We start from the raw sequence: 115,343 nt of genomic DNA, 5'->3' as shown, positions 1-115,343 counted from the left end.
TTCGAGAACGTTCAGTTAACACAAAGAAGTTATAAATAAGAAGGAAAATTATCATGGCACAACATATGAATTTAACGCTGAAAGTTTGGCGTCAAAAAAATGATAAAGATAAAGGTCAATTTGTAACTTATCAGGCAAACGATATCGCTGATGATATGTCTTTCTTAGAGATGCTTGATATTGTCAATGAAGAATTGACTCGTAAAGGAGAAGATCCAGTATATTTCGATCACGATTGTCGTGAAGGTATCTGTGGGATGTGTTCATTAGTAATCAATGGTCGCCCTCACGGTCCTAAAGAAGGTACTACAACCTGTCAATTGCACATGCGTAGCTTCCATGATGGACAAACTATCGTGATTGAACCTTGGAGAGCTGCGGCATTCCCAGTATTGAAAGACCTTGCGGTTGACCGTACTGCATTTGACCGTATCCAACAAGCAGGTGGATATGTGAATATCAATACAGGTGGTGTTCCTGATGCAAACGTTATTCCTATTCCTAAGCGTATTGCTGACGAAGCTTTCGAATCAGCAACATGTATCGGTTGTGGTGCTTGTGTTGCAGCATGTAAAAATGCTTCTGCAATGTTATTCGTATCTGCAAAGGTATCTCAATTTGCTTTGTTACCTCAAGGTCAAACTGAACGTTACGAACGTGCACAGGCAATGGTAGATCAAATGGATGCTGAAGGTTTCGGTAACTGTACCAATACTGGTGCTTGTGAAGCTGAATGTCCTGTAGGTATCAAATTAACAAACATTGCTCGCTTAAACCGTGAGTACTTGACTGCTAAAATCTTCAGACAAGAAGAACCACACGCTTAATAAGCAATTAAAATCCTTCGTGCTCTCGCTAGCATCAACAGCTGGAGAAACCGATTGAAGATTCTTTCTAGCCGATAAAATAGGCTATTCAGAAAAATAATATAAAAGTCCTTGCCCTAAGAAAGCAAGGACTTTTTTTTATATTTACAATAATGTAAATTGACGAACGTGAATTCTGGTATAAAAATTCGATTACTCCTACTTATTCTGACTTTATGCTTTATAGGAACAGCTATTACCATTAAAGAATCTGTTACCAATAAGGAAATACTAGACATTGACACAAAATCGCTCAATGATTATATCGCGCAACAAGAGAAAAAAGTCGATCGTATTTTTAATGATTCACTCCTGCTCAAGACGTTTAAAAATTATGATCAGTATCCAATAGCCGTCTATCAGGCGTTCGAAAAGTTTAAAAACAATGAAAGGGTGTATTTATTCCTCTTTAAGGACCATGAACCGAAAATGTGGAGCACACATCTTTTTGTCCCTATCACAGATCAGGGATTTTTGGAAAAATCCAATTTTATTCAAGATGATAACCGCTCCTACGTCGTACGTAAGAAAACGATCGGCAATATCAGTATCCTTGCCTATATCATTGTAAAGGGATATACAAACAACAATAATCCTTACTTAAATAGTTCATTGAAGCGGAACTTCTTTGACTCCAGAAATATTGATATTGCCTCCTATACAGATACGGTCACCATTAAAAATATCTATAGCAATGAGGGATCTTATCTGTTCTCGGTTAAGCTAAAAGACGGAGAACATGAAAATGCCTATACGATTTTGCAATTCTTCTGCTGGCTGCTGGCTTGGATTGCTTTATTGATTTTCTTTAATAGTCTTTGTCTTCATATGGCCAAGACAGGAAGAGCCTGGTGGTCTGCCCTCCTACTCTTATCGGTATTCAGTCTTGTCAAATTTGCCGATCTTAAATGGAACTTACTTTCCGAAAATGCAACATTTTCGATTTTTGACTCGCGCAATTACGCTTATAACCGCTTCTTTCCCAATATATGGTCCGTAATGTCGACCACCATATTGGTACTGTGGCTCGTTCTCTTTATTTATTCAATTCGTAAAGAGCTGAATTTTGACAAGATAAAAAACATCCGGCTCTTTAGAATTCCAATCGCCATCGGATTTATATTAAGCATCTATCTATCTTTTGGCCTCTTGTATGATATCGCCGGCACATTAATTACCCATTCCAACAATATCTATTTTGACTTCACGAAACTGGTCGATTTACGTTTCTTAAGCTGGGTAGATCTCGGTATTGTTGGCCTCGGTATTTTAGCCTTGAGTATCTATATCGATCTCGTACTATTTTTCCTTAAAAAACTGGAGTTAAAACCGACACAGCTCCTCAACATTCAATTGGCATGTGTCATTTTTGTCATTCTGATCATTTCCTTCTATATCGAGAAAAACAGTCTGGTCAACTTGCTGCTCGCACTCATCATCCTGATTAAATCTTTTGGCGAGAAGTATTTTGACCGCCATATATTAACAAATTATATCGCCGTCCTGATACTCTGGGCGATTATCAGTGCGATCACACATGCGCGCTTCTACCAGGAACGGAATCTGATCGACATGAAAATCTTATTGAGCAATCTGCAATCAGAAGATGATGTTAATGCTGTTTCTCTTTTCTCTGATATCGAAAGCAGCATCGCCAACGATAAAGAACTAAAACATCTATTCAATATAAGCCTTCCATATACCAATACGGAAGGGATCAACGATTTTATCAAGAAAAAGTACTTTAGCGGTTATCTTTCCAAATATGAGTTCAAAGCGTATTATTATGATCAGAACAATATTCCGCTCAACCCAGCTAGCCGAAATAAGATCAATGAATACAGAGAAAAGGTAATCAATAAATCGATAAAAGTGACTCAAAACTTTTATCGTGCAAGTGCTGAATTAGGAACCCATGAATATTTTTCCATTATTCCAGTCTCCATTGATCAAAATAGAATTGTCAACGTCATTATCAATCTGTCCAATAAAGACTTTAGTTATACTGTCCCTTATCCTGAAATCCTCACGGATATGCGGATCAACAATTCGCAGTATTATAATAAAGGGGATTATTCAATAGCCCTCTATAAAGGTGGCTCCCTGATCACTCAGTTTGGGAAATATACCTACGAGAATAATCTAAGAGGGCTCAAGGGGGCTCCTGGTGAATATATTGAGGTACTGGACCGGGATGCTTATCTTCATATGGCTTATGTTGCCAATAAATTCTCAACATACGTTATCAGCAAAGAGAAACCTTCTTTTTGGGATTACCTCGCGACAACTTCATTTCTGTTCCTGGTATTCTTTATGATTTTTATGTTTTTTCATTTCATAAAATCATTCTATATCTTTCTCAAAAACACCAAACTTACTTTCCGTAATTTAAAATACCAATTTTACAAAATAGTCAATAAAATACAGTACTCTACACGTATTCAGACATCAATTATCTCTTCCGTTATTCTGGCTATTCTTATATCGGCTGTGATTTCCTATATAAGCATCAACAAACAACTTTACAATAACAATAAAGCCAATAAGGAACGTTTTATTATTGAACTTGGCAAGCGGATGGAAAATATGCTGACCTATACGGATGAAACTTCCAATGAGACGCAGCTCATCAGCATGCTCAAAACACTGTCTGAAACGATCTCCAAAGATTTCAACCTCTATTCTAAATCAGGCAGATTGCTATATAGCTCTCAGCGCAGAATTTACGATCTGGAGCTTTTCTCGACTTTCATTAACCCAGCAGCGTTAAAGAATCTCTCCATATTAAAAAAATCAGAGACAATTGAAGATGAGCGGATAGGTACTTTCCAATTTGAGACCAGTTATGCGACTATCAGGGACAAAAATTATAATACGTTGGCCTATATTGGAATTCCGAATTTTTCGCTCCAGAAAGAAGAAAATATCAATAAAAATCTTCTTTTAAATACGATCGTGAATATCTATTCGTTGATCATCATCGGTTTTGGTTTTTATGCAACGTTCGTCGCCAATAGTGTCACCAATCCATTGAGCATCATCAGTAAGAAGATTTCACAGCTACGTTTGGGACAGCCCAATGAACCACTCTTTTGGCAACGAAATGACGAAATAGGCACATTGATCAAAGAATACAATCTCATGATCATCAAACTGGAGGACTATGCGAACAAGATCAAAGATACCGAGCGCGAGTCTACCTGGCGTGAGATGGCCCAACAGATCGCACATGAGATCAAAAATCCATTAACACCAATGAAACTAGGTATTCAGCAACTTCGTAGATCATACAAAGATGACGACCCTAAATTTCCGGATCGTTTCAATAAATTCTCCACCTCATTCATTGAGCAAATCGATGCATTGACACATATCGCATCGGAATTTTCGCATTTTGCCAAATTTCCAAATACGGTTATGGAAAACATTAATATTATAGAGAAAGTAACAAAGTCCATTTCCTTGTACAACAATACACCAAATGTAAGTATTCGTCTCATTAATAATGCTGATCATAAGACACTTATTGTCAAAGCTGATGGTAATGAGCTATTGAGAACCTTCAACAATCTGATCAAAAATGCAATTGAAGGTGGTTATGGGCGAAAAAATATGAAGATAGAAATCTCCATTGAGCGCTACTCGGACAAATTTGTCAAGATAGATATCAAAGACAATGGTTATGGCATTCCCAAGGAGATGCAGGATAAGATATTTCAGATTAATTTCACCACAAAAAGCTCGGGAAATGGCTTAGGGTTGGTTCTTGTCAAAAAAACAATTGAAGCGAGCAATGGACAGATTTATTTCGAGACAGTTGAGGGTGAAGGAACAACGTTTCATATACTGCTTCCTTTGCAACAGATAGAGTCTTAATAGCTGCAAAACCAAAGTTAGCATCATACTTTATAGAACAACTATGCAATACCACGAGCTTATCGACCCAATAACAGCCTATAGCTCAAAATCTGTCCTTTGCTGATCGCTTTGTTGCATTATCATTTGAGGATAACTAAAGATATCATACCATAACTAAAAAAGCTCCTTGAAATTCAAGGAGCTTTTTTATCTGTTTATTTGTTTTTAACGCAGTACAACAGTAGATCGTCCCATGATTGCATTATCTTCATATAATAATACGGTATAGGCACCTTTGGAAAATCCGTCCTCTGCAGCCCAGTATACGATATAATCTTCACCTTTGTTGGTAAATAAGATGTTGTGTTTAAAAGTATATTGCAATTTTTCGCCATGCACATAGAAGATATTATCTCCCTGTACAACCAAATTTCCTTGGGGATCGATAATTCGGACAAATATATCACGTTCACCATTTTTGGCTAAGGGATTATCCGCAATAGTAAAATTGATTTTTAACTTATCGATTTTCTTGGCACGCTCTTCAACAAATTCCTTTCCATTCTTCTTAACTTCAAGCCCATTGATACTAATACTTGAAACTTTTAGTGCCGAAGCAGTTGCCACTTTCTCTTTCAGCTCTGAATTTGAGGTAACCAAAGAAGTGATTTGTTTTTCCTTTTCGACGACTGATTCGTTTAAATTGGAGTTTTGTTTTGATAAGATTTGATTTTCCTGAATGAGACGTTGCACATTGACACGATAAGTATCTACCTGCTTTTTGAGCTGGTTGATCTTATGTTGCGCTTCATCAATATCTTTTGGCGTAATACTCTTATTTTCAAGCTTTTTACGAAGTTCCGCAATCTCTGCTCTTGAATCGTCTTTCTGTACGGTCATCTCTGGTGTCAACTGAACATTTTCTACATCAATCTTATCCAATTCAGCTTCTATGCGATCAATCTGTACCTGAAGATTTTCCTTTTCTACTGTAAGCGTATAGACCTTTTCACCGTTGGTCTTAAACTTGACATAAAAATATATGTTCGTTGCAAGTAATGCGGCTATAGCAATAATAAAGAAGTAGATCTTTGAGGAATCTTTCTTCTTTTCTTCTTCTTGCTTACTTGAAACAACTTCTGAATTCATCATAATATACTGTCATCATAGGTATAAATTTATACCAATAAATGTTTAAACAAAAATTATTCCAGTTTTATTTTTTATTTCCAATTATAGATTATTCAAAATAATTCAAGGTCTCAAATCCGCCTCGTTTCAAGTATTCTTCCTTTCTCATCAAATGAAGATCAGATTGTACCATATCTGTTACTAACATTTGGAGATCATATTTTGGTGTCCATCCGAGTTTTGTGTTGGCTTTGGTCGGATCACCGATTAATAGATCAACTTCCGTAGGTCTATAGTAAGCGGGATCAACTTTGACAACAGTCTGACCAAACTTAATCAAGGACTTATCAATATTTAACTCTGATAGGCGCTCCTCGTCAATATCAATGATTACACCCTTTTCTTGTTCACCTTTTCCACTGAATTCAATTTCAATGCCCAATTCGGCAAAGGCCATGCGAACAAAGTCCCTAACGGTTGTGGTCACCCCGGTAGCGATCACGAAATCTTCAGGAGTGTCCTGCTGCAGAATCAGCCACATTGCTTCCACGTAATCTTTGGCATGCCCCCAGTCACGTTGTGCAGACAGATTACCAAGGTATAATCTATCTTGCAGTCCGAGTGCGATCTTTGCTACTGCTCGGGTAATTTTACGTGTCACAAAAGTCTCTCCCCGTACAGGGCTCTCATGATTAAATAAAATACCGTTACAGGCATACATCTTATACGCCTCGCGGTAATTTACCGTAATCCAATAACCGTACATTTTTGCCACAGCATAGGGGCTTCTTGGATAAAATGGCGTCGTTTCACTCTGTGGGACCGCTTGCACCAATCCATACAGTTCGGAAGTCGAAGCTTGATAAATGCGGGTTTTTTCAATCATTCCCAATAACCTAACAGCCTCTAAAATCCGTAATGTACCGATACCGTCTGCATTTGCAGTATATTCGGGTGTATCAAAGCTAACTTTTACATGGGATTGCGCTGCAAGATTATAAATCTCATCAGGCTGTGTTTCTTGTATAATGCGAATCAAGTTGGTTGAATCCGTCAAATCACCGAAATGCAAGGTAAAATTTCTATTGTCAAGATGAGGATCTTGATAAAGATGGTCAATACGATCTGTATTAAATAAAGAGCTCCGGCGTTTTAGACCGTGTACTTTGTAACCTTTCTTCAATAGGAATTCTGCTAGATAGGCACCATCTTGTCCTGTAATGCCTGTGATTAAAGCAGTTTTCATGTTTTGTTCAGCCATGTTTCTCTCTAGATTAAGCAATACCTGACGAAATCGCTAGGTACTTATCCCATTTCATTCTTCCAATTAATTTATCCGCTTACACGTTTACTCAAGTATAATTTTCTTCTCATTGCTTGCATAAACTCTCAAGTTTATAGCGCAAAATTAATCATCATGAATTGGGAGTGTAAAAGTATTAAATTTTAAACAAAAAAAGCTATAGGAATTCCTATAGCTTTCTGTTATTCTTCTTTTATTGCTTACGTTTAGTTTGAACGCGTAAAATTAAAGACTAAATAAGCTTCTCCATTAGCAACAGTCAATGGCATACGCATAACCAATTTATTCCCATCCGAATAAGATAAATCCAAGCGATAACCCGTTGTTACGTTCTTCGCTTTATCACCTGCATAAATCTTTTTAAATTGGAACTGAGGTTCTCCTAAACCTTTTCCAGGATTATAGATAGTCCAAAAGATCTCACGTGATGCGCCCGGTGCACATAAAGTACCCTGAGCATTAAATGTAATTGATCCTTTCCCATTTCCAATAAAATTCCATGTACTACCGACAAAACATTCAGCAGGAGCTTCCTCAAATACACTTTTAATCGTGAATGAAGAAGGTAAATTTTCTCTATCGATTGTATTCAGTGTCCACGTTCCTTTTACAGCGGATCTCCAGTCCGAAGCGCTAGGACCTGAAGCTGCACTCGTATTGGAAGAAGGATTTCCAGTTGATGTACCTTGCTTTTGTGCTCCACAAGAAAATAAGGTCACCGTAGCAAAAACAGTTGCTAATGATAAAACGAATCGATTCATATGTATATATTTTAATTTCAAATTGTATTTTTGGAGTAAATTAATCCACAAATCATGAAGATTACAGCCAAAAATCATACCATAAGCAAAATAATCGCAAAAACGCTGTTAAGGTTATTTATCATTTTATTGGCCTTCGCTTCTTATCCGCTTTTTTTAGGACAGGAAGCTAAAGGCAAATTGAACCAAATCAGCCTTGCCTTTACCAATAAGATTGCACTTGTAGCTCCTATTCTGCTGTTTTGCTTTATCATTGGATTAATGATCGCTGTGCTCAAGCACAAATATAACAGAATTGACCTAAATTGGCTATTTTCTCTTGCGACTATCTTTGGTATTTTATATTTGATATTATTGTATTCAAGAATTTACCCAACGATAGCCTAAGCGCAATTGCACAATTCGACAAAGTTTCTAACTTTGGATTCTCCAAATCGCTAATTACAGCCACACAAGATTGGACGTATAATTTCTATGGATAAAAAAAAGGGGCTCAAAATAGCCAAAAATATAGCAAAGATTATTGTTACAGTGGGGGCCTTATATTGGGTATTCAGCAAGGTATCTTTAAAAGATCTGAAAGAAGCTGTCATCAATTCCAATCCACTCTATCTTTTCCTTGCTTTAGTGGCCTACAGCATCTCCATTCTTATCTCCTCTTCGCGTTTATTAACGTTTTTAAAGGCCATCGGATTAGATGTTACCGAAAAATACAATTTAAAATTGTACCAACTTGGCTTATTTTATAACCTCATTCTACCGGGTGGTGTCGGCGGAGATGGTTATAAGATATTCTTCCTCCGAAAACGGTTCAATATTAAAGGGAGAAAATTATTTACGGCTCTATTTTTAGATAGATTGAGTGGACTCTGGGCACTATGCTTGATTATAGGGGCACTAATTACTTATATGCCACAACTGGGGATTCCAAACTATCTGACCATTATTCTATTTATCGTTGGGAGTATCCTCTACTATTTTATCGTTACCAAATTCTTCGGAGAATACAAGGCTACATTTCTAAAAGCCCACTTAAAAGCCATCGGAGTACAGTCTATGCAAGTCATCGCCGCAATACTAATACTCTATGCACTGGGATTTAGCGGTAAATTTTCTCCTTATCTCTTTTTATTCCTTGCTTCTTCGCTGGTTTCGATTATTCCTTTTTCCGTTGGGGGGTTGGGGATGCGTGAGCTTGTGATTCTATGGGGTGCCGGGATATTTCAAGTGGACTCACACAATGCAGTTTTAATCACGTTATTATTCTATATTATTTCTGCACTCGTGGCTCTTTCAGGAATTTATTTTATATTTCATCCGAAAGCAATTGGAGAAGACAAATTACCTTCTGTAGAAGAAGTCGAACAAAGTCAAAAACTAGAAGAATAAACATGGCAAATATTATTATTACAGGGGCAAGCAGTGGTGTTGGATTTGAAGCAGTATTGGATTTGACCTCTAAAAAGGACAACAAAGTAATTGCATTGGCTAGATCAGCGGACAAACTGAGAAAACTCCATGAAATTGCCAGCCAGCTCAATTATGATGGCGGCACGTTATATCCTGCCCAATTTGATATTGTCTACGATGACTACGCCACACTGGTTCCGTTCATTCAATCAAAATTTGATAAGGTCGATATTTTGATCAACAATGCAGGAGCACTCATCAATAAACCTTTTATGGAAACTGATGGAAAAGATTTTGCCGAAATGCTACAGACCAACGTAATGGGGCATGTCAATATGATACAACATGTTGTCCCAATGATGCAAGAGGGTTCACATATAGTCAATATTAGTAGCATGGGTGGATTCCAGGGCTCCATGAAATTCCCCGGACTTGCGGCCTATTCAACCAGTAAAGGAGCATTAGCGATCCTGACAGAATGTTTAGCCGAAGAGTTTAAAGAAAAGGGAATCAAAGTCAACTGTCTGGCTTTGGGATCTTCCCAGACTGAAATGTTTGAAGCTGCATTCCCTGGTGTCGAAGCGGGTACATTAGCCTTTGAAATGGGACGTTATATTGCTGATTTTGCTCAAAACGGACAGCACTATTTCAATGGTAAAATACTTCCAGTGGCCAATACAACGCCCTAATTGAAACAGCACGCTTCAAAGAGATATCCCTTTATCGAATACAATCAGGGCCATTTAATATCCTATTAAATGGCCCTGAGCTTTTTAATTCTATTTGATCCGCAAAGAAATCTTAAAATTCTCGGCCTTTAGTTCATTCAATCAATTTGTCTTCAGCTTAAGCCATTTCGTAAGGTCATCCATCAATTGTTCATTAAAGCTTTCTGAGTTTTCAAAATATTCTTCAATTTTTCCAGTTTGCGCATTTTGAAAAAGGTGATTCAGATTGGGATAATCCTTAATTGTGACATCGGTGGTGTTTAAGTGCAAACGCTGGAGACAATAGATATTTTCATTGGTAGGAACTTGAACATCCTTTCCTCCAAAAGAAGCAAAAATCGGCACTTTAACCTGCTTCAGATAATAAGCCGGATCGATGCGGAGAAACGTCCTAAACCAAGGGCTCATCATTGGACTAAGTTTAATCTTCATATCAGGAGTCAGCGGATTCCCGTTATTTTGATGAATAAGTTCCTCTTCCATCGATGCGGCCAATACTTTTGGTGGCTCATCTTCCAATAGAATATTATACAATTTTCGATTATTTACTTTATTTATATCCAAAGCCTTTTCAGATAAACCTCCGGCTTTTCCCAGTGCGTAACTTTGTAAAATCAGCAGAGAATCACCTTTAATCACGGGTCCGGATAGAAGCGCTATATATTTTACTTTATTACTTTCTGATGCCACTATTTCAGCAATTAAAGCACCCTCACTATGACCGATTATCCCTATTTTCTCTCCATTAATATTCGTTTTCTTACTTAAAAAATCGACTGCGGCATTAGCGTCAGAGGCAAAGTCAATCGTTGTTGCTAAATTAACTTCTCCTTTAGAGCCGCCTACCCCCCGATCATCATAGCGCAATACGGCAAAGCCATTTTTGGTAAGATGATCTGCAAGTACCTTAAAAGGCCTGTGCCCGAACACCTCCGAATCCCTATTTTGCTGCCCACTGCCATTGACTAATACCACCGCAGGAAATGGCCCTCCGCTTTTGGGATAAGTCAGGGATCCTGTAAGTAGCGCATTGCCCGCGCTATTTTTGAACTGCACTTCCTCTTCCGTATAGCTATACGGAGGAAATACATCCTGTTTACGAGAAAGCCCGCTCTGTTCGTTCTCGCTTCGTACCAAAATCATAGCAGATTCAAAAGGCCCTTGTTTCATCACCCCTTTCATCACATCTTTATCCCGATCCAAAAAGCCTGCGTAAACAAGACCTATATTTTTAACGTCCATCCAAATGGAATCCTGCTCGATGCGTATTTGATTTATTGTAAATTTCTGTGCGGTTTGCATCGGACTCTCAAAGGTTCCATTCCACTTTCCTGCATTATCTTTTTGAATATTGAACACCAGCAAGAGCTTCTGCCCGGAAACCTCAACCTCCCCCTTCCATGAACCATCAAATGTCTGTGCATGGCAACATGAAAAATGGAAACAAATGATAAATAGGTATAAAATTCTTCTCATTGTCGTTTTTTACTAGAAATTAAACTGTATACATAGATCCAGTATAAAATATAATGCCACAAATAGTATACTGATCCCAATCTTCTTATTATTAACTGCGACATTCATGCCCTTGACCAATAGATAGAATTGATAAAACAGTAATAATAAACTGATGATTCCAAACATACCAAACAAGAACATCTCCGTTTTATCAACCCCAGCCAATGCATGATCGCCGCTTTGCACTGCCTTTAAGATTTGATCCGTGAATTTGTCCTGGTTTAGAAGTTTCCCTAAAAATAACACAAGATAAAGCGGGAATGGCGTAATTAACACAACATTCATGACATCAATGATCCTGGTCTTTCTGTTTAATAATATCCCTATACCGTATAGAAGTACAAAAGGAGCCAAGACCATATAGGCATGAACACGCAATACAGCCCATAGAGAAACCGTCATTTCTGGTTGATAGAAATGCATAAATCCATTGAACTGCTGACCCGATAAATAAATAATATAGCTTGATAACAAGAATCCGAAAACACCCGCAAAGAATAATTTCCACTCCGTAAATTCGGCAAATGGATTCTGAAAAATCTGTTTAACTTTCATTTTTTTAAGAATTGAGATAAGTTCAGCTGTTCGATCTCTGCTGGATTTTGGGTTCCTATAAGCAATACTTTACCATTTCCCAGTGTAAGTTGTAGACCTATGTTGCCCCGAGCTGAAAAAGCCCGCCCTCTCACCCCTCTCCGCAATCCCCATCCACCAAACTCACCAATCGGATTATATTTTCGCACCTCAATAGATTGTATATCTGACCACTGCACGCTTTTTTGATAGAAGTTGAAAGGAAAAAAATAGACTTCAACCCCGTCTTCATGAATCGTAGTCTTTAATCTCAACACAGCAAAGAGTCCCCACAATACTAAATTGATCCAGAAGCCCGGCGATTGAAATAATGGAACAAAATTCAACCGCAAGAGATCATGCCAATGCACAGAAAAGCCAGCCACACTGACAGTTAAAAGGACCAGACAAAGCCACCAACTAAAAAAAGATTGGCTTTCGGTATAAAGTGTATTATTTTTCATCTTGATATAATTATTCGATTATCAATTATCCGATTCCGCAGGCGACTAAATACTTCTGTTCCCAACAGTATTGTTTGTCTGAGCAAGGGATTTCAATTTGTGAATCAGATCGTCGAGGATATTACGGACCGTCGGATAGGATTTGCCCATCTGATTTGCCATTTCTTTTAAACTTCCTGAGTGCATCAAAAAATTCAGGACAAATTCTTGTTCCTCGACGGTAAGTTGCATCAACAAGGGTAGTGAAAATTTACCGACAACTTCAGTCTCACAGGAGTCGCACACCAACTTAGAAACTTTTAACTTCGCTTCGCAACAGGGACAATCAATTGGTATTTTTTTCATTAAATAATATCTATATCAATATTATTAAAGATAGTATTAATAATGTTAAAACAAAACACCATAAAATCAATATTTTTTAAAAACCATTGCTTAATGATATATTTGTATCATTAAATAACATTTATGAAGAAGTTTTTAGGCTATTTCCTATCTATAATATTTTGGTTTTGTTTTGGTTTATCCTTGATTATCTTTCACCCTATACAGTGGTTATGTTTAAAACTTGGTGGATATAATGCACACAAAAAAAGTGTAGATATGTTAAATGCTTGTCTGGTTGCCTGTTATTACACGCTATTTAATCGGGTAACATTTATCGACAATAAACATATTCCAACAGGACAGCCTATTGTGTTTGTTGCCAATCACCAAAGCACTTTTGATATTCCGCCAATGATCTATTTCTTACGCAGGTTTCATGGAAAGTTTATTTCTAAAATAGAACTTGCCAGTGGGATACCTAGCATCTCCTTTAACCTGAAACATGGTGGAGCCGCAAATATAGATCGCAATGACCCCAAACAATCTATTGCTGAGATCCTGAAACTTGCCAACAATATGAAAACCAAAAACTGGTCGGCGTTTATTTTTCCGGAAGGGACGCGGTCAAAAACGGGGAAAATGAAGGCTTTCCATGTGGGTGGAATTGCGACATTATTAAAGAAAAATCCAAACGCACTCGTTGTTCCTATCGCCATCACGGGATCGTATGAAATGGTACAATATGGCATGTATCCACTGACCCCTTTTCTTCATATGACCTGGGAAGTTTTAAATCCATTGGATACCGAAGGGAAAAGTATTGAGGAGATCGTAAAATTAGCGGAAGAGACGATAAAACTAAAGGTCGAAAAATAGCGACGATCTACTTCACTTGCCTTCCTTTCCAATCATATTTCCCGACATTGCCCAGTATGCCGATATAGGCTAAATAAAGAACATGGGCTAAGCTCAGTAACGGAAGGTATAATAAAAGTTCTTTTCTACACGCAAATGTGGTCAAAGGCTGAATAAAAAGAAATTCCACAGTCATCTTTAATAGCAACGCGAACAGTACGACCCACGCTACAAATTTCACACCACAAAGCGCAAGAACTGCAGCAACCAAAATCAATAAATTGAAAAACCAAATGGAAATCCCCAATGCAATGACACCTTTGTTTTTATATTTTGTACTTTTTGAAGCCCAGCGTCTGCGCTGGCTAATGAATGACTTCAAATCTGGTTTGGCATCCGTATAAACAACAGCCTCTTTTGACTTGCAAAACGTGATTCTTTCAGGATATTGTCCAGCAACTTTGTGTAGAAAAAGTTCATCATCACCGGATGCAAGTTCATCAATTCCCTTAAATCCGCCCATTTGTTTAAAAATATCTTTTCGATAAGCCAAATTCGCACCATTACAGGTTGTCGGTTTTTTGTTGCCAATGCCAGCTGCACCCAGACCTATCAAATACAAGAATTCCAAGGTCTGCAGCCGTTCAAAGAAACTCTTTTCTTCTGAATAGAGCACGGGAGAAGACTGTAGATAAGCATCTTCCTTTTCAAATGTACTGATAACCGTTGCTAACCAATTCGGTCCCATTCGACAGTCTGCATCGGTAGTTATGATAATTTCCCCTTGACAGCATTCTATAGCCCTTGAAATCGCCAGCTTCTTGTATGAGTTCAAACGGCCATTTTCGTTCAATTGAATAAGTTTAACACCTTGCTCTGCATATTCTTTCACAATCAACGACGTATTGTCGTCTGAATGGTCGTCGATTATAATAAGCTCCAGGAGAGCTGGCGGATAATTCTGTCCCAAGATAGATTTAATGGTGCGTCTAATATTGAACTCTTCATTACGTGCGGCAATAATCACAGATATGGACTTTGTTGGACGGGCAAGATTGTTGGGCACTGGGATGAGGCTCCAGCCTCTACGCATCCATAAAACTAGAATTGCGTATACGCAAGCAAAAATGATCAATAAATAGTTAAGAATTTGTATCACCGAAAAAATTAATCTTAAAAACAAAAATAGAACCAAATATAGCTGGAAGAATTAAATTAACGAACCAAATACAGGAAACAATAGCCATAACAGCAATTTCCTGTGTGGTAATATAGCTATATAGATTGCTTGCTACAAAACTTCTAACACTGAAATCGAAAATATCCAATGTTGGTAGGGCCGCCTGAACAAAAAACAGGATAAAAATCATCAGAATCATGGATAAAAGCGGTAGCTCGGGTAAAGTCAGTTTCATCAAGATGATATACTGGGAAGTGAAAATGATAAATCGCGCCAAAGAATTTAAAAGAACAATACAAAGCTCACGCGTTGAATAGTGTTCCAATACCTCAAAGAAAGGTTTAATCCGCGCAAGGAACTTTATTTTACCGACCAATGCATCAATCCATTTTACGTTGAAATATAAGATAACAAATCCCGCGGCATAGATAATGGCAAGCAGCCATACGCCAAATTGTACGGTTAAAGGTGTAGAAAGAAACTGACAAATAAACCAAGCAATACTTAATGCGCCGGCAACGCTCGTTAGCACAAGCTGTGCAAATAATCCAACGCCCATCGCGACAGCTCCTTTTGCCCTATTTTGAGGTTGCAAAAACAGAACCCGTCCACCATACTCGCCAATCCGATTGGGTGTAAAAATAGCCCAAGTAAGTCCACAAAAAACGGATTGGAATGACTGCCAAAATGAAATACGCTCCAGTTTAGATGCAAGATACCGCCATTTGACAACTTCAAGCAACCAATTGACTAGCATTAAAACCACAATCAAAATAAGGGTCCATACAACGGAATGCTGTTCTAAACCTGCAATTAGGGTTTTAAACTTCTCAATATTGCTTCTATCGGATACCTTCACGACAATATACCAGGTCGCAAGGGCAAAAACCAGTATCTTCAATAAAAGACTGATATATTTTTTTTGTCTTCCAGTCAACTTTTGATAATTAGAGAGCAATGTTACTAAATTTTAGCCAAATGATTAAGTTTTGTCGAATGCAATCCGCGAATAAAACGCAAAATTTGTAATATTGTATATGCAGAAGGAAAAGGCGAAAGAAAGAATAATTTTAGGTATCGACCCCGGCACCGTTATACTCGGATATGGCATCATCAAGGAAGTGGGTAATACCCTATCTTTAATTTCAATGGGGGTCATCAAAATGGGACATTTAGATGACCATGCCTTAAAACTACAGCGCATTTTTAAGAAGACTTCTGCCTTAATGCAAGAATATAATCCCGACTGTGTCGCCCTCGAATCTCCATTTTATGGTAAAAACATACAGGTCATGCTCAAATTGGGCCGGGCTCAAGGTGTTGCCATGGCTGCGGCACTTGCTCAGGATATTCCCATCTTTGAATATTCTCCAAGAAAAATAAAACAATCCGTTACAGGAAATGGGAATGCCACGAAGGAACAGGTATCTGCGATGCTAAAAAATCTATTAAAATTTGAGGAAACACCTCAATTTCTGGATGCCACCGACGGTTTAGCAATTGCCGTATGTCATTCCTTTCAGAAGAATGCCGTATCTGGCAGCAGCAAATCCTACTCGGGATGGTCAGCTTTCATCAAAGACAATAAAGATAGAATCAAGTAATTACATTTGCACCTGACGAATCACATTCTTCACATTTAACTCCACAATATCGGTCATCGTTTTACATTTGAGGTAAGAATTATTCTGATAAAATTCAGCATAGCCTTCCCGTAACTGTTTGATATTTTCCAAGGTCGAGAGCACCTGCGTTTGTGAGGCGTCCCGCAGATCAGCGATCCGATGTCTTTCGCTCCGCACCCTGTGCACAATGGAAGAACGCTCTTCCTGCTGGTATTGCAGTACAGTTTTCTCATTTAAATGTTCCATCGCCAATTTCACATAAGGAAGATTCTCCTTGAAAAATTGCGGCATATACACTTTCGGATTTCCTTCATAAAATTGCTGGTCAAAATCTATGGCTCTAATCCTAAACTGAAAATCGTCAAAATCCGGCGTGATCTGCATGACAAAATTGTAGGCCCGCATATCACCCAGCAGCGTGATAATACATCGTTCGTTAAACTTGACAAATTCTTTGGAAATACGGGTTAAATTGTAATCAGGTGAGAACATCCGTGTTTTTGAAAATGTATCTCCTGGGATCCCAACAATATGTTCTTCAACCAGCGTATCGTGATCTACCATATAATTCACCTGATTGGGGGACAATATTTCTTCCAATTCCAATCCGTAAATACGCGAAGCATCGGCCTGTTTGATGTAAAAATAATCGTAAACATCATTTAATCGGTTAACAATACGAATGCGAAAGGGCTTAGTATTGCCAAAACCACAGTATTCTACGCGATCGATATATTTATGCTGTACGATTCGGGTATTGCCCGATGCTTTCAGTTTAGCATAAATCACCTTCAACCCGTCATATAATTGGTCCATAAGGTATTGCGGATACATGGGGGTTTCCCAAAAAGTGTCGTTACCAAATTTATCCATGACAGGTACGGTCTCCGTAAAATTCAGTAGATCCTTGTAGCCTATCGGCAGCTTTTCATCACGCTGATACATTTTAAGATATTTATGAAGTCCCTCCCCTACTTCAAAAATCGGTTTCTTTTTCGAAATCTTTACATCTTGAACTTCTTCCATCGCTATTCCGTATTTAGATTTTTTATTTACATCAGCATTACGAACTCTACTCCTTTTTATATCCTATCCCCTCCATCAAACGAACTGATCAGGTGTCTTAATATACCGCCAATTTTTTGTCAATAAGAGGGCGATACTAAAATAATTTATCTCAATCTTGATATCAACCATGAAAACAATCACTTAACCTGCAATAAAATCAGCGCTAAAACAATTATAAGCACTTTCAATCAAAAACATATAACATTATCAATATGAATAAGTATTTTTTATTAAATTTACATCTATAAACCGAAAATTCTTAGTAATTTTGAAATAAATTTAATTATTTTAGCTATTGGTCAGATTTTGATGCAACGACCAATTAATGAACACAAAAACCATTGTTAATGGAAAATCAATATGCAAACTATGATCTAGACAATTTGGATATCCAAATCTTGTCTATTCTAATGAACGATGCCTCTATTCCTTATACAGAAATAGCAAAAAAGCTAATCGTATCAGGAGGTACAATTCACGTTAGAATGAAGAAGATGGAAGAACTAGGTATCATTAGAGGGTCAAATCTAATTATCAATCCTCAAAAAGTCGGGTTTGATATCACAGCCTTTTTGGGTATCTATCTTGAAAAAGGTTCACAATATGCAGATGCGGTAGATAAATTGAAAGAAATCAAAGAAGTGGTCGAATTACATTATTGTACTGGCCAATACAGTATTTTTGCAAAAATAATCTGTAGAGATACAGTTCATCTCAGAAAAGTATTGAATGAAGATATTCAATCTGTACCTGGGATTCAACGTACCGAGACGATCATCTCCCTCGAAGAGAGTATTAAACGTCAAATCAGCTTAGTCTAGTATAAAAAAAGCTTCCATAAAAATGGAAGCTTTTTTTATACTATCTTTTCTAACATAGCAATATAGAGATCGATCCCAGCTTTAATTTCATCGATATAAATAAACTCATCTGCCATATGCGACCGAGCGCTATCACCGGGTCCCAGCTTCAGAGAAGGTACCGGAATAAGAGCCTGATCGCTCATCGTCGGTGAGCCATATACTTTACGTCCCAGCTCAATACCAGCCTTGACAATTGGGTGTGATTCAGGAATAGAAGAAGACTTCAGACGCGTCGATCTCGCTACAACCTCCGAATTCACATGAGACTTAATGATATCCAGCGTCTCTTCGTTGGAATAAGCGTCTGTGGTTCTCACATCAACAACAAAGTTACAGGTAGCCGGTACAACATTGTGCTGTGATCCCGCCTGAATTACTGTTACCGACATCTTGATAGGACCTAAGGTTGGCGACGTATGCTCAAATATATAATTTTGAAACCATTCAATATCTTTGATCGCTTTATAGATCGCATTGTCCCCTTCGTTACGCGCCGCGTGTCCAGCGGTCCCGATAGCGGTGCAGTCCAACACCATCAGTCCTTTTTCTGCAACGGCCAAATCCAACAAAGTAGGTTCGCCCACAATAGCAAAGTCAATTGGACCAATAGCATCCAAAACAGATTCTACACCATTCTTACCCGAAATCTCTTCTTCAGCACTGGCAACAAGACAGAAGTTATATTTTAAATCATTCTGCCGATAAAAATATAAAAATGCGGCTATCAGCGACACCAAACAGCCACCTGCATCATTGCTCCCCAATCCATACAATTTCCCCTCCTCTACGGTTGCGGCTAAAGGATCTCTCGTATAACCCGTATTTGGTTTTACCGTATCGTGATGAGAGTTGAGCAGTATCGTTGGCTTATTAATATCATAGTGAACGTTATATACCCAGATATTATGACCCTTTCGATGTGTTTTGATATCCCGTTCCTGAAAGAAACCTTCAATTAAATCTGCAGTAAGTTGTTCCTCTTTACTTAAAGATGATAGTCCGATTAATTGTTTTAAAAGGGTCAGCGCATCTTCAAACAAGTTATCCCTATCCTTCATGATATAATCCTCCGGCTTTATCCGCAGACAGTTTAATTCCTTTTATAAATGCTGAACTAAAACCATTATGTTCCATTTCATTCAATCCCGCAATTGTACAGCCTTTTGGAGATGTCACCTTATCGATTTCCCCTTCTGGATGAGCATTGGTATGCAATAGCAAATCAGCAGCCCCTTTTGCAGTTTGAACTGCCATTTTAAGCGCGTCATGTGCATGAAACCCAATTTCAACTCCACCTTGCGAAGCCGCGCGAATAGCACGTAGGAAGAACGCAATACCGCAAGCACACAATGCTGTAGCCGATGTCATAAGGTCTTCATTGATGACGACCACCGAACCAACTGTTTCAAACATCTTTTCAACTTCCTTCACACTCTCATCGGAACCATTGTCACTGGCAATACAAGTCATCGACTGGGCGATAGCTATTGCCGTATTTGGCATAGCACGTATCACGGTTGCATCAGCGCCCAACTCCGCTCGTAAATCTGCACAAGAAACTCCAGAAACAATTGAAACAAAAATCTGTTTTTCTTTATCAATTACTGGTGCGACTTCAACCAATACCTTTTTAAGTTGCTGAGGTAAGATGGCAAATACGACAATATCAGCTCCCTTTACAGCAAGCTTATTATCATTACTGACCGAGAAACCTTGGCTCGCTTCCTCAGCCAATGCACTCAAATTTCTCCGCGTCAATGTAATATCGGCAGCATCCGCAAATTCACTTTTTACAAGTCCTTTTGCCAAAGAAAGACCGATATTACCACTTCCGATAATGGTGACCTTTTTCATAGCGATCGTTGGGTTTAGGTTAGATTTTTATTTTAATGTCAAGCAAGTCCCAAATTGTCCCTGTTGAAACAGATGCAAATTATTGGCATTTCCAATATAGACCTCTTGAACACCTTTATTTATAGCATTGAATGCATTTTCCAGTTTAGGAATCATCCCGTCGTTCACTACGCCAGCCTCCTTGAGATATTCAAACTCCTCCGATTTGATTGTCGGGATAACTGAATTCTCATCTGTTACATCACGTAAAACCCCATTCTTCTCAAAACAATATACCAACGAGGTTTCGTACAACGAAGCCAAAGATACGGCTAAAGAAGAAGCGATCGTATCCGCATTTGTATTTAACAACTGACCAAGACCATTATGTGTAATAGCCGAAAATACTGGAACAAACCCCGCTTCCAAAAACTTCTTGATCGCCAAGGTATTCACCGAATCGTGCAGCAAATCACCAACAAAACCGTAGTCAATATCCTTAACAGGCCGTTTTATAGCCTTTATGACATCACCATCGGCACCTGTTAAACCTACAGCATCACATTTTAACTTCTGTAGCTTGGCAACAATCGTTTTATTTGTCAGTCCCGCGTATACCATTGTTACGACGCGTAACATTTCTTCATCTGTCACACGACGGCCTTCAACCATTTGTGCTTGTATACCAAGTTCACCGGCCAAACGACTTGCAATTTTACCTCCACCATGTACAAGAATTTTTTTTCCTGACAGTGCAGAGAACTTCTCTAAAAAAGATTCCAGCTGGCGTTCATCATCAATAATATTTCCGCCAATTTTAATAATATTTAATACACTATTAGCCATTACGCAACTTTTCCCAATAAAAATAGTTTTTCAATAATCAATAGGACTGTACTATACCAAATCCTCTAGCATTCGCTTCAAAACAACCTGAGCAGCCCATACACGATTGCCGGCCTCCTTAATAACAAGTGAATTTGGCCCGTCCAAAATTTCAGAAGATAACTCTAAATCCCTTCTTACCGGCAAGCAATGCATTATTTTGGCATCGTTTGTCAAACTAAGCTTTTTATTATCCATCATCCAATCTTCGTCCACACCATACACTTCACCATATTCTTGATAAGACGACCAGTTTTTCACATAGACAAAATCAGCATCTTTTAAGCTTTCCTCTAAATTATTAGATATCGTTGCTCCAGCAGTGAATTCTTCGCTTAACTCATATCCCATAGGCTGAGCTATCGTAAAATCGACCAATCCCTCCGCTTGTGCTTTACACATCCATTCCGCAAAAGAATTAGGTACCGCCTGAGGCAAAGCCTTAACATGCGGAGCCCAAGCCAATACTACCTTTGGTTTTTCGGTCTTCTTATATTCAGTTATTGTAATGATGTCTGTCAAGCTCTGTAGTGGGTGACGTGTTGCACTCTCTAAAGAAACAACAGGTACACCGCAGTACTTGATGAACTTATTGAACAAGTCCTCGCTATAGTCTTCTTCACGATCTTTCAATTTTGGGAACGAACGAAGTCCCAAAATATCACAATACTCACCCATAACTGCAGCTGCCTCACGAATATGCTCCACAGTTGTCCCATTCATCACGACACCGTCTTGTGTTTCAAGGGCCCAACCGTCTTTATCCATATTCATGACCATGACATTCATACCCAAATTCATCGCCGCCTTTTGTGTACTCAAACGCGTACGCAAACTTGGATTCAAAAATACAAGTCCCAGCGTTTTATGTTTACCAAGGTCCTGATTGTCATATGGTGCAGCCTTCAGACTTAACGCTTCCTGAACAACGTTCGCGACACTAGGTACATCCTTAACAGAGAAAAACTTTTTCATCTATATTTATTTATTCGAGTGCATTTGTAACAGCACAAAATGGCTGCTCCACACTCCGTATATACTTTAACTACTAAAACGCGTAATCAGATCCGCCCAAGCTAAAGAACTCATGCGCTAATCCGATGGCATCTCTACAATTCTTTATGCAACTGTGACCGCTTTGATATGTTCTTTTAATGCTGATAAAAATTGATCAGCATGTTCCTTCGTAACATTCAGCGCCGGCAGTAAACGAATCACGAAAGGTTTAGCCTCTCCTGTAAAGATACGGTTCTTTAATAAGAGATCCTTCTTGACATGTGCCAAAGATTCTGGAAGTTCAATACCAATCATTAAACCTCTCCCCCGAACTTCAACAATTTCCTCCATTTGCTTCAATTCATTGATAAGATATGCGCCCACTTCTGCAGCATTCTCCATCAACTTATCCTGTTGGATGATTTCCAAAACAGCCAAAGCTGCTGCACATGCGAGGTGATTTCCACCAAAAGTGGTCCCCAGGCTGCCGTAAGTAGCCTTAAACTTGGGAGATATACTTATTGCTCCGATGGGAAAACCGTTACCCATACCTTTTGCCATTGTATAAATATCAGCTTCAACTCCTGAATAATCCTGTGCATAGAACATTCCTGTCCTACCATACCCACATTGAACTTCATCAGCAATAAAAACAGCATTATATTGATCACAAAGAGAACGAATCAATCGAAGAAAAGACACAGAAGCTTCGCGGATCCCCCCTACCCCTTGGATGCTCTCTACGATAACAGAAGAGATCTCTTCTCCATATGTACCGAAAGCTTCTTTAAGCGCAGTCTCATCATTGAAAGGAAGAAAAACAACATTCTCTGTTTCGTTAACAGGCGCGACAATCGTTGGATTGTCCGTAGCAGCTACCGCTAAAGAAGTTCTACCGTGAAAAGCTTTTGAAAATGCAATCACCTTTTTCCGCTTGTTATAAAACGAAGCTAACTTCAATGCATTTTCGTTCGCTTCTGCTCCCGAATTGCAAAGAAATAAATCGTAATCAACCTTACCCGAAACTTCGCCCAATAATCGGGCAAGTTCACGCTGAATTGGAATTTCAACAGAATTAGAATAGAACCCAATGCGGCTCAATTGTTCCGTTATACGTTGTACATAATGTGGGTGCGTGTGTCCGATCGATATCACAGCATGACCACCATACAAGTCCAAGTAAGCATTTCCTTCGGCATCCCACACCGTTGATCCATTAGCCTTTACTATGTTAATGGGATTAATGGGATAAACATCAAATGGTTTCATCTTAATGAATTATAGATTGATAAACGAAATAGCTAGTAATAGAAAAGCTATCAGATTTTAGCAATACAAATATATTAGTTATAACGGTAGGAATGGTCATAAAATAAAAAAAGTCCTCTTAAAAAGAGGACTTTTTTATGCTAGATCAGAAGAATACTATTCTCCGTCTACTTTTTCTTCACCTTCTACTTCAGCTTTAACTTCTGCAGGAGCTTCAGTTTCAGCAGTAGCAGCAGCAGCTTTTTTAGCACCACCACGACGACGAGTAGCTTTTTTCTCAGTAGCCTCAGCTTTTTTACCGTAGATTTCGTTGTAATCAACTAACTCGATGAACGCCATTTCTGCGTTATCACCTAAACGGTTTTCCATTTTGATGATACGAGTATAACCACCTGGACGGTTAGCTACTTTTTCAGAAATCTCGCGGAATAAGATAGAAACTGCGTCTTTATCTTTCAAGTAAGCGAATACTGTACGACGTGAGTGAGTCGTATCGTTTTTAGATTTAGTAATCAAAGGCTCAACATACGTACGTAATGCTTTAGCTTTAGCCAAAGTAGTTGTAATACGTTTGTGTTTGATCAATGACGTTGCCATGTTAGCCAACATTGCTTTTCTATGGCTATCCGTACGGCCTAAGTGATTTACTTTTTTTCCGTGTCTCATTTTGGATTTTATTATACTAATCGTACCGTTTTTGTATATGTCAAATAGGTGAATATCACATATTCAGACAGCCAAAAGGAATTACGACTAGCGGTCGCTTAATAAATTATTATTCTTCGTCTAATTTGTATTTTGCCAAGTTCATTCCGAATGATAAACCTTTCGATTTAACCAACTCTTGGATTTCACTTAACGATTTTTTACCGAAGTTTCTGAATTTCAACATATCAGCTACGTCATAAGTTACTAACTCAGCCAATGTGCGAATATCTGCAGCTTTCAAACAGTTCAATGCACGAACTGAAAGATCAAGATCTACTAATTCTGTTTTAAGAATCTTACGCATATGTAAGATTTCTTCATCAACAACTTTAGTTTCTTCTTTCGTTTGAGACTCAAGAAGCATATTCTCATCAGAGAATAAAATAAAGTGTTGAATTAAGATCTTAGCAGCTTCTTTCAAAGCTTCTTCGGGGTGAATTGAGCCATCAGTAGAGATATCCAACAACAATTTCTCGTAGTCAGTTTTTTGCTCTACACGGTAATTCTCAATGGTATATTTAACATTCTTGATCGGAGTAAAGATCGAATCGATTGCGATAACACCTACTGGAGCATCAACAACTTTATTCTCATCAGCATTTACGTATCCACGACCTTTGGCAATACTCAATTCCAATTCAATTGTCACTGAATTATCCATGTTACAGATTACCATGTCTGGGTTTAAGACCGTAAAGTTATTAGAGAATTTTGTGATATCACCAGCTAAGAATTGTTCTTGACCATTGATTACTACAAATACCTTTTCGTTGTCGCCAATCTCACCTGTTTTTTTGAAACGAATTTGTTTCAAGTTCAAGATAATCTCAGTTACGTCTTCAACAACACCTTTGATCGTTGAAAATTCGTGCGAAACGCCAGAAAACCTTATCGACGTAATTGCATATCCTTCTAAAGAGGACAATAGAATACGGCGCAAAGCATTACCAATGGTTACACCAAAACCAGGCTCCAATGGACGAAATTCAAACGTACCATCAAAATCCGTAGATTTTTGCATGATAACTTTATCCGGTCTTTGAAATGCTAAAATTGCCATTTATTTTCTTTTAATGTTTTATTTGTAATAATAATTGTAATACAATAGAAGATGCATACCCCAAAAATTGGACTATGCATTCTTCTATTTTATTTATTATTTAGAGTATAACTCAACGATTAAGTTCTCTTTAATGTTTTCAGGAATGTCAGCTCTTTCTGGATAGCTTAAGAAAGTACCTGTCAATTCTTTCGCATTCCACTCTAACCAAGAAAATTTGTTTACAGTACGACCTGCAACTGAATTTGTGATGGCTTCAAGTGTTTGAGAACGTTCACGAACTGCTACAACGTCACCTGGACGCAAGCTATATGATGGAATGTTAACAACTTCGCCGTTAACAGTAACGTGTTTGTGGGATACCAACTGACGAGCAGCGGCACGAGAAGTAGCGATACCTAAACGGTAAACTACGTTATCCAAGCGAGCTTCTAACAATTTCAAGAAGATCTCACCTGTAATACCTTGTTTAGAGGCAGCTTTAGCAAATAAGTTTGCGAATTGACGCTCCAATACACCGTAAGTGTATTTTGCTTTTTGTTTTTCTAACAACTGAATAGCATATTCAGATTGTTTACCTCTGCGTTTAGAAGCTCCATGTTGTCCAGGAGGGTAATTTTTCTTTTCTAACGCTTTATCTGGGCCGAAGATCGGCTCTCTAAATTTACGGGCAATTTTGGACTTAGGTCCTGTATATCTAGCCATTTTCTTTTACAATTAAAGTATCTATCAGCCTATAGCCGATGAATCTTATCTTTAAATTAATTAAACTCTTCTGCGTTTTGGAGGACGACAACCGTTGTGAGGAAGTGGAGTGATATCTTTGATAGTAGTCACATCAATTCCTACTGTTTGCAATGTTCTGATTGCCGATTCACGACCAGCACCAGGTCCTTTAACAAACACTTCAACTTTACGTAAACCTAAGTCGTGAGCAACTTTTCCACAGTCTTGTGCAGCCTGACCAGCAGCATATGGCGTGTTCTTTTTAGAACCACGGAAACCCATTTTACCAGCACTAGACCAAGAAATAGTTTGACCTTGATTATTCGTCAAAGTTACAATGATATTGTTAAACGTTGCGTTAATGTGAGCCTGACCTACAGGTTCGATAACAACGATACGCTTTTTTGCAGCTTTTTTAGTTTTAGCCATTTCTTATTTATTATTTAGTAGCTTTTTTCTTGTTTGCAACTGTCTTACGTTTACCTTTACGAGTACGTGAGTTGTTTTTAGTACGTTGACCACGAACTGGTAAGTGTTTACGGTGACGCAATCCACGGTAACAACCGATATCCATTAAACGTTTGATGTTTAATTGAATTTCAGAACGCAATGCACCTTCAACCTTCAATTCGTCGTTAATGATGGTACGAATTGCTGCCAATTGATCATCATTCCACTCTTGTACCTTCACATCTTCGCTGATACCAGCTTTTTCCAAGATATATTCAGCTCTTGTACGACCGATACCAAAAATATAGGTAAGGCCGATCACACCTCTTTTGTTTTTAGGTAAATCAATACCTGCTATCCTTGCCATATAATATTAAGCTATTATTTTTTTAATGAATTAACCCTGACGTTGTTTAAACTTTGGGTTCTTTTTGTTGATTACAAAAACTTTACCTTTACGACGGATGATCTTACAGTCCGTGCTACGTTTTTTTATTGATGCTCTTACTTTCATGATATTTATTTTTTCAAAAGCTTGCGCTAATACAAGGGCTTACGGCTATTTATAGCGATAAGTAATCCTTCCTTTAGTCAAATCATACGGAGACATTTCCAATTTAACTTTATCACCAGGTAAAATTTTGATATAGTGCATGCGCATTTTACCAGAAATATGGGCAATGATTTCATGTCCATTTTCCAACTCTACCCTAAACATAGCATTAGAAAGTGCCTCTCTAATTATACCGTCTTGTTCTATTGAGGCTTGTTTAGCCATATATTCTCGATTAAATTTAATTTAAAAGCCTGCGAACAGGAGTGCAAAGATAAATAAAAATAATTGAATACCAACTACTTTTTGTTCAAAACTTTCTCTACATGTTCGAATGTCAGCAACACATCTGGTTCTCCTTTTCGGATTGCAACCATCTGTTCGAAGTGCGCCGATAATTTCCCATCCACTGTACTCACTGTCCAACCATCGTCCCAAAAACGAACGCCCGCACGGCCTGCATTGATCATCGGTTCGATACAAATAACCAAACCTTCTTCCAATTTAGGACCAGCACCTCGTTTTCCATAATTAGGAACCTCAGGTTTTTCATGTAAGTGGTAACCAACTCCGTGTCCAACCAGCTCACGAACAATTCCGAATCCGAATTTGTTCACATACTCCTGCACAGCCGAAGAAATATCCCCAACACGTTTACCAGCCACAGCCTGTTCAACACCTTTGTACAATGATTCTTTTGTGACATCCAGTAACAACTGTGCCTCTTCAGAAATCTCACCTACACCAAAAGTATAAGCAGAATCACTGATAAAGCCATTCAAATTGACACCACCATCGACCGAAACAAGATCTCCATCTTTAATTTCATAATCACTTGGAAAGCCGTGTACAATTTGATCGTTGACAGATATACACAAAGAATATGGAAATCCTTGATAATTTAAGAACGCAGGCGTCCCGCCGTTATCATGAATATACTCATAAGCTAATTTATCAAGAGATATAGTCTTTACCCCAGGTTTAATCACTTTTGCGATTTCACCAAGCAACTGCGAAAGCACATCTGCTGACTTTCGCAATTGCTCTATATCTTCTGCTGACTTATAAAATACTTTAGACATCTAAAGAAATTAAATTGCCGAATGATCCATTCCCTCAACAGACGCGGCCGAACGGCCTTTAATACGACCTGTTTTCATTAATCCATCGTAATGACGCATCAATAAATGAGATTCGATCTGTTGCAAAGTATCCAACACCACACCTACTAAAATCAATAATGACGTACCACCGTAGAAGTGCGCAAATTGATTATTAATACCAAACAAACTTGCAATAGCAGGTAGAATAGCAATGATCGCTAAGAAAATTGCACCTGGAAATGTAATATTTGATATTACGCGGTCTATAAAATTACTAGTTTCCAATCCCGGTTTAATACCTGGTACAAACCCTCCGTTCTTCTTCATGTCGTCCGACATCTGTTGTGGGTTCACCATAATCGCTGTATAGAAAAACGTAAATGCGATAATTAACACCGCAAATGTCACGTTGTATGCTACAGAAGTATAGTTACTCAACGAAGTCAAAAATTCCGACTGAAGATTTGGGAAGAACTGTCCCAAACTCATTGGCACAAACATGATTGCCTGCGCAAAAATGATAGGCATTACACCTGCAGCATTTACCTTTAAAGGTATATACTGACGTACTCCACCGACTTGCTTGTTTCCAACGATTTTCTTTGCGTATTGTACAGGAATCTTACGAACCCCTTGTACGATTAAGATCGTAAAGATCACAACAAAGAACAAAGCCACAAATTCAAGCAACAATGGAATTGGACCACCACCACCTTTCGCCATTCTAGAAACCCATTCCGCAGTGATACCACTTGGCAATTGAGCGATAATACCAGTCATGATGATCAAAGAAATACCATTACCGATACCTTTATCCGTAATTTTTTCCCCTAACCACATCACAAATAAAGTACCGCCTGTCAAAACTATGGCAGTCAGAATAGTGAATAATGGGTCAGCTATTGTCTTAGCACTTGGCTCGATTTGAGTACGTACATAAGCAAAAGCCTGAAGCAAAGTAATCCCTAAAGTTAAATAGCGAGTAATCTGATTCATTTTTTGACGACCACTTTCCCCTTCTTTCTGCATCTTTTGGAAGTAAGGAACCGCGATGCCCAGCAATTGAACAACAATGGATGCCGAGATATATGGCATTACCCCTAAAGCAAAGATAGCCGAACGAGAGAATGATCCCCCCGCGAACATATCCAATAAGCCCAATAAACCCTCTTTTTGACCAGAAGCCAAAGCATGAGGATTTACACCTGGTAATACCACGTGACATCCAATACGGTAAATCAAAAGAAAAAGTAAGGTATTTAGAATACGCGTACGTAAATCATCGATTTTCCAAATATTGGTTAAGGTTGTGATTAGTTTCTTCATTTATTAAATTTTAACGATAGAACCGCCTGCAGCTTCAATAGCTTTTTGAGCAGAAGCAGTAAACGCGTGCGCTGTTACTTCAACTTTAGCTTTCAATTCACCGCGACCCAAGATCTTAACTTTGTCATTTTTAGACACTAAACCATGAGCTTTCAATGCGTCGAAATCTACAGCTGTTAAATTGTATTTCTCGATCAACGCTTGTAAAGTATCCAAGTTGACACCGTTGTACTCAACGCGGTTGATGTTTTTGAAACCAAATTTAGGCACACGACGTTGCAAAGGCATTTGACCACCTTCGAAACCGATTTTCGTCGAGTGACCTGAACGAGAACCAGCACCTTTGTGACCACGTGTAGAAGTACCACCACGACCAGAACCAGTACCACGGCCAATACGTTTGCTACTTTTTACTGCACCTTTTGCAGGTTTTAAATTACTTAAGTTCATTTTTAACTAAATTGTGCTAGCCCTTCGCTCTCACTAAACAGGTACTAGCGATTAAAAAATAATTATTATAAATACAAGTAATGGAAAGAGCCAAAAGACCCTTTCCATATGCTAATATTAAATAGTTTCGATAGCTACTAAATGGTTTACTTTACGTACCATTCCAATGATTGATGGAGTAGCTTCAACTTCTACTGAGTGGTTGATTCTTTTCAAACCTAAAGCCTCAATAGTTTTCTTTTGGCGCTCGCTTCTGTCGATAACGCTCTTTATCTGGGTGATTTTGATTTTTGCCATGATAATTAACCGTTAAATACTTTGTTTAAATCGACACCGCGGTGTTGTGCTACTGTATATGCATCACGCATACTTGCTAAAGCAGTTACAGTTGCTTTTACCACGTTGTGTGGGTTAGAAGAACCTAATGATTTAGCCAATACGTCTTTGATACCAGCAGACTCCAATACCGCACGCATTGCACCACCTGCTAAAACTCCTGTACCACCTACAGCTGGTTTAATCAAAACTGAACCACCAGAATATTTACCATATTGCTCATGAGGAACAGTACCTTTGATAATAGGAACTTTAACTAAATTTTTCTTTGCGTCGTCGATACCTTTAGTGATTGCTTCAGTTACCTCTTTCGCTTTACCTAAACCGTAACCAACAATACCGTTTTCATCACCTACTACAACAATTGCAGAGAAGCTGAAAGTACGACCACCTTTAGTAACTTTAGCTACACGTTGGATACTTACTAAGCGATCTTTTAATTCAATTTCGCTTGATTTTACTCTTTTTATATTGCTTAATGCCATTTCTTTCTATGATTAAAAGTCTAAACCGCCTTCGCGAGCACCTTCAGCCAAAGATTTGATACGGCCATGGTATAAGTACCCATTACGGTCAAAAACTACTTTATTAATACCTGCTGCTACTGCTTTTTCAGCCACCAATTTACCTACAGCTTTAGATTGATCAACTTTGTTACCTGCTGCAACAAACTCTTTTGACAAGCTAGATGCAGCAACTAATGTTTTACCTGCATTGTCATCAATGATTTGCGCATAGATACCTTTGTTACTTCTAAAAACCGATAAACGTGGACGTTCAGACGTTCCAGCAAGGTTTTTTCTGATTCCTTTTTTGATTCTCTCTCTACGAGATGCTTTTTGTCCTGCCATGATTATTATTTTTTAGCTGATTTACCTGCTTTTCTTCTCAACACTTCACCTGCAAACTTCACACCTTTTCCTTTGTAAGGTTCTGGTTTACGGAAGCCACGGATTTTAGCCGCTACCTGACCGATTAATTGTTTGTCAGCACACTCTAAAGTGATTGTAGGGTTTTTACCTTTGTCAGCAGTAGTTGATACTTTAACCTCGTTTGGCAATACAAAAACAATCTGGTGAGAGAAACCTAAAGTTAACTCTAATACATTACCAGTACTTGAAGCACGGTAACCTACACCGACTAACTCTTGCGTAGTTTTGTAACCTTCAGTCACACCGTGAACCATGTTAGCCAACAGGGAACGGTATAGACCGTGTAATGCTTTGTGTTTCTTTTGATCAGTTGGACGTGTTACAACGATATTGCCTTCTTCTTGAGCAATCGTGATGTCACGGTCAACTTGTTGTGTTAATTCGCCTTTAGGACCTTTTACTGAAACTAAGTTTTTGTCCGAAATAGTAACAGTTACCCCAGCAGGGATAGCGATAGGCGCTTTTCCAATTCTTGACATTTCTTTGTGCTTTTACCTAGATTAATAAACGTAACATAAAACTTCACCACCAACATTTTGAAGTCTAGCTTCCTTATCTGTCATTACACCTTTAGATGTCGACAAGATAGCAATACCTAAACCGTTCAAAACACGAGGCATAGTATCAACGCTTGCATACTTTCTTAAACCAGGTTTACTCACACGTGTCAACGTACGAATAGCCGGAATTTTGCTAATTGGATTATATTTCAATGCGATTTTGATCGTACCCTGTACGCCATTCTCATCGAATTTGTAATTAGCAATGTAACCTTTGTCAAAAAGAACTTTAGTGATCTCTTTTTTTAGGTTCGATGCAGGAATTTCAACAACCCTGTGGTTGGCCTTGATGGCATTCCTTACTCGTGTAAGGTAATCCGCAATTGGATCTGTAGTCATTATATATGAAAATTTGTGACAGCGGTTTCCCTCCCAACCGTTGGTATGGGACCTTCTATCTGTTAAACAATTTTAAAATGCAAAAACCCCGGCAATCCTAAATTGAATTGCCCGGGCAAAATTAAGTATTTTTTTTAAATTACCAAGAAGCTTTTTTCACCCCTGGGATTTTGCCATCTAAAGCCATCTCACGGAAAGTTACACGAGAGATACCAAATTGACGCATATATCCTTTAGGACGGCCAGTCAATTTACAACGATTGTGTAAACGTACTGGAGAAGCATTTTTAGGTAATTTATCTAATGCAACGTAATCGCCAGCAGCTTTTAATTCTGCACGTTTTGCCGCATATTTAGCTACCAATTTAGCGCGTTTTACTTCGCGTGCTTTTAATCCTTCTTTAGCCATTGTTATTAGTATTTTGATTTTTAAATGGTAAACCGAATTGTTTCAACAATTCTAAAGCTTCAACATCATTTTGAGCAGAAGTCACGAAAGTGATATCCATACCTTGGATCTTGTTGATTTTGTCAATGTTGATCTCAGGGAAAATGATTTGTTCAGTGATACCTAAGTTATAGTTACCACGTCCGTCAAAACCTTTATCGTTGATACCGCGGAAGTCACGAATACGTGGAAGCGATACTGCTACCAAACGATCCAAGAATTCAAACATATTGTTGTCACGTAAAGTAACACGTGCCCCTACAGGCATACCTTTACGTAATTTAAAGTTTGAAATATCTTTTTTCGATTTTGTAGCAACGGCTTGTTGACCTGTGATTAAAGTCAACTCAGCGATAGCGTTATCGATTAATTTTTTGTCAGCTGTTGCAGCTCCTACGCCTTGTGAAACAACGATTTTCTCAAGTTTAGGAACCTGCATAATACTTTTATACTGAAATTTTTCTTGAAGTGCTTTACGGATTTCTTCCGCATATTTCACTTTTAATCTTGGTACGTAAGTCATTATTTAATTTCCTCCCCTGATTTTTTAGCGTAACGAACTAATTTACCATCTGCATTTAACTTACGACCTACACGTGTAGTTGCACCTGTTTTAGGATCGATAACAGCTAAATTAGAGATGTGAATACCAGCTTCTTTCTCAATGATACCACCATTAGGATTAGCTGCACTTGGTTTAGTGTGTTTTTTTACGATGTTAGCGCCCTCAACGATAGCTCTATTTTTATCCACTAAAACAGTTAATACTTTTCCTTGAACACCTTTAGAGTTACCAGCGATAACTTTCACTAAATCACCTTTTTTAATTTTGATTTTGTGCGTAGTTGTTTTTGTTTTCTGTGCCATAATTATAAAACCTCCGGTGCTAATGATACAATTTTCATGAACTGTTTCTCACGCAACTCTCTAGCAACAGGGCCAAAGATACGTGTACCACGTGGTTCATCATTATTATTTAATAATACAGCGGCGTTGTCATCGAAACGGATATATGAACCATCTTTACGACGGATTTCCTTTTTCGTTCTAACGACTACTGCTTTAGAAACGGAACCTTTTTTCACGTTTCCTGAAGGCATAGCGCTTTTCACCGATACAACAATCTTATCTCCGATTGATGCATAACGCTTGCGCGTACCGCCCAATACACGGATTACTAAAACTTGTTTAGCACCGCTATTGTCAGCTACATTAAGTCTTGATTCTTGTTGTACCATGTTATTTAGCTCTTTCTATAATTTCTACTAATCTCCAGTTTTTTGTTTTACTCAGCGGACGAGTTTCCATAATTAATACCGTATCGCCGATACCGCAGGTATTAGTTTCGTCATGAGCTTTAAATTTAGTAGTTTTTTTAACGAACTTACCATAGATCGGGTGTTTCACTTTACGTTCCACTGATACCACGATAGATTTGTCCATCTTGTTGCTAACTACTAAGCCGATTCTTGTTTTTCTTAAATTTCTTTCCATTTCGACTTTAAATTTTACGCCTCAGAGGCTGTTTCGTTTTTAGCTGCAGCTTTGCGTGCACTGATCTCTGTACTGATACGAGCGATAGTTTTGCGTGCTGCTTTGATCACGTTAGGGTTCTCAATAGCTGAAACAGCATGTGCAAATTTCAATTTTGTAAGGGCTGTTTTCTCTTCTACAAGACGAGCTTTTAAGTCCTCATTAGATAATTCTAAAATTTCTGAATTTTTCATGTTTTTTCAGTTGTTATTTGGGTTATCATCGCTTTATATATAGCGTTAGGGGTAACGGCCCTAACGCTTAAATGATGACATTACCAAGATTTTTATGCTTCAACGTAGTCTCTACGAATCACAAACTTAGTTTGAACCGGAAGTTTTTGAGCTGCAAGGCGTAAAGCTTCTTTGGCAATTTCCAAAGGCACACCTTCTGCTTCAAATAACATACGGCCTGGGCGTACTACTGCTACCCAGTATTCTGGAGCACCCTTACCTTTACCCATACGTACCTCTGCAGGTTTTTTCGTAACAGGTTTGTCAGGGAAAATACGAATCCAAACTTGACCTTCACGTTTCATATAACGTGTAACCGCAATACGAGCTGCCTCGATTTGACGACTAGTGATCCATGCTTGCTCCATTGTTTTGATACCGAAAGAACCGAAAGCTAACTCCGCTCCACGAGAAGCGTTACCTTTCATGCGGCCTTTCTGCATCTTTCTGAACTTCGTTCTTTTTGGCTGTAACATGTTCGTATACTTTTTAAATCTGCTTTTTCAGCAGGTTTTTGTTGTAATCTAAATAACTATTAATCTTTTTTCGGACCACGGTTGCTTCCACCACGGTTGTTTCCACCACGGTTGTTTCCACCGCGACCACCTTTGTTGTTACGGTTGTCACGACGTTCGCCACCACCTTCGTGGTTGCCACGTGATTTTACACCAGATGCTTGACCAATGTTTGGAGATAAGTCACGTTTACCGTAAACCTCACCTTTACAGATCCAAACTTTGATACCGATTTTACCGTATGTAGTCAATGCTTCAGCTAAAGCGTAGTCGATATCAGCACGCAATGTGTGTAAAGGAGTTCTTCCTTCTTTGTACTGTTCAGTACGCGCCATTTCAGCACCACCTAAACGACCAGAACACATGATTTTGATACCTTCTGCACCCATACGCATGGTAGAAGCGATTGAAGTTTTCATTGCACGACGGAATGAAATACGTGCCTCTAATTGTTTAGCGACACCTTCAGCTACTAACTTAGCATCTAACTCAGGGCGTTTGATCTCGAAAATGTTGATTTGAACATCCTTTTTAGTCAGTTTTTTCAACTCTTCTTTGATCTTGTCAACTTCTTGACCACCTTTACCGATAACGATACCTGGACGAGCAGTGTGAATTGTAACAGTGATACGTTTTAAAGTTCTTTCGATAACAACTTTAGCTACACCACCTTTTGCAATACGAACAGAAAGATATTTTCTGATTTTTTCGTCTTCAACTAATTTATCGGAATAGTTTTTACCTCCGAACCAGTTAGAATCCCAACCTTTGATGATTCCTAATCTGCTACCTATTGGATTTGCTTTTTGTCCCATTTCTCAATAAATTAGTTTTGTTCAACGTTTAATTTGCTATCAACTACCAAAGTAACGTGATTTGAACGTTTACGAACTCTGTATCCGCGACCTTGAGGAGCCGGACGCAATCTTTTCAATTGACGACCACCACCTACTGATACTTCTTTTACAATTAGTTCGCTTTCTTCCACTGATTTACCTTCGTTTTTGGCTTCCCAGTTTTTGATTGCAGATAATAATAATTTTTCTACACGAGCAGCAGCTTCTTTACTTGAGTGTTTCAAAATGTATAATGCATTTTCAACACGTTGACCGCGAATTAAGTCTACCACTAAACGCATCTTACGAGGCGAAGTAGGGCAGTTCAATAATTTGGCATCCGAAGCTCCTCCTTGTTGAGCTTTCTCTTGCTCTTTACGTTGTCTAATTAAGACAGACTTTTTAAGTTTTTTTGTTGCTTCCATTACCTATTATTTTTTCTTTTCTGCGTGGCCTCTGAATGTACGCGTAGGCGCGAATTCACCAAGCTTGTGACCTACCATATTTTCTGTTACATAAACAGGGATAAATTTATTCCCGTTGTGCACTGCGAAGGTATGGCCAACAAAATCAGGTGAAATCATTGATCTACGAGACCATGTTTTGATAACTGACTTTTTGTTAGTTTCATTCATAGAAAGAACTTTTCTTTCTAAGTTGTGATCGATATAAGGACCTTTTTTAATTGAACGAGCCATTATTTTTTCCTTCTCTCAATGATGTAACGATTCGATGTTTTCTTCTTGTAGCGTGTTTTGAAGCCTTTAGCTAATACACCTGTACGTGAGCGTGGGTGACCTCCTGAAGTACGGCCTTCACCACCACCCATAGGGTGATCTACTGGGTTCATCGCAACACCACGAACTCTTGGACGACGACCTAACCAACGTTTGCGACCTGCTTTACCTAACACTTGGTTAGATCTTTCATGGTTCGATACTGAACCAATTGTAGCAACACAAGTCAATAAGATCATACGTGTTTCGCTCGAAGGCAATTTGATGATGGCATATTTACCATCACGAGCAGACAATTGAGCATAAGTACCAGCCGAACGAGCAATTGAACCACCTTGACCAGGATTTAATTCAATGTTGTGGATGATAGAACCCAATGGAATGTTTGCTAATGGTAATGTATTACCAACTTCTGGGGCAACTTTATCACCTGCAATTACAGTTTGACCAACTACTAAACCAGCTGGAGCAAGGATGTAACGTTTTTCACCATCTGCGTAATGCAACAAAGCAATACGAGCAGTACGATTTGGATCGTACTCGATAGTAGCTACTTTTGCAGGGATATCTTTTTTATCGCGTTTGAAATCAATTAATCGGTATACTTTTTTATGTCCCCCACCGAGATAACGCATAGTCATTTTACCGGAGTTATTACGACCGCCTGATTTCTTGTTGATTTTTACTACTAACGATTTTTCAGGAACGTTTGTAGTAACATCAGAGTAGTCTGCGCCTACTCTAAAACGAGTACCAGGGGTTACCGGTTTGAATCTTTTAACTGCCATTTTGTATTATATAGTACTGTAAAAGTCAATAGTTTCGCCGTCTTTAATAGTAATGACAGCCTTTTTATACTTAGGAGCTCTACCAGATACGAAACCTGCTTTTGTGTAACGGCTTTTTGCTTTACCAGCTACTACTGCAGTGTTTACAGCAAGAACTGTAACACCAAACATAGCCTCAACAGCTGCTTTAATCTGGATTTTGTTTGCTCTGTGATCTACTTTGAAAGCATAACGGTTTAATTTCTCCGTTAACATAGAAGCTTTCTCAGTCAAGATAGGTTTTTTAATAATTTCCATATTACTTAGCTAATGCTTCCTCCAAAGATTTAACAGAATCTGTAGTCAACAATAATTTTGTTGCGTTCAATACATCATATGTATTTAAATCAGATGCAACAATAACTTTTGCTTTTTTCAAGTTTCTGCTTGATTTATAAACAATTTCATCGTAAGCTGGCAATACCAACAATGTTTTCTCATCAGCTACGTTCAACGCATTTATTAAAGCAACATAGTTTTTAGTTTTGATAGCATCGAATTTTACTTCATCCAATACCACAATGTTATTATCTTTTGCTTTGTAAGACAACGCTGATTTACGTGCTACTTGTTTCAATTTTTTGTTCAATTTGAACGAGTAGTCACGAGGTTGAGGACCGAATACACGACCACCCCCGTTAAACAATGGAGATTTGATAGAACCCGCACGAGCACCACCAGTACCTTTTTGTTTGTGTAATTTACGAGTAGAACCCGCGATTTCGTTACGTTGTTTAGATTTGTGAGTTCCTTGGCGTTGGTTCGCTAAGTATTGTTTCACATCCAAATAGATCGCATGATCGTTAGGCTCTAACCCAAATACCGACTCAGGAAGTTGCACCTTGGCACCTGTTTCTTTACCTGATAAATTTAAAACTTTAACTTCCATCTCTACTATTTGTCTACGATTACATAAGAACCTTTAGCTCCTGGAATGGAACCACTAACAACGATAAGGTTTTGCTCAGCGTAAACTTTCAACACCTGTAAGTTTTGAACTTTAACTCTGTCACCACCTGTACGACCAGCCATGCGCATACCTTTGAATACGCGTGAAGGCCATGATGAAGCACCTAATGAACCTGGAGCACGTAATCTGTTGTGCTGACCGTGAGTCGCACCACCTACACCACCAAATCCATGACGTTTCATGACACCTTGGAAACCTTTACCTTTTGAAGTACCGACTACATCTACGTACTCGCCTTCTTCAAAAAGAGTAACGTCAACTACGTCACCAAGTTGTTTTGCATCTGGGAAAGTTTTAAACTCTACCAACTTACGCTTAGGCGTTGTGTTTGCTTTCGCAAAGTGCCCTTTCAAAGGAGCTGTCGTGTTTTTCTCCTTAGCTTCGTCGAAACCAAGTTGAATTGCCGAGTAGCCATCCTTTTCTTCCGTACGTATCTGCGTAACCACGCACGGCCCGGCCTGAATCACTGTACAAGGAATATTTTTCCCATCAGCGTTAAACAGGCTCGTCATTCCTACTTTTTTTCCAATAATACCTGACATGTTGTAAATTAATTAATTAAAAGTCCTTCGAAGCAGTAGGGCTTCGCTCAAGACATACTATCCCCATTAAGGGATTGCAAAGTTACAAATATTTTTATAACTGTCAAATAATTAGTGAATTATTTTTTTTATTTTCTAGATCATTTCTTCATCAGCATCAAATTTCCGAATAATACCTATCCAACTCCCCGCTCCGATTAAATCATCGCCAAAAAAAATAAAATTAGGGCAATCTATTCCTACTGCCACACAGCTGTCACAAGACGCTATAATTTTGAACTGTCATACAACGCAGAAGGCGATGTATAGCTTACTAAAAACTTTAAATACGAGAATCATGAAAACAGAAATCATTTCCAGAAACGAATTACTTGAACATTGGTTGGGCCACAGAAATTTGACAAGACAAACCATTGAGCAATTTCCCGAAGAAGAGTTGTTCAATTATAAAGTAGAAGGCATGCGTCCATTTGCGGATATGGTGAAGGAACTATTAGGCATTGCCGTTCCCGGCCTCCAGGAGATTGTGAATAATAAAAGTGGTGAGCTGAACGAAAATTTCAGTTATTCAACCAAAGCGCAATTACTACAGGCATGGGATGAAGCAACCCCACGGATCAGTGAACTGTTCAATAAGATTTCAGAAGAACGCTTTTCCGAAGAATTCAACTTGTTTGGACAATACAAATCGCCCGTCATTCACAGTATTTTGTATTTTATCGATAATGAGATCCATCATCGTGGTCAGGGATTTGTCTATCTACGCTTACTTGGTATTCAGCCACCATTTTTCTGGGAAAGAGGGTAATTTCGGCCATTACACGACAAGATACCTGTTTAGGTTCAATAGAAAGATCTGACAGGTATCTTATTTATCTAATCTCGTTGCAGGAAAGACCTGTCCACCCCATACTCAGATTAAACTTGCTCCAAAGCAGATGAAAGCAATCGTTTTACTATTTCCTTCAATGACTCCGGCTCGACAATTTTACCTTTATCAGCAAACATCAGATACCAGCGCGCAAACCCATTCTCCATATTTATACATTCAAAATGCATCTCGATATAATTATCCGCAATCACTTCGCTCTGAAATCCGAAATAATGACGGTCCCATTCCATATACCTAGCTATTTCTTTATCCACTTGCACCACCACTTTAGTTGTCGGCACTTCATGCCGCTTATTCAGAAAGAAAGATAGCTCGGGATGCTCCTTTCCAAAATCTTCGGCAAGTATTCGGATATTGTTTATACGGTCCAAACGAAATTGTCTATAGTCATTTCGTAATTTACAGAAAGCAAGGATATACCAGAATTTGCTTTCCACAAAGATCCCCACAGCTTCAATTTCCCTTCTTTCGGGACTTTTATCTGAAGGTTTGGAATAATAGATTTCAACACATTTTTTCGCGGCAATACTTTCGATCAATATGTTTGTGCCATGGGTTAACTTCTCATTGAATTGGTGTCGCCCACCTCGTACGAGAAAATTATCCCCTACTAAGGCAACTTGCTCTTTTTCGTTACCTCTCAGTATGGCTTTCATTTTAAGCAGGGCTGTAGCAAAATGATTGGCAAGATTTCGGTCCGTATACTTTTCGACTAATTTCTCTGCTGCTACAAAACTCAATGCCTCTTCCCTTGTAAATTGCAAAGGTGGCATCTTATAGCCTTCAACTAGCGAATACCCATTTCCCGCCTCACCGTAAATCGGAATCCCAGCCTGCATCAAAGACCGAATATCACGATAAATCGTCCGTTGACTCACCTCATATCGCTCTGCCAGAGCGGCCGCTGTCACAACAGGTTTAGCCTGTAGATGCATATAAATCGCAAGTATACGATCAAATCTTTTCTGGATATCCGTCATTTGGATAAAGGTACGAAAAGCACAAATGATTTAATGAATGTCACAAAAAATGGCAAAGTTTCAAATTATGGAACACGGAAATATAATACAGCAAAATATATAGTTCTGCTCGTGTATCTTTATCGAACGCATATCAAATATAAGGGCTTACCTGTAACTGGCTTCTTCGGGAGTAAATAATTAACAAGTTAATATCATATTCCTAATTACAAAAGGAGTAACACTATTTTTATTAGGGGTTAGCAGGGGGTTAACAGGGATAATACCCCTGTTAACCCCCTGTTATCCCCCTATAAAACCCCTATTAATATAGAAAATGATATCATGTTATACTACCCATGTGCACTAGATGAAAGAGACCGTATTTGACAACGAATAAAATCAAATACAACAAGAAGAAACTTGTTTTTAGATTGAGAGAGTTAAATCCAATAAAACAAAAAAAGTGAAGTACCTTATATACTTCACTTTTCCACATGGTGTTAATAACTTTGTTGAAAACTTAAAACAGTCACGCTTGATTGCTTGATTACCTTTTCTCCTCGGAGCAACCGGTCATATCGCACCAATGCCTCCACATAGTAGTAATCGACATAGGTCAACCGCACAGCCACTTCTGTTTTATGCGGAATTGATCCGACACTATGCTTCAAGATATAGCTACCGGCTTCTTTATAATCTGCTTTTTAGGGTTTAGAAGAAAGCGACCGCTACATCTGCTTAGCCCTCGAGATGTAGCGGATCAAAAATTATTTCAGCTTCTACCTTCCTATTCGACCGAAATAATAAATAGCTGCCCAAATTAAGACATTGAGAAAGCAACATTAATTATTTTGGGCCTTAATTGCTTCCGACATCTAATGATGTACAGCCACTATCGCTCAAATAAACATTTTCGAAAGTATAAGATTGTCCAGAGCCCGAATGACCGCAGCTCATCGCATACCACATTGTTAACCAACTAGGACAACTTGCATAAATATCATAATTTCCACTTTGAATATTAACGGGATAGGAAAGCGTATTCGCAGGGACTACAACATGCTGTGTAGTTCCTCCTGTAAAATTCCCACTAAAGGTCAAATAAATGGGGGAATTACTAAAGTTATACACATAAAAGTCGAATGTGCTACTTAGTGTTTTAATATTCGTTTTGGTATTTTTTTTTGTACTAACGTTTTCTGTAGAAACTACATCTAGTTTATTAGATAATTTTACGGCTGGTACACTCAAATCTCTAGCTTGAACGAACAAACCGGTGACAATAAATAACGCAAAGGCTATTACAAAAGATTTTTTTAACATAATTCAAAAGTGTTTATAAATAATTGACTATTTCTATAAGCTTTTTTTGAGATGTAGCTTATCAACAATTGGCTTCTATCTTAACTAAATCATAAGCGGCCTCCTTTCTTTTAGATAAATTGACTAAAGTTTCTCGATCATTAGTGAATGATGCCTCATCGTTAATAATTATGGTCGAAAGATCAACGGCGCATCGCTTTAAAAAATTCTCCGTAAAAAAATAGGTGTACTATCTATTAATCCGTCCAAATGATTACTTGACCAAAATATACTATTTTGAAATACAGAAACTTACCGACCTAAAAAACACTAATAAGTGTAATTTCAATAAATCTGACTTAACTATTTGTTGTTTTCATTCTTTGTTAGATTTATAATATTGGTAGCTTATAAACGGAGCGGCATAGATCTGACACATTCAGGTGATAGATCTCACTAGATATTATGTGTCTATCGCGACTATTATAACAGGAAATGCTCCAATGAAAATTTAGGCTTGGTTGGAACGGCATTTTCCCAAGTGCACAAACGGCTAAAACTGTCCCTAAAACAACACTTATTTTAAGAACAGTTTAAACCGGCCTTATCATCTATTGTTTAATCACTTTCTCTCCACGGAGCAATCGATCATACCGCACCAATGCCTCTACATAATAGTAATCCGCATAGGTCAAAGGAACATCAACTTCTGTTTTATGTGGTATAGAACCCACGCTATGTTTTAAAATATATCCCCCTGCTTCTTTATAATCTGCTTTGTAGGGTTTAGATGATAAAGACCGCAACATCTGCTCAGCCTTTGAGATGTACAGCTGGCTTTCACTACCTGTTGTGTATTGCGCCAGTTCCAACAAAGCCGAAGCTGTCACCGAAGCTGTCGATACATCACGAAGATCTTTCTGACTATAATATTTACTATCCGGAGTAAGTTTATTCTGGTCCATATCCCAATAAGGGATCAGATCTTTCGGAAGATTGGGATGGTTCAGATAAAACTGTGCAATATGCCTAGCTTGTTCCAAATATTTCTTGTCACCAGTCTCGCGGTACATCATCGTATAACCATAAAGTCCCCAAGATTGTCCTCTAGCCCATGCAGACTCGTCAAAAGCACCTTGCGCCGTCTTTCTCGAAATAATGCTACCATCTTGCGGATTGTAATCCACGACATGGTAGGAACTATAATCTTTTCGATAGTGATTGACCATTGTTGTATTGGCATGCTGCACCGCAATATCACGATAACGCTTATCACCTGTCATCTTGGAAACTTCCGTCAAAAACTCCAGGTTCATCATATTATCGATGATCACTGGATAGGTCCAAGGCTGCCCATCCCAATTTTTGCCACCGTCCCATGAACGGATAGTTTTGGGTGCTTCGTGGAAACGTGTCGCCAACGACGCTGCTCCAGTACTTAAAATTCCCTTATAAGACGCCGAATCACCGGTCAGGCGCAATGCATTCCCAAAGCTGCAATACAACATAAAGCCCAAATCATGTGTTCCCTTGTTGTTCTTCTCCTTCTCAAGTTCTTTTAATTTGCTTTTTGCTTCCGTCAAAAGCTTTTCATCCTTGGTATACTCGTATAAGTATAACACTGTACCGGGATAAAACCCAGAGCACCACCAACTTGAACCCCAATTTACATATTTACCATCTTTATAGGTTGTAGGCATATCCGATTCACCGATCGATGCGGCGAGGTAGGCAATTTGTTTATGTGCATCTTCTAAATTGGTACGGACAAATTCTTTGTCAAGCCCCAATTTCACTGACCCTAAGTTTCGCTGACTGGAACAGGAAATTCCCTGCATGCCTAGCCCGATCATTAAAGCTCCCGTAATATAGTGTTGTATCTTCATTTTATCCAATCCTTAATCTTTTGCTTTTTATTTTTATTCGTTTTTCGTTTAATAACTTACATAATAGTCCTTCGGAAATTGCTCGGCACGCCAGCATTTTTGGGAAGTCCATGGTTGCGGGGCACAGGTCCAGAACTCATCATCTGCCGGCAATCCCAAAGGCAAGAATGACAGGGAGGCCACATACATAGACCCTGCATTTGTATAGTAATCTGCGAGATTGGATTGTTTATCACCTACCACTCCCATACGCAGCCATCCCGAGGGCGCAAAGGTTTTGTCAATATAAATATGCCGAAGTATAGTTGTCAATGCAGCCCTAACCTGTCCTTTCGAGATGTCTTCGGGCAGCTTATTTTCTAAAGCAACAGTTGCCAGCGGCTGGAATGCAGCATTCTTATAAGTTGATGAACGGCCAACAACGACATAATGACCTTCCGGCGAGATCATACGTTCCAGATGATGCGCATAGCGCTGCATTCGTTTGTAGGCTCGCTCATACATCTCTTTGTATTTTCCACCTGCTGGGATATTATGACGCAGTGACTCAACCTGCATACAATGGATCACATAACCATTGTAGTGGTCAAAACTAAAATGAGCACCATCACTATACCAGCCATCTCCCACATACCATTCCTGATCAAATTTATTGACAGCATAATCGATCTTTTCCCGTGCACATTCCTCTCCTATGCTGTAAAGAAAAGTTTCTGTCATTGCCGCGAACAGCAGCCAATTACTTTCATTCGGCTTAATCTTGCGCAGCAGTTTAAACTCTTCGACGACTCTTTTCTTTGTCGCTGGGTCCAATGGATCCCATAAAGCTTTTGGGGCTCTCAGAAAAGCCAGTGCAAGATGCGCTGCATCCACAAGGGTCTGAGACGAAGGTCCTCGCCAAGTAAAATAATCAGGAGATTTTGGATCTACGCCGTATTGTATACCGAGTAGTGCTTGGTCGCGTAATTGCTTACGCAATTTACCTTCCTCTGTTATGTCATCTGGTAACGCTAACCAAGGTGCCATTCCAGCCAGCAAACGTCCAAAGGCTTCTAGGTATCCGACTCCGGGATCCCTACTATCAAAAGTCGGGCTTACCTCCATCGGCATATTTTTACGCCACTGTTGTTTACTAATATTGCTTAATATTGGAGCTGCCATCTTATGTAAGATAGATACCCAATAAGCCCGGTCATTTTCGGTAAAATTTCTTTTATCGTCTAAATTGCCTGCCTTTGCTTCCATTGGTAAGGACGCAGTTAATACGCCAACTCCAGCTCCGCCTAACAATTTTAATAGGAATCTTCTCTTCATCGATAATGGTTTATAAATTAATGTGAGCATGATAACACTACACAAAACATTAAAAATCTTTATTTTACGTTAAAAAAGCAAGCAAAAAGAAATCAATCGCTCTAGCAAACGATTGCATAAGCGATTGATAACAACTTTTTTACATCACATCTTTTACTTCCACTCAGGATTTTGCTCCAAATTCGGATTTAGACCGAGTTCTGTAATCGGCAGAGGCCATAAATAGTCTCTCGCAGGATCAAATTTTCTAGTTGCAGCAGTTTGAGCAATAACATATCCCTCAGGAGTCAGTTTAACAGAGGGCTTTTCCGCATATTCATTTTCAAAATACTGAATACCCAATGTAGGCAACGGCAGTACCTTCTCTGCTATTTTCCACCGGATTATATCCCAATAGCGATGTTCCCCCTCAAGTGCAAACTCGACTCTTCGCTCTCTACGGATCTCCTCTAACATATTCATCTGATGATCGGAAACAAATGTATTAGTCAGCTTAGGCATGCCCGCTCGTTCACGAACTAGGTTTAATGATCGATTAAGATCATTATCTGAAATACTTCCATCCAATTCATATGCGGCTTCCGCATAGGACAATAGTACCTCTGCATAACGAATGACCTTGTGTTCGGTGAAGCTTATTTGCTCCCTCCAATCGACTGCATTAAAATATTTAAAAGTTTTATATCCTGTTTGAGTGAACGAAAACATAGGCTGATAATTGGCCCCATTAATATAAAGATCACCTTTTTTAAAAACAGTCATTGCCAAACGAGGATCTCTATTTTCAAATTCTGTCAATGTACTTACACTAGGCTTATAATAAGGAGATCTATTTGCACCCTCTCTCGGTAAACCATCTACATATAGATAGGCATCCACCAAATAACGAGTAGGGGTAGTAGCTCCCTGTTCTAGATTTCGGCTATAGTTATGTGTTGAAATTTTGTCCGTCATATCCTTGCCATACAATCTTGGTAAAATATTCTCTTTGTTAGCATATCCGTTTGCTTCTTTTTGGAACAAATAATAATAACTCTTTGCAGGGTCAGCTGAATAACTAAAGAGCTTAAAATAACCCGCAGAAATAATATCATTGGCTACATTTTTTGCTATCGTAAGATGCTTTTTGGGGTCTCCAATCTTATGGTATTTTTCAAAAGTTCCTTCAAAAAGTGCTAGTCTTACTTTTAGTGCTTGCGCAACACTCTTATTGATTCTCCCATAATCCGTAGATTTGGTATCTTTAGCCTCAGGTAAATTTTGAATAGCATAATCCAGATCCTCATAGATCAAATTAACAACCTCCTCACGTGTGCCTCTCGGAGCCTGCAAAAGTTCATCACCCAGCCCCATAGTGCGCGTTATAATTGGCATTCCACCAAATCTTTTTAGCAATTCACCATAAGCGTATGCCCGAAAGAAACGTGCCTCTGCACTATACTTGTTGATAATACTTGGATCCAAGCTCATTTGTTGTGCTTTTTCCATCACGGTATTAGCAGCACGTATTAGCTGATAGTTCCCTGTATAATCTCCCGTACTACTTGGTACTAAACGAGATCCGTCACTTATTGAATTGTTACCTGTTGATCTTGAATCATCCGACCAATTTGCTGCATTGTTCTCACCTATTCCTGGTAAAAATGTATACAGATAATTCACGCCCATGAGCAAATGCGACTCCGTTTTCCAGAAAGAAGCATCAGTTACTTGTGTTTCATCAAACTTATTATCCAAATCTTTCATACATGAAGAGAAGACAACACTGGCTGACGCAATTAGCACCCCCAATTTTGCAACTCTCTTGACAAGAATTTCTGATTTCTTTATTTGTATTTTCATAACTTTCTTCGGTTTAAAATGTGATATTTGCACCCACTGTAAATGAGCGAAAGAACGGATATCCAAAGGCTTGACCATTAGGAGTTTCAGGATCATAGTACGGGTTCCATGATTTTTTGAACTCAAATAAATCTTCCCCTGAGAAAAAGACTCTTAAACGATCTATCTTTGCCTTGGTAGTTAAGTTTTTAGGTAATGTATAGCCCAACTGAATATTTTTCATCCTAGCATAAGCGCCATTCACTACCCACTTATCCGATATTCTTGTATTACTTCCTCCTCCCATTACTGGGCGAGGGAACATTGCATTTGGATTCTCAGGCGTCCAATAATCTTTGTGTATCGCCCAGGCTTGACGCCAACTTTCGGTATAAGGGAGCGTCAATATCGATGGTAATAAAAACTCTCTTTTACCAACTCCTTGAATAAATGCACTAAAATCAAATCCTTTGTAATCAAAAGCTAGGTTCAGACCAAATGAATAGCGTGGATTTTGTGTACCAAGATAAACCAAATCACCAGGATCCTCTAAGTTACCTTTACCCGAAGAAATAATATTATCACCATTGATATCCACATAACGAATATCGCCTGGACCAAGAGTTGGATTCTGATGATTTACCTTATTATTCGCTATTTCCTCTGCACTTTGGAAATAACCGTCAGTACGATAACCAAAGATTGAATTTTTAGCATAGCCCTCCAAGAGGGAAACTAGTCCACCACTCACATTTCTTCTGTTCAGGAATGATATAACCTTATTATTGTTATCTGATACATTGGCTGCTACCGAATAGTTAAAATCCGCTCCAATTTTATCTTTCCAACTGAGGCTCAGTTCCCATCCCCATGACTTAAAGTCACCAATATTTGTACTTGGGCTTCCAATTCCAAATACCCCTGGTTGCGTCACAGTTCCATAAGTACCTTTTGTCTGACGCCAGAAATAGGAAAATGAACCTTCCAATTTTCTATTCAACATCGCAAAATCCAATCCGACATCTGTGTTAGTCACCTTTTCCCAGGTCCGCAATGGTGAAGCAGCGCTTCCAATCCAATAATAGGTATTACGAACATTATTAAATGGATAGGCATCTCCTTTAGAAAGCGAATTGATATAATCGTAATTGTTTGCACGTGGATTATCACTATTCGGATCATTTGCTTGTTTACCCCAAGCTGCCCGCAGTTTCAACTCATTAAATAGTTTAGATGCTTCACCAAACCAAGATTCGTTATTTACACGCCAACCTGCCGAAACACCGGGCAATGTAATCCAACGATTTGCGGGTGATAGTCTAGAACTTCCTTCTCTATTTAAGGTTCCTTGTACGATATATCTTTTATCAAATACATATTGCGCAGTTCCAAAGAAAGAAATCAATGTATTTGTCTGTATATTATCATTAACAGAGGTGTTATTTTTATCGCTCGCTTGCCTTAATGCCAAAACATCGTCGGTTGGCAAATTTGCCGCTGATGCAACAATGTAATCATAACGATAATCGTCATAACGATATCCTCCACGTGCTAAAATTTCATGTTTATCGTTAAATGTACGATTATATTCTCCAACTGCTTGCCAGTTGTTTGTCAAGGCCTGTCCGCGTCCTTTAAGGATTTGATTTAAACTAAAGTTGTTGCCACCCGCCCAGCCCGATTGTCCAGTCAGATTATACATCGGAACAGGTAAACGCGTATTGTTGTCATTATCAACTAATATCCTTGGACTATATAATAAACGTAATTTCAATCCCTCCGTAAAGATGTCTTTTGCTCCCAACTCAAAACTACCACCTATCTCATGAACCACATTATTATTACGTCCCCCCTCTTTCAACAACGCAACAGTTTCGCCCCCGGCACTCCCTGCAGCATATTTCGTATCGCCACTTTCAGGAAGATATATAGGACTTATACTTCTCGACGAAACAATATTATAGATCAATCCATAATCGTTACTTGCTCCCAAAACACTTGAATTTTTTTCCGATCTGCTATAGATAATTTTGGAATCCAAGCTGAATATCTTTGATAATTCCCTATGATAATTAAAACGTCCGTTCAATTTTTTATAATCGTCAGGGCCATATCTAAAGATTCCTTTGTCACTTACATAGCCCAGTGAAAACAAATAACTATCCTTATCAGTACTACCCGATATCGAGAGGTTCTGGTTTAAACGCGTTGCCTTATCCTTTAATAGGATTTTAGGATAATTGTAATTACCAAAATACTGATAGGCTGTTGGATTTGTAGGATTTACTCTATAGTATTGATTTGGATCTTTCATCAAAGCAATTAATTCATCACTCCAGTCTGGAGACTGCCCTGCATTAATACGCGCAAGATTTTGCATTTCTGCTTCTTCCCAGCTATTAATCCGTTCTGGGAATAAACCCATCTTTTTTGCAGTCCACATTCCCTGGTAGTTCACTTTTAGTTTCCCCTGCCCGGATTTTGTAGTTACCAAAACTACACCGGCGGCCCCTCTAGAGCCATAAATTGCTGTAGCGGACGCATCTTTTAAAATTGATATATTAGCGATATCATCTGGATTTGTATATGTCAATGATCCAGGAACGCCATCAATTAGCACTAAAGGACTCGATCCCCCTGTCGATAAATCACCCCTTATATTAACAGAAAACCCCTCGCTTCCCGGCTGTCCGCCAGATCTGGTTACAACAAGCCCTGGTGCAGCCCCTTGCATGGCCGACATCACATTAGAAATAGGACGAGATTCCAAAGCCTTTTGATCAATAGTGGAGACTGAACTTGTCAAATTAGATTTCTTCTGCGTTCCATACCCCACGACTACAACTTCATCAATGGCCGCACTCATTCCATCCAGAGTAATATTAATGACATTGCGTCCATTAACAGCTACTTCCTGGTTTTGATAACCGATATAGGAAACGACAATTGTTGCATTGGAGCTCACTGACAATGAATAGGTACCAGTAGCATTTGTAGAAGTAGAAATACTTCCACCCTTTTCTCGAATCGTTACACCCGCTAAAGGTGCTCCTTGACTGTCTGTAATCCGCCCCGTAATCGAAATTTTCTGCTGTGCCATAGTCGCACCCACAGTAAACATCATCATAGCAGACAGTCCAACTTTGTAAAACTTTGCCATACTTTAGGAAATTAGTTTTATAATAAAAATTGGTTGTTTAATAAGCCAAAGATGGGTCTATAAGCAAATTAAGAGAGGTGAAATTCATAAATATTTGGGGGTAAAATCTTAAATTTGATGCAAATACCCCATAACCATGAGTATACTACCTATTTTATCGCGACATTTTCTACTGTTGGTCTCCATCATTTCGCTCTGTCATGCCCAGGATCTAAAGTTTGAGTCACTTAGCCAAGAGAATGTACTAGATAAGCAGGCCGTGTTAACCATTGCCCAAGATAAACAGGGTAAGCTTTGGTTTGGTGGTGGCGCCAACTTATTTGTCTACGACTCTCAGAATATCACCAATATTCTCGTACAGGATACCGTCTTTAAAAAGGTTGATTACATCAATAAGATTGCCGTCAATGCAAAGAATCATCTTTTCATCGCTACCGCAACTCAATTATTTATTTTCGACATCGACAAACGTAAAGCTGTATTTAAACTGGGAAAACCCTTTCAGGAAAAAATTGTTGTTACCGACATTCAGTTTCTTTCAGACCAGATATTTCTTTGCACTGATAAAGGGCTCTATCAGGCTGTCCCCACAGCTGGCACCTACAATCTCAAGAAAATCCTTGACCGTCCCGGGGCACAATCCATCATTCAAACAAATCCAAATACCTATATCATAGCAAGTTACAATGGCATAGAATCTTTTTCATTGCAAAATAATAAGATTTTCAATATCCAGAATCTGATATTGCCTTCGCTGCCATTAAAAGAACGCATTTTCAGCGCTCTATATCTCCATAAAGATGTGCTCTGGGTTGGAACAAAATTGCACGGAATATTCCAATATAACCTCAGGGACAAAAGATGGAATAATTTAAACGAAACAAATAGTAATCTACTGAGCAATAATATCCGGAAAATTGTCCCGGCTAAAAACGGTGAACTCCTGATTGGCACACTAAAGGGACTCTCGATCTTTAATGGATCGACACAGTTCTTAAACTATAAACACAATACTTCCGTTAAAAATTCATTGAGCCAAAATTCGATCTATGATATTTTTATTGATCGACAACAAATCACGTGGATAGGCACCTATTTTGGAGGAATAAACGCTATTTACCCCGATCTCATCCCCATACAACACTATTCAACCCGTTCGCCTTCTAATCTTCGCCTAAATAGTGATATCACAGGTAGTTTCGCCGAATCAGACAATGCCTATTGGCTAGGAACGGAGGAAGAGGGAATCAACAGGATTGATAAGGCAACGGGAGCAACTTCCCCTTTATCTAAACTAACCCAGTCAAATCTGATTAAGGACTTATATGTTCGAGACAACAAAGTCTACGCAGCACAATATGGTGGAGGCTATTCCATTATCGATGCACAAACTGGAAATGCTCAACATTTTTATCTCGAAAAAGATCTCTTAAATCTCAAAAATAACATCTACAGCATTTACGTCGACCCTACACATCGCATTTACCTCGGAACCAATAGGGGGCTCTATACGGTGGAGCCAGGAAAACAGCCCCAATATAGTGCCGCTATGAAAACAGCTACAATCGATGATATACAAGCTGATAATAGACAGTACATTTATTTCCTGAGAGGAGGCGCGCTTTTTCGCAAAAAAAACAATGAATCGAACATACGCCCAATAAAACAGCTCGACACATTAGTTCTCGGTGGATTTTATGTGCATCCGAATGGCGACATCTGGCTGACATCGAAAGAAAATTTATATCATTTTGATCAGCATGATCACTTAACCAAGGTCTCTCGCTTTCCGAACAATTCGCTAGGCTGGCCCATCTTTGTGAACAATCAGGTATGGCTTACCAGTAAAAATGGGCTCATATGCTATAATCCCACAACAAAACATAGCTACCTCCTGAATCAATATGACGGTTTACCGGTCAAAAATTTACTTGGTGCAAAAGTTTTTGCGAGCAAAACAGAAACCCTGTTTGTCACCACACTCAACGGAGTCTTTTCTGTAGACACCCGGAAAATAACCTTCAATCAGCACATCCCTAATGTACTTTTCCGAAATATCTTTCTCGAAGACGCTCCATTAAACTACGGACGCATTCAGAAAACTGCAGATCCAAACAGCTATCAGCTCAAACTCCGGCACGATGAAAACTTTGTCACGATCAATTTCTCCAGTTCCAATTTCATCAAACCACAAAAGAACAGATACCGCTATAAGCTCGAAGGTTTTGACAAGGACTGGGTTGAAACAAGCACCCCATCAACACGATATACCAATATTCCCACAGGTATGCATACCTTGACTATATTTGCCAGTAACAACGATGGCATATGGAGCAGCACTCCGCTAAGGATTTTTATGGATATAAAACCTCCTTTTTGGAGAACCTGGTGGGCCTACCTATTCTATGCAATATTGTTTACCCTAGGTGTGCATCTGGTCATTAAATTTGTTGTCGAACGTGAGATGCTGATCAATTCAGAGCGAGAACAGGAAAGGAAAATCAGATTTTTCACACAGATATCGCACGAAATCCGTACGCCGCTGACCTTGATAACGTCCCCATTGGATGAAATTATTTCCGAAACAGCCAATCTGACTTCTACCCAGAACAAAGTAAAACGGATAAAAAAGAATGCCAGCAAACTCCTAGGTGTCATAAACGAATTGCTCGACTTTAAAAAGTTCGACGACAAGCACTTTGTCCTGAAAAAAACGGACATCTCTTTCAGGGAATATATAGAAGACACCTTCTACCTATTAAATGACCTTGCCAAAGCAAAACACCTCAATTACTATATCCGGCAGCTGGATGCCGTAGGGCTACAATCCATAGATACCGTACAATTTGATAAGGTCATGTTTAACCTCTTGTCAAATGCGATCAAGTATACACCGGAACATGGCACCGTTTATCTAGATCTTATCGAAAATGATTATACAATAGCTATTCACATCGTCGATAATGGTATCGGTATCGCTACGGACAATCAATTTAAAATATTTGAAGAATACTATCGTGAAGAACAGGCTAATGACGTAATCGGAACAGGTATTGGTTTGGCACTTACCAAACAAATTGTGCAGCAGCACGAAGGAGATATTCGCTGCTCTACGATGAAGGATGAAAAAGGAGAATGGACTGTATTTACTGTCAGTCTCCCGAAGCAAGCAAACCAAAAAACTGACGTTGTACCGGTAGAAATATTAACAAAAGAAACAGAGGAAGCAAATATAACGAACTTAAACACGCTGGATATTTCCTTAAAGCAAACCATCTTGATTGTAGAGGACAATAGCGAATTATTAGCAGCCGTTGTCAGTCTATTTGAAGAGAGCTTCAGTATTATTACTGCTGTCAATGGTGAGGAGGCACTTTCTAAAGCATTGGAATATATCCCTGATCTGATTATTTCGGATCTGATGATGCCTTACATGGATGGTGCTCAACTATGCCAAGCCATTAAAACAAATATGATGACCAGTCATATACCATTCATCTTGCTGACTGCCGTAACCGATAGCAATTCCCAAACTTTAGCCTTGGAACATGGTGCAAACATCTACCTGACAAAACCTTTCGACAATAAACAGCTTTTCCTTTCTGCACACAATCTCATGGCAATCAGTCAGAAAAGAAGCAAAGAATTTCAGGTTAAAACAGCTTCATTTGAGAATGAGCTTGATGCACAATTCATCTCATCCCTAAATCAATTAATCGAAGATAATCTTCAATCGGACGGCTTTGACGTCAATTTTATTTCTCGAACAATGGGTATGAGTGCGCCTATCCTCTATCGCAAGCTGAAGGCCATCTCTAATTTATCGCTCAATAATTATGTCAAAACTTACCGGCTGAACAAAGCGAAAGAATTACTGATATCTGCCATGAACATCAGCGAAGTCGCCTATGCTGTAGGATTTTCCGACAGAAAATACTTTAGTAAGGAATTCAAAAAACAGTTTGGACACAATCCTTCAGAACAAGCAGCGAATTCAAGTCAGACCACTGAAACTTAGCTATATTTAAATGCTAATCGACATCCTGTCTCATAAAAAAAGAGATGCTATATGCATCTCTTTTTTTATCTATCCCTGTGTCATCTAAACGAGTTGATTTCCCAAGAATACGCTTTTCTTTGATAGTCCTATTTAGCGATCTCTTTGATCATAGGTTCTCCAGACAATAGGCGTTGATACCGGACCAAGGCTTCCACATAGTAATAATCTGCATAAGTCAACGGTACATCGATTTCGGAATTCAATGGCAACGCTCCAACACTATGTTGTAAAATATAGCCTCCATTTTGCCCATAAGGAGCAAGGTAAGGTGCCTTCGACAGATTTTTAAGAAGAGTTTCTGCTTTATCAAAGTACTTCACAGACTCACTTCCCTTTGTATATTGAGAGAGCTCCAATAATGCCGAGGCATATAATGCCGCTGCAGATACATCCCGCAGATCCTTATTCGGATACATTTTATCTGACTTCGCAATTTTATCTTTATCGAAATCCCAGTAAGGAACCAGATCAGCCGGCAGATTTGGATTGCTTAAGATATACTTTGCGATTTGCTGTGCCTGCTTCAAAAATTCTTTTTTCTTGGTTTCACGATACATCATTGTATAACCATATAATGCCCATCCCTGCCCTCTTGACCATGCTGATTCATCAAATGCACCCTGGTGTGTTTTTTTTCCAATGGCCTTACCTGTGTTCTTATCATAATCGATCACATGGTAGGAACTATAATCTTTTCTGAAGTGGTTTTTCAAAGTTGTTTCAGCATGAGATACCGCAATATCATAGAATTTTTTATCTCCAGTCATTTTAGACACCTGTGTCAAAAACTCCAGGTTCATCATATTATCGATTATAACTGGATACTGCCATGATCCGTGATCCCAGGAACGGATCGTTTTGGTAATGGGACTATAGCGAGATGCCAAAGAATTCGCACCAGTACTGAGTACCGGTTCGTACTTTTGCGTATCGCCCGTGAGACGAAGTGCATTTCCAAAACTACAAAATAACATAAACCCTAAATCATGTGTACCCTTGTTGTTCTTTTCTTTTTCCAGATACGTCAATTTCTCGGTTGCTTTCTTTAATAACCCTTCGTCTTTGGTCCCTTCATATAAATACAGCAAAGTCCCCGGATAGAACCCCGAACACCACCAGCTCGACGAAGAAAATACTTCTTTGCCATTTTCAAAAGTTTTTGGAAACTTTTCTGTCGGAGTTTCATTCGCAAGGACTTTTATTTGCTTCGCTGCAGCATCTAGCTGCTGCTGAATAAACTCTTTGGATAGATTTGGTTTTGCTGTTTGGGCTTGAACGACAGTCGAAGTACCCAAAACAGCCAATAATAACACAGGGAGTTGTTTTAATTTCATTATTTTTTATTCTTTTATTTTTATTTAGTCAGCGCATCAGCGCGTCAATTTTTCACATAAATAATCAGCTCTTTGATTAATGAATATGGAGCTTTGGTTCACAGAATCTTCCTATTTAGCTTGTCCTGTCTGACTTTCTTTAATCTCGCGTTATCAACGTGCAACGATCAAAGCGATTGCCCCCTTATCAAGATTCAAATCAATCATTCCGTCCTGCGCTATATCAAATGTGCCTTTTCCCTGTATCTTTACCTCTGGTGCTCTTACACCAGCTTTTAAACGTATGCGACCGCCATATTGACTTTTAATCTGGATACCGATCGTTTTTCCATTTTTCCGCTGTGCCGATACAAGATTTCCACCATCTGCCAAAAAATTGGCAAAGGATACATCCTCCCATTTATGCGGAATAGCAGGAAACACGCGTAATATGCCATTCCAATATTGCATACACAGTTCTTGAATGCTCGCCATCGCCGCCAGTGGAGTTTCTATCACCGGGCCGCTTTCGGCATATAGGGTATTGGCTTTAATATATTTCTGTAATAAAACATCCAGCGAAGCCAAAGCCGAATCTCCTCGCCCCATCATGGCATACATAGAAGCAGCTCCTGTAAATGAATACCCCTGCAACCATTGCTTTTTGCTCTGCCAATGTGCAATAGAACGTTCAATAAGCGCTTGATTATTTACCTGATCCCAGTTTATATCGTAAAAAGGGTAAATCATCATGAGATGCGAATAATGACGATGCGACTCTCCATAGGGAAGGTCTTTTGCAATCATAAAGCCATCGGCATCTTGTGGATAATCAATCAAGTTGACCAATACGTCCTTCCAGACAGCGTGAAGTTTATCCCTGCCGCCTCTTTCTTGATCCAGCTCAATAAGTGTCTTGAGCCCCCATCTGAAAATGGAAAGATCATAATTTGTATCATAAGCGTAGCCCTTAGGATATTCAGGTGAATAGGTTTTTACACCGATACGGTATTTCCCAGTTTGATCCTTTTCCAATAAGTGCAAATGATAATTTATCGCTTCCTTTAGAAGCGGGAACAAGCGATCATATACATCTTGCGACATCGTCGCTCGATAATACTGATAATAGCTATGCAAGAGCCAGATTAGATTTCCCAATTCTTTTTCACCATCGGAAGCTCCTTCAAGTGGCACATTCTTAGCCAAAAGAACAGGGCTCCATAAAGATGGTCCCGAGGACCGGCCTACAGCCAAACTATTATAACGATAAGGTTCTGGAACATTTTGTTTTAACTGATCTTTATTCCGGTCAATCATCTGGATTAAAGAATTTGCGATACCAAGTTGGTTGGCTTTGAATACTGGTGAATAAGCGAGTTGCATATTAAGGTTGAGCCAATAAGCTGGCCAGGGAGTTGGGCTGGTCCAAGGCCCCTGTAAATCCATGGCAGGTTTATCTGACCTCGTTGCACTGGCAAGCTTATACAACTGCATATCATAAAACTGCTGGTAAACTGTATCTGGCAATTCCAGGGTCGATGCCTTAAAATAGTTGGTCCACCACTTGCGATGGGATGCCAATCCTTTCGTTAACTTTTGCTTACTAAAGTTCTGAACATAATTGATGGCCGTTTTGACATAAGCGGTTCCATGCTGGCTATAATCTACAGTAATTAAATAGGTATCCACTTCTTTATCAGATTTGCTCCAATAAGCCGTCACATACCCTCCCCAGGCTAGAAGAGGCTGATCAAAATATTTTGTTTCGCCTTGTGTGCCAAAACTCCCTTTTGGGTTTGCTGGATAATTTTTGGGTTTCTGTGTATAGCTGAATCCCATCCTTGGACTGATGGCTTCATCAGGTTTCCATGTCAGGTGGTAATTCCCGTCAAAATCTTTTTTAAATACTTCTAGCAAGATAATGTTGTCATTCGATAAGGTGGTCGTCCGAATTCTCATCCTCCCTTTGCTTGTGCTGACGTTCGCCTCAGCATAAGCATCTTTTAGATGAATTTCTCCTTGTGCCTGCACAATCGGGCTTTCAAATTCTATTTCAAAATGACCTAACGACATACGCGCCTGATCAAACAATTTATCGGCTGAATTCGCTCGATGATCATAAACATCAGTTCTTCCAATATCCACGCGCATTGAATTCTTACCGGCTATATAAGTCATTGTTCCCAGTAGACCATTCCCGGTAAATACACCTTCATAAATGGAATGACCCAGTGCGGGAATTCTAAATTGTGCCGATCCAGAAATTGACTGGAATATCGCGCAAATGAGAAAAAATAGTATTCTTAGATTCATCATTAGGATTTAATGCTATCAGAGCGACCATAAAGATGCTGGATTATTCGACTGAAATCAAGCACCTTTTACGAAAACGATTGAGAAAAATTGATCAGTAGGGCTTTCCTAATCTATCCGATAGGTCGGCTACCAAATTGAAATGTAACAATTTGCAGACACAATAACGGCGCATAGGCAAAAATCGGGCATTATATATGAAAGAAATGAATTCTACAGCATTCTTTTGTTATTTTTTAACAAAACATAAATAAACAATACGTAAAATTTTAGTTATCAGTTTACATTTATCAGTTTTTTATCTATTTTTAAGATTAAATATCCAATGCCGTTATTTTTAACAGCCTAATAGTGGATCAATTATAAAACAACTAATCCAACCAAAATGAAAGAACAGAATTCATCAAGGCGTGATTTCATAAAAAAATCCGTGGTCGGTGCTGCGGCATTTTCTATTGTACCACGCTTTGTACTCGGAGGACAGGGCTATCTTGCTCCGAGCGACCATCTAACCAAAGGTGTAATTGGTGTCGGCAATATGGGCCGTGGACACTTTGGCTACGCCGGAACTAAAACAGTAGCCATTTGTGATGTGGACAAAACCCATCTAGCGGCAGCACAAGCAGACTTAGGCGGTGGTGTGAAGGAATACCATGACTTTAGGGAGTTGATTAAATCTCCGGAAGTAGATATTGTGCATATTGCTACTCCCCCACATTGGCATGGACTGATGTCTATCGAAGCGGCAAAAGCAGGAAAAGATATCTGGTGTGAAAAACCGATGACACGTACTATCGGTGAAGGTAAAAAAGTGAAAGAAGCCATTGCACAGCACGGCAATATCTTTCGTCTAAATACCTGGTTTCGTTTTAAGGATGATTTTTATGGAATGAATGTTCCCGTAAGCAAAATCAAAAAATTAGTTGATACAGGGATGTTAGGTTGGCCGTTGAAAGTCACAATAAGCAAACATACAGGCTTTGACTGGAAATTCTATTGGGTAGGAAAGGAAAATTTACCAGAGGAGAAAGTACCATCGGAACTTGACTATGATTTTTGGTTAGGTCCAGCACCATACAAGCCTTACAATAAACACCGTGTACATACGACCTTTAGAGGATATTGGGATTATGACGGCGGTGGCCTAGGAGATATGGGACAACATTATATGGATCCTGTTCAGTACTTCTTAGGTAAAGACAACGAAAGCCCTATTACTGTTGACGTTGATGCCCCGCAGCAACATCCGGATGCCGTGGGCACATGGAGACGAATTACATTTACCTATGCCGATGGTTGTCAGATCATTCTAGACGGTGAAGCGAAAGATGAAAAGGCAGCCTATATTGAAGGTCCAAAAGGTAAATTATACAGAGGCTTTCAATCGGATATACCAGATTTGGAAAGAAAACTTGCACAATACCCTGAACCGGCACCGCAGATTACCGATTTCCTGGAATCTGTACGCACAAGAGAAAAGTTTGCACTGAATGAAATCAATGGACACCGTTCTTGTACTTTGGTCAACATGGGATTAGCAGCATTACGACTAAACAGATCATTAAAATATGACTCGCAAAATGAGCTATTTATTAATGATGACGCCGCAAATAGATTGATTCACCAACCAATGAGAGGCCCCTGGTCTATTTAAAAAGATATCCTAATGAAAAGAATATTCAATTCGCTGACCGTACTGCTTCTTATATCTAGTGCAACCTACGCGCAGCAACCACAAAATAGAACGACTGCAACAAAAATAGCAGACGTATTAGCGCAGCAGCCTGCCGAAGAAAAAGAAAAATTTTTGCTTGCCATGCATGAGCTGGAGGGCTTTTCTTCTGACGACGTTGTCACTTTCCTCAAGGGACTTAAAGCACCAGGAAGCAATAATGCGCCTATAGAATTTGCAGCAAACAGTTATTCGTTCTATGTAAATCAGCCAGGTAAAGAACAGCAAAAAAAAGTTTTTGTTGAAGGTTTAGCAAAATCCATCTCGCAATTGAGCGAACCGACAAATCAGGTCTTTGCGCTACGTCTCTTACGTCAATGCGCAGATAATACCGCTATACCTGCTGTCGCAAATTGTTTCACAAATGATTATCTTGCCGACGCAGCAGCGAGAACTTTAGTATCTATTCGCACCCCTGAATCGACAGCAGCATTAGAAAAAGCTCTAGCCGCATCCACAACAGAGAAAACTGCCATTGCTCTGGTTACAGCACTTGGAGATCTAAAAGATAAAAATGCCGAAAGTGCCATTTTAGGATTGACACAAAAATATAATTCGGATGGCTTCCAACGGACTGCATTAATCGCGTTGAGCAAAATCGGGGGCACAGCATCTGAATCGCTATTCCAGGAAAAATTAAATGCTGCCGGCTATAGCTACGACAAATTTGATGCGATAGGACTTGGTATTGATTATGCCCAAGCACTGATCGACAATAAACATGATCAAGATGCGATCAAGTTCCTGAACAAATTTTTCCAGGAATCCCAAAAAGCAAAATCGATCAACGGCCAAATTGCATCGCTTAAATTATTGACAACAATTGATCCAGCGAAACAACAAAAGAACTTATTAGCAGCAGTTAAAAGTGATAACGGTGCTTACCGTAACATTGCATTGCAATTACTCGGAAAATACGGAAAAGGTAGTGACGCAAAAAGCTTACTTGCTTTAGCAAGCAAGGGTACTCCTGAAGTGCAAGAAAGTGTATTGAACTACCTAGCCAACAATGGTTCGGCAAGCAGCTTAAAACTAATCCAGGCATTAGTAAATAAAACACAGTCTCCTGTAACTAAATTAGCTGGATTAAGTGCACTAAATACCTTGTCACAGGGAAAAGAAACCAATACCTTAATCCAGGCTCTTAATGCCGATCAACAATTCAACAACTCGGTAAAAGCGTTAATCCTTTCATCGAAAGATGCAAATGTCGTTACCGATGTCAACAATGCCCTTGCTACGGTAGACGACGACAAAAAGATTCAATTGCTGGATATTTTAAGTAAACGTTCCAACAACACATCATCCAAAGCTGTATTAGCCATAAAGAGTGCAAACCCGGCTGTCGAAGAAGCGATCAACAAAGCACTCCCAAATGTAGCTCAGGAATCAGACTTAGAGGAACTATTCAATAGGTTAAACAATACGACAGACAGTAAATCCGCTGTTCTATTGCAACGTGCCATTGTCAATGTGGTTCAGTCAAGTACAAATTCTAAAGGATTAACTGAAAAACTGGCCGCTAATATATCGAAGTCTGCAGCGCCAAATACCGCTAAATATTTCCCTATTTTCGCTGGGCTTGGTGACGCGCAGTCATTGAAAGCTGTAACCGCATACCTTAATAACAATAACACAAGCCTAAGATCCTCTGCAATTGAGTCTTTGGCAGGCTGGTCCTCTTCTAACGCACTGCCAGAGTTGGTATCGCTATCCAGAACAGAAAAAGACGATAATCTTTTCAATACGGTATATCGCGGATTGATCAAATCAATTTCTTCTTCTTCGAACACACCTGAACAGAAAACTTTGTTGTTGAAAGATGCGTTCAGTGTTGCCAAAACAACGGAACAGAAGAAAGCAGCTCTCTCCGCATTGCAGCCTACGGGAACATATCAGTCTTTAGTTTTCGCCGCGGATTTAATGAACGATACGCAACTGGGCGGAACCGCTGCAAATGTAGCGATGAACATTGCTATGGACAATAAGTTCTATGGCAAAAAGGTCAGAGAAGTTCTAGAACAGGTCATTGGTAAACTGTCTGGCAGCGAAAGTGGGTATCTCAAAGAAGCTGTTGTCCGTTATCTTGCTGAAATGCCTATCAAAGAGGGTTACGTTTCGATGTTCAATGGCAAGGACCTAAGTGGCTGGAAAGGATTGGTCGCCGATCCGATCAAACGCAGTAAGATGAACGAGAAAACTTTAGCAGCAGAACAAGCTAAAGCCGACGATATTATGCGCAAAGGCTGGACAGCATCCAATGGTGAAATTGCCTTCAGCGGTAAAGGAGATAATCTAGCTACTGTAAAGAAATATGGCGATTTTGAAATGCTCGTAGATTGGAAATTGGAGAACTATGGTGGTATAGAAGGTGATGCCGGTATTTACTTGAGAGGTACACCACAAGTGCAGATTTGGGATATTGCGAATACAAGAGTCGGCGCCCAAGTTGGCTCTGGCGGATTATATAACAACCAGAAAAATGAAAGCAAACCATTGAAAGTTGCTGACAATGCAACTGGTGAATGGAATACCTTTAAAATCAAAATGGTTGACGATAAAGTCACAGTTTGGTTAAATGGACAGTTGGTAACCGACAATGTTCCTCTTGAAAACTACTGGGATAGAAACCAATCAATTTTCCCTACCGAACAAATTGAGTTACAAGCGCATGGTTCAGTTGTTTATTATAGAGATCTTTTTATCAAGGAATTCCCAAGAAAACAAATCTTTAAATTGAGCGATCAAGAGAAAAAGGAAGGTTTTGAAGTACTTTTTGATGGAACAAACCTCGACAAGTGGACAGAAAACCAAGCTTATGTCATCAATGACGAAGGTTATATCTGGGTATATCCAAATGCAAAATTTGGTGGAAACCTTTATACAAAAGAAGAATACGCGGACTTTATTTATCGCTTCGACTTCAAATTAACTCCGGGCGCCAACAATGGTGTGGGAATACGGGCACCTTTGGAAGGAGATGCCGCATATGAAGCCATGGAAATCCAGGTACTCGATGATGGTGCGGATGTCTATAAAGACTTGAAGCAATACCAATATCACGGTTCAATTTATGGTGTTGTCCCTGCCAAAAAAGGCTATTTAAAACCAGTAGGGGAATGGAACTCCGAGGAAATAGTCGTGAAAGGAAATCGCATCAAAGTTACGCTTAATGGTACTGTCATTGTGGATGCAGATATCGCAGAGGCAAGCAAAAATGGAACGCTGGACGGAAAACAACATCCTGGACTTAAACGGACCTCTGGTCATATCGGGTTCCTAGGACACGGTACCGAAGTATTCTTTAAAGACATTCGGGTAAAAAAACTCAAATAGTCTTAACTTATACGTAGAGAGGGGATAAGGAATCTTATCCCCTTTTTGCTAATTAGCCAACTTGCTTGTCAAGTGAGAAAAATAACCAAATGATTCCAAAACTTTTGCTAAATTAAAGCCCTAAGGATTCTATTTCAAAATATAATGTTTTATGACTAAAGCCGTAAACTTACTGATTAACAAAAAATTGGAGAGTAAGCCTGAAAAGAAAAATCTATTCAATAAAATCTCCATTATAAAATTAATAGCCGAATTAGGATCTGTATCGGTAAATGACATTGTAAAAAACCTCTATCTAAGCCTGCCTACAGTGAATAGCCTCATTGCAGAGTTGCTGGAAGATAATTTTATCCGTCAATTTGACAAAGGAGAATCTATTGGTGGACGTAAACCTAATTTATATAAACTATGTGATGGATTATTTCAGGTGCTGTCGGTCGAGCTCCAACGTTTCTCCATCACAATGAGTATAATGGACAATAATCAGCATGTTATTGCTGAAACCGTTGAGCTGGATAATGAATTATCTCGCGATGCAGAAAATCTAACCACTATCACACAGATTATTGATCAATACCTTCTCGATAAATCAGTTGATATCGAGAATCTAACAGGGTTTATTATTGGTATGCCAGGACTGATCAACGCTGAGGAAGGTACCAACGAGACATTTTTGCATGATGATAATCAATCCATAACTAATTATTTCGAGCGCATATATAAAAAACCCGTCTTCATATTGAATGATGTCAAAGGTGCAGCTTATGCGGAATTAAAATTTGGATTGGCAAAAAACACAAAAAATAGTCTGATTATCCTGATGGATTGGGGGATAGGTCTAGGAATCGTGTCCAATGGAGAAGTCTATTTGGGTCGCGATGGTTACTCCGGCGAAGTAGGACATATGCCTTTTATTGACAACGGTGAACTTTGCTACTGTGGCAAAAGAGGCTGCCTGGAAACCGTGGCTTCTGGAATAGCTTTGGTCAACAATGCCAAACAGGAAATTCAAAAAGGTGAGCTGACTAAATTAAATGAATTGCAGCCAGAAGAATTACAACATTTAACACCGACACATATTATTGAAGCGGCAAATAAAGGTGATCAGTTTGCAATAAATCAGATTTCAAAACTAGGGACAAACCTAGGAAAAGCATTTGCATCCTTAATACAGCTACTTAATCCCGAATTGATTGTGTTGGGTGGAAAAATTGCTAAAGCAAATGAATTGATCACCATTCCGATACAGCAAGCCATAAATTCCTATACCATGGCGATATTGAAGGAACATTGTGACATCAAAGTGTCAAGTCTAAATCTCGACAGCAATACTGTGGGGCTGACAAATTATTTTATCACAAAGTATCTATCACTTGAGTTGCTTCGGAAATCCAAAATCTAAAATTGCCCTGTACTCAACAAAACAAGAGTACAGGCTCTTTCTGTCTTAATGCCATGTTCCATGGCGAGCTGTTCCAATTCAGTATTCTCCGCCCCGGGATTAAATATAATTCTTTTTGGCTTCGTAGCTAATATATAATCGTAATATTCCTGCTGATTAGCCTCACCGAGATACATCGTCACGGTATCAATATCGGTGTATACCTCACCTTTCTTTTCAATGGGAACTCCAGCTGCTTCACCGCCACTCAAGCCAATATTGACAATATCATGCCCGTGCTTATGCAGCATATTTGCAGCTTTATTCGAATAACGCGAAGGATTGGTACTAGCACCCAAAATCAATGTCTTTTTCATCTTTTTATTCCTTTTATATCCATCTTTTGCCCGCCCATTTCCGGTAATTAACTTATCACCTCCGTCCTATTTTATCTAGAGGACAAAGGTGACAGTGACTTTTCAATTTATTGTGCCGCTCGAAAGCTACTCATCTATGATAAAATCACCATGGTTGCTATACGCATTTTTACGTAATACTGGCATTCCCATGATTTTATAAAGCTCATCCAACTTGACCAAGCTTCCGTTTGTCATATTAGAAAGTAAAACAATAACAATGTTTCTCTTTAAGTCTCTTACATAAATATGTCTAAAACCGTGCCACCAACCGGTATGGTATACGATATGATCATCGCCATGTTCAAAGGTACGCCAACCGTATCCATAACTAAAAATTCCTTTCTTGGCGTCGGGATATCCACGATATGCTGAATCCAATGTTGACTGCTTCAATAATCTTCCATCTCTCAAAGCCAGATCAAAACGATAAAGGTCACGTACAGTGCTATAAATCCCTTTGTCGCCAAGTGGTCCATCCTGAAAATTTTGTACTACCGATCTTCGCCATACCTTATCATGTCCAATAACGTTGGTAGGGATTTTATCATACACTGCCTTAGAGAGTGCGGCAGTATTTGTCATTCCGGCAACATTGAATACGCTATCTTTCATATAAGTCGCGTAATCTTGCTTTGATATCTTTTCAATAATGGCCCCTAAGACCATAAAGTTCGAGTTATTGTAAAAGAAACGACCTCCTGGTGCGCCATAGCGATTGGGTTTAAATTCGGTCAGCATTTTCATCACATCCTGATTCGTCATTCCTTTCTTACGATCTGGCCAGTGCTCCTCCGAAAAATAAACGTAATTGGGTAGTCCCGAACGGTGAGTCAATAACATTTTTATGGTAATACCAGGATAAGGAAAATCCGGGTAGAAGTCATTGATCGTTTGATCGAGACGTAGCTTTCCTGCCTCCACTAACTTCAAAATTCCAACAGCTGTTAATGGTTTAGAAACTGAAGCCAACTCAAACCGATCGTCAATTTTCAGGCTATCTCGTTTTAAGTAATTAGCCCAACCGAATGTATTTTGATATAAGATTTTTCCATCTTTTGCGACGAGCACATTCCCGTTAAACGCAGCTTTTGAATGAAGATTTTTCATAAAAGCATCGATCTTTTGATCTGCATTATTTGGATTATAGACGAGTCTTGTGCTATCTACTTTTGCTTGCGCTATTGCTGCTTCCTTCTGTTTTTTCTCTTTCGAACTACAGGCAATTGTAGATGCCAGCAAAAGAGCGACCATTCCCTTTAAAAAAAATAATTTCACTATACTAAGTCTCCCGGATTTTTATGTTTTCTGTATTGTATATCAATAAATACCCTCTATTTCTTTTGCCTTAAATAATAGCAAATTATTCAAGCTCGTAATAGAAGGATCAGCATACTGATAATAATGCTAAAATGAAGATTTTAGTATAAAAAAACGAATTTTTTCCTCATAATAATTGTTATTCATCGTATATGTTACCTTTTCTACCCATTATTTCGATTTCCCTGTAAGAAACACAAAACCCACATAAGTCAAACCAACTAATAGCGGCTGTATCTATATTGGGACCGACTTTTTCAGTCCTATGAATTTAAACAATTAAGAACACAAAAAAAGCCACTTTATTGCTAAAGTGGCTTTTGATTTTCCTATAGAGGATTATGCTAATAATCTTACTGGATTTTCAACCAAAGATTTTAAAGTCTGTAAAAATGCAGCACCAGTTGCGCCATCCACCACACGGTGATCACAGCCCAATGTTACTTTCATTACATTACCAGGAACTACAGCACCATTTTTAACAACAGGAACTGCCTGAATAGCTCCTACAGAAAGGATAGCTCCATCTGGAGAGTTGATAATGGATGTAAATTCGTCAATTCCGAACATACCTAAGTTAGATACTGTAAAGGTAGATCCTTCCCAATCCGCAGGTTGTAATTTTTTAGCTTTCGCTTTTTGAGCGAAATCTTTCACCTCTGCAGAGATATGTGATAATGACTTACCATCTGCGAAACGCACAACAGGGACTAATAAACCATCTTCAACAGCCATTGCAACACCGATGTTGGTATGCTCATTGAAACGGATTTTATCACCTTGCCATGAAGAGTTTACTGCAGGATGCTTTTTCAAGGCAACAGCAACAGCTTTTACAACGATATCATTGAAAGAAACTTTTACTGGAGCAACCTCATTGATTTGAGCACGAGCAGCCATTGCATTGTCCATGTCAATAGATACAGTCAAATAGAAGTGTGGAGCTGTAAACAATGACTCTGCTAGACGACGCGCAATAGTTTTACGCATTTGGTTAACTGGTTTTTCAGTATAACGCTCTTCACCAACAAATGTCGGCAAAGTAATGGCTTTGGCTTCTGTTGCAGGAGCAGCAGCTTTTGTCTCCACAGGTTGTGCAGCAGCAGGAACAAATGATTCAACGTCTTTCTTCACAATACGGCCACCATCAGCAGAACCTTTGATATCACTTAAGTTGATACCTTTTTCTTGCGCAATTTTACGTGCCAAAGGAGATGCTTTCACGCGAGCATCATCGCTTGAAGTCGATGCTACCGGTGCGGCAGTTACAGCAGCAGCTGAGTCAGCTTTAGGAGCTTCAGCAGTTTCTGCCTTTGCAGGTGCAGATTTTTGATTTAACAAAGGTGTGATATCAGTTCCTGCAGGACCGACGATCGCAATGATGTCGTTAACTTTTGCAGCTTGTCCAGCTTCAAGACCAACATATAACAATGTTCCGTCAGCATAAGCAGTAACTTCCATTGTCGCTTTATCAGTTTCTACATCAGCAATAGCATCGTCAGATTTGATCGTATCACCAACTTTGAAGTTCCATTGTGCAATGACACCTTCTTTCATGGTATCACTCAACAACGGCATAGTAATCACTGTACATCCCAATTCCTCAGGAGTTACAGTACTAGCCGAAGATTCTGGACCAGAAACTTCTTCTGCTTTTTTTTCTTCAGTTTTCTCTGGTGCTTTTTCAGCAGCAGGAGCGTCACCACTCAACAATGCTTGAAAATCTTCACCCGGTTCACCTAAAACAGCAATAACAGCATCAATAGCCACTGCTTCGCCTTCTTTAGGACCAATATATAAAAGAGTTCCTTCTTGGTAAGACTCAAAGTCCATTGTAGCTTTATCTGTTTCAATCTCAGCTACCAAATCACCAGAATTTACTTTATCACCAACTTTTTTGTGCCATTTTGCGATGACCCCTTCGGTCATTGTATCGCTCATTTTGGGCATTCTTACTACTTCAGCCATTCTTTATTATATTATCAAGTTAAAGAGTATTAATCTAAAATAAATGGATAGTCTTGTTGTACATATACATCTTTGTACAATTCATCTGCAGTTGGATAAGGAGACTCCTCTGCAAACTTCACCGACTCCTCAACTACTTTTTTCACATCAGCCTCAACTTCTGCAAACCAAGCATCATCCGCATAGTTGTTTTCTAAAATAGCATGTTTAGTTGACAACAATGGATCGCGGTCTTTATATGCTTCTAGTTCTTCTTTAGTACGGTATTTAGCTGGGTCAGACATCGAGTGCCCTTTGTAACGGTAAGTACGAATTTCAAGGAATGTTGGTCCCTCTCCTGCACGTGCACGTTGAACAGCTTCGTCCATTGCATTGTGTACAGCAACGACATCCATTCCGTCAACTGGAGCAGAAGGCATATCAAAACCTAAGCCCATTTTGTAGATATCTTGCATGTTCGTTGTACGTTGTACAGAAGTACCCATTGCATAACCGTTGTTTTCACATACAAAAATAACAGGCAGTTTCCACAACATCGCCATGTTCAATGTCTCATTGAATGCACCTTGACGCACAGCTCCATCACCCATATAACAGATATTTACATTATCTGTACCAAGATATTTTTCAGCAAATGCGATACCAGCACCTAAAGGAATTTGACCACCAACAATACCATGGCCACCCATGAATTTATGCTCTTTGGAGAAGAAGTGCATAGAACCTCCTTTACCTTTTGAACAACCAGTGATCTTTCCATATAATTCAGCCATACAAGCATTTGCAGAAACGCCTTTAGCCAAAGCGTGGGCGTGATCACGATAAGCAGTGATTAAAGAATCCTCAGGTTTGATAACCGACATCGTTCCAGCGACAACTGCCTCTTGTCCTATGTACAAGTGACAGAAACCACGAATCTTTTGCTGTCCGTAAAGTTGACCTGCTTTTTCTTCAAACTTACGCATAAGTAACATCGACTTATACCACTCCAAATATGTCTCTTTTGTTATAGGTGTTGAACTCATTTCAAAGTTTTGATTTTCTTACTATTCTAGACTACAAATCTAATAATTTTGGACGAATTTCCTTGTCCAAAAATCAATTTTATTTACACTTTAAGACACTTCTAAGACATTTGATTTAAAGTATATAGCATTTGTTTACAAATAAATGAACGGCACAATCAAATAAATCAAAAACTTATGAAAATAAAAAAGCCAAAGGACTTAATAATCATTTGGCTTAATCTATTTTATACAAACTGTTTGTTATCGAAGTTTTTGGATCAGCTCACTTTCAGTCACCTTTATCTGCTCGCCACTTTCCATGTCCTTTAAAGATAATTGTCCCGATGCCGCCTCTTCTTCCCCCACTAACAATACATAAGGAATCCCTTTACCATCCGCATACCCCATCTGCTTTTTCAACTTTACAGGAGAAGCATAGAGTTCAGAAGCGATATTTTCCTTCCGGAGCTTATTCAATAAACTTAGGGTATAACCTTCCAGTTGCTTATCAAAATTTATAATCAGGAGCTTTGTTGAATCTGCTTTACCCACAGGGAACAGATTTAACTCTTCTAAGACATCATAAATACGGTCGGCACCAAAAGAGACACCAACACCAGTCAATCCCTTCAGACCAAACATACCTGTAAGGTCATCGTAGCGGCCTCCGCCACCAATACTTCCCATGGCAACTTCATTTGTCTTAACCTCAAAAATACAACCCGTATAATAATTGAGACCTCGAGCTAATGTAATATCAAGATCAATGATCTGCTTCAGTAATTTTTCATCTGCACCTAACTTAGACACATAATCAAATACTTCTTCGATCTCGGCAATACCATTTAAACCAACAGCAGAAGTTGATAAAATTGCTTTTAATGCAGCGAGTTTCGCATCATTGGATCCTTCTAATAAAATGATAGGTTTCAAAATAGCAAGATCTTCCTCGGTAAAACCTCTTTCCAACAATTCTTTGTTGACACCATCCAAACCAATTTTATCCAATTTATCAATCGCGACAGTCATATCCACAATCAACTCCGGCTTTCCGATAATTTCAGCAATACCCGAAAGAATTTTCCGGTTGTTGATTTTAATATTAAAATCTTTCAGTCCAAAACGCTCGAAAGCCTCTTGATAAATCAGGATAAATTCAGCTTCATTCAGCAAACTAGTTGAACCCACCACATCAACATCACATTGGTAAAATTCTCGGTAACGGCCTCTTTGCGGTTTATCAGCCCGCCAAACCGGCTGTACCTGAAAACGCTTAAATGGTAAGGAGATCTCATTCTGGTGCATCACAACGTAGCGTGCAAAGGGCACCGTGAGATCATATCTTAAGGCTTTATTAGAAATTAAAGGAATAAGTTCATTCAAGGCCCTTTCTTGCAACAAATTATCTGGAGCTTTGTCCAAATAATCTCCTGATTTAAGGATCTTAAAGATCAATTTATCACCCTCATCGCCGTATTTACCGGTAAGAGTTGTTAAATTTTCAAATGAAGGGGTCTGTATTTCATTATAGCCATATTTTCTGAATACCGTTTTCAGTGTATCGAAAATATAGTTGCGTTTGATCATTTCGGAAGGCGAAAAATCACGCGTTCCTTTTGCCAAAGAAGGTTTTACTACTGCCATATTTGGCAAAGTTAATAAAATCCTTTATTCTACTTCCAGAATTTTAAGGAATTCACAGGCTTTTTCGGCTGCGGATTTCTCTGCAGACTTTTTATTGAAATCACGTCCGAGCCCACATACGACACCATCAACGACCGCTTCAATACTAAACATTTTAGAAGACTCCCCTTCCGGATTGTCTGTTTGTTGAAATACGATCTCTTTGCCCGTATGCTGACACCATTCAATCAACCGGCTTTTGAAGTTTGTTTCAGTCTGTTCTAGAAGATGAATATCAACGTGTGGTTTGATAATTCTGTTAAGCAAAAAGCTCTTTGTAAAAACATAGCCCTTATCGAGATAAACTGCTCCTATCAATGCTTCAAATGCATCGCCTAATAAGGATCCCTGTTTATTGGGAAAACTGATCATTCGTGCATCAAACTGAATAAGTTCATTAAACCCCAACTTTCTGGAAAGCTGGTTTAGGTTTGCTCTACTGACAATTTTTGAGCGCATTTCTGTCAGGAACCCTTCATCTTTATAAGGATATTTCTTAAATAACAGTTCGGCCACAACCGAACCCAAAACAGCATCACCTAAGAATTCTAAACGTTCGTTGCTATTTTTTGCTCCCTCTTTAATGGTAACGGCGACAGACTTATGTCTAAACGCCATCTTGTACAGATGTACATTTCCGGGAACAAATCCAAGCAGGTTTTTTAGTTTTCTAACGTATTCCCGATCTGGCGAAAAATATAATTTATATATCCTTGCAAAAGGCATCTCTTCTAAAAATAAGGCGACAAGTCCTAGTTAAAGAACCTGTCGCTAGCTCATATTATCAAACCATGTTTGAAGGATCAAACATTAAGCTTTATATTTTTTCACAATAACGGTAGCATTATGCCCACCGAAACCAAATGTATTACTCAACGCTGCATTAACTGTACGTTTTTGCGCTTTGTTGAATGTAAAATTCAAGTTATTATCAATTTCCGGATCGTCTGTAAAGTGATTGATTGTCGGAGGGACAATATCATTTTGGACAGCCAAAATAGAAGCAATAGTTTCTATGGCCCCCGCAGCACCCAAAAGGTGTCCAGTCATTGATTTAGTTGAACTGATATTCAATTTATAGGCGTGTTCACCAAACAGGTCAACAATAGCCTTCGTTTCACTAATATCACCGACCGGTGTAGACGTTCCATGAACATTGATATAATCAATATCTGAAAAATCCATCTCTGCATCATTGACAGCCATGGTCATCGCCAGTTTAGCACCCAATCCTTCAGGATGCGATGCTGTGATATGATGCGCATCAGCACTCATGCCACCACCCGCAATCTCTGCATAGATTTTTGCTCCACGTGCCAAAGCGTGTTCCAGACTTTCCAAGATCAAAGCACCTGAACCTTCACCTGAAACAAAACCATCCCTATCTTTATCAAAAGGACGAGAAGCTGTTTTAGGATCATCATTTCTGGTAGATAAAGCATGCATAGCGTTGAATCCACCGATTCCAGCTTCATTGACTGTCGCTTCCGATCCACCTGTAACAATCACATCTGCCTTACCCATACGAATATAGTTGAAAGCATCTATCATTGCATTGGTAGCTGACGCACAAGCCGATACCGCGGAAAAGTTAGGACCACGAAGACCATGACGCATTGAAATATGTCCTGGAGCAATATCAACAAGCATCTTAGGAATAAAGAAAGGATTGAAACGAGGTGTTCCATCTCCCTTTGCAAAGTTTGCAACTTCTTCAGTAAAAGTTGTTAACCCCCCAATTCCTGAGCCCCAAATTACTCCGATACGATTTGTATCTAATTTTTCAAAATCTAAGCCAGCATCTTTAATTGCCTCATCTGTTGACGCAATTGCATACTGGACAAAAGGATCGACTTTACGAGCTTCCTTACGATCCATAAATTCATGCGGATCAAACCCCTTTACCTCACATGCAAACTGAGTCTTGAATTTTGACGCATCAAAATGCGTAATAGGAGCAGCTCCGCTTACACCATTTATTAACGCCTCCCAGTAAGCTGAGACGGTATTTCCAATTGGTGTAAGGGCGCCTAATCCTGTTACTACTACTCTTTTAAGCTCCATTTATTACGATTAGCCTAATTAAATTAGTTAGTTAACGTTTTTTTCTAAATAAGCGATTGCTTGACCAACAGTACCAATAGTCTCTGCTTGATCATCAGGAATAGCAACGTTGAATTCTTTTTCAAACTCCATGATCAACTCAACAGTGTCAAGTGAATCAGCACCTAAATCATTAGTGAATGAAGCTTCTGGTGTTACTTCGTTTTCGTCAACACCTAATTTTTCAACGATAATTGCTTTTACTCTTGAAGCGATATCTGACATGATTTTATAGTTTAATTGTTTAATAAATCTGTGCAAAGAAAAATAAATTTCATCAAAATTCAAACCTAAATTGATATTTAGATGAAAGTCACCACGTTAGGCGACCGAACTTATTCGCGTCTTATACTAGCTAACCCACTCTATATTAACTTAGTTCAAGTATAACAAAAAATATTTTGTATTCCAAACGCTCAGCTAATTAACTCAAATTTTACACAAAAAGTATATTCCGACCTTAAAATTATTAGTACCTTCGTTAACAGAGGGACATATATTTAAGCATTAAAGTGGTCAATAAGTTAGTAGCAAGATTAGATATGGATATGGACGAAGAGTTGGATTTTACCCTACTCGCCATTACCTGTTCCTTGAAAGATTACCGACTCTGCCATTTCATCAATAAGGAGACTAATCTGAATTTTTCCAGAGGAAAAGAAAGCAAATATGACCATGATGGTCGACAAAAAAACAAATCCGAAGAAGAGCTTGAATATCACATTATCTTTGACACAAAGAAAAAAATAAGCCACCACTTCACTGCTTTTCATTATCTTATCCCCGATGCCGACACAGAATATTTCCTGATCAACAACAAGAGCATCGAAGGAACTTATTTAATTCCCGAAAACCCACACTTTGATTTTTTTATCATCATCAAAAACTATATCTGCGAAGATGACGTGGAGCATATTATCAAAAGGATCAGCAAATTACCCGAAGTCGTCATTGCAAAAGAAATATCACCAAAAATATTGAAATCTAAAGAAAATCTCATATTTTAGCAAACTGTAGGTTAGTGTAGCAAATACACCCCAGTTTAGATCTAAATTAATTCGATTTAGTTTTGACAAAACACAACAATGTAGCGCGCTATTTGTTGTGATTAATGAAGAACATTTAAAATACAAAATAACAGATGGAAAAAGTTCAAAAAAGGACTAAAATTGTCGCAACATTAGGCCCTGCCTCGGCAGACAAACAAGTTTTGACCAACATGATTGCCAAAGGGGTTGATGTGTGCCGGTTGAATTTCTCTCATGGCAGCCAGGAAGATCACCTTAAGGTAATCGAAACTATAAATGCAATAAATAATGAAACAGGATTCAATGTTGCCATCTTAGCAGACTTACAAGGTCCAAAAATTAGGATCGGAAAAATGAAAGAAGGTGGTGCCGTTCTCGTAAATGGTTCAAAAGTTGAAATCACAACACATGAACTTATCGGAGACGAAAACAGAATCTACATTACATACGAAAACTTTCCAAACGACGTTGAAGCCAACGAAATCATTTTACTTGACGACGGAAAACTTCAACTTCGTGTTTTAGAGACCAATCATAAAGATACAGTTACCTGTGAAGTTGTACACGGCGGTGTCCTTACTTCACGTAAAGGCGTTAATTTACCAAACACCAAAGTATCTATCCCTTCACTGACAGAGGAAGATTTAGACAACTTAAATTTTGCCTTGGATCATGGGGCAGACTGGATCGCTATGTCTTTCGTCCGTTCGGCAGAAGATATTTTTCAATGTAAAAAAATCATTGAGGCAAAAGGAAGCCATGCACGTGTAATCGCAAAAGTTGAAAAACCAGAAGCGATTGAGAATATTGATGCAATTATCGAAGCTACAGATGCTGTTATGGTTGCTCGTGGAGACTTGGGTGTTGAGCTTCCAATGGAAGAGGTACCAGGACTTCAAAAGATCATCGTACAGAAATGTAGAGATCTTTCAAAACCTGTGATTATTGCAACACAGATGCTGGAAAGTATGATCACTACACCACGTCCTACACGTGCTGAAGTAAATGACGTAGCCAACTCCGTATTGGATGGAGCGGATGCTGTGATGTTAAGTGGCGAGACTTCTGTCGGTGAATTCCCAGAAATCGTTATCGAAACAATGAGCAAAATCATTATCCACGTGGAACAAACTTCTTATCCTTATTATAATGAGAAAGTTAGTGAAATCCACGATGGAACGCTTATTCCGGATGCCATTTGTGCTTCTTCGGTTTACCTTGCTCAAAAAACAAATGCCTCAGCAATTGCCGTATTGACCTCATCTGGCGCAACAGCATTTGAAATTACTAGCTATAGACCAAATGTAGATATCTTAGTTTTCACAGGAACACAAACACTTTTGAAACAACTAAGCCTGCTTTGGGGTGTAAAAACCTTTATCTATGACAAGTTCGAAAGCACGGATGGATCTATCCATGATGTCAACAAGTTTATCGTAAAAAACAACTATGTTAAACCAGGCTCGATCATCATCAATACAGCTTCAACACCATTGATCGAAAAAGGCAAAACAAATACAATCCGCGTTTCTCAGTTATAGAAAATAAAGATCAAAACAAAAAAAATAGCGTTCTAAATAGAACGCTATTTTTTTTGCCTGTTTGGATATAAGGAGTCTATTTTTAATTTAAAGTCCTTCACTTTTAGCGAATCATCCAGTCGCCTTAACGGAAAACTTTCTGCTTTCCCATCCCCTTTCGGCATTTTTTCAGTTCCTGGCATTGGAGCTAGACCATCCACGCGATTTAACTTCTTAATGGGCATATGATACTTTTCATCTGAAGAATCCAATTTAAAGACAGGCATTTTTGATTCTTTTTCCTCCATTAAAGGAATCTGCGGCTTCATCTTCACTTGTCCTAAAACAATCGTTCCGATGGAAGACAATACCAATAATAATACGTAACTTTTCATCTATATATAGTTATTTAAGAGTATCTGCGCTTCTATGAGTAAACGTGAACACTTGGCTTATTCATTCCTGATTATCTTAAATCGAATTCATGCATATAGTTCACACCTATTCATGAATTCACTAGCTTATTTTCATCCATCAGTCAGACACCACTTCATAGATTAAAATTCGACAAGCATAGCCAAATTCATGACATAACTCATCTCTATTCACTAATTTACAAACAACAACACCTATATTTAAACAGATTCCTGTTAAACATTGTTAAAACGGCTTCAAAACACATCAGCATCTTTATATTTGTAACAATTTAAGAAAATGAGCTATCGCACCTTCATGACTACTAAATATGGCATAAGGAATAAATACGCAAATGGTAAACAAACTGAGAGTTATAAACTTTGTGATACAATCAAAATACATTTATTTAATACCCTATTCTAATGAAGAAAAATAGCATTGTATTAATCATTGGACTGATGTCACTAGCCCTTATCGGTGTATTGGCCATGCAATTCTATTTTCTGAGAGATTCTTATCGTCAAAAATCTCAATTATTTGATGAGTCTGTCAATGCTGCCATTACAGCTGTTGCCGGAAAGCTTGAACGACGGGAAGTTGTTGACTTTGCTAAAGTCCAACAGGAGCGTAATATTCAAAAATCCAAGCAGGAACAAGCAAAACAACGCCTGTTGGCCGAACAACTCGAAATTCAGTATAGAATTGAAGAGCTGAAGAACAAACAACATACTGTTTTCTCCACCTTCAAGGAGCAAGAAGACCAATTACGTGCATTGTATCCAAATGTAATTGAAATCAAAAATTCATTTTACGAAACATACATCAAAAGACCGGAGTACCAGAAATTTATCAAATTTTCTGTTTCAAATGAGCTGACCGACGATAATTTGGTACAGGCTTTTATTATGTTAAATGCTTCAAAGGTCGATGATCAGATCAACGGAAAAGACGATAGCACGCGGTTTGTTATCCCCCTAATGGACCCACTGGTCAATCAACAAACAAAATTCAGAGTAGCCACATTACCTCCAAGAGAGAACGCAAAGCTTACAAAAACCATCTCCGATTTAGAAAAAAGATTGGATATGCTCAATAGGAAGAATTCTTGGAGCGGTTTCAATGTATACGATTCGGTGGCCATGCTGGGCGGTAAAAAAGCAGATTACATTGAAGATGTCGCAATTGGAATGGAATTGGCTAAACGCCCGTTAAAGGATCGGTTGAACGTCATTATCGTCCAAGAACTGATCAAGGATGAGTTGGCTCAACGCGATATTAAGGCACCGTTTAATATCGAAATATGGAGTACAAACAATATATTACTCAATAATATCCTAAACGAAGCAACCTTAAATAACCCGACGAATACAACAAAGTACTCTACCGCACTTTTTAAAGGCGATATAGGGGCTGCACCGGGAAAATTAACAATTTACTTCCCAAATAAAAAGGCCATAATCGCAGATAATATGGGCTATCTACTGTTACCTATGCTGGCATTGCTTTTCTTATTGGTAGGTTGTTTTGCCTATACCCTGATTATCATCTTCAGGCAAAAGAAAGTTTCGGAGATGAAAACAGACTTCATCAACAACATGACGCACGAATTTAAAACACCGGTTGCAACCATCATGATTGCCAGTGAATCGCTGAAAGATCCTGATATCAATGCAGACCATATGCGCGTTCAAAAATTGGCCAATATTATCTATGATGAAAATGTTAGGCTTGGGAATCATATTGAACGTGTACTCGACTTGGCAAGATTAGAAAAAGAAACCCTAAAACTCGACCAGGTAGAGGTGCACATCAATGATCTCCTTTCTGCTGTAACAGACAGCATGCAGCTGCGTATGCAGAATATTGCTGGGAAATTCAGTATAGACCTTGCAGCTACCAAGGATATTGTCATCGGTGATGAACTGCATTTTTCGAATGTATTCTACAATCTACTGGACAATGCGATCAAGTACAGTAAAGGGGATTTACATGTTAATATTAATTCAAAAAATGTAGGCGATACCATTGTCGTTACTATTGCCGACAACGGCATCGGTATGAGTCGCGATCACCTGCAAAAGATTTTCGATCAATTTTACCGTATTCCGACTGGAAATGTTCATAACGTCAAAGGATTTGGTCTTGGCTTAAGTTATGTACAGGATATTCTGAGAAGGCTGAACGGGAAAATTACAGTTAAAAGTGAAAAAGATAAGGGCACGACCTTTGAAGTAATTTTGCCTATTAAAAAATAAAACGTTCCTTTTTTGTATATTTCCTTTATATAAGAACCTCAAAGGTCAGGGAAATCCGGCCCTACGGCTTATCAAGGTCAAGGAACATAAGTGAAAATTAATATATTCATTATGCAAAAGATATTATTAGCAGAAGATGATCCTAATTTAGGGGATCTTTTAAAAGACTATCTCGAATTAAAGGGAAAATTTGACGTCACATTGTGCACCGATGGCGATGAAGCAATTTCTCAATTCAAAAAAAATAATTACGACCTCTGCATTTTTGACGTCATGATGCCAAAAAAGGACGGCTTTACAGTTGGGCGTGAGATCAGAAAAACAAACAATACAGTTCCCATAATCTTTGCCACTGCAAAAGGCATGATGGAAGATAAAACTGAAGCCTTTGAATTGGGAGGTGATGATTATATCACCAAGCCTTTTCGAGTTGAGGAACTATTGCTCCGCATCAATGCATTGCTGAAACGTAGTGTTCGGGATAAGGAGGAGGAAGTGGTTGCTGATAAATTTGAAATAGGTGATTATTTCTTTGATTATACAAGTCAGCAGATCTCCTACAAGGGACAGATGCAAAAACTATCGACGAAAGAAGCCGAACTACTTCGCCTACTTTGTTTAAAGAAAAATGATGTTCTGACTCGAGAAGAAGCCCTATTAAAAATATGGCATGATGACAACTACTTTACAGGTAGAAGTATGGATGTATTTCTCAGTAAACTTCGTAAATACCTAAAAGAAGACAGTAAAGTTGAAATTGTCAACGTGCACGGAAAAGGTTACAAACTTTTGGTGAGCTAAAAAAAGGGGGAATGAGAAATACAGTCATTCCCCTTTTTTATGCTACACAGCGTATTGGTGCATGACATACACAAATTCATGGATGAAAATAAAAGAACAAAACAATTTCATTCTTAGTAGAATATAAAAAATAGACGCACTTTTATAAAAAATTTGCATTTCAGAAAGAAATGTTTTAACTTAGCATCGCTTATAGAGAAAGGCAGAGGGAATAGACCCGATGAAGCCTTAGCAACCTGTCCCTTGACAAGGTGCTAAATTCTACCCTAATTGATATGGGAATGATAAGCCGAAGTCACCGAATTCTAGTGTGTCCTTCTCTCTCTAGCAAGAAATATAGTTGAAAAAGAAATATTAAAAACATTCATTATGTTATTGACTAACAATTTAGGTTACCCTCGTGTGGGCGCGTTCCGCGAATTGAAAAAAGCCAATGAGGCCTATTGGGCTAAAAAATCTTCTGTTGAGGAATTATTGGACACAGCAAAAAAAATTCGTGAAGGCAATTGGAAAACACAAAAAGATGCTGGAATCGATTTGATTCCTTCCAATGATTTCTCTTTTTACGATCAAGTATTGGATTTAACCCTTACTGTTGGTGCAATTCCTGCTCGTTACCATTCTTTATTGAATAAAGTAGACAACAATTACAGCTTAGATCTATATTTTGCCATGGCGCGCGGTTTCCAACAAGAAGGAATTGACGTAACTGCAATGGAAATGACCAAGTGGTTGGACACAAACTACCACTACATGGTGCCAGAATTCACAAAGGATCAAGAATTCAAATTGACTTCTGAAAAATTCTTAAATGAATATAACGAAGCTAAATCATTAGGCATCGATACGAAACCAGTTTTACTAGGTCCTATCACATACCTTTTGATCGGTAAAGAAAAAGAAGCTGGATTCGACCGTATCGATTTATTGGATAAACTTATTCCAGTATATGAGCAAATATTAGCTAAACTAGCTGAAGCTGGTGCGCAATATGTTCAGATTGACGAGCCTTTCTTAGCATTAGATTTAGATGCTAAAGTAAAAGCTTTATATCAACCGACTTTCGAAAAATTAGCTGCAGCAGCAAAAAACATCAAATTAATCGCAACTACTTACTTCGAAGCTTTAAAAGATAACGAAGATATCGCAGTTAACCTACCTATCCATGCTTTACATTTGGATCTGGTACGCGGTGAAAACCAATTGGATACAGTCTTAGCTAAAGTTCCTGCTTCATTGACATTATCTTTGGGTATTGTTGAAGGCCGTAACATCTGGAAAAATGATTACGAAAAATCATTGGTTAAAATCAAACAAGCTGTTGATGCCTTAGGAAAAGACCGTGTATGGGTAGCTCCTTCTTCATCTTTGTTGCACGTTCCTTTTGACCTAGACAATGAACACAATGAGCAATCGTTACCAGCTGAAGTAAAAAACTGGTTAGCATTTGCTAAACAAAAATTAGCAGAGGTAAAAGACTTAGCTGTACTAGCGGAAGGTGAAGTTGATGCTGAAACAGCAAAACGCTTCGAAGCTAACAAAGCTGCTGCTGAAAGCCGTCGTACGTCTCCATTGATCCACAAACCAGAGGTTAAAACACGTACAAGCAATATCACTGATGACGATGCAAAACGTACTTCAGCATTTGCTGACCGTAAAGCAGCGCAACAAGCGAAATTCAACTTACCAGCGTTCCCGACCACAACTATTGGTTCATTCCCACAAACGAAAGATGTTCGTAAATGGAGAGCAGACCTTAAAAAAGGTGCTATCACGCAGGCAGAATACGATAAAGCAATCGCAGAAGAAACAGAAAACACCATCCGTCTTCAAGAGCAATTGGATATCGACGTATTAGTACACGGCGAATTCGAGCGTAACGACATGGTTGAATACTTCGGTGAACAATTAGCCGGATACGCTTTCACTCAAAACGGTTGGGTACAATCTTACGGTTCACGTTGTGTAAAACCTCCGATTATCTATGGTGACGTATACCGTCCTGAAGATATGACTGTACGTTGGTCTTCATATGCACAATCATTGACAAACCGTCCGGTTAAAGGTATGTTGACTGGCCCTGTAACAATTTTACAATGGTCTTTCGTACGTAACGATCAACCGCGTTCAACAACGACTTACCAAATTGCATTGGCAATCTTGGATGAAGTACAAGCCTTGGAAAAAGCAGGTATCAAAATCATCCAAATTGATGAGCCAGCTATCCGTGAAGGATTACCTTTGCGTAAAGCTGATCAAAAAGATTACTTGAACTGGGCAGTACGTGCTTTCCGTGTTTCTTCATCAAACGTAGAAGATGATACACAAATCCACACGCACATGTGTTACTCAGAATTCAATAATGTAATCGAAGATATCGCCGCAATGGATGCTGACGTTATCACGATTGAGACTTCACGTTCTCAAATGAAATTATTGAATGCTTTCGCTGGTGATTTCAAATATCCAAATGATATTGGCCCCGGTGTTTATGACATTCACTCACCACGCGTACCAAGCAAAGATGAGATGGTCGATCTATTACGCAAAGCAAAAGCAGTAGTTCCAGCAGAACAACTTTGGGTTAACCCTGACTGTGGCTTGAAAACTCGTGCTTGGCCAGAAACCAAAGCGGCTTTAGAGTCGATGGTTGAGGCTGCTAAAATCTTAAGAGCAGAATAATTCTTAAACTATATTGATAAAGCCCTAGCTGAAATTTCAGCTAGGGCTTCTTTATTGACACTCGTTCAAAACAAAAACTGTTATCCGGATAGTGTGAGGCTATTTTCGGCTGTTCTTCCTTTCTTTCTTATTCTCTTTTTCACTCCCATTCTTAATTTCCTGTTTCCCTTTAATCCGATCTTCAATCGACTTCAGGCTTGACGAAAAATCGAGATCAACATTTTCAAGTTTTGCCTTTTTTAACGCCTTCAAAGCCTTTTTGTATTTTCTCAACTTTTCGAATAGAAGTGCCTTCTTTATCCAGATACCTGTCAAGGGCATGGCCGGAAGTGTCAACGCAAATTTGATCGTCTTTTTTGCAGCTTCATACTCCCCCATATCAATCAATGTCTGAATGAAATAAGGATATACTTCCAGTGCCTGCACATTATGCACCAAAGCTTCCTGGAAATACCTTTTTGCCTGCTCGTAGTCCAATAGCTGTTCCGCATGAACCCTTCCCATTAAACACAAAGCCATTGTATTGGATTCGTCGTAGGACAAGGCATACGACAAAGATTCCAAAGTTTCCTCCAAATAAAAAGGATAGTTATCCAATGCCTGAAGGACATATTTATTTACTGAATTCATAAAATTTTCTAAAACATAACATTCATATCCAGCTTTCACAAGAACATTGAAAATAACTGGATTCTTTAAACTCCATAATAAGCTAAGCATATTGGAACAGTGGGCCACTATTTAGAGCGCCAAGTTTTAGCCAATATCAACCTAGGTTACTTAACGTATTAAGAAAGAAGATTAGGAAAGGGCCGTATTCCGAAGAATATTCCCGAGAATCTTCTCTGTGGACGAAGCGGGATTTTCTAATATTGCAAACATATTCTTCCGTTTTTATTAATTACTCTATTGAATTGCAAAGATTCAAAATATTTACCAAATTCCAAAAACTTTTGATTATTAATATGTTATATTATTCAGCACGATATTGGCATATTATTGTCGCATCAATTTCGCCGAAATTCAACGACTATTTCTCCATATTTGGACTATGGAAAGTCAATCAGCTAATCAATTAATCAAACTATCAAGAAAACGTAAGGGGCTAACACAGCAGGAACTCACCGATAAAGCGAGGGGTAATACACGCTGTTGGACTATTTTTTCTCGGAAGTTTCATAGGCTATATCATTATCGCAGATTTTTTTAAGATAGCACTACCGTCTTTTTTAACCGATATCTTCAATAGCGCCTATTTTTTATTCATCCCAGTATGCTATTACATATTGATTCTAACATTTACTATTTTTAATTATATCGTAATAAGAAAGGCCAAGCTCAGTTCCGCAAACTAAACCAATACAAATGAATCTATTGCGATCAAAATCACAGCGGTTTCTTTTGAACAATCAATACCCAATCATTCTCCAGCAACAAATAGCCTGTTTCGTAAATAAAGCTATAGGTCTGCCCCTTGTTATTGGAAAAAGTATGTGTATGAAACTTAAAATCAAATCCCAGCCGCTTTAATTTTTCCCGTTGTATCTTGACCATACCCTCCCCACTCAAAACATCCAATAGAATGCGGCGGTTTTTTCGTAGGATATTATTCACATTGCGCACCAGATTGACCTGGTCACTATTTAATTTATTGTTATAGGCGTTCCGGCAAGCATCATCACAAAATCGCTTGTCAGAACGGCCATATATTACCTTGCCACATTCAAGGCAGACTTTCTCGACAGAACTCATAACGGAATATTAAACGACAACAAACGATTACAACCGACTATAGTCGAATACAAATGGTAAATAGACGGCTATAGTCTTTTTCCTACCCCACCTTTGCTCAAGATCATTTGGCGTCAATAGCCAAAGACCATCAACTAAAATAAGAATTATTAAAAACATTTAAAAATTAGACACATGAGCACATTACGTAACAAAGTACAATTGGTTGGGCATTTAGGAAATGACCCATTAATTAAAACAACTTCCACAGGGACAAATTACTCCATATTACGTCTCGCCACCAATGATCTTTTCAAAAACAAAGCCGGTGAGTGGGTTGAAGAAGTCCAATGGCATACACTCGTGGTCTGGGGGAATCAAAACAATACCATTGAAAAGAAATGCCACCGTGGGACCAAGCTCATGGTTGAAGGCAAACTCACTTATCGCAATTATGAGAACGCAGATGGCGTAAAACAATATGTCACAGAAATTAAAGTAGATAATTTCATGGTTTTATCAGAGTCAAACGGCGCCAAAGAAGACAGCCCAACGCTTCCAGATGAGAATGAAGATGACCTCCCCTTCTAGTATGATCAACGAGGTAGGTTTTTCAAGTCCCTACCTCGTTGATTGTTTCCAACTTATTTTATCAGGCTTGCAGTCAACTCTCGTCCTAGGCTCTCTGCATACGCCTTCCATAATTTAGCATCTTCCGGTGTAAACTTAGAAACAGCTTCAGTTTCTTTGGTGGCCCATTCCTGTCGCTTCGAGGCAAGCTCCTTAAGCTTAACAACATCGCCGCTTTTAGCAACAGTGATAAATTCTTTAATATATTTTGTGTAATCCTCCGCCAATTTTTGTGTCTCAGCAGAACTAAATTTCGGTATTGGCACTTCGCCGCCGCTATTTTCCAGCGACGTATTGGCCGAATCTTTTTTTATGTCAATAGCAGCAGTGGTATCTTTTACTTCGACATTTTTAGTCGTGGAATTATTACAGGAAATAACAAAAAATCCAGCAATTAATGCTAATAAGGTTACTTTCTTCATCTATTTAAATTTAGTTTTCTATCTATAGTCATTTATCCGTTTATGCATATTGTTCTTAAACTAAATAAATCACACTACTTTCAGCTGATCAACAAGTTCATCATAATATATCTTATTTATAATGTCACTTTATTATCAAACTAATTTAATTACAATGCCCGACTCTACAAAATTTTTTGTGGGCACCCAAATCTGCAGACCCGATTTTGGAGCCTTTGGTTCTAGCAGGCAAGTCAAGATCAGATCAACTTCAAGGCCGTCTTTAGTAGGGGTATTACAAGGGGTTAACAGGGGGTTAACAGGGGTATAGCAGGGGTAAATCCCTGCAAACCCCTTGTTAACCCCCGGTAAGTATAGTACAATGACAGAATTAACTAGGAATATGATAACAACATGGAGATACGCTCGATACCGGCAATACCAAATAAACAATAGGAAAAAGTTCCACTCGATTAGATTCTCTCAAACCTGCCATACAATTTCCAGAAATATGCTTTCTCTCCCAGAGTGAAATCGACCTTCTTCCAGACATTTAAGGCTAAACTAATCTCTTTTTCCTGCAAACTGTATTTTCCAATAAAGAACTCTTCCTCGGAAAAATACAAACCAAAGGCCTTATCCAAAGTATGTAAGCTCTGAACATCTACCTCTTCAAAAAATAAAATGGATTGAGGGCTAGCAAAAAAATCGCTCGGTACCGGAATAGCGTCAGCATATTCGATTGCGATGAGACGATTCCTACTTTGCAACGGAAATTCAATTATCGGAAGCTCATCTAATTTGGAAAAATGAGTACTCGCTTCAAAAATAGCATCCCGTTCCAGCAGGGGGATTTGTAACAATCTTTTACGCCCAATAATAGAAACATTTGGCTCAAAATAATCATTGAAATTAAGAATTTCATTGACAGATAAATTCTTTTCAATAAGATGCTGCACAGGAATGCCAAAATAATTTGCAATCTTAAGAACAATCTCAATTTTTGGTTCCGCACGCATTTCTTCGTAAGACGAAATATTACCTCTAGTAAGATTAAAAATATCCCCAAATGCCTGCTGACTCATTCCTTTCACTTTTCTTAGTTTCTTAATATTGTTTCCGACGTTACTCATTTTAAAAAAAATTGAATTTTTATTGCAAAATATTTTTGCATTTTTATTACCTTTATGCAAAGAATATGTGCAATATATAAAAAACTTGATTATGTACTTCTCAAAAATTGAAAATTATATCGCCAATATCGGTTACACCATTACCCATAAGGATACAAAAGAAGGAATCTTTGTCATCGAAAATGAAGATGACGGAATCCGTAACCTCATTGTAGGCATTGCCCAACCTATCCTGATTTTTGAGCAATACCTTTTTACAATCAGCAATGACACCATGGATATGTTCAAATCACTATTGATAAAAAATAGAGATATTATCCACGGCGGATTTGCATTAACAGAAGATGGGACCAAAGTTATATTTCGGTATACGTTACAAATACATAATCTCGACCAGAATGAATTTGATGCAGCCATTAATTCGCTGAGTCTTTTGATGAGTGAATATTATAATCAGTTAATAAGTTTTTCAAAATTATAGAATAATGAATATTTTTAAGAGAATTTTCAGAATCGGTCAAGCAGAGATCCACGCAGTCGTGGACAAAATGGAAGACCCCATCAAAATGACGGAACAGGGTATCCGTGAGATGAAAGAGGACCTGGAACAATCGTTGGAAGCCTATGCTAAAGTGAAGGCCTTAGCCATACGTACCCAAAACAATTGTGAAAAGAAAAAAGAAGAAGCCAATGAGTTTGAGAACAAAGCTATTCTATTACTCCAAAAGGCACAAAAGGGAGAGCTAACGGCAGAAAAGGCCGAAGGTCTGGCAAAGGAAGCGCTGTTGTTGAAAAAACAGTTATTAATCGAAGCTAGTGAATTGGAGAAACAAGCTGTGATTCATCAAAGTTCAGCCGATGAGCTGCACAAAAATGTAGACATTCTCAAATTCAATATATCGAAATGGGAAGGTGAACTCTCCACCTTAAAGGCACGTGTAAAGGTATCTAACGCAGCTAAAATGGTCAATCGCCAGCTCGCTAATATCGATTCCAATAGTACGATTTCCATGTTAGAACGCATGAAAGAGAAAGTCGAAGAAGACGAAGCACTTGCGAAGGCCTATGGAGAGATTGCATTAGGCAATAAGAGTAAAGTTGATGAAATTAACGAGACAATAGGCGGATCTGACGCTGTCAACATCGAATTAGAAGAACTAAAAAGAAAATTAAATACGGATGAAAAGATTTGAGTATAAAACACTGAAAATTGAACCTAAGGGCTTTTGGGGTACAAAACTGGATCCCGAAAAAATTGATGAAATCTTAAATGACCTTGGAAATCAAGGCTGGGAATTGATAGCTATGCAGGATCTTGAGGTAAATGGCAACTCATGGTCTTTCCATTACACATTTAAAAGAGAAAGAATTTAAACAATAGCAATATGACAGAACTAATCAATATCTTATTTAATCCATTATCCAATGGAATCATGACAGTCTTGACAGGCATGTCTGTAGTGTATTGGTTATTTATGTTTCTGATGGGTGACGGAGTCCATCTATTTGATGCAGATGCAGATATAGATCTCCACCCTACGCCTGATGTCACGGACGTAGATGGCTCACATGATATCGCGACCGAAGGAGGGGATCATACACACCATCATCATACGGACACCGACGGGCATGCAGAACCGGGCTTCTTTGCAAAAGCAATGGACTACATCAACGTCGGCAAAGTACCCATCATGCTTATTGTAACACTGTTTAAATTTATAGGTTGGATAATTACCATTGTTTCATCACTCTTTATCGACGTTGCTTCATGGGGAATAAAGTCTGTACTAATCCTAATCCCCGTTTTCATTGTTACATTTATTTTAATGCATTTTCTGACCAAACCCTTAGCTAAAATGTTCAAAAATATAGGTTATAACGGCGAAGAAAGCCACGATTTTCTTGGCCGTATGGGTAAAATGAGGGCTAGCATTGAAGGAAAGAAAATAGGTTCTGCGGAATTTATCGTCCAACAGGATCCTATTCGTCTCAATGTTGTCAGCCACAATGGGGAGAAAATCAGCTATGGCGATGATGTTATAATCGTTGACGAATCCAAAGACAAGAAATATTATTATGTGACCAAAGAAATTACGATAGACAATATTTAATGGAAAAGGAATAAACGCAAAGACTCGACACCTAAACAATTGTCCTAAAAAAGCGGATCTTTATTCTTATAAATCATAATCGTAAATCCAAATATTAAAATCTAAATAAATACAAATCATATGCTATATCAACCTCTTTTATTTTTAAGTGGCTTAAACGGAATTATACTTTTAATTGTCGGATTAGCTGTCTTTTTAATTTTTGCATTCTTTGTCGTATTGAGTGCATTCTATAAGAAAATCCCGCAAGGAAAAGCGATCGTCCGTACCGGTGTTGGTGGTACAAAAGTAGCATTCAACAAAGGAATGTATGTTGTGCCTGTATTTCACAAAATGGAGATCATGGACATCTCGATCAAAAAAATTGAAATCGCTCGTATGCAAGGTGAAGGTTTGATCTGTAAAGACAATATCCGTGCAGATATCAAAGTTGCGTTCTTCGTCCGTGTCAACAAAAATGTGGATGATGTGATCAATGTTGCCCAAAATCTGGGCTGTGACCGTGCAAGTGAACCCGAGACATTAAAAAGTATTTTTGAATCTAAATTCTCCGAAGCGCTAAAGACAGTAGGTAAGAAATTTGATTTTATCGAATTATATGAAGCTCGTCGCGAATTCCGTGATGAAATTCTAGACGTCATCGGAACAGATCTTAATGGTTATATCTTAGACGACTGCGCGATTGATTACCTTGAACAGACCGACATCGAGCATCTCAATCCAAATAATATCCTAGACAGTGAGGGTATCAAAAAAATCACCGAATTAACGGCCAAACAAAATATAAATGCCAACTTCATCCGTCGTGATGAGGAGAAACTAATCAAAAAACAAAACGTAGAAGCAAGGGAAGCGATTCTAGAACTAGACCGTCAGCTTGCCGAAAAGGAAGAGAAACAAAAACGGGAAATTGACAATATCAAAGCACGCGAAGAAGCCGAAATAGCAAAAGTCCGCGAAGAAGAACGTCTCAAGTACGAAAGCGTCCGGATTTCTACCGAAGAGCAACTAGCTGTTCAAGAAGAAAATAAACTGCGTCAGATTATCATTGCTGAAAAGAATAAACAACGTACCGATGCTGTAGAAGCAGAACGTGTAGAAAAAGATCGCGCCTTAGAACAGACAGAACGCGAGCGCATTGTTACCTTGGCCCAAATCGACAAAGAACGTTCAATCGAGACGGAGAAGAAAAGTATTCAAGGAGTTATCAAAGAACGCGTACAACTGGAAAAAGGTGTTGTTGAAGAGCAACAAGGCGTCAAAGACATCGAAGTATTCCGCGAAGTAGAACGTAAGAAACAAGCGGGTGTTATCGCGGCATCACAAGAAGCAGAAGAAAAATTAATTTCAACTGTTAAAGCTGCCGAAGCTGCAAAAATTGCAGCAGAACAGGAAGCAGAGAAAAAAGTAATCGACGCAGAGGCTGCTCGTAAAATTGCCGAAAAACGTGCTCAGGAATTATTGATCGATGCCGAAGCGAAAAAAGAAGCGTCACTCAAAGAGGCAGAAAGTCGTAAGATCATCGCCGAGGCACAAGCCAAAGAAGAAGCTGCACTTGGCTTGTCCGAAGCCGAAGTTATGGTTGCCAAAGCTGAAGCTGAAGAGAAACAAGGTACTGTTGAAGCTAACGTAATTGAGAAGAAAGCGGAAGCGATGCGTAAAGAAGGCTTAGCACAGGCGGAAGTGGTGCGTGAGAAAGCGCTTGCTGAAGCCAAAGGTATCGAAGAGAAAGCTGAAGCGATGAAGAAATTAGATGGTGTGGGCAGAGATCACGAAGAATTTAAATTGCAATTGCAAAAAGAACGTGATATTGAACTCGCACACATCAATATCCAAAAAGACATTGCTCAAGCACAAGCTGGCGTGTTGTCAGAAGCACTTAAAACGGCAAAAATCGATATTGTTGGTGGAGAAACCATGTTCTTTGAGAATATCGTCCGTCAAGTTTCCAATTCCAAAGGTTTTGATCACTTGATTGACAACTCTAAACATGCCACAGATATTAAGAATTCACTTATAGGCCCAGATGGACAAGGAGACCTCGCAGAGAAGGTCCGCGGATTAGCCGATAAATATGGAATTTCTACAAATGACATCAAGAACCTCACCGTTTCTGCAGCACTGATTAAACTTCAAAAAGCGGCTACTGACGCCGAAAATGGTGAAGATACTAGCTTTATCAATTCTTTGTTCGGATTGGCGAAGAACCTAGGAATTTCCAACAAGAAACTTTAAACACCGTCATTATCTTGAGCCTAACAAAGAGTAGAATCTTAACAGGCTCAAGATATTTTTAAAAATTTAGACCAGACGTAAGATGCGTTTTATCCTATTTTCTGTTTTTATATTCTTAAATACATTAGTTGTAACAGCGCAGACTGTTCAGCAAAGATTAGATTCATTGTTCCAATCGCTCAATCAAGACGGTGAACTCAGTGGAGCATTCTTAGTGGCCGACAGTGGTAAAGTTGTTTTTGAAAAATATTTAGGTTTTCAAGATGCTTCCAAAACAGAAAGAATAACAAGCAATAGTCGATTTGAGTTAGCTTCTGTCAGTAAACAGTTTACGGCAATGGCCATTATGCAATTAGAAGAACAAGGTAAGCTATCTTATGAGGACGATATTATCAAATATTTCCCACATCTAAAATTCAAAAATGTTCGTGTTAAGAATCTATTGCGCCACACCTCGGGGATACCAGATTTTTTCAGTTTCCCCGAGAAATGGATTGATACGAAGAAAATAAATACAAATCAGAATCTCCTCAGGATCATTGAAACAAAGATGGATAGTACATCTTTCAAACCGGGAGATCAACATGTTTATTCGAACATAAACTATATGCTCTTGGCCCTAATTGTGGAAAAAGCGTCTGGCCAATCGTTTGCAAAGTATATGCATCAGCATATATTCAAACCTGTTGGAATGAATAATACGACAGTATTTTCGGCTCGCTCACCAAATGTGGATCTTAGAAATTATGCACATGGAATGGCTTTTGATGTAAAGACAAATAGTTTCAAAAACGTCGATGACATTGCTATATACAAGTATGCGAAGTATTTTGATGCCGTAAGCGGCCCCTATGGAATAAGCAGTACAGCCCAAGATTTATTCAAATGGAATCAGGCTATTCAAAATAACATATTACTAAAGCAGAACAATTTTTTAAGAGCAATCTCTGCTGATAGACTCAATAATCGCAAGCTTATTCAGAAAGGAGACTGGTATTATGGATTTGGATGGGTTTTCAAAGACAGTACAGATAATAAAGATAAAATGCATTTTCATGATGGTGAGTATTCAGGATATAAAAACATTATCGTCCGTGATTTCGCACATCAAAAATGTATCATAGTACTGATGAACAAATGGAATACTATAGATGTACTTCCTTTGACATTTGCGATAGACGCAATTCTCAAAAAAAGAAAAACACCTGCTATTGAGCGAGAGAAACTTACAGGTGCTATCACGCTCGTTGAGTCCCAGATAAAACAGCTATTGGGAACATATGAGTATACGAAACAGCCTGATTTGAAGTTTAAAATTACAGCAGATGATAGTGGTAATCTATTTGCCCAATTATCGGGACAAGCCGCCATTGAAGTCTATCCCAAGAATAATCTGGAGTTATTTTATACTGCTATACAGGCCATGCTGAAATTCAGCAAAGAAAATGATGAGGTATCAACATTGACCTTATATCAAAATGGTCAAGAGTTAACATTCAATAAAGTGAAATAAGCGAAAGAACAAGCTGAAACTTATGCCAGAAGAAAACGTAACAAATCAGAACGACTCCCTTGATCAAGGGGCATACGAGATTATCCGGAAGCGGCTTCTTACACAAAAGGAAGAGCTTTCTATCAAACTCCAGCAACTAAATAATGCCCGCAAGGAAGTATTTAATGCGACAAGTTTTATACTCAAGGCCAATCAACGGATCACCACAGAAAATAACTGTGTTGCTCGTGGTATTTTAGCCCTCGACAATCTATGTATATTCGGTTATAACGTCCATTTTGGGTTACGTACCGAAATTAAACTCGAAGATGTTTTCAGTGTATATACATTCGAAAACAATCAGTTTATCCCACAATCACTCGATCTGATCAATGATCCTAATTTCATTGGCGATTATCAAAATTTATATAAATACTATCGCGACTCGATCTTTTCCAAGTTTCGACGTACGGAAAACTATCTTTACATGATCTTTCAGACCAGCAAAAATCCTGCTGACCTGAAAGCATTCAAGTGGTTGATTAAAGACGGGAAGCTCCAATATCAGGACGACCGCAGCATCCATGAGGTCAAATTGCCCAACCAATTTGAATTTGACTGGACAAAAACAACTTTAGAAGACCGTCGCCTTGGAAAACACCCGCACATATCCATTAAGGATAAAATCTTTATAGAAGCGATCAATGGCGATATTACGTTCAAAATTGAAAACAATACCGATACGGGGAAAGGAATCTTCTCCGAAAAAGTTTCAAATGCCGACCAACAATTGGATGATGCGGATTACTACTATGCTGACCTTGGCAATTTGATTGCCGTACGCGTTAAACCGTATCAAGAAGACTTCCGTGCATTTGTCTTTAATCAACGGACAAAAGAAGTTGTGAATCTTAAATCGCTGAATGAATCAGCCATTTTACTACCCGATAATCAAGGAATCATTTTTTCTAACGGATACTACCTGCAGAATGGCACCCATAAAATCTTTGACGTCCAGTTTGACCAAGTTAGTTTCCTTAGACGCATAGCATCACCAAACGGTGAAGACTTTCTCTATATCTTTTGTCAAGAGGAAACGAATACCTACATCTTACTGTCTTATAACATCATTCAGCAGCATGTCGAAACTCCGATCATCTGCAATGGCTTCACACTTTTTAAAGACGGTAGTTTAATTTACTTCCACACAGAGGCCGAAGCAACAAGGCATCATCAGGTTCAGATCTGGGAAACCCCTTACATGGCCGTACTCAAAGAAAATGAGCTGAAAAAAGACGACCCACTTTATAAGGTTGGTAATAAACAGATCGTACAGGCCATGGCCGAGGCACAAGAGGTCATACAGCTCATCAACAAAGAAGACAGTTATGAAGGTCTTTACGAGGATATACTCAAAAAATCGACTGTCCTGCTTGACTCCTATTTTTGGATAAAGGATGAAGCCTTGTCAAACCTTGGGCAGCCCCTGGCACAAATCAAGGAGGTTGCCAATACAGCAATTGACGAATTTGTTAAGGTCCAAGCCCAACGCAAATACGCCACAGAGCTCAATGGCAGTGCCGAGAAGAAAATGGAAGAACTTACCTTTTCCATCAATAGCACTGTAGTCGAAAAGCTTGATCAACTTGTTCATCAATTGGCAGATTCACGTCGTTTACAGGGTGAAATCATTGACCTCAAAAATGTCAAATATATTGATGTAGCCCGTATCGATGTTTTACTCGATAAGCTACAGTCAATCACTACCGAACTCGCAGAAAAGACAATTACTTTCTTGCTCCGCGACGAGGCTTTACAACCTTATGAGCAGAAAGTAGAGCAACAGAAAAACAATGTTGCCGCAATTGTCAAAGTCTATGACGCTAAAGCGATCGAGGAAGCCAATTCGGCTATATCGAGTGAGTTGGAGCTATTGATCGATATTCTAAACAGTTTAAAAATCGATGACTCCACCCAAACCACCAAAATTATCGAGAAGATAGCTGTTATTTTCTCTTCCTTGAATGAAGTCCGGGCGCAGCTTACACGCAAACTCAATTCATTAAAAAGTACGGAAGCCATTGCAGAATTCTCTGCCCAACTGACATTACTGGAACAGTCTGTCACCAACTATCTTGAACTTTCTACAACTACCGAGAAAGTAGATGAGTATTATACCAAGGTTATTGTTCAGCTTGAAGAACTCGAAAGTAAATTTTCTGAGTTTGAGGACTTCGCTTTAAAGATTGCTGATAAACGCGATGAAATTATCAAAGCATTTAATTCCCGCAGAGAGCAGATCGTTGAACAGATCAACAAACGCAGCTCTTCATTAGAGCAAATTGGACTTCGTGTATTAAAGAATATCGAAAACAAATCAAAGACATTTGCCACGCGTGAGGAAATCCTAAGTTTCTTTGCTTCAGATTTGATGATTGACAAGATCAGACAGCTGGTACAAGAACTGAAAACGCTCAGCGATGTTTCAAAAGCAGAAAATCTTGAAAACCTGCTCAAAAAATCTCAAGAGGATTCATTACGCATTTTACGTGACAAGAATGATCTTTTTGTTGATGGAGAGAATATCATCGCCTTAGGCAAGCATAAATTTGCTGTCAACAACCAATCGCTCAGTTTGACACTCGTGCGCAAAAATGATGAACTATACTTTCATCTTACCGGAACGAGCTTCTATCAAAAAGTCAAAGGATCCGAGATTGAAAACTTTAGAGATATTTGGGATCAGGAACTGATTTCCGAAAACAAGGACGTATACCGGGCTGAATATCTCGCCTATAAAACATTTCTTGCTTCCAAAGGACAGCTAGATTTTGATGCCAACCTGTTTATCAATCAGACAGTGGAGCAAAGTTATTCGGAAGGCTATGTCAAAGGAGTTCATAACTTTGATGCTCTGGTAATCTATGATACCATCAAACAGCTAGACAGCAAGCTTGATCTTTTACGTTACGATGCTCATTTGCGTGCGATGGCACAGTTGTTTTGGCATTCACTTGAGCAAAACGAGCAGGAAAAACAGAAAGCGTTGATCCAGTCTACACATTCGGTATTAAAAGCATTTCCAAATTCCACACGCTATCAATCTATTGTGGACGAACTCACCAAATTATTCACCAATTGGGACACTCATTTGGATCGCTCGACAATTCATGCGGAGGACGTCGCGAGCTATCTTTTCCAGACGTTCACAAGCTACAGCAAGTTTGTCGTCAGTGAGCAATCGGATGAACTTAAAAAAGCTTTCATCAGGTTATTGGAAAACAAAAAGAGTTTCAAACTCTTTGAAGCAGATATTCAGCATACACAATTTAGTCTCGTAGACCGGTTCTATTTGACCTTAAATTGGCTAAATTCTTTTATCGACGAGAACGATGATTACCAGGCCTTCCACAAGTACATTGAGGAAACTGCAGTCACACTCCTTTATCCAAAGGATGAATACCAATTGATCATCGCCAAAGACAATGCGCTCATCCAGGGATTAAAGGGAAATCACGCGATCTTGAACAATGGAGAAGAGCAGATTCAATACCATCAATTTCTGCGTAGATTGAAGACATTTGCTGAATTGAATGTCCCTCGTTTTCAAGAATTCGCTTCTTTGAAGGAGCAGCTTGGAAAAACATACGCCAAGGAGCTGAAAATCGGAGAATTTGAACCAAAAGTCTTAACATCTTTTGTCCGAAATAAGTTGATCAACGAAGTTTACTTTCCATTGATCGGAAATAACTTGGCCAAACAACTTGGAGCAGCTGGCGACAATAAACGTACCGCCAGAATGGGTATGCTTCTCCTCATTTCTCCGCCAGGTTACGGAAAGACAACATTGATGGAATACCTCGCGAAAACCATGGGATTACATTTTGTAAAAATCAACGGACCTACAATAGGGCATTCCATTACTTCAATTGATCCTGTGGAAGCGAAAACTTCTGGTGAACGTGAGGAACTTAAGAAGATTAATCTTGCTTTCGAAATGGCCGACAATGTAATGCTCTACCTCGATGATATCCAACATTTGAATCCGGAATTCCTACAGAAATTCATTTCACTGGCTGACGGGCAACGTAAGATCGATGGTATTTTTGAAGGAGAGAGTAAAACATACGACTTGCGTGGGAAAAGATTCTGCATCGTGATGGCTGGAAACCCCTATACAGAAAGCGGGTCCAAATTTCAGATTCCAGATATGCTTGCCAACCGTGCGGATGTATACAATCTAGGGGATGTGATCGGTGATACCGAAGCACTTTTCAATCTAAGCTTGATCGAAAATGCGGCAATTGAAAACAGCTACCTTGAAAAAATAGCAAGCAAATCTTTCAACGATTTCTATGCTTTAGTGAACTATGCGCAATCGGTGGTAGACCAACTTCCCGATTTAGAAGGGAACTACCTGAAGCAAGATATCGATGATTTTATCACGGTATTAAAACATGTATTAAAAATCAGAAATGTGGTTATCAAGGTCAACCAAAATTATATTCAAAGTGCGGCTATGCAGGATAATTACCGAACAGAACCACCGTTCAAAATGCAAGGGTCCTACCGAAATATGAGCAAGCTCATCGCGCAAGTCGTGCCGATGATGAACGATCAGGAAATCGATCAAGTTCTCCTCGCACATTATGAAAGCGAGTCACAAACCCTCACTGCCGATACAGAAAGTAATCTTCTAAAATTGAAAGAACTCGCTGGGTTGATCAACACCGTGGAGCAAGAACGATGGGAACACATCAAACAAATCTTCCGTAAGAACAATAAACACGGTGGTTTGGCTAAAGATGACAAGGTATTTGCACAAATGCAGGACTTTAACGAAAATTTAGAGGGTATCATACAGGCCATTCGTGCCTATAAAAATTAACATTTTTCATAATTTTTCCGGCTGACTATAAAAGGTTAGTCAGCTGGAAAAACTATTCTAAATGTAAACACAACAGTGTTGTTCCATGAATAGCAATTGAGGACTACTTGTTTACCACGCCCGAAGAGACCGTAAATATCCCAAAGTCGTCGATCAGCATACGTTCCTTAACAACTCCATTATAGGCCATCAGACGGTCTAATTCTTTCTGCGAACGACGGCGCATCACCCAGTCTTTTTTCTGATGACTGTTTAACACGTAAGCAATCATCTTTAACTGTGGATGCCAGGGCTGTCCAGTATAAACTAAATGACTGCTTGATTCACAAATCGAAGTTGCGCCTTTTACAGCTCTACTTGCCATTTCATTGTCACCAAAAAGTTCGAAGATACCTGAGATAATAACAATATTAGGTTCAAATTCCAATTTGGAATAGGTAGCTGGATCAAAACAATCGTAGTTGGTAAATCGTATTCCCTGCAATCCCTTTCTACGGATAATCTTCTCTCCTACCTCGATATTTGACAACAGGAACTCATTAATCACAATTTCGGCTTCGGGATATTTCTCTTTGATATCAAATAAGTAATTTCCGGTACCACCCGCAATGTCCAATATCTTAACGGTTTTTCCAGCAGCTTTAACTTTCGTTATATGCTCTTCCAACAACTTTAACAAGTGTTGTTTTCGAATGCGAATTCCTTTCCAGCCGATGGCCTCCAGATAACCACGGTCGAGGATACGGCCAAAGCGATTTTTACCCTGCGATTCATTGCGATAGACGTAGTCCAGCGAAATGCCAGAATCAAATCCAAACTGCAGGCCTAAATTCATTCCTTTACTTAAGGAACCTATTTTACCCAATGCCCATTTCTGGACCGCATAATTAAATTTTTCCCCCGCAGGAAGTAACTTATGATATAATTGTTCATACTCTTTCACCGAAAACTCATCGGGTTCAAGCGTCAGCTCGGGACTTTGGCGGGCATAGGCCTTGTCGATAAAGTTTCGTAGATACTGGTACACCTTCTGCCGGTTTGTTTCAAATAGAATCCCATGGTAGAAATTACGTAATGTAATAAAGGTCTTCAATTTTGAAGCAATTGTCACAAAGAATTTTTTCTGTACTGAATTCTTGACCACATAATCTTTTTCAGCAGAAAGGACAATCACAGGTATATCAATCGCCGCTGCGTCTTCAACGATACGCTCGCCAGCTTTTAATAGATCAACCAACAAAGCACCATTGATAGATTTGGAAATCAAAGGATCGGCATCGTATGCCTTCTGCTGATCTATATCGTGAGTCAACACTTTGGATTTGACATAACTCTGGATAATTAAATCTTTTTTCAGCTTTGTTCCCAAAGCAATCATCTGATTTGCCAAGGGCACATATAATTTAATTTCAAATGCAGGGGCCAACAATGCAATACCTGCGACTTTAGGCGCAAAATCATGTACCCAGGCACTGACCACAACTCCCGCAATACTATTGGCGATAACGAAAATGTCTTTCGAATCAACCAAATATTCACAGTTTATATAATGAACGAAACTATCCAAATCCCGCACATAATCCATAAAGATCGGTGAAACTGGTTCTTTCGTATAACCATGTCCGCGCAAATCAAATGCAAAGATTGAATGATCGGCAAACTGTGGATCTGTAGCCATCTCTTGCAGACGTTCCGAATGCTCATGCCCACGGTGCAGTACGATCAATGCCCGCTGTCCGGCCTGATAATTCCAAACACGATATAATAACTCCCCTTGATCAAAACTCTTGAAGTAACCTGATTTCATGTATAATTTTACTGACTAATATCCAATAGTATATTTCATAACAAAGATCATGCAAATGACCGTCTAGCTATTCTTCCCGACCAGCACCTTCATCAACTCAAGTGCATGTTTATGCAATACAAGATGCTTATTATGAGATTTAACCCGATCTATAGCATCCATTAAATCTAAAGATAATATTTTTTGTGACAATAGAACAGCAAAAATCATACTCCTGCTGTAGCCCATTGTACAATGTATAATCATATTTTCACCTCGCTTCAATTGTTGATAACTGATTACGAGCGCTGCCAATATCCTTTCGGCATCCGACAATTTAATTGCTGCTATATCCAACAAAGGAAACGAATGATAGTTTTCCCCTACATGTAGGGACACTATTTCTTCCAATTCAGCAGCCAAATCAAAAACAAGCACCCGTTTATTCAGACCAAGTGTATTAAGGTCTCCCCTTGTCGCTCTTGGCCCTACATAACAACCTGGTAAAACCTCAAATAAAGGCGGATTATTTCTTCGTCTGAAGAAACGCCACAGCAACCAATATATGCCTTGATATGGGCAATAAAACAATTTCTTAAATCCAGGTATCCAACCATTTTCTTTCTTTAAAAACCTTGGATTGCTGATTATATAATTCCTTCCAACAGCAAAGCAGACTAAGGAAGGCCAACATAAGAAATATACCACAAATGTATAGGTCCCACCCCACAATGCCAGTAACAGTAAACTCCAGCCAATGGCATAGTAAACATTACCAATTCCTTGATTTCTTCGAAAAACTGTTGACTCCAAGTTTACTTCCTCGCTTCTTACGGTGGCAAAAAAAGGCAAATCCCCGTGCTTTCCCATAAATAGTCTGCGTTGCCCTGTCTCAAATGGATACGGAAACAGGGCGAACCCAACATGAACCAAAATCAACGCGGTCAACACATCCACCAGATGGTGCTGATAAACGGTAAGTGTAGCAATCCCCATGAATAGCAGCCAAATCCCCACTACCCAGCGTGTCCAGCCTTTTAGCTTCCTACCGAGCACAGACCAAAACAGACATGCATACGCCACATGCAGCGAAGGTGCTTGATTAAATGGAGAGTCATGCTTACTTAAAAAGGTGAAGAAGAATTTAAAAATAGGATGCTCAACGCTAGGCCGATCAAAAGAAAATCGCAGGGGAAAAATAAAAAAACAACAAATAGAGACGATGGTAATGAAACTGAAACGCTTCGTATAGACCAAAAGCTCTTCTCGACTTCGACAACAGAAAGGAACCAAAGCGAAGAACAAACCGCTACTCATGTAAGGGATAATCATCCAAGAAACGAACGGCATAAAGTGTTCAAAAGGAAACGCAAACGAAGATACAGTAGCCTGATTTGCAGCATGGACCGCAGCAGCAGAATAAGTCAACTGGAAAAATAGCGCACAATAAAGGAAAACAGCAAATCGCAGTCCCCTATTTTTCAGTCGTTTTTCATCCATTTGGCCTTCCTTGACATAATTTTATTCAACACAATATTTGGAAGTAGTCCCAGAGATGCCATCAGCCACTTCATACGCTTCGGAAAAACGACTTGCTTCTTCTTCTGTTCGATAGCTGTCATTATACGCTGTGCTGCATTGTCTACAGGGATTAAGAATGGCTTCTTCGACAAATCTTGCTTATTGAGCGCTCTCAGTTTTTCCGTATCCACATAGCCCGGAGCAATAACAGTAACCGCAATTCCATACGGATAGAGTGCCCTACGATACGCATCAGCCACTTGGATTGCAGCACGCTTTGTCTTACTGTATAGGCTTGAATTGGGAAAATGGAGCGTTCCCGAAACTGATGCAACGATTACAATTTGTCCTTCCGACTGACCTTGCATAGCAGTTCTTGCCACTTCAAAACAATTTAAAGTGCCCATCATATTAACTTGTAGCATAGCGACCGCCTCCGGATAACTTATTTGCTGAGCAACGTCATCCGCGTAACTCCCTGTACAATTGATAAAGAGATCCAAAGATGAATGCCCACAAAATGTATCGACCGCATCCTGAAGATTGTTCAATTGACATACATCTACTTCAAAACTTCGGAGACTATGCGTCCAGGAATATGCTGACATTTTCGTCAGATCGCGCCCACATACCGCTACCTCTGCTCCTTGCTCAAGGTAACGCTTGGCCAAAGCAAGGCCTATTCCACTTGTACCACCGGCAATAAATACTTTCATTTCAATGAATTTAATGTCACCTCATAGCCATAGTTCCATTGCGCTTCCATCGCTTCAGCAAATTCTTGTTGATCAATCGGAAAAGACAGTGTAACTTCAAATTTAGACCAATCAATTCCTTTTTTACAGTATTTCCCAGTTAATTGTTCCGCGGCATCCTGTGTATCAATCCAATGTGCATCCGGAAATTGTTGTTTCAAATCTGCTAATCGTTTATTTCCGCTAAAGCCCAATACCGCCCGAACTAACGCTTCTTCTTGTGGTTTATAAGGTTGTTTATGCTCACATATGATGTTTTGAGCAAGCGACTTTGCTAGCTCCATTGGAACAAGATCAATTGCTCCACCAGCGTAATAGGTTTTATCGAAACATACAGGTTCAATATAATACATATCGGACATCGAAATACGGGCCGCCTGTAACATAGAAAACTCAGCACTCAAATGAACCGCTTTAGCCACTGCACTATGCTCGTAATTACTATCCGAAATTCCTATTGCCTCAACGGGCACGTTTGCCAATACATCCTGAGTTCCCATCAATATCTTTTGATATAGTTTCTGGTCCCCACGCCGCTGTCCGACTTCAGACGGACTGAACAGCATTTTAGCACCGACCACAAGTGCTGGAATTGCTGCTGAGAATGGTCTATCCAATGTAGGCAATAGTAAGGAAAGATCCTGTTCCATATGGACGAGATAGCGATTAAAAACGTCCTCAATAAAGGGTGCCCGTTTTTTATTAAACTGTTTTTTCAAAACATATAGTCCCAGCTTTCCCAAACGGCGCTGTTCGGTAAGGCGATGATGCAGGAAAAACTGATAAAACTCGTCTGATTGCACATAGGACTTGCGGGCTTCATGTGTAGCAAAAGCCTGTATAACAGCAACCGCCATTGAACCACCACAGCTCGCGATAAGCAGATCTGGTTTTAAGCCCAGCTCATCCAGCGCAGCGTACATACCAAGATATAGACTGAACCGAGTTCCACCCCCCGAAAATAAAACAGCACGTTGATAAGCCATCAGATTGAAATTTTAGTTAGCCTTCTCTCTACTACATTCATCAAATCCTATTTAATTCCCTAACAACAGGATAATCAAAGCATAAAACAGTGGCGCATTAAAGATCAGACTATCGATACGATCCAATAAGCCACCATGCCCAGGAATCAATGTTCCAGTATCTTTCACTCCTGTCTTTCTTTTCAGATAGGAAAAAAGGACATCTCCCCAGAATCCCAAAATACCGAAAATCAAACCGAACAACGAAAAGTATAGAAAATTCTGAAATGGCAGTAAACAATAACCCAATAAATTACTCAGTATAATTGTTAGGCTGATACCGCCCACACACCCCGCAATTGTCTTATTTGGACTAATACGCGGAACGATTTTACGTTTGCCAAAAAACTTGCCCATCAGGTATTGAAAGACGTCATTCAGTTCCGTTAACACAACAATATATCCGATTAATTTTAGTCCTAGGAACTCGTTGCCATCTATTTCGATGGATCGGATAAAAGCTAAATGGCTAAATGCAAGCAAACAAGCTACAGCTCCAAAAAACAGCCCAAATAAAGCTCCCTTTTTAACCTTAAAACCATATTTGAAAAACAAAGCAGTCCCCAAACACAAGAAGCTAGCCAACAAGATATATTCTCGATAGGAACAAAAGTATAGGAGCAACGCTTGCAACAATGCCATGCAAAGAAACACCAATGGTTGCGTCTTCCATTCAGGGATAAACATACGAGCAAACTCGCGCATCCCTTGAAAGGTGATCCAGGCCGCAAACAAGGGTGATATTGTTGGTGGAACGAAGGCAACCGCCAACACCAAGACAATATAGCCCCAGCTTCTAACACGAACAGGAACATCTGCGAACTTGCTATTGGCATCAGCCATGCGCCACAGCCTTTCTCAATCGAGTTACCGAACTCAAAAGCAACAGTAAACACAAAACACCAAAAATATAGCCTGAAAAAGCAACGATTGAAATATGCAATAATGCTAAAATTCCATATACCCCCAACAGCAAAGCACGATCACTTTTACCCATCGGCCCATCGTAACGACGATCATTGGCAATTACCTTCCCTATCAATCCACAAAATTCATTCACAACACTCAATACAATAAAGGCGACGATTGGATACACACTTTCCGGATGAAACTTCAGCAAAGGAAAAAATAACACGACGTCCGAAACAATGTCTCCGACTTCGTTCAAGACTTCGCCCGTCTTGCTCGTCTGATTAAAAAGTCGTGCCATCATGCCATCCAATGCATTCAATGCCATTCGTAACAATAATCCGACGGGCAACGCCAAAAAGAAAATCGGGAAAAGATCGGCATACCAGAACAGTAAAGCAATGATCAAAGACAATATAATAGATCCGATCGTGATCTGGTTTGCCGTTACCTTTTTTCGATGTAAAAAGTTCAAGATCGGCATCAGCAACTGCTGAAATTTTGGTTTTAATTTATAAACAGAAATCATATTGTACGAGCTATAGCTCTCTTTTTTATTTTTTTTAAAAAAAAATTTGCATAGTGTAATAAATACACTATATTTGTGTCATCATAATTTAGGTTTATAATTGGTTATTTAAGGTTTTCATTCTCCCCGTTTGGAAACCTTTTTTTTTGCCCTAAATTATGGATTACCATCGTCCGCCGGCACCACCACCACCAGAAGATCCGCCACCAAAACTACCACCACCGCCACTACTACTAGATCCGCCACCAGAGCTGCTTGATGTTGAGCGCACTTTGACCGGTGTTGAGTGTTCGCCATGAGATACCCGGTGTCCACAGTTCTTACATAAGTCAAAACGCTCCTCTAAGCCTTGCGAACTATAGGTTGCTGCACGTATCGTCTTGGTACGCCCAGTCTCAAATGTTCTATAATGACATGCAGGGCAATCACTGAACCCAACATTTTCATCCCAGGGAACCAGCTTTGTTTCATTGTTCGTCTGATCTATCCATATTTCGTACGAACGGCTACCGATTTTTTCCTCTAAAAGCTGCCCCTTATCCAGGTATGCACTTTCTCGGGTAGACACATCATCCTTATTCATGCGTAACCAACGTCCTGAACTATCAGGCGGAGCCAAACGCAGTTCATTTTTTCGAATCCGTTTATTTAATCCTATAAGATCAAATAATGCCAATGGACTAAGCAATAGAGGTACAAGTCCCCAGATACGAAATTTACGCAAGGCCTGCTGGATATTTTCCTCATCACGATAGGAGTTAACAATCTGCGTGCGGCTTGCATTATATTTCATCGCCAAAGTGATGCTGCCAAATACAACTATAAAATAGGGTAAATTTTTCCACTGATAAACCACCTCAAAATTATTGAGGGCAAAGGCACAGATAAACACCGAGATAAACATTAATATCCCCATACAGCCACATCCGCTTACCAAAGGCGGAAAATATTTACTCTTTTTCGTCAACTGCCCCTTGATCGCTCGCGTCACCTCACCCAGCCAGATATAACATATTGCAAACAAGCCCAAGACCAAAAGAGAGTTGCGCAGGATAGGACTTTTAAAGCTCCAGACCGGCGTTGCCTCCGGCATTAAACGCTCCAGTTCAGCCTTACTATCCGGTGAGGTAAGTATTGTCTTAATAAATTCTGCTGCCTCCGTAACACCACGGTCGTAATCTTCATTCCTAAAATTGGGTACGAGATATTTTTCGCCAATACGTTTTAAATAGGCATCGGGCAAAATACTTTCCATACCATACCCTGTAATAAAACGGTATTCATGTCGGTCTTTAGCAATAAACAACAAAAGCCCATTGTTACTTTCCTTCTTACCGATACCCCAGGTATTGAATAATTTTAAGGCAAATTCGAAATCACTGTCGCCAACATAATCATTCACAACAACGATGGCAAATTCACCTTTTGTAGCAGCCTCAATCTGCGTCGATAAGCCATCTAATTCGGCCACTGTACCCGAGGATAGAATTCCATCAGGATTGGAGACAAAATAATCCTGTCCTTTTACTTTGGGACTTGGCAAATTGTCTGCTGTATAAGCAATAGATTGTCCAAAAGACGATAGCCCTGTTAAGCAGCTTCCCAACCAGACTAAGAAAAAGATATAAAATCGATGTAAGCTTCGCATAGTTTTACAACAGCAAAATTTGGTTCATTGTCACGATATTAAGAAAAAAAAATCAAACAAAGGTTTCCGTCAAAAAAAAGCCCATAATCAACCGATTATGGGCCTGTATAATTCAATATTCGTTTAAGACGCTCTGTCCTATCAATGTATCCTAGCAATTACTTTCTATAATCATTTTGTTGAGCAACAGCGACAGTACACGATCCTGTTTATGTTGTTTATAAAGAAGCTATGCTTAGAAAGGCTAGAATATTAACTAAAGCAGTATGGCAATATGAAACTTTCCCATTCGCTGTCAATGACCAAGCCAATGTAAAATCAAGACACCGATCAATCCAATAACAGAAACGAGCGTTTCCATCACCGTCCATGAGCGAAACGTATCCTTCATGCTCACTCCAAAATAAGATTTAAACATCCAAAACCCTGGATCGTTGACGTGTGAGAACATGAGACTACCCGCTCCCGTCGCTAGCACCATTAATTCAGGAGTAACCTCTCCTGCCTGCACAATGGGAAGCATAATGCCCGCTGCCGTGAGCCCAGCAACACTAGCCGAACCGATAACTAGGCGAATGATACCGGCTATTAACCATGCAAGCACAAGAGGCGACAAGCTCAGGTCTGCGGTTAGATCAGCGATGTAGTTCGCTACACCACTATCTACCAAAATTTGCTTGAAAGCGCCTGATGCTGCAATGATAAAAAGGATCATCATTATTCCGCGGATTGCTTCTTCCACACTTTCTGATTGCTGCCGCAAACTTTTACCTTGGCGGATACCCATTGTGTACATCGCTATTAACGACGCAATCATTAAAGCCACTACCGGGTCACCCAAGAAACGTAGTGCATTTAGCCAAAAGGAGCCTTCTGGAAATATTAGATGTGAAAATGAACCTAAAGCAATTAAAATTATTGGAAAAAGCCCCGTAAATAGACTAATTGCAAATCCGGGAAGCTCTTTTCGATCTGCTTGATTGTGCTCAGGAAAAAACTCGGCTGGTGGGTTGGTCGGAATACGCTTAAGCATCCTGCCAAAGAGCGGTCCACCTATAATGATGGCAGGAATTGCCACAACAATGCCATAGGCCATTGTTAAACCTATATCCGCTTTATAGGTAAGCGCTATGGCCGTAGCTCCCGGATGTGGTGGCAAATAACCGTGTGTCACGGATAGCGCTGCCAGCAACGGAATGGCTACGTAAAGCAAGGGCATTTTATTTGAAGCGCATACCATGAAAACGAATGGTACTAACACGATAAAGCCAACATTGTAAAATAAGGGAATTCCTACCAAAAAGCCCGTGAGAACCATTGCCCAAGGTAAATTCTTTCTGCCAAATACAGCCGTTAGTACCGTTGTAATCTTTTCCGCAGCACCACCCTCCGCCATCAATTTCCCCAGTAGGGACCCGAAAGCCAACAATAGTGCCAACTGGCCCATAGTAGTACTCACTCCGGTTTCAACAGATTTAAGGATATCGACGGCACTCATATTCATGGCAAAACCGACCGCAACAGAGGTTATCAGTAATGAAAAGATCGTGTTTAACCTGACGACAGTAACTAAAAGAAGTAGTAAAGCTACTCCCAAAATAACGATGATTAGAGGCATAATAATTTATATCTAATTAAAACTCACCTTCCAATATATTGTACAGGTGTTCAAATTTCTGGAAGTTCTTCCTATATACAGCGTGATTCTCCGCACTCGGTTTATAATAGTGCTCGGTATCTTGCTTTTCTTCCGCTCGCTTGTTTTTTATAATAGGTTCACCTCCCTGTATACCCAATGCCTCCAAGCCGATCAATGCTGCTCCCCATGCAGAGCTTTCTACCGTATTTTTGGTAAATACAGGTTTATTGAAAATGTCTGCAAGCATCTGTACCAACAACGATGAACGCGCTAAGCCCCCGCTTGCAAAGATCGTATGAATGGGACCGGCGTTCTCCTCTAATGCGATTCCTACACTGTAAATTGCAAATAACATCCCTTCCATCATGGCACGTGCAAAGTGCGCCCTGCCATGATGCAACTGTATTCCAAAATAAACGCCTTTTGCATTGGAATTCCAATGCGGTGCCCGTTCACCAGTTAGATAGGGCAAGAATATCAAGCCCTCTGCCCCGGGAACGACAGAGTCAACCAAAGCATTTAACGACACGGAAGAATCTCCATCTGCTTGCATTTGTGTTAATTCGCTCAAGAAGTTATCTCTAAACCAGTTGCGTAATACACCTCCATTGTTAACCGCACCACCAATTATGTATTCATTTGGTCTTAGCAGGTATGTAAATAGCCGTTGTTTTTTTTCTTGATTTGCCTGCGAACTTGCTACGCGAATAGCTCCACTGGTACCGACAGTTACCGAAGCTACTCCAGGACGTATAGCCCCAACTCCAAGATTAGCCAAACACCCATCGCTACCACCTATAACAAAAGGGGTATCTTCAGGGATGTGCATCAAGGCCGCAATTTCTCGACTAGGCATATTTAAAATATAATCGACCGGAACTGGCGATGATAGTTGCTCTTCCGATATGCCCACCAAGCTTAATGCCTGGTCAGACCATCTTAGGTGATGTATGTCGAAAAGCCCTGTTGCAGATGCAATGGAATGATCAACCATGTAAACTCCAAACAGCCGGTAAAAAAGAAATTCTTTGATACCGATAAACTTGTGCGACTGAGCAAATAATTTTTGATCGTTGGACTTTATCCACATTAATTTGCAAAGTAAAGACATGGGATGTATCGGTGTACCCGTCTGCTGATAAAGCAGCCTTCCAGCCTCACTTGCCTCCAAAGCAACCGCAATATTCTCACTTCTGCGATCTGCCCATATAATGCAATTGCTAAGTGGCTTTCCTGCCGAGTCAACAGCGATCAGTCCGTGCATAGCACTGCTCACCGAAATACATACGGGTTTCGGTATCTCAGCACTAGCTTGCTCTAAGCTAATCATTACATGCATAATAGCATGAATACATGCGCCATAAACAATGTCCGGATCTTGCTCATACCAGCCTTCCGACGGGTTTAATATGGGATAAGGTATACTATGCTGAGACAAGATATTACCTTCGTAGTCAAATGCAACAGCTTTCGCAGATGATGTCCCAATGTCTAATCCAATGATCATAAATAAAATTGATGTTTAGGAAAGCTCAATATACGGATTATCTGTTGGTTTACAACAAAAGGCTCAATACCAACAAAGTAATTGTGGCGAGAAAAGCGCCGCATACCGATCTGTAGATAATTGCCTTTCATAGTATCAACAAAAATGGCAAATTTCAACTTAGAAAAACGGTATTAAACGATGAGTATAGATAACTATGATTTTGGAATAGTTGGACTCGGCGTAATGGGACTTAATTTATTGCTGAACATCGCCGACAACGGTTTCGCGAGGTATTGAAAGATGCTATCGCAAACGGGATACCCGGATACGTAAACGCACGCTCTTAATTTGATGCCCATCGGTTGGAAAAATTACCTAAAAATTTTTTACAAGCACAACGAGACTATCTTGGTGCACATACCTATGAACGTATTGATCGAGAAGGCATCTTTTACACACTTTGGGATTAAGAAAAAAAGCTTAAAGATTCGATCAATCTTCATTTAAAACACAAAAAAGCGGCTTTTTCATATAAAGCCGCTTTTTATAACTGAACCATCTATCGGGTTTACACTCCGTTGATCTAGATGTTATCGTTCGATATCCTTCAAGCTACTCATCTTCTTGTATTCCAAGAAACCTTTAATATCTTCAAAATGCTCCCGTACACGTTTATTGCCGAATTCAAACACTTTCTCTGCCAAACCATCTAAAAAGTCACGGTCATGCGAAACAAGGATCAATGTACCATCGAAGTCTTTTAAAGCATCTTTGATAATGTCCTTTGTCTTCATGTCCAAATGGTTTGTCGGCTCATCGAGAATCAATACATTGACCGGTTCCAACAACAATTTTATCATCGCCAGACGTGTTCTTTCTCCTCCAGATAGCACTTTCACCTTTTTAGTCGTATCATCGCCACTAAACATAAAAGCTCCTAAAAGATCTTTCATTTTAACACGCACTTCACCTACAGCGATTTGATCAATGGTATCAAAAACGGTCATCTCCCCATCTAGCAATGCGGCCTGATTTTGGGCAAAATAACCAATTTTCGCATTGTGGCCTACTTTCAGCGTGCCTTCAAAATCGATCTCGCCCATAATTGCTTTGATCATGGTCGATTTACCCTCACCGTTCTTCCCGACAAAAGCGACCTTTTCACCACGCTCAATCACCATATTTGCTTTTTGGAAAACAACGTGTTCATCATAAACCTTGGTTAGATCCTCAACGATAACAGGATATTGACCCGAACGAGGGGAAGGTGGGAATTTGAGACGCAATGCCGAAGTATCTACTTCGTCGATCTCAATGATTTCCAATTTCTCCAACATCTTTACACGTGATTGCACCTGCAATGTTTTAGAATAGGTACCTCTGAAACGATCAATAAACTCTTGATTGTCCGCAATAAACCGTTGTTGCTCCTCATACGCTTTCAGCTGATGCTGGCGACGCTCCTGACGTAGTTCTAGGTAATGACTATACTTGGCACGATAGTCATAAATGCGCCCCATCGTCACCTCAATTGTTCTGTTGGTAATATTATCGACAAATGCTCTATCGTGCGAGATCACAATAACAGCCTTAGCCGAATTGACCAAGAAATCCTCCAGCCATTGAATACTCTCGATATCCATGTGGTTAGTGGGCTCATCCAATAAAATCAAATCCGGCTTTTTCAATAATATTTTAGCTAATTCGATACGCATCCGCCAACCACCGGAAAACTCAGAAGTCTGTCTTGTAAAATCAGAACGCTCAAAACCGAGCCCCTTCAAGACCTTTTCAACTTCTGCATCATAGTTAACTTCCTCAATCGAATAGAACTTTTCACTTAATTCGGATACACGCTCGATCAATTGCATATAATCATCAGACTCATAGTCTGTACGGATATTTAATTGCTCATTCAGGTTTTCCAACTCATCACGCATACCATAGACTTCTTCGAAAGCCTTTGATGTTTCTTCAAAAACAGTCACGTTGTCTTGTGTGAGCAAATGCTGCGGTAAGTACGCTATGATGGCATCCTTTGGGCCAGCAACATTTCCAGTCGTAGGCTTGCCTACCCCTGCGATAATTTTCAGCAAGGTAGATTTACCAGCACCGTTTTTGCCCATCAACGCGATCTTATCATTCTCGTTGATGGAGAAAGATACATCAGAAAAAAGAGTTGTTCCCCCAAAGGAAACAGAAATATTATTTACGTCAATCACTGTATATTCACTTAATTTTGGCACAAAGATAAGCGAATCAATCTTATAAATAGACAATGGTGCATTTTTGTGTATCTTTGCGCCATGCGTTTTGATATTATTACGGTCTTACCCGACCTTTTAGAAAGCCCATTTGCACACTCTATCTTGCAACGAGCAAAGAATAAAGGCTTGGCTGAAATACACGTTCACAATTTACGAGACTATTCCACAAATAAACACAAGAGTGTCGACGACTATCCTTACGGAGGTGGATCGGGTATGGTCCTTCAAATTGAACCTTTTGCCAAGTGCATTGAGCAGTTACAGGCCGAACGGACATACGATGAGATTATCTATATGACGCCCGATGGAGAAACCTTCAATCAGGATATCGCAAACGGATTATCCACAAAAGGTAATATGATGATTCTCTGTGGACACTACAAGGGAATAGACCAACGTATCCGCGATATTTATGTAACAAAAGAAATTTCTGTTGGTGACTATGTACTATCTGGAGGCGAGCTCCCAGCGGCAATTGTTACAGACGCAATTATTCGTTTGATTCCCGGAGTTTTGTCGGACGAGACATCTGCACTTTCAGATTCTTTTCAGGATGGTTTGCTCGATGCTCCAATCTATACACGCCCTGCAGACTGGAAAGGCCACAAAGTACCCGATATTCTCCTCAGTGGACATGAGGCAAAAATCGCCGCCTGGAAGGATGAACAGCAGTTAAAAAGAACACAAGAAAGACGTCCTGATTTATTAAATGATTAAGAAATAAGGTGAATTTTTGTTTTTTTGTCACAAAAAGTTTGCTTATTTATTTTTTTTTATAAATTTGTGTAATAATGACACGAAGATATACAAATACAAATTGGTGGTGGCCTGAAGCAATAAGCATCGGGAACTAATTGGTATTGTCATAATATTTCATAATCAACCAAAACCATTTATGGAAATTCCAAACCCGATGCTAACCAGTATCGGGTTTTTTTATTATTAAAATTTACAACAAGAAGATAAGAAACAAAATGAAGTATACATTCAAAACACACAGCAGAAAATTGCTTGCGGATACAACGACCCCCGTGAGCATCTATCTTCGCCTAAGAGATATCTTTCCAAACTCATTGTTACTGGAAAGCTCCGACTACCATAGTCGCGACAACAACATAAGTTACATCTGTTGTCAACCAATCGCCGGAATCCAACTCCATGAGAAAGAGCTGACGCTCACTTATCCGGGTAGAGAACGTATCGTAAAAAATGCGCAGGAAATTGAGTTACGCCAGGAAGTTTCCGATTTTAGAAATTCCTTCGAAGATCATACAATTGCTGAACTTAACTTGATCTCCAATGGCCTATTTGGTTATTTCACATTCGATTGTATTGAACACTTTGAGGACATCAAACTAACAACAACGGTAGATCCAGCACGGAAAATACCGTTTATGCAATATCATGTTTACAAATATGTCATTGCCATCGACCACTTCCGCAACCAGCTTTACATTTTCGAACACCTTTTGGAAGACGAAGAATCAGAACTTGAAAGAATGCAGTTCCTTATTCAGAACAAAAACTTTCCTGAATATACCTTCAAACTAGCTGGCGAGGAAAGCTCCAATCGTACCGATGAAGAACACCGTCAGTTGGTTAAGAAGATGAAAGAGCATATCCAACGTGGTGATGTATTCCAGATTGTGCCATCCAGAGGCTTTAAGACACCGTTCTCTGGTGATGAATTCAATGTCTATCGTGCGCTCCGCTCCATCAACCCATCACCTTACCTTTTCTATTTTGACTACGGTGACTTTAAACTTTTCGGATCATCGCCTGAGGCTCAACTGCGTATCCACGGGAAACAAGCAACAATTTTCCCTATTGCTGGAACATTCAAACGGACAGGTGACATGGACGAAGATCAGAAGATCGCCTCCAGACTCAAACAAGATCCCAAAGAAACTTCAGAACACGTGATGCTCGTCGATCTTGCCCGCAATGACTTAAGTAGACATTGCACCCAAGTTAAAGTTGAGTCCTACATGGAACCACAATATTACTCGCATATTATCCACTTGGTCTCCAAAGTAACGGGCACATTAAAAGATAATATCAACCCATTTGACATCGTAGGTGATACATATCCAGCGGGTACGCTTTCAGGTGCTCCAAAACATATGGCATTGACGTTGATCGATCGTTATGAAGGATTACAACGCTCATTTTATTCGGGTGCAATTGGATTCATGGGTTTTAACGGAGACTTTAATCATGCCATTATGATTCGTTCCTTCCTAAGTAAGCAAAACACCTTACATTATCAAGCTGGTGGTGGTATCGTATTAGATTCAGACCCCGAAATGGAGCTACAAGAAGTAAATAACAAAATTGCCGCTTTGCGAAAAGCATTACAATTAGCAGAAACATTATGATCAGACCATTGGAATACTGTGTCAATCAGCAACACATTCATGTTTCAGTAGACACCATTGACAGCCGCATCGTAGAGTTATTGGCATTACGCAAAACTTATGTTGAAAAAGGTAAGTCTTTAAACGACGAGCAGGAGGAGCAACAACATCTTATTCTGAATCTAAATACCAATTATAAAATATTGGCGGAAAGATTTAATTTGCCTACTGAATTTATTCAATCCATATTCCGGGAGATTGAAAATTATATTAATCAAGATTTTATAGTAAAAGGTTATGAGCAACAATAAAATAGTCGTTATAGATAACTACGATTCATTCACCTATAACTTGGTCCATCTATTACAAGAACTTGGACAAGAGTATGTCGTGTGGAGAAATGATAAATTTAAACTGGAAGATATTGATGCTTTCGATAAAATACTTCTTTCGCCCGGCCCAGGTATTCCAGAAGAAGCTGGATTATTACTTGATGTTATCCGTACCTACGCTCCACATAAAAGTATATTGGGCATTTGCTTAGGCCAACAGGCTATTGCAGAAGTCTTTGGTGGTACACTATTCAATATGGAAAAACCTTTGCATGGCGTAGCAACAAATATTACCGTTGTTGATGAGTCAGAGAAACTGTTTCGGGACTTCCCAAAAGATTCCAAAATTGGACGCTACCATTCTTGGGCTGTAAACAAAGACACCCTACCAACTAGCCTCAAGGTAACGGCGATCGACGAGAATGGCATCATTATGGCCTTAACCCATACCGAATACGATGTAAGGGGAATGCAGTTCCACCCAGAGTCGGTATTGACCACAAATGGTAAAAAATTAATTGAAAACTGGTTGGGAATCTAACATCTAAAAAAAATGACTATACTTGATAAAATCATTGAACGAAAAAAAATAGAAGTAGAAAAAGCAAAAGCTTTAGTTCCTTTGGAAGAGCTATTAAACTATCCCCATTTCGGTGTAGCTTGTCTATCGTTGAGAGAATCTATTCTAGATCCTGAAAAAACAGGAATTATAGCGGAATACAAAAGAGCATCGCCATCAAAAGGAGACATCAATAGTACTTCAGCAGTGGAAGATGTTGTCAAGGCATACGAGGAGGCAGGTGCTTCGGCAGTCTCGGTTCTTACTGATAGCGAATTTTTCAAAGGCAATTTAGAAGATCTATCGAAAGCACGCGAGGCTATCAGTATTCCTATCTTAAGAAAAGAATTCATCGTGGATAAATATCAGATAACCGAAGCGAAAGCTTATGGGGCAGATATCATCCTTTTAATTGCGGCATGTCTGAAAAAGGAAGAAGTTCAGGAATTTGCAGCGTATGCAAAACAAATCGGCTTAAATGTCTTGCTCGAAGTACATAATGAACAGGAACTATTAGACAATCTTTTCGATGACATCGATGCAATTGGGGTCAATAATAGAAACCTGAAAGATTTTTCAGTAGATCTTCAACATTCTTATGATCTTTTGGACAAAATTCCAACGGAATACATCAAAGTCTCCGAAAGTGGCATATCCGATCCATCAACAATTAAAGCCTTAAAAAAAGCTGGTTTTCAGGGCTTCTTAATTGGTGAGAATTTTATGAAAACAGCAGATCCGGGACAAGCGATCAAAGACTTTGTAAAAGAAATATAAAAACTTATTTAAAATCAATCTAAATAAGATTATATTTGCCCAAGTATAAGTTAGGGCTTTTATATTTTGGAAACGGATTTTTTTATTATAGATAGAAAGAGTTTTGAGCAAATATATCTTCGTCATTGGGAAGATATGTTTGCTTTTTGTCTCAGCAATATCCAAGAGGAAGAGCATTCAAAAGAGATTGTACAGGACGTTTTTAAATCAGTTTGGGAGCGCAGGGAAGAACTTCGTCTGAAGGAGGTTGAGCGCTATTTGATCCGATCGGTCAAACTCAAGACTTTTGAATATATACGTAATAAAGTATCCCGCCAACAACATTTGAACAATATTTCGAACATAACGGAATCTCATTATTCAGACAATACACTGATTGCCGAAGAACTCGCAAACAAGATTTCCAAGTTAGTCAATACCTTACCGAACCAATGCCGCAAAGTATTTCAGATGAGCAGGGAACAAGGGCTTACAAACAAACAAATAGCACAGGAATTGGTGATCTCTGAAAGAGCAGTTGAATATCATATTTCTAGAGCTTTAAAAACATTAAAGACAGAATTAATAGAATATATATCGTAAGTTGTTGATGCAGAAAAGAGAAATCTCGTACTTTTGTTATTGAGTTGAATATACGGATGAAAATAGACCATAAGTTAATAGAGAAATACCATCTAGGCCAATGCTCTCCAACAGAAAAACTGTTGGTAGAAGAATGGCTGATGGATGATACTTTCGAATCTAACCCAGTACCTATTTCAACAGCTAAAAAAGATAAATTGGAAAACGATATCTGGGCTGATATCAACAACTATATCGAGACAGCAGAAGCCCCAATAGAAATTAGGAGCAAAAAGTACCCGCTTAAATATGTTGGCATTGCAGCCTCCCTCCTAATCCTGCTTAGCTTTGGCCTCTATCAGTTTAATAGCATGAAGGAGAAGACTGATGCGACATTCGACAACGCGAGGAATGCGAACTTGAAATATATCAATCAACAAAACTATAAAATAGTCTTAGGCAAGAATGCGACTGCTCAGATCAATACCGATACCGGGGAAATCAAAACGACAGGCAATATGCTCTTTATACCCAAAAGGAACTTTGCCTTCAGCATGCCGGGGGCTGATAAAAAGAAAGAATTAAAAACGGGCGAAATCTATTTTGTATTGCAGCCACAAAAAAATGGAAAACAGGTGATCATCGCTAAATCTGAACTCACTTTTCTTGCACCAACATTACAGCATGAGCTCAAGTTACAATTTAACATCATTTAATCGATCTTAATTCCATTACCCATATTCACATGCGACCAAGCCGTCTTATCTTATTCTTACCGCTTTTGCTACTTAGCTTAATGATAAGCTGTCAATCTGAACATGAAGAGAAAAACTTATCCGGCAAATACAGCTTGTACACGATGGATAAAGATCTAGGGAATACAATTGTAACATCTAACCAAATCGACAGTGGAACGTTGGATATTCAACAAAATGGGATCGAAATTCCAACACAAGAGTTCGATCGCAGCATCATTGTTAAAAATGGCAGATTTTATTTCCTCAGAGAAGGGAAATTTCGAAAATATACACTAGAAAAAACAGGCCTAAAAGAAATTGCTCAGCTGTCTATGCCTGACCAACATATTGAAAATATCAATTGGCTCAACAACGACACCTTACTCCTTTTCACATCAGACAACAAAACCAATCGGCGTTTATGGTACACAAAGATCGCTATCAAATCTTTTAAAATCGTTC

The 115,343-nt window shown here is 39.1% G+C and carries 111 protein-coding genes, 1 pseudogene and 1 riboswitch (2 of these 113 only partly in view); of the genes and pseudogenes, 36 read left to right on the top strand and 76 right to left on the bottom strand.

Annotated features, from left to right (window positions below):
• The 3 genes from AB1Z56_RS23615 to AB1Z56_RS23605 form a co-directional block, all read left to right on the top strand.
• On the top strand, positions 1 to 39 hold the final stretch of the coding sequence (locus tag AB1Z56_RS23615) for a fumarate reductase/succinate dehydrogenase flavoprotein subunit (protein ID WP_309364239.1). Its footprint begins 1,896 nt before the window's first position; 39 of the gene's 1,935 nt are visible here — the last part of the coding sequence; its start codon lies off the left edge, out of view; it ends in the stop codon at positions 37 to 39.
• Positions 40 to 53: 14 nt separating this feature from the next.
• Positions 54 to 827: a succinate dehydrogenase/fumarate reductase iron-sulfur subunit gene (locus tag AB1Z56_RS23610; RefSeq protein ID WP_197084076.1), complete on the top strand. Its 774-nt coding sequence runs from the start codon at positions 54 to 56 to the stop codon at positions 825 to 827.
• A gap of 168 nt (positions 828 to 995) precedes the next feature.
• Positions 996 to 4,742: a sensor histidine kinase gene (locus AB1Z56_RS23605; protein WP_426790336.1), complete on the top strand. Its 3,747-nt coding sequence runs from the start codon at positions 996 to 998 to the stop codon at positions 4,740 to 4,742.
• A gap of 207 nt (positions 4,743 to 4,949) precedes the next feature.
• Here the strand turns inward: AB1Z56_RS23605 and AB1Z56_RS23600 are convergent, their stop codons facing one another.
• The 3 genes from AB1Z56_RS23600 to AB1Z56_RS23590 form a co-directional block, all read right to left on the bottom strand.
• The gene (locus AB1Z56_RS23600; protein ID WP_309364244.1) at positions 4,950 to 5,876 is read right to left on the bottom strand and encodes a hypothetical protein; all 927 of its coding nucleotides are present in this window, start codon (positions 5,874 to 5,876) and stop codon (positions 4,950 to 4,952) included.
• Between the two features lie 88 nt (positions 5,877 to 5,964).
• Entirely contained in the window at positions 5,965 to 7,101 is a 1,137-nt protein-coding gene (gmd, locus tag AB1Z56_RS23595) for a GDP-mannose 4,6-dehydratase (RefSeq protein WP_309364246.1), read from the bottom strand.
• 263 nt (positions 7,102 to 7,364) lie between these two features.
• Positions 7,365 to 7,919: a lipocalin family protein gene (locus tag AB1Z56_RS23590; protein WP_426790335.1), complete on the bottom strand. Its 555-nt coding sequence runs from the start codon at positions 7,917 to 7,919 to the stop codon at positions 7,365 to 7,367.
• 474 nt (positions 7,920 to 8,393) lie between these two features.
• Here AB1Z56_RS23590 and AB1Z56_RS23585 point away from each other — a divergent pair, with 474 nt between their 5' ends.
• Together AB1Z56_RS23585 and AB1Z56_RS23580 are read left to right on the top strand one after the other, a co-directional pair.
• Complete coding sequence (locus tag AB1Z56_RS23585; RefSeq protein ID WP_313266159.1) at positions 8,394 to 9,308, top strand: lysylphosphatidylglycerol synthase transmembrane domain-containing protein; 915 nt, start codon at positions 8,394 to 8,396, stop codon at positions 9,306 to 9,308.
• Positions 9,309 to 9,310: 2 nt separating this feature from the next.
• Complete coding sequence (locus tag AB1Z56_RS23580; RefSeq protein WP_309364250.1) at positions 9,311 to 10,018, top strand: SDR family NAD(P)-dependent oxidoreductase; 708 nt, start codon at positions 9,311 to 9,313, stop codon at positions 10,016 to 10,018.
• 141 nt (positions 10,019 to 10,159) lie between these two features.
• Here AB1Z56_RS23580 and AB1Z56_RS23575 read toward each other — a convergent pair whose 3' ends face one another.
• From AB1Z56_RS23575 to AB1Z56_RS23560, 4 genes are read right to left on the bottom strand one after another with little or no spacing between them, the layout of a single operon-like run.
• Positions 10,160 to 11,533: an alpha/beta hydrolase family protein gene (locus tag AB1Z56_RS23575; RefSeq protein WP_426790334.1), complete on the bottom strand. Its 1,374-nt coding sequence runs from the start codon at positions 11,531 to 11,533 to the stop codon at positions 10,160 to 10,162.
• Positions 11,534 to 11,545: 12 nt separating this feature from the next.
• Entirely contained in the window at positions 11,546 to 12,130 is a 585-nt protein-coding gene (locus AB1Z56_RS23570; RefSeq protein ID WP_426790333.1) for a hypothetical protein, read from the bottom strand.
• A complete protein-coding gene (locus AB1Z56_RS23565; protein WP_426790332.1) occupies positions 12,127 to 12,612 on the bottom strand; it encodes a hypothetical protein in 486 nt (161 codons plus the stop codon). The genes AB1Z56_RS23570 and AB1Z56_RS23565 overlap by 4 nt, the downstream gene beginning before the upstream one ends.
• A gap of 45 nt (positions 12,613 to 12,657) precedes the next feature.
• Entirely contained in the window at positions 12,658 to 12,957 is a 300-nt protein-coding gene (locus AB1Z56_RS23560; protein ID WP_309364257.1) for a DUF2089 family protein, read from the bottom strand.
• 123 nt (positions 12,958 to 13,080) lie between these two features.
• Between AB1Z56_RS23560 and AB1Z56_RS23555 the strand changes: the two genes are divergently transcribed.
• Positions 13,081 to 13,815 carry a lysophospholipid acyltransferase family protein gene (locus AB1Z56_RS23555; protein WP_309364258.1) on the top strand — a complete coding sequence of 245 codons (735 nt, stop codon included), beginning with the start codon at positions 13,081 to 13,083 and terminating at the stop codon, positions 13,813 to 13,815.
• A 7-nt stretch (positions 13,816 to 13,822) separates the two neighbouring features.
• Here AB1Z56_RS23555 and AB1Z56_RS23550 read toward each other — a convergent pair whose 3' ends face one another.
• Together AB1Z56_RS23550 and AB1Z56_RS23545 are read right to left on the bottom strand one after the other, a co-directional pair.
• The gene (locus AB1Z56_RS23550; RefSeq protein ID WP_426790331.1) at positions 13,823 to 14,953 is read right to left on the bottom strand and encodes a glycosyltransferase; all 1,131 of its coding nucleotides are present in this window, start codon (positions 14,951 to 14,953) and stop codon (positions 13,823 to 13,825) included.
• Entirely contained in the window at positions 14,937 to 15,911 is a 975-nt protein-coding gene (locus AB1Z56_RS23545) for a lysylphosphatidylglycerol synthase domain-containing protein (RefSeq protein WP_309364262.1), read from the bottom strand. The genes AB1Z56_RS23550 and AB1Z56_RS23545 overlap by 17 nt, the downstream gene beginning before the upstream one ends.
• Positions 15,912 to 16,011: 100 nt before the next feature.
• On the opposite strand from AB1Z56_RS23545, the gene ruvC reads away from it, so the two are divergent.
• Complete coding sequence (ruvC, locus tag AB1Z56_RS23540) at positions 16,012 to 16,578, top strand: crossover junction endodeoxyribonuclease RuvC (protein WP_309364264.1); 567 nt, start codon at positions 16,012 to 16,014, stop codon at positions 16,576 to 16,578.
• Here the strand turns inward: ruvC and AB1Z56_RS23535 are convergent, their stop codons facing one another.
• Complete coding sequence (locus AB1Z56_RS23535) at positions 16,579 to 17,625, bottom strand: hypothetical protein (RefSeq protein ID WP_309364266.1); 1,047 nt, start codon at positions 17,623 to 17,625, stop codon at positions 16,579 to 16,581.
• A 389-nt stretch (positions 17,626 to 18,014) separates the two neighbouring features.
• On the opposite strand from AB1Z56_RS23535, the gene AB1Z56_RS23530 reads away from it, so the two are divergent.
• A complete protein-coding gene (locus AB1Z56_RS23530; RefSeq protein WP_046674894.1) occupies positions 18,015 to 18,488 on the top strand; it encodes an Lrp/AsnC ligand binding domain-containing protein in 474 nt (157 codons plus the stop codon).
• Between the two features lie 35 nt (positions 18,489 to 18,523).
• On the opposite strand, the gene AB1Z56_RS23525 is transcribed toward AB1Z56_RS23530, so the two are convergent.
• The 34 genes from AB1Z56_RS23525 to rplC form a co-directional block, all read right to left on the bottom strand.
• The gene (locus tag AB1Z56_RS23525) at positions 18,524 to 19,588 is read right to left on the bottom strand and encodes a M20 family metallo-hydrolase (protein ID WP_309364270.1); all 1,065 of its coding nucleotides are present in this window, start codon (positions 19,586 to 19,588) and stop codon (positions 18,524 to 18,526) included.
• Entirely contained in the window at positions 19,578 to 20,384 is an 807-nt protein-coding gene (gene proC, locus AB1Z56_RS23520) for a pyrroline-5-carboxylate reductase (protein ID WP_309364272.1), read from the bottom strand. The genes AB1Z56_RS23525 and proC overlap by 11 nt, the downstream gene beginning before the upstream one ends.
• A gap of 27 nt (positions 20,385 to 20,411) precedes the next feature.
• On the bottom strand, positions 20,412 to 21,209 hold the full coding sequence (gene argB, locus AB1Z56_RS23515) for an acetylglutamate kinase (protein ID WP_309364274.1): 798 nt from the start codon (positions 21,207 to 21,209) through the stop codon (positions 20,412 to 20,414).
• A 51-nt stretch (positions 21,210 to 21,260) separates the two neighbouring features.
• Positions 21,261 to 22,223 carry an acetylornithine carbamoyltransferase gene (locus tag AB1Z56_RS23510; protein ID WP_309364276.1) on the bottom strand — a complete coding sequence of 321 codons (963 nt, stop codon included), beginning with the start codon at positions 22,221 to 22,223 and terminating at the stop codon, positions 21,261 to 21,263.
• 144 nt (positions 22,224 to 22,367) lie between these two features.
• Complete coding sequence (locus tag AB1Z56_RS23505) at positions 22,368 to 23,513, bottom strand: aspartate aminotransferase family protein (protein WP_426790330.1); 1,146 nt, start codon at positions 23,511 to 23,513, stop codon at positions 22,368 to 22,370.
• A 156-nt stretch (positions 23,514 to 23,669) separates the two neighbouring features.
• The gene (gene rplQ / locus AB1Z56_RS23500) at positions 23,670 to 24,179 is read right to left on the bottom strand and encodes a 50S ribosomal protein L17 (RefSeq protein ID WP_293905589.1); all 510 of its coding nucleotides are present in this window, start codon (positions 24,177 to 24,179) and stop codon (positions 23,670 to 23,672) included.
• Between the two features lie 109 nt (positions 24,180 to 24,288).
• The gene (locus AB1Z56_RS23495) at positions 24,289 to 25,281 is read right to left on the bottom strand and encodes a DNA-directed RNA polymerase subunit alpha (RefSeq protein WP_046674887.1); all 993 of its coding nucleotides are present in this window, start codon (positions 25,279 to 25,281) and stop codon (positions 24,289 to 24,291) included.
• Positions 25,282 to 25,377: 96 nt separating this feature from the next.
• Positions 25,378 to 25,986 carry a 30S ribosomal protein S4 gene (gene rpsD / locus AB1Z56_RS23490; protein ID WP_309364282.1) on the bottom strand — a complete coding sequence of 203 codons (609 nt, stop codon included), beginning with the start codon at positions 25,984 to 25,986 and terminating at the stop codon, positions 25,378 to 25,380.
• A 60-nt stretch (positions 25,987 to 26,046) separates the two neighbouring features.
• On the bottom strand, positions 26,047 to 26,436 hold the full coding sequence (rpsK, locus tag AB1Z56_RS23485) for a 30S ribosomal protein S11 (RefSeq protein WP_046674885.1): 390 nt from the start codon (positions 26,434 to 26,436) through the stop codon (positions 26,047 to 26,049).
• Positions 26,437 to 26,446: 10 nt separating this feature from the next.
• Positions 26,447 to 26,824 carry a 30S ribosomal protein S13 gene (rpsM, locus tag AB1Z56_RS23480; protein ID WP_112373918.1) on the bottom strand — a complete coding sequence of 126 codons (378 nt, stop codon included), beginning with the start codon at positions 26,822 to 26,824 and terminating at the stop codon, positions 26,447 to 26,449.
• Positions 26,825 to 26,854: 30 nt separating this feature from the next.
• Positions 26,855 to 26,971 (bottom strand): type B 50S ribosomal protein L36, encoded by a 117-nt coding sequence (gene ykgO, locus AB1Z56_RS23475; protein ID WP_086950022.1) that lies wholly within the window; start codon positions 26,969 to 26,971, stop codon positions 26,855 to 26,857.
• 45 nt (positions 26,972 to 27,016) lie between these two features.
• Positions 27,017 to 27,235, bottom strand: coding sequence for a translation initiation factor IF-1 (gene infA, locus AB1Z56_RS23470; protein ID WP_002997456.1), 219 nt, complete (start codon positions 27,233 to 27,235; stop codon positions 27,017 to 27,019).
• Between the two features lie 74 nt (positions 27,236 to 27,309).
• Complete coding sequence (gene map / locus AB1Z56_RS23465) at positions 27,310 to 28,092, bottom strand: type I methionyl aminopeptidase (RefSeq protein WP_120333131.1); 783 nt, start codon at positions 28,090 to 28,092, stop codon at positions 27,310 to 27,312.
• Between the two features lie 9 nt (positions 28,093 to 28,101).
• Positions 28,102 to 29,439: a preprotein translocase subunit SecY gene (gene secY / locus AB1Z56_RS23460; RefSeq protein WP_046674882.1), complete on the bottom strand. Its 1,338-nt coding sequence runs from the start codon at positions 29,437 to 29,439 to the stop codon at positions 28,102 to 28,104.
• Between the two features lie 3 nt (positions 29,440 to 29,442).
• Positions 29,443 to 29,889, bottom strand: coding sequence for a 50S ribosomal protein L15 (gene rplO / locus AB1Z56_RS23455; RefSeq protein ID WP_046674881.1), 447 nt, complete (start codon positions 29,887 to 29,889; stop codon positions 29,443 to 29,445).
• A gap of 117 nt (positions 29,890 to 30,006) precedes the next feature.
• Positions 30,007 to 30,186 carry a 50S ribosomal protein L30 gene (rpmD, locus tag AB1Z56_RS23450; RefSeq protein WP_046674880.1) on the bottom strand — a complete coding sequence of 60 codons (180 nt, stop codon included), beginning with the start codon at positions 30,184 to 30,186 and terminating at the stop codon, positions 30,007 to 30,009.
• 5 nt (positions 30,187 to 30,191) lie between these two features.
• Entirely contained in the window at positions 30,192 to 30,710 is a 519-nt protein-coding gene (rpsE, locus tag AB1Z56_RS23445) for a 30S ribosomal protein S5 (RefSeq protein WP_369012330.1), read from the bottom strand.
• 12 nt (positions 30,711 to 30,722) lie between these two features.
• Positions 30,723 to 31,076, bottom strand: a complete 354-nt coding sequence (rplR, locus tag AB1Z56_RS23440) for a 50S ribosomal protein L18 (RefSeq protein ID WP_426790329.1) — start codon at positions 31,074 to 31,076, stop codon at positions 30,723 to 30,725.
• Between the two features lie 5 nt (positions 31,077 to 31,081).
• Complete coding sequence (gene rplF / locus AB1Z56_RS23435) at positions 31,082 to 31,636, bottom strand: 50S ribosomal protein L6 (RefSeq protein ID WP_088160090.1); 555 nt, start codon at positions 31,634 to 31,636, stop codon at positions 31,082 to 31,084.
• A 21-nt stretch (positions 31,637 to 31,657) separates the two neighbouring features.
• Positions 31,658 to 32,056: a 30S ribosomal protein S8 gene (gene rpsH / locus AB1Z56_RS23430; protein ID WP_046674876.1), complete on the bottom strand. Its 399-nt coding sequence runs from the start codon at positions 32,054 to 32,056 to the stop codon at positions 31,658 to 31,660.
• A 139-nt stretch (positions 32,057 to 32,195) separates the two neighbouring features.
• Complete coding sequence (gene rpsN / locus AB1Z56_RS23425; protein ID WP_028071569.1) at positions 32,196 to 32,465, bottom strand: 30S ribosomal protein S14; 270 nt, start codon at positions 32,463 to 32,465, stop codon at positions 32,196 to 32,198.
• The gene (rplE, locus tag AB1Z56_RS23420) at positions 32,458 to 33,027 is read right to left on the bottom strand and encodes a 50S ribosomal protein L5 (RefSeq protein ID WP_046674875.1); all 570 of its coding nucleotides are present in this window, start codon (positions 33,025 to 33,027) and stop codon (positions 32,458 to 32,460) included. The genes rpsN and rplE overlap by 8 nt, the downstream gene beginning before the upstream one ends.
• Complete coding sequence (rplX, locus tag AB1Z56_RS23415) at positions 33,027 to 33,371, bottom strand: 50S ribosomal protein L24 (RefSeq protein WP_070570406.1); 345 nt, start codon at positions 33,369 to 33,371, stop codon at positions 33,027 to 33,029. Before rplX ends, rplE begins: the two co-directional genes overlap by 1 nt.
• A gap of 2 nt (positions 33,372 to 33,373) precedes the next feature.
• Entirely contained in the window at positions 33,374 to 33,742 is a 369-nt protein-coding gene (gene rplN / locus AB1Z56_RS23410) for a 50S ribosomal protein L14 (RefSeq protein ID WP_046674873.1), read from the bottom strand.
• A gap of 1 nt (position 33,743) precedes the next feature.
• Positions 33,744 to 33,998: a 30S ribosomal protein S17 gene (rpsQ, locus tag AB1Z56_RS23405; protein WP_046674872.1), complete on the bottom strand. Its 255-nt coding sequence runs from the start codon at positions 33,996 to 33,998 to the stop codon at positions 33,744 to 33,746.
• A 14-nt stretch (positions 33,999 to 34,012) separates the two neighbouring features.
• Complete coding sequence (gene rpmC, locus AB1Z56_RS23400) at positions 34,013 to 34,231, bottom strand: 50S ribosomal protein L29 (protein ID WP_046674871.1); 219 nt, start codon at positions 34,229 to 34,231, stop codon at positions 34,013 to 34,015.
• A 92-nt stretch (positions 34,232 to 34,323) separates the two neighbouring features.
• The gene (rplP, locus tag AB1Z56_RS23395; protein ID WP_046674870.1) at positions 34,324 to 34,746 is read right to left on the bottom strand and encodes a 50S ribosomal protein L16; all 423 of its coding nucleotides are present in this window, start codon (positions 34,744 to 34,746) and stop codon (positions 34,324 to 34,326) included.
• Positions 34,747 to 34,805: 59 nt separating this feature from the next.
• The gene (rpsC, locus tag AB1Z56_RS23390; RefSeq protein ID WP_046674869.1) at positions 34,806 to 35,600 is read right to left on the bottom strand and encodes a 30S ribosomal protein S3; all 795 of its coding nucleotides are present in this window, start codon (positions 35,598 to 35,600) and stop codon (positions 34,806 to 34,808) included.
• A gap of 11 nt (positions 35,601 to 35,611) precedes the next feature.
• Positions 35,612 to 36,046 carry a 50S ribosomal protein L22 gene (rplV, locus tag AB1Z56_RS23385; protein ID WP_077438121.1) on the bottom strand — a complete coding sequence of 145 codons (435 nt, stop codon included), beginning with the start codon at positions 36,044 to 36,046 and terminating at the stop codon, positions 35,612 to 35,614.
• Positions 36,047 to 36,052: 6 nt separating this feature from the next.
• Positions 36,053 to 36,319, bottom strand: a complete 267-nt coding sequence (rpsS, locus tag AB1Z56_RS23380) for a 30S ribosomal protein S19 (RefSeq protein WP_002997495.1) — start codon at positions 36,317 to 36,319, stop codon at positions 36,053 to 36,055.
• On the bottom strand, positions 36,319 to 37,146 hold the full coding sequence (gene rplB, locus AB1Z56_RS23375) for a 50S ribosomal protein L2 (protein ID WP_046674867.1): 828 nt from the start codon (positions 37,144 to 37,146) through the stop codon (positions 36,319 to 36,321). Before rplB ends, rpsS begins: the two co-directional genes overlap by 1 nt.
• Before the next feature lie 6 nt (positions 37,147 to 37,152).
• The gene (rplW, locus tag AB1Z56_RS23370; RefSeq protein ID WP_075990874.1) at positions 37,153 to 37,443 is read right to left on the bottom strand and encodes a 50S ribosomal protein L23; all 291 of its coding nucleotides are present in this window, start codon (positions 37,441 to 37,443) and stop codon (positions 37,153 to 37,155) included.
• 1 nt (position 37,444) lies between these two features.
• Entirely contained in the window at positions 37,445 to 38,074 is a 630-nt protein-coding gene (gene rplD / locus AB1Z56_RS23365; RefSeq protein ID WP_075990873.1) for a 50S ribosomal protein L4, read from the bottom strand.
• Between the two features lie 5 nt (positions 38,075 to 38,079).
• Positions 38,080 to 38,697 (bottom strand): 50S ribosomal protein L3, encoded by a 618-nt coding sequence (rplC, locus tag AB1Z56_RS23360; protein ID WP_046674864.1) that lies wholly within the window; start codon positions 38,695 to 38,697, stop codon positions 38,080 to 38,082.
• Between the two features lie 337 nt (positions 38,698 to 39,034).
• Here rplC and AB1Z56_RS23355 point away from each other — a divergent pair, with 337 nt between their 5' ends.
• Positions 39,035 to 39,505 (top strand): DinB family protein, encoded by a 471-nt coding sequence (locus AB1Z56_RS23355; RefSeq protein ID WP_426790328.1) that lies wholly within the window; start codon positions 39,035 to 39,037, stop codon positions 39,503 to 39,505.
• A gap of 110 nt (positions 39,506 to 39,615) precedes the next feature.
• Here the strand turns inward: AB1Z56_RS23355 and AB1Z56_RS23350 are convergent, their stop codons facing one another.
• The 6 genes from AB1Z56_RS23350 to AB1Z56_RS23325 form a co-directional block, all read right to left on the bottom strand.
• Positions 39,616 to 40,569, bottom strand: a complete 954-nt coding sequence (locus tag AB1Z56_RS23350) for a helix-turn-helix transcriptional regulator (protein WP_426790327.1) — start codon at positions 40,567 to 40,569, stop codon at positions 39,616 to 39,618.
• A gap of 840 nt (positions 40,570 to 41,409) precedes the next feature.
• A complete protein-coding gene (locus AB1Z56_RS23345; protein WP_426790326.1) occupies positions 41,410 to 41,874 on the bottom strand; it encodes a hypothetical protein in 465 nt (154 codons plus the stop codon).
• Between the two features lie 590 nt (positions 41,875 to 42,464).
• Positions 42,465 to 43,739, bottom strand: a complete 1,275-nt coding sequence (locus tag AB1Z56_RS23340) for a glycoside hydrolase family 88 protein (RefSeq protein ID WP_426790325.1) — start codon at positions 43,737 to 43,739, stop codon at positions 42,465 to 42,467.
• Positions 43,740 to 43,787: 48 nt separating this feature from the next.
• Positions 43,788 to 45,053, bottom strand: a complete 1,266-nt coding sequence (locus tag AB1Z56_RS23335; RefSeq protein ID WP_426790324.1) for a DUF2264 domain-containing protein — start codon at positions 45,051 to 45,053, stop codon at positions 43,788 to 43,790.
• A 153-nt stretch (positions 45,054 to 45,206) separates the two neighbouring features.
• Complete coding sequence (locus AB1Z56_RS23330; RefSeq protein ID WP_313266174.1) at positions 45,207 to 46,895, bottom strand: RagB/SusD family nutrient uptake outer membrane protein; 1,689 nt, start codon at positions 46,893 to 46,895, stop codon at positions 45,207 to 45,209.
• A gap of 13 nt (positions 46,896 to 46,908) precedes the next feature.
• Positions 46,909 to 50,034, bottom strand: a complete 3,126-nt coding sequence (locus tag AB1Z56_RS23325) for a SusC/RagA family TonB-linked outer membrane protein (RefSeq protein WP_426790323.1) — start codon at positions 50,032 to 50,034, stop codon at positions 46,909 to 46,911.
• Between the two features lie 136 nt (positions 50,035 to 50,170).
• On the opposite strand from AB1Z56_RS23325, the gene AB1Z56_RS23320 reads away from it, so the two are divergent.
• Complete coding sequence (locus AB1Z56_RS23320; RefSeq protein WP_426790322.1) at positions 50,171 to 54,052, top strand: hybrid sensor histidine kinase/response regulator transcription factor; 3,882 nt, start codon at positions 50,171 to 50,173, stop codon at positions 54,050 to 54,052.
• A gap of 128 nt (positions 54,053 to 54,180) precedes the next feature.
• Here AB1Z56_RS23320 and AB1Z56_RS23315 read toward each other — a convergent pair whose 3' ends face one another.
• Together AB1Z56_RS23315 and AB1Z56_RS23310 are read right to left on the bottom strand one after the other, a co-directional pair.
• The gene (locus tag AB1Z56_RS23315) at positions 54,181 to 55,428 is read right to left on the bottom strand and encodes a glycoside hydrolase family 88 protein (RefSeq protein WP_293905534.1); all 1,248 of its coding nucleotides are present in this window, start codon (positions 55,426 to 55,428) and stop codon (positions 54,181 to 54,183) included.
• Positions 55,429 to 55,581: 153 nt separating this feature from the next.
• A complete protein-coding gene (locus AB1Z56_RS23310) occupies positions 55,582 to 57,723 on the bottom strand; it encodes a glycosyl hydrolase family 95 catalytic domain-containing protein (RefSeq protein ID WP_426790321.1) in 2,142 nt (713 codons plus the stop codon).
• A 382-nt stretch (positions 57,724 to 58,105) separates the two neighbouring features.
• On the opposite strand from AB1Z56_RS23310, the gene AB1Z56_RS23305 reads away from it, so the two are divergent.
• From AB1Z56_RS23305 to AB1Z56_RS23295, 3 genes are all read left to right on the top strand, one after another.
• The gene (locus AB1Z56_RS23305; protein ID WP_309360055.1) at positions 58,106 to 59,374 is read left to right on the top strand and encodes a Gfo/Idh/MocA family oxidoreductase; all 1,269 of its coding nucleotides are present in this window, start codon (positions 58,106 to 58,108) and stop codon (positions 59,372 to 59,374) included.
• Positions 59,375 to 59,386: 12 nt separating this feature from the next.
• On the top strand, positions 59,387 to 62,788 hold the full coding sequence (locus tag AB1Z56_RS23300; protein WP_426790320.1) for a DUF1080 domain-containing protein: 3,402 nt from the start codon (positions 59,387 to 59,389) through the stop codon (positions 62,786 to 62,788).
• A gap of 151 nt (positions 62,789 to 62,939) precedes the next feature.
• A complete protein-coding gene (locus tag AB1Z56_RS23295; protein WP_426790319.1) occupies positions 62,940 to 64,190 on the top strand; it encodes an ROK family transcriptional regulator in 1,251 nt (416 codons plus the stop codon).
• On the opposite strand, the gene AB1Z56_RS23290 is transcribed toward AB1Z56_RS23295, so the two are convergent.
• The 8 genes from AB1Z56_RS23290 to AB1Z56_RS23255 form a co-directional block, all read right to left on the bottom strand.
• Positions 64,187 to 64,546 carry a CoA-binding protein gene (locus tag AB1Z56_RS23290; protein WP_309360049.1) on the bottom strand — a complete coding sequence of 120 codons (360 nt, stop codon included), beginning with the start codon at positions 64,544 to 64,546 and terminating at the stop codon, positions 64,187 to 64,189. The genes AB1Z56_RS23295 and AB1Z56_RS23290 overlap by 4 nt on opposite strands.
• 126 nt (positions 64,547 to 64,672) lie before the next feature.
• The gene (locus tag AB1Z56_RS23285) at positions 64,673 to 65,863 is read right to left on the bottom strand and encodes a serine hydrolase domain-containing protein (protein ID WP_426790318.1); all 1,191 of its coding nucleotides are present in this window, start codon (positions 65,861 to 65,863) and stop codon (positions 64,673 to 64,675) included.
• 381 nt (positions 65,864 to 66,244) lie between these two features.
• Positions 66,245 to 67,873 (bottom strand): 2-oxo acid dehydrogenase subunit E2, encoded by a 1,629-nt coding sequence (locus AB1Z56_RS23280; protein ID WP_426790317.1) that lies wholly within the window; start codon positions 67,871 to 67,873, stop codon positions 66,245 to 66,247.
• Positions 67,874 to 67,902: 29 nt separating this feature from the next.
• Positions 67,903 to 68,898 (bottom strand): pyruvate dehydrogenase (acetyl-transferring) E1 component subunit alpha, encoded by a 996-nt coding sequence (pdhA, locus tag AB1Z56_RS23275; protein WP_046674850.1) that lies wholly within the window; start codon positions 68,896 to 68,898, stop codon positions 67,903 to 67,905.
• 243 nt (positions 68,899 to 69,141) lie between these two features.
• Positions 69,142 to 70,524, bottom strand: a complete 1,383-nt coding sequence (gene hisS, locus AB1Z56_RS23270; protein ID WP_426790316.1) for a histidine--tRNA ligase — start codon at positions 70,522 to 70,524, stop codon at positions 69,142 to 69,144.
• Between the two features lie 24 nt (positions 70,525 to 70,548).
• Positions 70,549 to 71,289: a ribonuclease III gene (rnc, locus tag AB1Z56_RS23265; RefSeq protein ID WP_293905508.1), complete on the bottom strand. Its 741-nt coding sequence runs from the start codon at positions 71,287 to 71,289 to the stop codon at positions 70,549 to 70,551.
• Between the two features lie 84 nt (positions 71,290 to 71,373).
• On the bottom strand, positions 71,374 to 72,627 hold the full coding sequence (gene fabF / locus AB1Z56_RS23260) for a beta-ketoacyl-ACP synthase II (protein ID WP_120333106.1): 1,254 nt from the start codon (positions 72,625 to 72,627) through the stop codon (positions 71,374 to 71,376).
• 27 nt (positions 72,628 to 72,654) lie between these two features.
• A complete protein-coding gene (locus AB1Z56_RS23255) occupies positions 72,655 to 72,891 on the bottom strand; it encodes an acyl carrier protein (RefSeq protein WP_028070665.1) in 237 nt (78 codons plus the stop codon).
• Positions 72,892 to 73,178: 287 nt separating this feature from the next.
• Between AB1Z56_RS23255 and AB1Z56_RS23250 the strand changes: the two genes are divergently transcribed.
• Both AB1Z56_RS23250 and pyk read left to right on the top strand, forming a co-directional pair.
• Complete coding sequence (locus AB1Z56_RS23250; RefSeq protein WP_309360039.1) at positions 73,179 to 73,673, top strand: IPExxxVDY family protein; 495 nt, start codon at positions 73,179 to 73,181, stop codon at positions 73,671 to 73,673.
• Between the two features lie 134 nt (positions 73,674 to 73,807).
• Positions 73,808 to 75,235, top strand: coding sequence for a pyruvate kinase (pyk, locus tag AB1Z56_RS23245; RefSeq protein WP_309360037.1), 1,428 nt, complete (start codon positions 73,808 to 73,810; stop codon positions 75,233 to 75,235).
• A 44-nt stretch (positions 75,236 to 75,279) separates the two neighbouring features.
• Here the strand turns inward: pyk and AB1Z56_RS23240 are convergent, their stop codons facing one another.
• Entirely contained in the window at positions 75,280 to 75,609 is a 330-nt protein-coding gene (locus AB1Z56_RS23240) for a hypothetical protein (protein ID WP_309360035.1), read from the bottom strand.
• Positions 75,610 to 76,053: 444 nt separating this feature from the next.
• On the opposite strand from AB1Z56_RS23240, the gene AB1Z56_RS23235 reads away from it, so the two are divergent.
• The 3 genes from AB1Z56_RS23235 (at position 76,054) to metE (ending at position 81,369) form a co-directional block, all read left to right on the top strand.
• Positions 76,054 to 77,886, top strand: coding sequence for a sensor histidine kinase (locus AB1Z56_RS23235; RefSeq protein WP_309360033.1), 1,833 nt, complete (start codon positions 76,054 to 76,056; stop codon positions 77,884 to 77,886).
• A 111-nt stretch (positions 77,887 to 77,997) separates the two neighbouring features.
• On the top strand, positions 77,998 to 78,687 hold the full coding sequence (locus AB1Z56_RS23230; protein WP_172840643.1) for a response regulator transcription factor: 690 nt from the start codon (positions 77,998 to 78,000) through the stop codon (positions 78,685 to 78,687).
• A gap of 187 nt (positions 78,688 to 78,874) precedes the next feature.
• A riboswitch (SAM riboswitch) is annotated at positions 78,875 to 78,978 on the top strand.
• A gap of 78 nt (positions 78,979 to 79,056) precedes the next feature.
• Positions 79,057 to 81,369 (top strand): 5-methyltetrahydropteroyltriglutamate--homocysteine S-methyltransferase, encoded by a 2,313-nt coding sequence (metE, locus tag AB1Z56_RS23225; protein ID WP_312188665.1) that lies wholly within the window; start codon positions 79,057 to 79,059, stop codon positions 81,367 to 81,369.
• Positions 81,370 to 81,468: 99 nt separating this feature from the next.
• On the opposite strand, the gene AB1Z56_RS23220 is transcribed toward metE, so the two are convergent.
• Positions 81,469 to 81,999 (bottom strand): hypothetical protein, encoded by a 531-nt coding sequence (locus tag AB1Z56_RS23220; RefSeq protein ID WP_309360030.1) that lies wholly within the window; start codon positions 81,997 to 81,999, stop codon positions 81,469 to 81,471.
• 756 nt (positions 82,000 to 82,755) lie between these two features.
• Positions 82,756 to 83,121, bottom strand: coding sequence for a hypothetical protein (locus AB1Z56_RS23215; protein ID WP_309360026.1), 366 nt, complete (start codon positions 83,119 to 83,121; stop codon positions 82,756 to 82,758).
• A 174-nt stretch (positions 83,122 to 83,295) separates the two neighbouring features.
• Here AB1Z56_RS23215 and AB1Z56_RS23210 point away from each other — a divergent pair, with 174 nt between their 5' ends.
• Positions 83,296 to 83,691 (top strand): single-stranded DNA-binding protein, encoded by a 396-nt coding sequence (locus tag AB1Z56_RS23210; RefSeq protein WP_309360024.1) that lies wholly within the window; start codon positions 83,296 to 83,298, stop codon positions 83,689 to 83,691.
• A 53-nt stretch (positions 83,692 to 83,744) separates the two neighbouring features.
• Here the strand turns inward: AB1Z56_RS23210 and AB1Z56_RS23205 are convergent, their stop codons facing one another.
• Together AB1Z56_RS23205 and AB1Z56_RS23200 are read right to left on the bottom strand one after the other, a co-directional pair.
• Positions 83,745 to 84,152 carry a hypothetical protein gene (locus AB1Z56_RS23205; RefSeq protein ID WP_426790315.1) on the bottom strand — a complete coding sequence of 136 codons (408 nt, stop codon included), beginning with the start codon at positions 84,150 to 84,152 and terminating at the stop codon, positions 83,745 to 83,747.
• Positions 84,153 to 84,604: 452 nt separating this feature from the next.
• Positions 84,605 to 85,264 (bottom strand): helix-turn-helix domain-containing protein, encoded by a 660-nt coding sequence (locus tag AB1Z56_RS23200; RefSeq protein WP_426792401.1) that lies wholly within the window; start codon positions 85,262 to 85,264, stop codon positions 84,605 to 84,607.
• Between the two features lie 91 nt (positions 85,265 to 85,355).
• Between AB1Z56_RS23200 and AB1Z56_RS23195 the strand changes: the two genes are divergently transcribed.
• From AB1Z56_RS23195 to AB1Z56_RS23165, 7 genes are all read left to right on the top strand, one after another.
• Positions 85,356 to 85,745, top strand: a complete 390-nt coding sequence (locus AB1Z56_RS23195) for a YbjN domain-containing protein (protein WP_046674974.1) — start codon at positions 85,356 to 85,358, stop codon at positions 85,743 to 85,745.
• Positions 85,746 to 85,749: 4 nt separating this feature from the next.
• Entirely contained in the window at positions 85,750 to 86,457 is a 708-nt protein-coding gene (locus AB1Z56_RS23190; protein ID WP_309360018.1) for a PspA/IM30 family protein, read from the top strand.
• Positions 86,444 to 86,638, top strand: coding sequence for a DUF4177 domain-containing protein (locus AB1Z56_RS23185; RefSeq protein WP_293905475.1), 195 nt, complete (start codon positions 86,444 to 86,446; stop codon positions 86,636 to 86,638). The genes AB1Z56_RS23190 and AB1Z56_RS23185 overlap by 14 nt, the downstream gene beginning before the upstream one ends.
• Before the next feature lie 11 nt (positions 86,639 to 86,649).
• Positions 86,650 to 87,375, top strand: a complete 726-nt coding sequence (locus tag AB1Z56_RS23180) for an OB-fold-containig protein (protein ID WP_309360015.1) — start codon at positions 86,650 to 86,652, stop codon at positions 87,373 to 87,375.
• Between the two features lie 120 nt (positions 87,376 to 87,495).
• Entirely contained in the window at positions 87,496 to 89,610 is a 2,115-nt protein-coding gene (locus AB1Z56_RS23175; RefSeq protein WP_426790314.1) for a flotillin family protein, read from the top strand.
• A gap of 82 nt (positions 89,611 to 89,692) precedes the next feature.
• Complete coding sequence (locus tag AB1Z56_RS23170) at positions 89,693 to 91,123, top strand: serine hydrolase domain-containing protein (RefSeq protein WP_426790313.1); 1,431 nt, start codon at positions 89,693 to 89,695, stop codon at positions 91,121 to 91,123.
• A gap of 22 nt (positions 91,124 to 91,145) precedes the next feature.
• Complete coding sequence (locus tag AB1Z56_RS23165; RefSeq protein WP_426790312.1) at positions 91,146 to 95,990, top strand: DNA repair ATPase; 4,845 nt, start codon at positions 91,146 to 91,148, stop codon at positions 95,988 to 95,990.
• Positions 95,991 to 96,093: 103 nt separating this feature from the next.
• Here the strand turns inward: AB1Z56_RS23165 and AB1Z56_RS23160 are convergent, their stop codons facing one another.
• The 10 genes from AB1Z56_RS23160 to AB1Z56_RS23115 all read right to left on the bottom strand — a co-directional run bounded on the left by AB1Z56_RS23160 (position 96,094) and on the right by AB1Z56_RS23115 (position 107,427).
• Complete coding sequence (locus AB1Z56_RS23160) at positions 96,094 to 97,797, bottom strand: bifunctional alpha/beta hydrolase/class I SAM-dependent methyltransferase (RefSeq protein WP_426790311.1); 1,704 nt, start codon at positions 97,795 to 97,797, stop codon at positions 96,094 to 96,096.
• Positions 97,798 to 97,860: 63 nt separating this feature from the next.
• Positions 97,861 to 99,276 carry a hypothetical protein gene (locus AB1Z56_RS23155; protein ID WP_426790310.1) on the bottom strand — a complete coding sequence of 472 codons (1,416 nt, stop codon included), beginning with the start codon at positions 99,274 to 99,276 and terminating at the stop codon, positions 97,861 to 97,863.
• Entirely contained in the window at positions 99,258 to 100,013 is a 756-nt protein-coding gene (locus AB1Z56_RS23150) for an SDR family NAD(P)-dependent oxidoreductase (RefSeq protein ID WP_426790309.1), read from the bottom strand. The genes AB1Z56_RS23155 and AB1Z56_RS23150 overlap by 19 nt, the downstream gene beginning before the upstream one ends.
• A complete protein-coding gene (locus tag AB1Z56_RS23145) occupies positions 100,010 to 101,038 on the bottom strand; it encodes a patatin-like phospholipase family protein (RefSeq protein ID WP_426790308.1) in 1,029 nt (342 codons plus the stop codon). The genes AB1Z56_RS23150 and AB1Z56_RS23145 overlap by 4 nt, the downstream gene beginning before the upstream one ends.
• Before the next feature lie 51 nt (positions 101,039 to 101,089).
• Complete coding sequence (locus tag AB1Z56_RS23140) at positions 101,090 to 101,920, bottom strand: phosphatidate cytidylyltransferase (protein WP_426790307.1); 831 nt, start codon at positions 101,918 to 101,920, stop codon at positions 101,090 to 101,092.
• Positions 101,913 to 102,515, bottom strand: coding sequence for a CDP-alcohol phosphatidyltransferase family protein (locus AB1Z56_RS23135; RefSeq protein ID WP_426790306.1), 603 nt, complete (start codon positions 102,513 to 102,515; stop codon positions 101,913 to 101,915). Before AB1Z56_RS23135 ends, AB1Z56_RS23140 begins: the two co-directional genes overlap by 8 nt.
• A gap of 163 nt (positions 102,516 to 102,678) precedes the next feature.
• Positions 102,679 to 104,163, bottom strand: coding sequence for a TPM domain-containing protein (locus AB1Z56_RS23130; RefSeq protein WP_426790305.1), 1,485 nt, complete (start codon positions 104,161 to 104,163; stop codon positions 102,679 to 102,681).
• A 295-nt stretch (positions 104,164 to 104,458) separates the two neighbouring features.
• Entirely contained in the window at positions 104,459 to 105,781 is a 1,323-nt protein-coding gene (locus tag AB1Z56_RS23125) for a gluconate:H+ symporter (protein WP_426790304.1), read from the bottom strand.
• A gap of 16 nt (positions 105,782 to 105,797) precedes the next feature.
• Complete coding sequence (locus tag AB1Z56_RS23120; protein ID WP_426790303.1) at positions 105,798 to 107,309, bottom strand: gluconokinase; 1,512 nt, start codon at positions 107,307 to 107,309, stop codon at positions 105,798 to 105,800.
• Positions 107,310 to 107,358: 49 nt separating this feature from the next.
• Complete coding sequence (locus AB1Z56_RS23115) at positions 107,359 to 107,427, bottom strand: putative cross-wall-targeting lipoprotein signal domain-containing proteiin (protein ID WP_426792400.1); 69 nt, start codon at positions 107,425 to 107,427, stop codon at positions 107,359 to 107,361.
• A 62-nt stretch (positions 107,428 to 107,489) separates the two neighbouring features.
• On the opposite strand from AB1Z56_RS23115, the gene AB1Z56_RS23110 reads away from it, so the two are divergent.
• Both AB1Z56_RS23110 and AB1Z56_RS23105 read left to right on the top strand, forming a co-directional pair.
• Complete coding sequence (locus tag AB1Z56_RS23110) at positions 107,490 to 107,588, top strand: NAD(P)-binding domain-containing protein (protein WP_309359989.1); 99 nt, start codon at positions 107,490 to 107,492, stop codon at positions 107,586 to 107,588.
• Positions 107,589 to 107,650: 62 nt separating this feature from the next.
• Positions 107,651 to 107,761: pseudogene (locus AB1Z56_RS23105) on the top strand (hypothetical protein); the annotation flags it as partial.
• Between the two features lie 120 nt (positions 107,762 to 107,881).
• On the opposite strand, the gene AB1Z56_RS23100 reads toward AB1Z56_RS23105, so the two are convergent.
• A complete protein-coding gene (locus tag AB1Z56_RS23100; protein WP_426792399.1) occupies positions 107,882 to 109,513 on the bottom strand; it encodes an ABC-F family ATP-binding cassette domain-containing protein in 1,632 nt (543 codons plus the stop codon).
• Between the two features lie 84 nt (positions 109,514 to 109,597).
• On the opposite strand from AB1Z56_RS23100, the gene trmD reads away from it, so the two are divergent.
• The 8 genes from trmD to AB1Z56_RS23060 form a co-directional block, all read left to right on the top strand.
• A complete protein-coding gene (gene trmD, locus AB1Z56_RS23095; RefSeq protein WP_309359987.1) occupies positions 109,598 to 110,275 on the top strand; it encodes a tRNA (guanosine(37)-N1)-methyltransferase TrmD in 678 nt (225 codons plus the stop codon).
• 257 nt (positions 110,276 to 110,532) lie between these two features.
• Entirely contained in the window at positions 110,533 to 111,936 is a 1,404-nt protein-coding gene (locus AB1Z56_RS23090; protein ID WP_426790302.1) for an anthranilate synthase component I family protein, read from the top strand.
• Positions 111,933 to 112,226, top strand: a complete 294-nt coding sequence (locus tag AB1Z56_RS23085; protein ID WP_309359983.1) for an isochorismate pyruvate-lyase — start codon at positions 111,933 to 111,935, stop codon at positions 112,224 to 112,226. The genes AB1Z56_RS23090 and AB1Z56_RS23085 overlap by 4 nt, the downstream gene beginning before the upstream one ends.
• Complete coding sequence (locus AB1Z56_RS23080; RefSeq protein ID WP_309359981.1) at positions 112,213 to 112,788, top strand: anthranilate synthase component II; 576 nt, start codon at positions 112,213 to 112,215, stop codon at positions 112,786 to 112,788. Before AB1Z56_RS23085 ends, AB1Z56_RS23080 begins: the two co-directional genes overlap by 14 nt.
• Before the next feature lie 12 nt (positions 112,789 to 112,800).
• Complete coding sequence (gene trpC / locus AB1Z56_RS23075) at positions 112,801 to 113,583, top strand: indole-3-glycerol phosphate synthase TrpC (RefSeq protein ID WP_426790301.1); 783 nt, start codon at positions 112,801 to 112,803, stop codon at positions 113,581 to 113,583.
• Between the two features lie 66 nt (positions 113,584 to 113,649).
• Positions 113,650 to 114,165 (top strand): RNA polymerase sigma-70 factor, encoded by a 516-nt coding sequence (locus AB1Z56_RS23070; RefSeq protein WP_426790300.1) that lies wholly within the window; start codon positions 113,650 to 113,652, stop codon positions 114,163 to 114,165.
• Between the two features lie 56 nt (positions 114,166 to 114,221).
• The gene (locus tag AB1Z56_RS23065; RefSeq protein WP_426790299.1) at positions 114,222 to 114,860 is read left to right on the top strand and encodes a hypothetical protein; all 639 of its coding nucleotides are present in this window, start codon (positions 114,222 to 114,224) and stop codon (positions 114,858 to 114,860) included.
• A gap of 143 nt (positions 114,861 to 115,003) precedes the next feature.
• A protein-coding gene (locus tag AB1Z56_RS23060) for a hypothetical protein (RefSeq protein ID WP_426790298.1) crosses the window boundary here: on the top strand, positions 115,004 to 115,343 show its start. It continues 749 nt past the right edge of the window; the window shows 340 of its 1,089 coding nt (coding positions 1–340); it begins with the start codon at positions 115,004 to 115,006; its stop codon lies off the right edge, out of view.

Source organism: Sphingobacterium sp. WOUb80 (assembly GCF_050058145.1).
GTDB lineage: Bacteria > Bacteroidota > Bacteroidia > Sphingobacteriales > Sphingobacteriaceae > Sphingobacterium.
Note: the sequence above shows the minus strand (reverse complement) of the source record. Positions and strands in the feature narration are given on the sequence as shown.

What these genes read in the sequence shown, in the direction of transcription:
- AB1Z56_RS23610 (WP_197084076.1), top strand. Translation starts at nt 54, where the DNA reads ATGGCACAACATATGAATTTAACGCTGAAAGTTTGGCGTCAAAAAAAT.
- AB1Z56_RS23600 (WP_309364244.1), bottom strand. Translation starts at nt 5,876, where the DNA reads ATGATGAATTCAGAAGTTGTTTCAAGTAAGCAAGAAGAAGAAAAGAAG.
- gmd (WP_309364246.1), bottom strand. Translation starts at nt 7,101, where the DNA reads ATGAAAACTGCTTTAATCACAGGCATTACAGGACAAGATGGTGCCTAT.
- AB1Z56_RS23590 (WP_426790335.1), bottom strand. Translation starts at nt 7,919, where the DNA reads ATGAATCGATTCGTTTTATCATTAGCAACTGTTTTTGCTACGGTGACC.
- AB1Z56_RS23585 (WP_313266159.1), top strand. Translation starts at nt 8,394, where the DNA reads ATGGATAAAAAAAAGGGGCTCAAAATAGCCAAAAATATAGCAAAGATT.
- AB1Z56_RS23580 (WP_309364250.1), top strand. Translation starts at nt 9,311, where the DNA reads ATGGCAAATATTATTATTACAGGGGCAAGCAGTGGTGTTGGATTTGAA.
- AB1Z56_RS23575 (WP_426790334.1), bottom strand. Translation starts at nt 11,533, where the DNA reads ATGAGAAGAATTTTATACCTATTTATCATTTGTTTCCATTTTTCATGT.
- AB1Z56_RS23570 (WP_426790333.1), bottom strand. Translation starts at nt 12,130, where the DNA reads ATGAAAGTTAAACAGATTTTTCAGAATCCATTTGCCGAATTTACGGAG.
- AB1Z56_RS23565 (WP_426790332.1), bottom strand. Translation starts at nt 12,612, where the DNA reads ATGAAAAATAATACACTTTATACCGAAAGCCAATCTTTTTTTAGTTGG.
- AB1Z56_RS23560 (WP_309364257.1), bottom strand. Translation starts at nt 12,957, where the DNA reads ATGAAAAAAATACCAATTGATTGTCCCTGTTGCGAAGCGAAGTTAAAA.
- AB1Z56_RS23555 (WP_309364258.1), top strand. Translation starts at nt 13,081, where the DNA reads ATGAAGAAGTTTTTAGGCTATTTCCTATCTATAATATTTTGGTTTTGT.
- ruvC (WP_309364264.1), top strand. Translation starts at nt 16,012, where the DNA reads ATGCAGAAGGAAAAGGCGAAAGAAAGAATAATTTTAGGTATCGACCCC.
- AB1Z56_RS23535 (WP_309364266.1), bottom strand. Translation starts at nt 17,625, where the DNA reads ATGGAAGAAGTTCAAGATGTAAAGATTTCGAAAAAGAAACCGATTTTT.
- AB1Z56_RS23530 (WP_046674894.1), top strand. Translation starts at nt 18,015, where the DNA reads ATGGAAAATCAATATGCAAACTATGATCTAGACAATTTGGATATCCAA.
- AB1Z56_RS23525 (WP_309364270.1), bottom strand. Translation starts at nt 19,588, where the DNA reads ATGAAGGATAGGGATAACTTGTTTGAAGATGCGCTGACCCTTTTAAAA.
- proC (WP_309364272.1), bottom strand. Translation starts at nt 20,384, where the DNA reads ATGAAAAAGGTCACCATTATCGGAAGTGGTAATATCGGTCTTTCTTTG.
- argB (WP_309364274.1), bottom strand. Translation starts at nt 21,209, where the DNA reads ATGGCTAATAGTGTATTAAATATTATTAAAATTGGCGGAAATATTATT.
- AB1Z56_RS23510 (WP_309364276.1), bottom strand. Translation starts at nt 22,223, where the DNA reads ATGAAAAAGTTTTTCTCTGTTAAGGATGTACCTAGTGTCGCGAACGTT.
- AB1Z56_RS23505 (WP_426790330.1), bottom strand. Translation starts at nt 23,513, where the DNA reads ATGAAACCATTTGATGTTTATCCCATTAATCCCATTAACATAGTAAAG.
- rplQ (WP_293905589.1), bottom strand. Translation starts at nt 24,179, where the DNA reads ATGAGACACGGAAAAAAAGTAAATCACTTAGGCCGTACGGATAGCCAT.
- AB1Z56_RS23495 (WP_046674887.1), bottom strand. Translation starts at nt 25,281, where the DNA reads ATGGCAATTTTAGCATTTCAAAGACCGGATAAAGTTATCATGCAAAAA.
- rpsD (WP_309364282.1), bottom strand. Translation starts at nt 25,986, where the DNA reads ATGGCTAGATATACAGGACCTAAGTCCAAAATTGCCCGTAAATTTAGA.
- rpsK (WP_046674885.1), bottom strand. Translation starts at nt 26,436, where the DNA reads ATGGCTAAAACTAAAAAAGCTGCAAAAAAGCGTATCGTTGTTATCGAA.
- rpsM (WP_112373918.1), bottom strand. Translation starts at nt 26,824, where the DNA reads ATGGCAAGGATAGCAGGTATTGATTTACCTAAAAACAAAAGAGGTGTG.
- ykgO (WP_086950022.1), bottom strand. Translation starts at nt 26,971, where the DNA reads ATGAAAGTAAGAGCATCAATAAAAAAACGTAGCACGGACTGTAAGATC.
- infA (WP_002997456.1), bottom strand. Translation starts at nt 27,235, where the DNA reads ATGGCTAAACAAGCCTCAATAGAACAAGACGGTATAATTAGAGAGGCA.
- map (WP_120333131.1), bottom strand. Translation starts at nt 28,092, where the DNA reads ATGTCTAAAGTATTTTATAAGTCAGCAGAAGATATAGAGCAATTGCGA.
- secY (WP_046674882.1), bottom strand. Translation starts at nt 29,439, where the DNA reads ATGAAGAAACTAATCACAACCTTAACCAATATTTGGAAAATCGATGAT.
- rplO (WP_046674881.1), bottom strand. Translation starts at nt 29,889, where the DNA reads ATGAACTTAAGTAATTTAAAACCTGCAAAAGGTGCAGTAAAAAGTAGC.
- rpmD (WP_046674880.1), bottom strand. Translation starts at nt 30,186, where the DNA reads ATGGCAAAAATCAAAATCACCCAGATAAAGAGCGTTATCGACAGAAGC.
- rpsE (WP_369012330.1), bottom strand. Translation starts at nt 30,710, where the DNA reads ATGGCATTAAGCAATATAAAAAGAGTAAAATCAAGCGAAATTGAATTA.
- rplR (WP_426790329.1), bottom strand. Translation starts at nt 31,076, where the DNA reads ATGGCAGGACAAAAAGCATCTCGTAGAGAGAGAATCAAAAAAGGAATC.
- rplF (WP_088160090.1), bottom strand. Translation starts at nt 31,636, where the DNA reads ATGTCAAGAATTGGAAAAGCGCCTATCGCTATCCCTGCTGGGGTAACT.
- rpsH (WP_046674876.1), bottom strand. Translation starts at nt 32,056, where the DNA reads ATGACTACAGATCCAATTGCGGATTACCTTACACGAGTAAGGAATGCC.
- rpsN (WP_028071569.1), bottom strand. Translation starts at nt 32,465, where the DNA reads ATGGCTAAAGAAGGATTAAAAGCACGCGAAGTAAAACGCGCTAAATTG.
- rplE (WP_046674875.1), bottom strand. Translation starts at nt 33,027, where the DNA reads ATGACTTACGTACCAAGATTAAAAGTGAAATATGCGGAAGAAATCCGT.
- rplX (WP_070570406.1), bottom strand. Translation starts at nt 33,371, where the DNA reads ATGGCACAGAAAACAAAAACAACTACGCACAAAATCAAAATTAAAAAA.
- rplN (WP_046674873.1), bottom strand. Translation starts at nt 33,742, where the DNA reads ATGGTACAACAAGAATCAAGACTTAATGTAGCTGACAATAGCGGTGCT.
- rpsQ (WP_046674872.1), bottom strand. Translation starts at nt 33,998, where the DNA reads ATGGAAAGAAATTTAAGAAAAACAAGAATCGGCTTAGTAGTTAGCAAC.
- rpmC (WP_046674871.1), bottom strand. Translation starts at nt 34,231, where the DNA reads ATGAAAAATTCAGAAATTTTAGAATTATCTAATGAGGACTTAAAAGCT.
- rplP (WP_046674870.1), bottom strand. Translation starts at nt 34,746, where the DNA reads ATGTTACAGCCAAAAAGAACGAAGTTCAGAAAGATGCAGAAAGGCCGC.
- rpsC (WP_046674869.1), bottom strand. Translation starts at nt 35,600, where the DNA reads ATGGGACAAAAAGCAAATCCAATAGGTAGCAGATTAGGAATCATCAAA.
- rplV (WP_077438121.1), bottom strand. Translation starts at nt 36,046, where the DNA reads ATGGAAGCAACAAAAAAACTTAAAAAGTCTGTCTTAATTAGACAACGT.
- rpsS (WP_002997495.1), bottom strand. Translation starts at nt 36,319, where the DNA reads ATGGCTCGTTCAATTAAAAAAGGTCCTTATATCGATCACAACTTAGAA.
- rplB (WP_046674867.1), bottom strand. Translation starts at nt 37,146, where the DNA reads ATGGCAGTTAAAAGATTCAAACCGGTAACCCCTGGTACTCGTTTTAGA.
- rplW (WP_075990874.1), bottom strand. Translation starts at nt 37,443, where the DNA reads ATGGAAATTATTAAAAAACCTATCTTGACTGAGAAAGCTTCTATGTTA.
- rplD (WP_075990873.1), bottom strand. Translation starts at nt 38,074, where the DNA reads ATGGAAGTTAAAGTTTTAAATTTATCAGGTAAAGAAACAGGTGCCAAG.
- rplC (WP_046674864.1), bottom strand. Translation starts at nt 38,697, where the DNA reads ATGTCAGGTATTATTGGAAAAAAAGTAGGAATGACGAGCCTGTTTAAC.
- AB1Z56_RS23355 (WP_426790328.1), top strand. Translation starts at nt 39,035, where the DNA reads ATGAAAACAGAAATCATTTCCAGAAACGAATTACTTGAACATTGGTTG.
- AB1Z56_RS23350 (WP_426790327.1), bottom strand. Translation starts at nt 40,569, where the DNA reads ATGACGGATATCCAGAAAAGATTTGATCGTATACTTGCGATTTATATG.
- AB1Z56_RS23345 (WP_426790326.1), bottom strand. Translation starts at nt 41,874, where the DNA reads ATGTTAAAAAAATCTTTTGTAATAGCCTTTGCGTTATTTATTGTCACC.
- AB1Z56_RS23340 (WP_426790325.1), bottom strand. Translation starts at nt 43,739, where the DNA reads ATGAAGATACAACACTATATTACGGGAGCTTTAATGATCGGGCTAGGC.
- AB1Z56_RS23335 (WP_426790324.1), bottom strand. Translation starts at nt 45,053, where the DNA reads ATGAAGAGAAGATTCCTATTAAAATTGTTAGGCGGAGCTGGAGTTGGC.
- AB1Z56_RS23330 (WP_313266174.1), bottom strand. Translation starts at nt 46,895, where the DNA reads ATGAAAATACAAATAAAGAAATCAGAAATTCTTGTCAAGAGAGTTGCA.
- AB1Z56_RS23325 (WP_426790323.1), bottom strand. Translation starts at nt 50,034, where the DNA reads ATGGCAAAGTTTTACAAAGTTGGACTGTCTGCTATGATGATGTTTACT.
- AB1Z56_RS23320 (WP_426790322.1), top strand. Translation starts at nt 50,171, where the DNA reads ATGAGTATACTACCTATTTTATCGCGACATTTTCTACTGTTGGTCTCC.
- AB1Z56_RS23315 (WP_293905534.1), bottom strand. Translation starts at nt 55,428, where the DNA reads ATGAAATTAAAACAACTCCCTGTGTTATTATTGGCTGTTTTGGGTACT.
- AB1Z56_RS23310 (WP_426790321.1), bottom strand. Translation starts at nt 57,723, where the DNA reads ATGATGAATCTAAGAATACTATTTTTTCTCATTTGCGCGATATTCCAG.
- AB1Z56_RS23305 (WP_309360055.1), top strand. Translation starts at nt 58,106, where the DNA reads ATGAAAGAACAGAATTCATCAAGGCGTGATTTCATAAAAAAATCCGTG.
- AB1Z56_RS23300 (WP_426790320.1), top strand. Translation starts at nt 59,387, where the DNA reads ATGAAAAGAATATTCAATTCGCTGACCGTACTGCTTCTTATATCTAGT.
- AB1Z56_RS23295 (WP_426790319.1), top strand. Translation starts at nt 62,940, where the DNA reads ATGACTAAAGCCGTAAACTTACTGATTAACAAAAAATTGGAGAGTAAG.
- AB1Z56_RS23290 (WP_309360049.1), bottom strand. Translation starts at nt 64,546, where the DNA reads ATGAAAAAGACATTGATTTTGGGTGCTAGTACCAATCCTTCGCGTTAT.
- AB1Z56_RS23280 (WP_426790317.1), bottom strand. Translation starts at nt 67,873, where the DNA reads ATGGCTGAAGTAGTAAGAATGCCCAAAATGAGCGATACAATGACCGAA.
- pdhA (WP_046674850.1), bottom strand. Translation starts at nt 68,898, where the DNA reads ATGAGTTCAACACCTATAACAAAAGAGACATATTTGGAGTGGTATAAG.
- hisS (WP_426790316.1), bottom strand. Translation starts at nt 70,524, where the DNA reads ATGGCAGTAGTAAAACCTTCTTTGGCAAAAGGAACGCGTGATTTTTCG.
- rnc (WP_293905508.1), bottom strand. Translation starts at nt 71,289, where the DNA reads ATGCCTTTTGCAAGGATATATAAATTATATTTTTCGCCAGATCGGGAA.
- fabF (WP_120333106.1), bottom strand. Translation starts at nt 72,627, where the DNA reads ATGGAGCTTAAAAGAGTAGTAGTAACAGGATTAGGCGCCCTTACACCA.
- AB1Z56_RS23255 (WP_028070665.1), bottom strand. Translation starts at nt 72,891, where the DNA reads ATGTCAGATATCGCTTCAAGAGTAAAAGCAATTATCGTTGAAAAATTA.
- pyk (WP_309360037.1), top strand. Translation starts at nt 73,808, where the DNA reads ATGGAAAAAGTTCAAAAAAGGACTAAAATTGTCGCAACATTAGGCCCT.
- AB1Z56_RS23240 (WP_309360035.1), bottom strand. Translation starts at nt 75,609, where the DNA reads ATGAAAAGTTACGTATTATTATTGGTATTGTCTTCCATCGGAACGATT.
- AB1Z56_RS23235 (WP_309360033.1), top strand. Translation starts at nt 76,054, where the DNA reads ATGAAGAAAAATAGCATTGTATTAATCATTGGACTGATGTCACTAGCC.
- AB1Z56_RS23230 (WP_172840643.1), top strand. Translation starts at nt 77,998, where the DNA reads ATGCAAAAGATATTATTAGCAGAAGATGATCCTAATTTAGGGGATCTT.
- metE (WP_312188665.1), top strand. Translation starts at nt 79,057, where the DNA reads ATGTTATTGACTAACAATTTAGGTTACCCTCGTGTGGGCGCGTTCCGC.
- AB1Z56_RS23220 (WP_309360030.1), bottom strand. Translation starts at nt 81,999, where the DNA reads ATGAATTCAGTAAATAAATATGTCCTTCAGGCATTGGATAACTATCCT.
- AB1Z56_RS23215 (WP_309360026.1), bottom strand. Translation starts at nt 83,121, where the DNA reads ATGAGTTCTGTCGAGAAAGTCTGCCTTGAATGTGGCAAGGTAATATAT.
- AB1Z56_RS23210 (WP_309360024.1), top strand. Translation starts at nt 83,296, where the DNA reads ATGAGCACATTACGTAACAAAGTACAATTGGTTGGGCATTTAGGAAAT.
- AB1Z56_RS23205 (WP_426790315.1), bottom strand. Translation starts at nt 84,152, where the DNA reads ATGAAGAAAGTAACCTTATTAGCATTAATTGCTGGATTTTTTGTTATT.
- AB1Z56_RS23200 (WP_426792401.1), bottom strand. Translation starts at nt 85,264, where the DNA reads ATGAGTAACGTCGGAAACAATATTAAGAAACTAAGAAAAGTGAAAGGA.
- AB1Z56_RS23195 (WP_046674974.1), top strand. Translation starts at nt 85,356, where the DNA reads ATGTACTTCTCAAAAATTGAAAATTATATCGCCAATATCGGTTACACC.
- AB1Z56_RS23190 (WP_309360018.1), top strand. Translation starts at nt 85,750, where the DNA reads ATGAATATTTTTAAGAGAATTTTCAGAATCGGTCAAGCAGAGATCCAC.
- AB1Z56_RS23185 (WP_293905475.1), top strand. Translation starts at nt 86,444, where the DNA reads ATGAAAAGATTTGAGTATAAAACACTGAAAATTGAACCTAAGGGCTTT.
- AB1Z56_RS23180 (WP_309360015.1), top strand. Translation starts at nt 86,650, where the DNA reads ATGACAGAACTAATCAATATCTTATTTAATCCATTATCCAATGGAATC.
- AB1Z56_RS23175 (WP_426790314.1), top strand. Translation starts at nt 87,496, where the DNA reads ATGCTATATCAACCTCTTTTATTTTTAAGTGGCTTAAACGGAATTATA.
- AB1Z56_RS23170 (WP_426790313.1), top strand. Translation starts at nt 89,693, where the DNA reads ATGCGTTTTATCCTATTTTCTGTTTTTATATTCTTAAATACATTAGTT.
- AB1Z56_RS23165 (WP_426790312.1), top strand. Translation starts at nt 91,146, where the DNA reads ATGCCAGAAGAAAACGTAACAAATCAGAACGACTCCCTTGATCAAGGG.
- AB1Z56_RS23160 (WP_426790311.1), bottom strand. Translation starts at nt 97,797, where the DNA reads ATGAAATCAGGTTACTTCAAGAGTTTTGATCAAGGGGAGTTATTATAT.
- AB1Z56_RS23155 (WP_426790310.1), bottom strand. Translation starts at nt 99,276, where the DNA reads ATGGATGAAAAACGACTGAAAAATAGGGGACTGCGATTTGCTGTTTTC.
- AB1Z56_RS23150 (WP_426790309.1), bottom strand. Translation starts at nt 100,013, where the DNA reads ATGAAAGTATTTATTGCCGGTGGTACAAGTGGAATAGGCCTTGCTTTG.
- AB1Z56_RS23145 (WP_426790308.1), bottom strand. Translation starts at nt 101,038, where the DNA reads ATGGCTTATCAACGTGCTGTTTTATTTTCGGGGGGTGGAACTCGGTTC.
- AB1Z56_RS23140 (WP_426790307.1), bottom strand. Translation starts at nt 101,920, where the DNA reads ATGGCTGATGCCAATAGCAAGTTCGCAGATGTTCCTGTTCGTGTTAGA.
- AB1Z56_RS23135 (WP_426790306.1), bottom strand. Translation starts at nt 102,515, where the DNA reads ATGATTTCTGTTTATAAATTAAAACCAAAATTTCAGCAGTTGCTGATG.
- AB1Z56_RS23130 (WP_426790305.1), bottom strand. Translation starts at nt 104,163, where the DNA reads ATGCGAAGCTTACATCGATTTTATATCTTTTTCTTAGTCTGGTTGGGA.
- AB1Z56_RS23125 (WP_426790304.1), bottom strand. Translation starts at nt 105,781, where the DNA reads ATGCCTCTAATCATCGTTATTTTGGGAGTAGCTTTACTACTTCTTTTA.
- AB1Z56_RS23120 (WP_426790303.1), bottom strand. Translation starts at nt 107,309, where the DNA reads ATGATCATTGGATTAGACATTGGGACATCATCTGCGAAAGCTGTTGCA.
- AB1Z56_RS23110 (WP_309359989.1), top strand. Translation starts at nt 107,490, where the DNA reads ATGAGTATAGATAACTATGATTTTGGAATAGTTGGACTCGGCGTAATG.
- trmD (WP_309359987.1), top strand. Translation starts at nt 109,598, where the DNA reads ATGCGTTTTGATATTATTACGGTCTTACCCGACCTTTTAGAAAGCCCA.
- AB1Z56_RS23090 (WP_426790302.1), top strand. Translation starts at nt 110,533, where the DNA reads ATGAAGTATACATTCAAAACACACAGCAGAAAATTGCTTGCGGATACA.
- AB1Z56_RS23085 (WP_309359983.1), top strand. Translation starts at nt 111,933, where the DNA reads ATGATCAGACCATTGGAATACTGTGTCAATCAGCAACACATTCATGTT.
- AB1Z56_RS23080 (WP_309359981.1), top strand. Translation starts at nt 112,213, where the DNA reads ATGAGCAACAATAAAATAGTCGTTATAGATAACTACGATTCATTCACC.
- trpC (WP_426790301.1), top strand. Translation starts at nt 112,801, where the DNA reads ATGACTATACTTGATAAAATCATTGAACGAAAAAAAATAGAAGTAGAA.
- AB1Z56_RS23065 (WP_426790299.1), top strand. Translation starts at nt 114,222, where the DNA reads ATGAAAATAGACCATAAGTTAATAGAGAAATACCATCTAGGCCAATGC.